We start from the raw sequence: 112,995 nt of genomic DNA on the forward strand, positions 1-112,995 counted from the left end.
GCGCGCGGGCGGCGACCACGGCCGAGTTGCTGGTGTCGTAACGGGCCTGCTGCTGGTCGAGCAACTGCTGGCTGGCATATTTGCGCTGGAAGATTTCGCGTACGCGCTTGAGCTCCTGGCTGGCCAGCAATTGCTCGCTCTGGCGCAATTGCACCGTGGCCTGGGCCGCGGAGTAGTTCTCCCGGGCGCGCAGCACTTCGGCTTCGGCCTGGCTGCGCTGGGCTTCGAGGGTGCGGGTGTCGATGCGGGCGAGCAACTGGCCCTGTTTGACCGTATCGCCTTCATCGACCAGTACTTCGGCCAGGCGCCCGGGGATCTTGCTGGCGATCTGCACTTCAGTGGCTTCGAGCCGGCCGTTGCCCATGCTCAGGCCTTCGGGCAAGCGGTCATGCAGGGACTTCCAGTAGCCCAGGCCACCTGCGGCCAGGAGCAGGGCGATCAAGGCGCCGGCGAAGAGTTTGGGGGTGTGTTGGCTCATCGACATGGTTGGGCAATCCTTGCTGCATTAACGTCAAATTGTGACGCTGCACCGGTCCTGGTGCGTTGATGTTCGTCAAATGAGCGGCAATCCTACCCTGTTTAACGCAGTGCGAGTACCGCTGCCCATTGTTCGGCGGTGACCGGCATCACCGAAAGACGGCTGCCTTTGTGCACCAGCGGCAGTTCGACCAGGGCGGTTTGCTGCTTGAGGTAGCCCAGTTGCAGGACCTTGCCGAAGGTTTCGACATGGGCGACATCCACGGCGCTCCACGGGTTCTTCTCGTCGTTGGCCTTGGCGTCGAAGTAATGGCTTTGCGGGTCCAGCGCAGTGGGGTCGGGGTAGGCTGCGGCGCTGATGCGGGCGATGCCGGCAATGCCCGGCTCCGGGCAGCTGGAGTGGTAGAAAAAGAACAGGTCACCGACCGCCATGGCGCGCAGGAAATTACGCGCCTGGTAGTTGCGCACGCCATCCCAGCGCGCTTCGCCAAGGCGCGCCAGGTCCTTGATCGAGAGTTCGTCGGGCTCGGATTTCATCAGCCAGTAGGCCATGGGTGGTGCTCCAGACAATGTTTGAAATAACCTGTTTCAGGAAACCGACGGTCGGTTGGCGTCAACGTTTGCGTGTCGCCTCAGGTTGTCGGAGAATGCGCGCATTTTAAGCTTGACGCTGCTGCAACAACAAAAACGTTGCTGACAACGTGATCAGTTTGCCTGAGGGGGGCAATCGATGAATCGCAAACCGGATTTGCTCTGGATTCTGGTGTTTCTGTTCGGTTTGGGTGTTGTCACTACCGGTTATGCGCAAAGCCTTTGGGAACGCAAACTCGACGCCCCCTACGAAATGCCGGTCAATCCGCAACAGCGTTGATTGCCCTTGCTGGCGCCTATCAATCGGGTGCCAGGTACCAGCCACGGTCCGAGACCGTCCCCTGCAGCGGCACATCCCAACTGGCTTGCGCCAGTCGCTCGACCTTCTGGCATTCATGCGCCAGGCCCAGCAGCAATGGCTTTTTCCAGGCCTTGCGGCGGGCCTGATAGGCCAGGCTGCGGTCATAGAAACCGCCGCCCATGCCCAGCCGACCACCCACTTCATCAAAACCCACCAGCGGTAGCAGGATCAGGTCCAGCGCCCAGATCGGCCGTTGCCGGGCCAGGCTGATGTGCGGCTCGGGGATGCGAAAGCGGTTGGGCCGCAGCTTCTCGCCGGCTTCGATGCGCTGGAACACCATCTTGGTCTTCGGCCAGGCGTGCAGCACCGGCAGGTAGGTGCGCTTGCCGCGACGCTGGGCTTCACGCATCAGCAGACGCGGGTCGATCTCGCAATCATTGGGCAGGTACAGGGCGATGTGTCTGGCCCGGCGAAACAGCGGGTGCTGCGCCAGCTGACGGTACAGGCCTCGGGCTGCCTGGCGCTGTTCGGCCGGCGTCAGGGCGCGGCGGGCATCGCGAAGCAGGCGGCGAAGTTGGGGGCGGGTAAGCGGCGCGGTGTCGGTCATGGCACGGGCGGTCCCAGAGAGGGCTGCCACCTGCGGGTGACAGCTCGATTGCCCGCGCAGAAGGGCGGGCAAAGGTAATTCAGGCTCCCCGACGAACCGCTGTCGGTGTAGCCCTTGAACCCGAAAGTTCAAGGTGGAGATTGCAGGAGGCGTTAAGGCTTTCCGTCAAGCGGACATGCACACCGGCCCCACGTGCAACCCCCGTGGTTGTGCGTATCGGCTCAGGGACATGACCGACTGGCAAGCACTCCAGGGAGTGGCGCCAGTATACCGATACTCAACCCTTATTTGAATCTTGATCGTCGGCCAATGCCTGATCGACGCGTTCAAGCAGGTCGCGCACCTGTTCACGGTTAACGCCAGTGCCCGTCGCTTCCGGGCGTTCCTGGTTGTGCAGCAGGTCGTGGGTGATGTTCAGTGCGGCCATCACGGCAATCCGGTCGGCACCGATGACTTTGCCGCTGCTGCGGATTTCGCGCATCTTGCCGTCCAGGTAGCGCGCGGCGCTGACCAGGTTGCTGCGTTCTTCCGGCGGACAGATGATCGAATACTCTTTGTCGAGAATCTGAACAGTGACGCTATTGCTTGAGCTCATGAGTCTTGCTCCAGGGCCTTGAGTCGCAAAATCATCGATTCGACCTTACGCCGGGCGATTTCATTTTTTTCGATGAGGTGGGCGCGCTCTTCGCGCCAGGATTTTTCCTGAGCTAATAAGAGTGCATTTTGCCGTTTTAGTTGCTCGACCCGCTCAATCAGCAGTTCGAATCGGCCCATCAGCGCTTGCAGATCGTTCTCTTGCATTGGTTGCCACTCGATTCGGTCTTGCGGGTGGTTGCCCGGTTTATGCCCTGGCCGGCCCGGAGTTGGCCGCGTCGATGGTCTTGGCGCGCCTGCCGGTGCTAGGATACAAGGTCTTCATTCTAGTCATTGCGCCGTCTGGCGCCTAGTTGCCCATGCCCAATACCAATTCGCCGTACACCGCCTTCGCCACCTTGCTCAGCAGCAACGGGCATCCTGTTTCCCCTGCCGAACTGCACGGGCTGTTGCTCGGGCGCAGCTGCGCCGGTGCTGGCTTCGATGCCGACGCGTGGCTGGCAGACGCCGCCGGCCTGCTGGAAAGCGAGCCGGTAGACAACGTTCGTAACGCTTTGATCGGCCTGCAAGAAATGGTCAAGGGCGAACTCACCAGTGACGATATCACCGTCGTGCTGTTGCTGCCGGGTGATGATGAGCCGCTGACCGAGCGTGCTGCCGCCCTGGGTCAATGGTGCCAAGGCTTCATTGCCGGTTTCGGCCTGAACGCCGGTGGCAAGGAACTGAGCACCGAGGCCAAGGAAGTGCTGCAGGACCTGGTCGCGATCTCTCAGGTTCAGGACGCCCTGGAAGAATCCGAAGACGGCGAAAACGATTACATGGAAGTCATGGAATACCTGCGTGTCGCCCCGCTGCTGCTCTACACGGAGCTGGCAAAGCAGCCGGTCGAGCCTGCGGCCAAACCTTCGCTGCACTGATCAACCAGGGACTGCCACTGCCCATGAGCCACATCCCCAAGTCGGAATACGCCCGTCGACGCAAGGCGCTGATGGCGCAGATGGAACCCAACAGCATCGCCATCCTGCCCGCCGCCGCGGTTGCCATCCGCAACCGCGACGTCGAGCATGTGTACCGCCAGGACAGCGACTTCCAGTACCTCAGCGGCTTCCCCGAGCCCGAGGCGGTGATCGCTCTGATCCCCGGCCGCGAGCACGGCGAATACGTACTGTTCTGCCGCGAGCGTAATCCCGAGCGCGAGCTCTGGGACGGCCTGCGTGCTGGCCAGGAAGGAGCGATCCGCGATTTTGGCGCTGATGACGCCTTCCCCATCACCGATATCGACGACATCCTCCCCGGCCTGATCGAAGGCCGTGACCGGGTGTATTCGGCCATGGGCAGCAACCCCGAGTTCGACCGCCACTTGATGGAGTGGATCAACGTGATCCGCTCCAAAGCGCGCCTGGGTGCGCAGCCGCCGAACGAATTCGTTGCCCTGGATCATCTGCTGCACGACATGCGCCTGTATAAATCGGCGGCGGAAGTGAAAGTGATGCGCGAGGCCGCGGCGATTTCCGCCCGTGCCCACGTGCGGGCCATGCAGGCCTGTCGCGCCGGTCTGCGCGAGTACAGCCTGGAAGCCGAACTGGACTACGAGTTTCGCAAGGGCGGGGCGAAGATGCCGGCCTACGGCTCGATCGTCGCCGCCGGGCGCAACAGCTGCATCCTGCATTACCAGGAGAACGACGCGCCGCTCAAGGACGGTGACCTGGTGTTGATCGACGCCGGTTGCGAGATCGACTGCTACGCCAGCGACATCACCCGTACCTTCCCGGTCAGCGGGCGTTTTTCGCCGGAGCAGAAGGCTATCTACGAGCTGGTACTGAAGGCTCAGGAAGCCGCCTTTGCGGTGATCGCCCCGGGCAAGCACTGGAACCACGCCCACGAAGCCACGGTGCAAGTGATCACCGAAGGCCTGGTGGAGCTGGGCCTGCTCAAGGGCCAGGTGCAGGAACTGATTGATAGCGAAGCCTACCGGGCCTTCTACATGCACCGCGCCGGGCACTGGCTGGGCATGGATGTGCACGATGTCGGCGAGTACAAGGTCGGTGGTCAGTGGCGCGTGCTTGAGCCGGGCATGGCCCTGACCGTGGAACCCGGCATCTATATCGGTGCCGATAACCAGAGTGTCGCGAAGAAGTGGCGCGGCATCGGTGTGCGAATCGAGGATGACGTAGTGGTAACCAAGCAGGGCTGTGAAATCCTGACCTCCGGCGTACCCAAGACGGTTGCCGAAATCGAAGCCTTGATGGCTGCTGCGCGCAGTGACGCGGCATGAGCCGGGTCAATCTGGCGATCATTGGCGGCGGCCTGGTCGGCGCCAGCCTGGCCCTGGCCCTGCAAGCCGGGGCCAAGGCCCGTGGCTGGAAGATCCTGCTGATCGAGCCGTTCGCCCCTGGTGACAGTTTTCAGCCGAGCTACGATGCCCGTTCTTCGGCGTTGTCCTTCGGTACCCGGCAAATCTACGAACGCCTCGGCCTGTGGCAGCAGATCAGCCGCCGCGCCGAGCCGATCCGCCAGATCCAGGTCTCCGACCGCGGGCGCTTTGGCGCCACCCGCCTGGATGCCCTGGAAGAAGGCGTGCCGGCGCTTGGCTATGTGGTCGAGAACGCCTGGCTCGGCCAGTGCCTGTGGAAGGGCCTGGACGCCGAGGTGGTGAGCTGGCGCTGCCCGGCGGAAGTCACCGCCATGCAGGCGTTGGAAGACGGCTATCGGCTGTCGCTCAACGACGACACCACGCTTGAATGCGACCTCGCGGTACTGGCCGATGGCGGCCGCTCCGGCCTGCGCGAGCAACTGGGCATTCATGTCAGCCAGCGGCCGTACAACCAGAGCGCCCTGATCGCCAACATCACCCCGAGCGAAGCCCATTGCGGCCAGGCCTTCGAGCGCTTCACCGATGACGGGCCGATGGCCTTGCTGCCATTGCCGGAAAACCGCTGCGCGCTGGTCTGGACCCGCGCCGGGATGGACGCCAAGCGTTTGGCCGAACTGGACGAGCGCAGCTTCCTCAGCGAGCTGCAGGACGTGTTTGGCTACCGACTGGGCGCGCTGCGCCAGGTTGGCGCCCGGCATTTGTATCCATTGTCGCTGGTCGAGGCCCAGGAGCAGGTGCGCCCGCACCTGGTGGTGCTCGGTAATGCCGCGCACAGCCTGCACCCGATTGCCGGGCAGGGTTTCAACCTGTCGCTGCGCGATGTGCAGTCGCTGGCCGAAGGCCTGCTGGCCAGCCCAGGTTTGCCGGGAGATTTCGCCACACTGCAAGCTTATCGCGAGCGTCAGCGCCTGGATCAGGACCTGACCGTGGGCTTCTCCGACCGTGTGACTCGTTTGTTCGGCAGCGCCCAACCGTTGGTGGCCACCGGCCGTAACCTGGGCCTGCTCGGCCTTGACCTGCTGCCCCCGGCCAAGCGCTGGTTCGCCCGCCAGGCCATGGGCCTGGGCACTCGCCCGGACCCACGGAACTGAACATGAGCGACCCGCGCAAACTGGCCCGGCGCGCGCGCAGGCTGCGCTGGCTGCTGAACATCTATCCGCCGTACCTGGGCGCGGGCATCCGTGTGCTCAGCGTCAGCCCCGACCTGCGCCATATCCGTGTGCGCATGGGCCTGCGCTGGTTCAACCGCAATTATGTCGGCACCCAGTTCGGCGGCAGCCTGTATGCGATGGTCGACCCGTTCTACATGTTGATGCTGATGGAGCTGCTCGGGCGTGAGTACATCGTCTGGGACAAGGCCGCCAGCATCGACTTCGTGTCCCCGGGCAAAGGCCCGGTGTTCGCCGACCTGCGCATCGACGATGCGCTGCTTGATGACATCCGCCAGCACACCGCCGGCGGCAAAAAATATCTGCCACGACTTCAGGTCGATATCCGCGACGCCGCCGGTGAGCTGGTGGCGCGGGTCGACAAAACCCTTTACGTGCGGCTCAAGCCGCAAGCGAGACAGGCTTAAGGCATGGAAATGCGCGCAGATCTGTTGATTGTCGGTGCTGGTATGGTCGGCAGCGCTCTGGCCCTGGCGTTGCAGCACAGCGGCCTGGAAATTCTCTTGCTCGATGGCAGCCCGTTGTCGATCAAGCCCTTTGACCAGCAGTCGGCATTCGAGCCGCGGGTCAGCGCCTTGTCGGCGGCCAGCCAGCGCATCCTCGAGCGCCTGGGCGCCTGGCAGGGGATCAGCGAACGGCGCTTGAGCCCCTACTCGGACATGCGTGTGTGGGACGGCAGTGGCACTGGCCAGATCCACTTCTCGGCCGCCAGCGTGCATGCCGAGGTGCTCGGCCATATCGTCGAGAACCGGGTGGTGCAGGATGGCCTGCTGGAGCGCCTGCACGACAGCGAGATCGGCCTGCTGGCCAATGCCCGCCTGGAGCAGATGCGCCGCTCCGGCGACGACTGGCTGCTGACCCTGGCCGACGGTCGTACCCTGCGTGCGCCGCTGGTGATTGCCGCTGACGGTGCCAACTCGGCGGTGCGCCGCCTGACCGGTTGTGAGACGCGCGAGTGGGATTACCTGCATCACGCCATCGTCACCAGTGTGCGTTGCGCCCAGCCGCATCAGGCGACCGCCTGGCAGCGCTTTACCGATGAGGGGCCGCTGGCGTTCCTGCCCCTGCTGCGCGATGGCCAGCAGGATTGGTGCTCGATCGTCTGGTCGACCACGCCGGAGCAGGCCGAACACCTGATGGCGTTGAGCGACGAAGGGTTCTGCGCCGAGCTCGAGCGTGCCTTCGAAGGGCGCCTGGGCAGCGTGCTGCAGGCCGATCCGCGGGTCTGCGTGCCACTGCGTCAACGTCACGCCAAACGTTACGTGGCCGAAGGCCTGGCGCTGATTGGCGATGCCGCGCACACCATTCACCCGTTGGCCGGGCAGGGCGTCAACCTAGGTTTTCTCGATGCCGCGGTGCTGGCCGAAGAGCTGCAACATGCCTACGAGCGTGGCGAACGCCTGGCCGATATTCGCGTGCTGAGCCGTTTCGAGCGCCGGCGCATGCCGCACAACCTGGCCTTGATGGCGGCGATGGAAGGTTTCGAGCGCCTGTTCCAGGCTGATCCATTGCCCTTGCGCTGGTTGCGCAATAGCGGCCTGAAATGGGTCGAGCAACTGCCGGAAGCCAAGGCTTTGTTCGTGCGCCAGGCCCTGGGCTTGAGCGGTGACCTGCCGGAACTGGCGCGGGCCTGAGGGCCCCGCAACATCTGGTAACTCCTCACTTGTGAGTTCGGTTGAGAAGCCAAATGGGATTAACTACCATTTGCGCCTCTCTTGAACTCCGAGGACCGCACCATGTTGCCACGCAAGCACGTACTGGCCGCCCTGGCTCTGACCCTGTTCGGCACTGCCGCCCAGGCGGCGGACGAGGTGGTGGTGTATTCCTCGCGCATCGACGAGTTGATCAAACCGGTATTCGACGCCTACACCAAAGAGACCGGGGTGAAGATCAAGTTCATCACCGACAAGGAAGCACCGCTGATGCAGCGGATCAAGGCCGAGGGCGAGAACGCCACTGCCGATCTGCTGCTCACCGTCGACGCCGGCAACCTCTGGCAGGCGGAGCAGATGGGCATCCTGCAGCCGATCAAGTCGGACATCATCGACAAGAACATCCCCGCCCAATACCGTGCCTCGTCCCACGACTGGACCGGCCTGAGCCTGCGCGCGCGGACCATTGCCTACTCCACCGACCGGGTCAAACCCGAAGAGTTGAGCACCTACGAGGCCCTGGCCGACAAGAACTGGGAAGGGCGTCTGTGCCTGCGTACGGCGAAGAAGGTCTACAACCAGTCGCTGACCGCCACCCTGATCGAAACCCACGGCGAGCAGAAAACCGAAGAAATCATCAAGGGCTGGGTCAACAACCTGTCCACCGACGTGTTCTCCGACGACACCGCGCTGCTCCAGGCGATCAACGCCGGCCAGTGCGATGTCGGTATCGTCAACACCTACTACTACGGCCGCCTGCACAAGGAAAACCCCAAGCTGGCAGTCAAGCTGTTCTGGCCTAACCAGGCTGACCGTGGCGTGCACGTCAACCTCTCGGGCATTGGCCTGACCAAATATGCGCCGCATCCTGAAGCGGCGAAGAAGCTGGTCGAATGGATGACCGGTGAAGAGGCGCAGAAGATCTTTGCGGGCGTGAACCAGGAGTTCCCGGCCAACCCGGCAGTGGCGCCTTCGGAAGAAGTGGCCGCCTGGGGCAAGTTCAAGGCCGACAGCATTCCGGTGGAAGTAGCCGGCAAACGCCAGGCCGAAGCCATTCGCCTGATGGATCGGGCTGGCTGGAACTAAGCGCCAGGCTTTATCCTTCCGGGGCCCTATCGGGCCCCAATCGCTGGCAAGCCAGCTCCCACAGGGATAGCGGTGCTCTCTTTTCACTGTGGGAGCTGGCTTGCCAGCGATCGACCGCAACGCGGTCGCAATCATTCCCATAGAGATTTCACTTTTGGCCCACCCCGCCCAACGCCGCTGGTACCCCCTGGTCTTCACCATCGCCGCCCTGGTGCTGCTGCCGCTGAGCGTGCTGTTGTTGTCCTGGCAGTCGGTCGACATGCAGATCTGGTCGCACCTGCTCGATACCCAGATGAGCCGCCTGCTGGGCAACACCCTGACGCTGATCCTCGGTGTCGGCGTCGGCGTGACGGTGCTGGGGGTGAGCCTGGCCTGGCTGACCAGCCTGTGCGAGTTTCCCGGGCGGCGCTGGCTCGACTGGGCCCTGATGCTGCCCTTCGCAATTCCGGCCTATGTGCTGGCGTTCGTGTTCGTCGGCCTGCTGGATTTCGCCGGGCCGGTGCAAACCCTGTTGCGCGAGTGGTTCGGGCCCATGCACCTGCCGCGGGTGCGCTCCACCGGCGGGGTGATCACCGTGCTGGTGCTGGTGTTCTACCCGTACGTTTACCTGCTGGCCCGTAACGCCTTCCTGGCCCAGGGCAAAGGCCTGATGGAAGCGGCACGGGTACTGGGACTTTCGCCGCTGCAGGCATTCTGGCGGGTCGCCATGCCCATGGCGCGGCCGGCGATCGGTGCCGGGGTGGCGCTGGCGTTGATGGAGACCCTGGCGGATTTCGGCGCAGTGTCAGTGTTCAATTTCGACACCTTCACCACCGCCATCTACAAGACCTGGTACGGCTTCTTCAGCCTCTCCAGCGCCGCCCAGCTGGCCAGCCTGCTGTTGCTGGCGGTGATGCTGGTGCTGTACGGCGAGCGGCGTGCCCGTGGCGCGGTGCGCAGCAGCAACGAACGGCCGCGGGGCAAGGCGTTGTATCACTTGCGTGGATTCAAGGCGCTGGCTGCCAGCAGCTGGTGCCTGCTGGTGTTTGCCTGTGCCTTCGTGGTGCCGATGCTGCAACTGATGGTGTGGTTCTGGCAGCGCGGCCGCTTTGACCTCGACGAGCGCTATGCCGGCCTGATCCTGCATACCCTCTACCTGGGCGCCATGGCGGCGCTGATTACCGTGTGTGTCGCCCTGGTGCTGGCGTTTGCCCGGCGCCAGGCACCGACGCCGGGCATCCGCGCGGGTGTCGGTCTTGCCAACCTGGGCTATGCCTTGCCCGGTTCGGTGCTGGCGGTGTCGATCATGCTGGCCTTCAGTTACCTCGATAATCAGTTGGTGGTGCCGCTCTCCAACTGGCTGGGTGGCGCCGGCAAGCCGTTGCTGCTCGGTAGCCTGTCGGCTTTGTTACTGGCTTACCTGGTGCGTTTTATTGCAGTGGCCTACGGGCCATTGGAAAACAGCCTGGGGCGGATTCGTCCTTCTTTGCCGGAAGCGTCCCGCAGCCTGGGCGTCAGCGGTCCGAGATTGTTTTTCAAGGTGTATCTACCCTTGCTGGTGCCCGGTGCAATGAGTGCAGCGCTGCTGGTGTTCGTCGACGTGCTCAAGGAGATGCCGGCGACCCTGCTGATGCGCCCGTTTGGCTGGGACACTCTGGCAGTACGGGTGTTCGAAATGACCAGCGAAGGCGCATGGTCGCGAGCGTCGCTGCCGGCCTTGACCCTCGTGTTAGTCGGCCTGTTGCCGGTCATCGGGCTGATTCGACGTTCGGCCCAGCACCCGGGTCAAACGCGCTGAGGGTGTAAGCCTGCCTCCTTGCAGCTACAATGCGCGGCATTCGCTGCGGCCGGTCCTACAGGCCGGGTAGCTGCAACGCTGCCAGCCGTAGCCTCGCCACGCCCGGAAGGAGAAACCCATGGGACAGCGTACGCCTCTTTATGACCTGCACTTGGCACTTGGCGCCAAGATGGTCGATTTTGGCGGTTGGGATATGCCTCTGCATTATGGTTCGCAGGTCGAGGAGCACCATCAGGTGCGCCAGGCCTGCGGCGTATTCGATGTATCCCACATGACCGTGATCGATATCCGTGGCGTCCAGGCCCGCTCTTGGCTGCAGCATGTGCTGGCCAACGATGTCGACCGCCTTGGCGCTCCCGGCAAGGCCCTGTACAGCACCATGCTCAACGAGCAGGGCGGAGTCATCGACGATATGATCGTCTACCGTTGTGAAGACGGTTACCGCCTGGTGGTCAACGCTTCGACCCGCGACAAGGACATGGCCTGGCTGCAGGCGCGCAAGATCGGTTTCGAAGTCGAACTCAACGAACGCCCGGAACTGGCCATCCTGGCCATCCAGGGCCCGGACGCACGGGAAAAGGTCGCTGAACTGGTGACTGCCGCACGCGCCGCGTTGATCCGTGAACTGAAACCTTTCGAAGGCCTGGCCGACGGCGACTGGTTTATCGCCCGCACCGGTTACACCGGTGAGGATGGCCTGGAAATCATCTTCCCCGCTGTCCAGGCCCCGGCATTTTTCAACGACCTGGTCGGCGCCGGCATTGCCCCGAGCGGCCTTGGTGCGCGCGACACCCTGCGCCTGGAAGCCGGCATGAACCTTTATGGCCAGGACATCGACGAAGCCCATACGCCGCTGACTTCGAACCTGGGCTGGAGCGTCGCCTGGGAGCCGGCAGCGCGCGATTTCATCGGCCGTAAAGGCTTGTTGGAAGAAATCGAGCATGGCGTCGAGCAGAAACTGGTCGGCCTGGTGCTCGAAGAACGCGGGGTTTTACGCGCCCACCAGGTGGTCCGTGTCGCCGGGATTGGCGAAGGGGAGATCACCAGTGGTAGTTTCTCTCCTACGCTGAGCAAATCCATTGCCCTGGCGCGGGTGCCGATGGCCACCGCCGATCGTGCCGAGGTGGAGATCCGCGGCAAGTGGTACCCGGTGCGAGTGGTCAAGCCGACCTTCGTGCGCCATGGCAAGATCCTGATCTGAACCTTTCTGGCGGGCCAACCGCTGACCCAATCGAGGACAACAATTATGAGCAATATCCCCGCCGACCTGCGTTTTGCCGAAAGCCACGAATGGGCCCGGCTGGAAGCTGATGGCACTGTGACTGTCGGGATCAGCGACCACGCCCAGGAAGCCCTGGGTGACGTGGTGTTCGTCGAGCTGGCGGAAGTGGGCAAGGTCTTTGCCGCCGGCGATGCGGCGGGTGTGGTCGAGTCGGTCAAGGCAGCTTCCGACATCTACGCACCGGTCAGCGGTGAAGTGATTGCGGTCAACGAGGAGCTGGCCGACAGCCCTGAGTCGCTGAACAGCGATCCGTACGCCAGCTGGATCTTCAAGCTCAAGCCAAGCGACAAGGCCGAGCTGGACAAGCTGCTCGACGCCGCCGGTTACAAAGCCGCCATCGGCGAATAGTTTCACGCAGGCGGCAATCTCTTCCTAGACTCAATATGCCTCGAGCGCTCGAGGCTTGGTCGAGGAAGAGAGAGCCGCTATGTCCCAGTCGCCGTCCCTGAGCCAACTGCAAGACCGCAATTCTTTCCTGCGTCGCCACCTGGGGCCCGATGCCTCGGAGCAGCAGGCCATGCTCGCCACCCTCGGCGTTGGCAGCCGGCGCGAGCTGATCGAGCAGACCGTGCCGCCGGGCATTCGCCTGATCCGGCCGCTGGACCTGCCTGACGCCCTCGATGAACAGGCCGCCCTGGCCAAGCTCAAGGGCTACGCCGAGCAGAACCAGGTGTGGACCAGCCTGATCGGCATGGGTTATCACGGCACCGTCACCCCCACCGTCATTTTGCGTAACGTCCTGGAAAACCCGGGCTGGTACACCGCCTATACCCCGTATCAACCGGAAATCGCCCAGGGCCGCCTGGAAGCCTTGCTCAATTTCCAGCAGATGATCATCGACCTCACCGGCCTGGACCTGGCCAACGCCTCGTTACTCGACGAAGCCACCGCCGCGGCGGAAGCCATGGCCCTGGCCAAGCGCGTGGCCAAGTCGAAAAGCAATGCCTTCTTCGCCGATGAACACTGCCATCCGCAAACCCTCTCGGTGCTGCAGACCCGTGCCGAAGGCTTCGGCTTCGAACTGATCGTCGACGCTGTGGATAACCTCGCCAAGTACCAGGTATTCGGGGCTTTGCTGCAATACCCCGATACCCATGGCGAAGTGCGCGACCTGCGCCCGCTGGTTACCCAGTTGCATGCCCAGCAGGCATTGGCCTGTGTAGCTGCCGACCTGCTCAGCCTGGTGATGCTGATGCCGCCCGGCGAGCAGGGCGCCGATGTGGTGCTGGGCTCGTCCCAGCGCTTTGGCGTGCCCATGGGCTTTGGTGGCCCGCATGCGGCGTATTTTGCCTGTCGTGACGAGTTCAAACGGGCCATGCCCGGGCGCATCATTGGCGTGTCCAAGGATGCCCGGGGCAACACTGCGTTGCGCATGGCCCTGCAGACCCGCGAGCAGCATATCCGCCGCGAGAAGGCCAACTCCAACATCTGCACTGCCCAGGTACTGCTGGCCAACATCGCCGCGTTCTATGCGGTGTACCACGGCCCGGAAGGCTTGCAGCGCATCGCCCAACGCGTGCATGCGCTGACCTTCGTGCTTGCTGCGGGCCTGGAGAGCAAGGGCATCAAGCGCCTCAATGAACACTTCTTCGACACCCTGACCCTGGAGGTCGGTGGCAGCCAGACGGCAATCATCGAAAGCGCCGAGGCCGTGCAGGTCAACTTGCGGATTCTTGGCCGCGGGCAACTGGGCGTGAGCCTCGACGAGACCTGTGACGAAAGCACGGTCATGCGCCTGTTCGATATCTTCCTCGGCGCCGACCACGGGCTGGATATCGCCGCGCTGGATGCTCTGGCGCAGCCCGAAGGCATTCCGCCAGCACTGGTGCGGCGCTCGGACTTTCTCCGTCACCCGGTGTTCAACCTGCACCACAGCGAAACCGAGATGCTGCGCTACCTCAAGCAGCTGGAGAACAAGGACCTGGCACTGAACCAGTCGATGATCCCGCTGGGCTCGTGCACCATGAAACTCAACGCCAGCAGCGAGATGATCCCGATCACCTGGCCCGGCTTTGCCCTGCTGCACCCCTTTGCGCCGGCGGCACAGGTGCAGGGTTACAAGGCGATGATCGACGAGCTGGAAAGCTGGTTGTGTGCGATCACCGGCTTCGATGCCATCTGCATGCAGCCCAACTCTGGCGCCCAGGGCGAGTACGCCGGGCTGATGGCAATCGCCAAGTATCACCGCAGCCGTCACCAGCCCCAGCGCGATATCTGCCTGATCCCGGCCTCGGCCCACGGCACCAACCCGGCCTCTGCGCAGATGGCCGGCATGCAGGTGGTGATCGTCGAGTGCGACCAGGCCGGCAACGTCGACCTGGCCGACCTCAAGGCCAAGGCGCAGGCGGCCGGCGAGAAGCTGTCATGCCTGATGGCCACCTATCCATCGACCCACGGCGTCTACGAGGAGGGCATCAGCGAGATCTGCGAGGTTATCCACAAGCACGGCGGCCAGGTGTACATGGACGGCGCCAACCTCAATGCCCAGGTCGGCCTGGCGCGACCGGCGGATATCGGTGCCGATGTCTCGCACATGAACCTGCACAAGACCTTTTGCATCCCCCACGGCGGTGGCGGCCCGGGCATGGGCCCGATCGGCGTGCGGGCGCATCTGGCGCCCTTTGTCGCCAGCCACCCGGTAATCCCGCTACCCGGCCCCGACCCGCAGAACACAGCGGTCAGCGCCGCGCCCTGGGGCAGCGCCAGCATCTTGCCGATCAGCTGGATGTACATTGCCATGATGGGCCCGCAGCTGGCCGATGCCAGCGAGGTGGCGATCCTCTCGGCCAACTACCTGGCCGAGCAGTTGGGCGGCGCCTTCCCGGTGCTTTATCGCGGACGCAACGAACGGGTGGCGCATGAGTGCATTCTCGACCTGCGGCCGCTGAAAGCCCTGACCGGGATCACCGAGGAGGATGTGGCCAAGCGTCTGATGGATTACGGCTTCCACGCACCGACCATGTCATTCCCGGTGCCGGGGACCTTGATGGTCGAGCCGACCGAGAGCGAGTCCAAGGCCGAGCTGGACCGCTTTGTCGAGGCGATGTTGAGCATTCGTGCCGAGATCCGCGAAGTGCAGGAGGGTAACTGGCCGGCAGAAGATAATCCGCTCAAGCATGCGCCGCATACGCTTGAGGATGTGCTGGGCGTATGGGAGCGGCCCTACAGCATTGCCCAGGGCGTGGCGCCCAGTGCCCATGCGCGGATGCACAAGTACTGGCCGGCGGTGAACCGGGTCGACAACGTGTATGGCGACCGGAATCTGTTCTGTGCCTGTGTGCCGGTGGAAGATTACCGCTGAGGCAATTGTTTCGGGTAGGAGCGGGCTTGCCCCGCGATGAGGCCGGTGCAGACTGGCTTTTTCGCATTCGCGGGGCAAGTCGAGGCGTCGCACCGCCGCTCCCACAAGGGTTGCCGCTTACTCGCTGGCTACCGCGTTCTTGGCCAGGATCGCATTGGCCAGTTCCATGTCACTGACTTTCAGGCCCGGGTTGTCGGCGCGGACTTTCTGCATCGCCGCTTCCAGGTATGGGCCGCGAATCGCACCTTCGCTGGCGACAAAGCTGCCGGCATCATCCTGGGCAGCCACGACCAGCTTGTGGTCTTTGGAGGTCAGGTAAGAGGACGCGGTGGTGGCGCCAGAAGAGATGACGTTGCGCCAGAAGGTATCAGCCATGGCAGATCCAACCGGCAGGGAGAGCAGGGCAAGGGTTGCGACTGCAAACTTGAAACGCATTAAGGTGACTCCAACTGAGGTGAACTGGGGCCTTTGATTGGGTTTATGTGGATCTAGTTCCCTGGCCAGATAAAAGGTTTGGCGCCTGCTTCAGGCGATGACGCGAAGCACTTCGGCCTCGGTTGTCTGCCCTGCGGCAACCTTCTCGGCGCCACTGTGCTTGAGGCTGAGCATGCCGTCATCAAGCGCCAGTCGGCGCAAGGCGAGCAGATCGAGGTCGGGCTCGATTCGGGCTTTGAGTGCATCACTGATGCCCAGCAGTTCGTAGATCGCGCTACGTCCGTGATAGCCGGTCTGCCGGCATTCACTACAGCCCACCGCTTGATGGCTCTGCCCCGGCGACGCTGGCGCGGCCTTGCAGTGCTTGCACAGGGTGCGCACCAGGCGCTGGGCCATGACCCCGATCAGGCTGGCCTTGAGCAGGTAAGGCGCGATACCCAGCTCCAGCAAGCGGGTGATGGCGCTGCAGGCGTCGTTGGTGTGCAGGGTCGAGAGCACCAGGTGCCCGGTGAGGGCGGCCTGGATCGCCACCTGGGCAGTTTCCAGGTCTCGTATCTCGCCGATCATGATGACATCCGGGTCCTGGCGCAGCAGGGCGCGGGTCCCGGTGGCAAAATCCAGGTCGATGCTTGGTTGCACCTGCAACTGGTTGAAGGCCGGCTCGACCATCTCGATCGGGTCTTCGACGGTGCACAGGTTGATCTGCGGGGTGGCCAGGTGCTTGAGGCTGGCGTAAAGGGTGCTGGTCTTGCCCGAGCCGGTGGGCCCGGTGACCAGGATGATGCCATGGCGATGGTCAAGCATCGACAGCCAGCGCCTGAGGTCGGCTCCGCCGAGGCCCAGTTGCGCAAAGTCCTGTTGCAGCAGTTGCGGGTCGAAGACTCTCAGTACCAACTTTTCGCCGAAGGTAGTGGGCAGGGTCGACAACCGCAGCTCGACCTCTTCGCCGCCAGGCAGGCGGGTCTTGATCCGGCCATCCTGGGGGCGGCGCTTTTCTGCGACATTCATGCGCCCCAGGCTTTTCAGGCGGCTGACCACAGCCAGGGTGACCGGCCCCGGGAACTGGTAGACCGGATGCAGCACGCCGTCGATACGAAAGCGCAGCTGACCCTGGTCGCGCCGGGGTTCGAGGTGAATATCGCTGGCGCGCTGTTCGAAGGCGTACTGCAATAGCCAGTCGACGATGCTGACGATATGCGCATCGTTGGCTTGCGCCTCGCGGCCCCGGTTGCCCAGTTCGAGCAACTGCTCAAGATTGCCCGCGGCCGTCGGCATTGACTGTTGCTGGCTGGCGCCACTGACCGATTGCGCGACCTGGAAAAACGTCTGGCTGAGCTGGCGGATCTGCACCGGGCTTGCCAGCACGCGCTTGATCGGCCGTTGCAGCACCTGGGCCAGGTCCGCTTCCCAGGCGCGTACATAAGGTTGTGCGCTGGCCACGGTGACGCCGCTGGCATCGGCGGCCAGCGCGAGGATGCCATGGCGCCGGGCGAACCCTGCGGACATCAGGCCGGTGAGCCGGGCAAGGTCGATCTTCAGGGGATCGATATGCAGGTAAGGCTGGCCAGCCTGCCTGGCCAGCCATTGGCACAGGGTACCCAGGTCCAGGCGTTGGCCGGGATTGCCCAGGTCGGCAAACTGTTGGCTGGCGATCCATTCGAGTGGGTGCTGCTCGTGCTGCACGGGAGGGCAGATGTTGCGATCATCCAGGCTGATGCGTTGATCGGCCACCAGCTCGTCAAGCAAGGTGCCGAGGTCAAGCCAGCGATCTTCGCTGAGGTTGTGCATGCGTGCGGGCTTCCTTGCCGCGCCACCGACAGTGGTGGCCTGAGCAAGGTTAGCCGCTGAGGCGGGCTTTCCACGGGTACAAGGGTTACCAGGCTTTTCGGGTCTCGTTCAATTGCACCTCGGTCACGCAGATCAGGTTGCGCATTTTTTGTGCAATCAGTTCGGCGCGGTGCCAGCTCAGGCCGCTGATGCCGATCTCGACGTTGAGCAGATCATCCTCTTGCTCAACCTTCAGCCGATGCGGCACCAGAAATTGCAGGGCAAACAGGTTGAGCAGCCGGCACAGGCTGTCGGGCTCGGCTTCTACCTGCAGTTGGTAGCAGACATCGCTGTGCACGTTGCTGGCGGCCCAGACATCGTTGCGCAAGGGCGTAAGGGGGCTGTCCAGCCGTTCGAGAGCGCTCATGGGATTCTCCGCAGAAAGTGGAGAAATTTTTACATGCAGGTCGGGGTATTTCTTCTCTATGATCGTGCGATATCGCCAGCTATTGAATAGCTCAATTCGTCACTATCCGTTTTTGAGGAATAATCATGCACAGCGAGTTGGACGTCTATGACCGGCGCATCCTGGCCTTGCTGCAGGAAGATGCCTCGCTCTCCAGCGCGCAGATCGCCGAGCGCGTGGGCTTGTCGCAATCGCCATGCTGGCGGCGCATACAACGCCTGAAAGAGGAGGGGGTGATTCGCGCCCAGGTAACCCTGCTCGACCGCAAGAAGATCGGCCTGAACACGCAGATTTTCGCCGAGGTCAAACTCAACGCCCACGGGCGCTCCAACTTTACCGAGTTCACCGAGGCGATCCGCGGCTTTCCGGAAGTGCTGGAGTGTTATGTCTTGATGGGCGCAGTGGATTTTCTGCTGCGCATTGTCACCCCGGACATCGAAGCCTACGAACGGTTCTTCTTCGAAAAGCTGTCGATGGTGCCGGGGATCCAGGAGGTCAACTCGACCGTGGCCTTGTCCGAAATCAAGTCCACGACGAGTCTGCCGGTATTGCCTTGAGCCTTACTTGCGCAGCAGATGCTTCCAGCCGCGACTCTGGAACACCGCCATGGCCTGGTGGACGCGGGCTTCGAGCACTTCGTCGCTGATCGGCAGGTTGGCCAGCTCGTGCAGCTTGTTCAGTTCACCGAACAGGCGGTCCAGGTCCGGGCTCTCCAGCACCTGACGGGCGTGGTGCAGCCAGGCCAGCAGGCGTTCGATCCGCGGCAACTGCTCGGCCAGGTCTTCCGGCTGGCGATGGTACAGCGGCAGGTTGAGGGCCTTGGCTTCTTCGGCCAGCAGCACGTTCAGCCAGTTGGCCAACTGTGCGGCGCCCTGGCGGTCGCCGCGCTTGTTGCGCTCGACGGTCCAGCCACGGGCCAGCAGCCAGCGCGAGGTTTCCAGGGAGAACTGGCCCCAGCGGGTTTCCAGCAGCTCTTCAGCGAACTGCTCGGGCGCAGCGCGACGCACGTCTTCATCGTCGGCACCGGCCAGCACCAGCGGGCGCCAGTCTTCGAGCAGGGCGTCAAGGCTGTTGCGCAGCTCGCGGGTGCTGGCGCGTGGGCCGGCCTGACCGAGGCTGCTGGCCAGGGCGCGCAGCTCCCAGAGGCTTTCGACCCAGTCCTGCAGCAGGCGCCAGTGGCCATTGAAACGGTACTGTTCGGCCAGGCGCTGGCTGCTGCCGAGCAACTGCCAGGCCAGCGCAGCGAAGGCGTCGTCGAGGGGCATCTCGGCGTTCAGTTCGGCGCCAGGCAAGCTCAGGGCGTAGCTGCCGGCGTCGAGCAGGCGGTAGCCGCGCTCGGCCTTGCTGATGTCGCAGGGCATCAGCGGCAGTTTTGCCGACAGCTCGGCGGCCAGTTCCAGCAGGGCTTCGGGGGCGCCTTCGCGCAGCTCCAGCTCCAGCTCGCAGATTTCTTCCTTCTGCTTGCCGGCGACCACGGTGCCGAGGTCCAGTGCGGCTTCGATCACCACCTTGGCCTTGCCGCGGCCCCAGGCGATTTCGGCGTATTCACGAGTGAAATCGGTGGTGAACAGCGGCTTGATGGTCTTTTTGTCGACATCAGCCAGTTGCTCTGGCCAGCACTCGGCGTCGAGTTTTTTCAGGTCGAGCTTGGCCTTGGGCAACTCCCACTCGAACTCGTTGCGCTGGGACAGGCCGGCGACGCTCTGGCCACGGGTCTTGAGGGTCTGGATCACCACATCGCCGTCGCGGCGCAGGCGCAGGGCGACCTTGGCGGCGGCCAGGTCGCGCTCCGGGGTGTCGAAGTACTGGTTGAGCAGTTCGCGGCTTTGCCACCCGGACTTGTTGCGCTTGTTCAGCAATGGGTGTTCACGCAGGGCGGCGAGGGTCTCGCGGCTGACCCGCAGTTTGATTTCGGTTTCTTTATGCATTGCTGGGTAATCCAGGCTCGAATGACAGGGAGCGTCTTGGGGGTGCAGTGTACAGGAGTCGGCTCGCGGCGGTTTATTCCCGGTGCCGGATGGCCCTATGATGGGCTTCGCCCAAGGAGAAAGCGCATGCCGTTGCCATCGCTCAAAGAGCAGTTCGCCGCCCTGATCGCCGCGCCATCGGTCAGTTGCACCCAGCCGTCACTGGATCAGTCCAACCGTGCGGTGATCGACCTGCTGGCCGGCTGGCTGGGGGACCTGGGTTTTGCCTGCGATATCCAGCAGGTCAGCCCGGGCAAGTTCAACCTGCTGGCAAGCTACGGCAGCGGCCCGGGCGGGCTGGTGCTGGCCGGGCACAGCGACACCGTGCCCTACGACCCCGAGCTTTGGCAGACCGATCCGCTCAAGCTGACCGAGGTCGACGGGCGCTGGGTGGGCCTGGGCAGTTGCGACATGAAGGGCTTTTTCGCCCTGATCATCGAAGCCGTGCAGCCCTTGCTGGCTCATGACTTCAAGCAACCGCTGCTGATTCTCGCCACTTGTGACGAAGAAAGCTCGATGGCCGGCGCCCGCGCCCTGGCCGAGGCCGGGCGGCCCTTGGGCCGTGCGGCGGTGATCGGCGAGCCGACCGGGCTCAAGCCGGTCCGCCTGCACAAGGGGGTGATGATGGAGCGCATCGACATCCTTGGGCGCAGCGGCCACTCGTCCGATCCGAGCCTGGGCCATAGCGCCCTGGAGGCCATGCACCAGGTGATGGGCGAACTGATGAACCTGCGCCGGCAATGGCAGAAGGAATTCAGCAACGCGCAGTTCAGCGTGCCGCAGCCGACAATGAACTTCGGCTGTATCCATGGTGGCGACAATCCCAACCGCATCTGCGGCCAGTGTGCCCTGGAATTCGACCTGCGCCCGCTGCCGGGCATGGACCCTGAAGTGCTGCGTGCCGCCATTCGCCACAAACTGGCGCCGCTGGCCGAACAGCATCAGGTGCGCATCGACTATGCACCGCTGTTCCCCGAGGTGCCGCCGTTCGAGCAGGCCGCCGATGCGGAACTGGTGCGGGTAGCCGAACGTCTTACCGGTCATCGCGCCGAAGCGGTAGCCTTTGGCACCGAAGCGCCTTATCTTCAGCGCCTGGGCTGCGAGACCCTGGTACTCGGCCCTGGCGACATCGCCTGCGCCCACCAGCCGGGTGAATACCTGGAAATGTCACGCTTGCAGCCTACTGTGCGTCTATTGCGTGAGTTGATCGAACATTATTGCCTCAGCCCGGTAATTGCCCGCTGAGCTGAACCGTTTTGCAGAGGAGATTGCGCGTGACGCCAAGCCTGTTCCGACGATAACCCTTCGAGCGCTGTGTGCTTTCCCGTTCTTGTCCCTATTTTCTACAGGCTCTCCGGTTATGCCCGAATACGTCAATTGGCTGCGTCACGCTTCGCCTTACATCAACGCCCACCGCGACTGCACCTTCGTGGTCATGCTCCCCGGTGACGGGGTCGAGCACCCCAACTTCGGCAATATCGTCCACGACCTGGTGTTGCTGCACAGCCTTGGCGTGCGCCTGGTGCTGGTCCACGGTTCGCGCCCGCAGATTGAAAGCCGCCTGGCTGCCCGCGGCCTGGCCCCGCACTACCACCGCGGCATGCGGATCACCGATGCTGCCACCCTGGAATGCGTGATCGACGCCGTCGGCCACCTGCGCATCGCCATCGAAGCGCGCCTGTCGATGGACATGGCCGCCTCGCCGATGCAGGGCTCGCGTCTGCGCGTGGCCGCTGGCAACCTGGTTACCGCACGGCCGATCGGCGTGGTCGAAGGCGTCGATTACCACCACACCGGCGAAGTGCGCCGGGTCGACCGCAAGGGCATCAACCGCCTGCTCGACGAGCGCTCTATCGTCCTGCTTTCGCCTTTGGGCTACTCGCCCACCGGCGAGATCTTCAACCTGGCCTGTGAAGACGTCGCCACCCGCGCCGCTATCGAGCTGGGCGCCGACAAGCTGTTGCTGTTCGGCGCCGAGCGTGGCCTGCTCGACGAGCAGGGCCGGCTGGTACGCGAGTTGCGCCCACAGCAGGTGCCCGCGCACCTGCAGCGCCTGGGCAGCGATTACCAGGGCGAGCTGCTCGATGCTGCCGCCGAAGCCTGCCGTGGCGGCGTGGCGCGCAGCCATATCGTCAGCTATGCCGAAGACGGCGCCTTGCTCACCGAGCTGTTCACCCGCGACGGTGGCGGCACCCTGGTGGCCCAGGAGCAGTTCGAGAAGGTCCGTGAGGCGGCAATCGAGGATGTCGGTGGCTTGCTCGACCTGATCAGCCCGCTGGAGGAGCAGGGCATCCTCGTGCGTCGTTCGCGCGAGGTGCTGGAGCGCGAGATCGAGCAGTTCAGCGTGGTCGAGCGCGAAGGCATGATCATCGCCTGTGCGGCGTTGTACCCGATTGCCGATTCTGAAGCGGGCGAGCTGGCGTGCCTGGCGGTGAACCCGGAGTATCGCCATGGTGGCCGTGGTGACGAGCTGCTGGAGCGTATCGAGACGCGGGCGCGGGAGATGGGGCTCAACACGCTGTTTGTGCTAACGACGCGGACAGCGCACTGGTTCCGCGAACGCGGCTTCGTGCCGAGCGGCGTCGAGCGGCTGCCGGCGGCGCGGGCATCGCTGTACAACTATCAGCGTAATTCGAAGATCTTCGAAAAAGCGCTGTAGCCTTTGGGGCTGCCTTGCAGCCCATCGCTGGCAAGCCAGCTCCCAGAGGTCCGGTGTACACAGCACTTGTGGGAGCTGGCTTGCCAGCGATGAGGCCATAAAAAACGCCGTCGACTCAGGGGTCGACGGCGTTTTTCATTCCAGCATCCAACCGCTGTTACACGGTATGCAGATACCAGTTGTACTCAAGGTCGGAGATGGAGTGTTCGAACTCCTCCAGCTCGCTCTCTTTACAGGCCACGAAGATATCGATGTATTTCGGATCGATGTACTTGGCCAGGATCTCGCTGTCGTCCAGCTCGCGCAGGGCATCACGCAGGTTGTTCGGCAGGCTCTGCTCGTTCTGCTCGTAGGAATTGCCTTCAACCGGCTCGCCCGGGTCGACCTTGTTGGTCAGGCCATGGTGAACACCGGCCAGTACGGCGGCCATCAGCAGGTACGGGTTGGCGTCGGCACCGGCTACGCGGTGTTCGATGCGCACGGCATCCGGCGTGCCGGTGGGCACGCGCAGGGCCACGGTACGGTTGTCCAGGCCCCAGCTCGGCGAATTCGGCACGTAGAACTGGGCACCAAAACGGCGGTACGAGTTGACGTTCGGGCAGAGGAACGCCATCGACGCCGGTAGGGTCTCGAGCACACCGCCGATCGCGTGACGCAGTGCGGCGTTCTGCTCGGGATCCTCGCTGGTGAAGATGTTCTTGCCATCTTTGTCCAGCACCGAGATATGGACATGCAGACCATTACCCGCCTGGCCCGGATAGGGCTTGGCCATGAAGGTGGTATCCATCTCATGGTCGTAGGCGATGTTCTTGATCAGGCGCTTGAGCAGGACCGCGTAGTCGCAGGCCTTCATCGGGTCGGCAACGTGGTGCAGGTTCACTTCGAACTGGGCCGGGGCGCTTTCCTTGACGATGGCGTCGGCAGGAATGCCTTGTTCCTTGGCGCCTTCGAGGATGTCCTGCAGGCAGTCGACGTACTCGTCGAGGTCGTCGATCAGGTACACCTGGGTCGAGATCGGGCGTTTGCCGGAAATAGGCGAACGCGGCGGTTGCGGACGGCCATTCACGTTCTCCTGGTCGATCAGGTAGAACTCCAGCTCGAATGCGGCACAGATGGTCAGGCCGAGCTCGTCGAACTTGCTCACGACCTGACGCAGGACTTCGCGCGGGTCGGCGAAGAACGGCTCGCCTTCGAGCTCGTGCATGGTCATCAGCAGTTGTGCGGTGGGACGCTTCTGCCAAGGCTCGTTGGACAGGGTGTCAGGGATTGGATAGCAGATGCGGTCGGCATCGCCGATGTCCAGGCCAAGGCCGGTGCTTTCGACGGTCGAACCGTTGATATCCAGGGCGAAGAGGGAGGCCGGCAGGTTGATGCCTTTCTCGTAAACCTTGTGGAGGCTGGTGCGCTCGATGCGCTTGCCGCGCACCACACCATTCATATCTGCAATCAGAAGGTCAACGTAGAGAACCTCAGGATGTTCCTTAAGGAACGCGTTCGCTTCGTTAAGCTGAACGGCACGCGGGGGTACCGACATGATGCAACACCTTTGTTGTTAAAAATATCAATCAATGGGGGCTTGCAGGTTCAGTCAATCGGAAAGCCTTGCTGAAGTCAAGCCAGCCCCATGATGCCCTAAAATGGCCCTCAAGCGGCATTTTTGCTGCAATTGGGGGCGCCGACAAGGGCTGCTTTCGTACGGTAACGGCGATCTTGAGCGGGGCGTGTTCTATTTTTTACGGGGGTGTTGTGTAAAAAAATGAACAAGGCTAAGCTCGGTGGCAACCCATAACACCAATAATACCGGGGGTTACATGTCACGCCTGCCGACAACCGGCATCATCGCCCGCCGTTCACAGAACGGTTTGCACGCGTTCCTCGCGGGTGGCTTGCGCCATGCGCCAGCACGTTGCGCCCCGGCTGAAATAATTGACGGCCCGGGTGTCCTGCCTGCTGCCGACGCTGCTTCGAATTACCTCTGCCATCACTATAGCGGGCTCGTCAGCCTTGCGGGAACTGCCCGTTGCGGCCTCCCTGCGCCTGACTTTTGCTTTAGCCTCGTGGGGCATCCAGAATGTCTGGGACGGCCCACTCCGGGTGTCGTCCTGACGTCTGTCCAGACATTTACCTCCTGAGGTATTTATGAGTAGCAACCTCGACCAGCTCACCGATTGGTTGAAAGAACACAAGATCACCGAAGTCGAGTGTCTGATCAGCGACCTCACCGGTATCACCCGTGGCAAGATCTCGCCGACCAACAAGTTCATTGCCGAAAAAGGCATGCGCCTGCCCGAGAGCGTGCTGCTGCAGACCGTGACCGGCGACTATGTCGACGACGACATCTATTACGAGCTGCTCGACCCGGCCGACATCGACATGATCTGCCGCCCCGACGAGAACGCGGTGTTTCTCGTGCCTTGGGCCATCGAGCCGACCGCCCAGGTGATCCACGACACCTACGACAAGCAAGGCAACCCGGTTGAGCTGTCGCCGCGCAACGTGCTCAAGAAGGTCTTGAAACTCTATGCCGACAAGGGCTGGCAGCCGATCGTGGCGCCAGAAATGGAGTTCTACCTGACCAAGCGCTGCGAAGACCCGGACTTCCCGCTGCAGCCACCGATCGGCCGCTCCGGGCGCCCGGAAACCGGCCGTCAGTCGTTCTCGATCGAGGCGGCCAACGAATTCGACCCGCTGTTCGAGGACGTCTACGACTGGTGCGAGCTGCAGAACCTGGATCTCGACACGCTGATCCACGAAGACGGCACGGCGCAGATGGAGATCAACTTCCGTCACGGCAACGCCCTGTCGCTGGCCGACCAGATCCTGGTGTTCAAGCGCACCATGCGCGAGGCCGCGCTCAAGCACAACGTCGCCGCCACCTTCATGGCCAAGCCAATGACCGGCGAGCCGGGCAGCGCCATGCACCTGCACCAGAGCATCATTGACGTGCACACCGGCAAGAACATCTTCTCGGACGAAGACGGGCGCATGAGCGAGTTGTTCCTCAACCACGTCGGCGGCCTGCAGAAGTTCATCCCGGTGGTGTTGCCGCTGTTCGCGCCGAACGTCAACTCGTTCCGCCGCTTCCTGCCGGATACCTCGGCACCGGTAAACGTCGAGTGGGGCGAAGAGAACCGTACCGTTGGCCTGCGCGTACCGGATGCTGGCCCGCAGAACCGCCGGGTCGAGAACCGTCTGCCAGGCGCCGACGCCAACCCGTACCTGGCGATCGCCGCCAGCTTGCTGTGCGGCTTCATCGGCATGGTCGAAGGCATCAAGCCGAGTGCGCCGGTACAGGGGCGTGGTTACGAGCGCCGCAACCTGCGCCTGCCGCTGACCATCGAGGACGCCCTGGAGCGCATGGAAAACTGCAAAGCCCTGGAGCCATACCTGGGCAAGAAATTCATCGCCGGCTACGTCGCCACCAAACGCGCCGAGCATGAAAACTTCAAACGCGTAATCAGCTCCTGGGAACGTGAGTTCCTGCTGTTTGCGGTCTGATCAACCCGGAGCCGCAGGACCGCGGCCGTCAACAAACGGAGAAGCACATGAGCGTCAACAACCCGCAAACCCGTGAGTGGCAAACCCTTAGCAGTGAGCATCACCTGGCACCTTTCAGTGACTATAAACAGCTGAAGGAGAAGGGGCCGCGGATCATCACCAAGGCCGAGGGCGTGCACCTGTGGGACAGCGAGGGCAACAAGATCCTCGATGGCATGGCGGGCCTGTGGTGCGTGGCGGTCGGTTACGGCCGTGAAGAGCTGGTTGAAGTGGCCGCCAAACAGATGCGCGAGCTGCCGTATTACAACCTGTTCTTCCAGACTGCCCACCCACCGGCACTGGAGCTGGCCAAAGCGGTCTCCGCCGTGGCGCCGAAAGGCATGACCCATGTGTTCTTCACCGGTTCCGGTTCCGAAGGCAACGACACCAACTTGCGCATGGTCCGCCACTACTGGGCGCTCAAGGGCAAGCCGCAGAAGCAGGTGATCATCGGTCGTATCAACGGTTATCACGGTTCCACCGTGGCCGGTGCCGCCCTGGGTGGCATGAGCGGCATGCATGCACAGGGCGGGACGCTGCCGGGCATCGAGCATATCCCGCAGCCGTACTGGTTCGGCGAAGGTGGCGACATGACTCCGGACGCGTTCGGCGTGTGGGCAGCCGAGCAGCTGGAAAAGAAAATCCTCGAAGTCGGCGAAGACAACGTCGCCGCCTTTATCGCCGAGCCGATCCAGGGCGCGGGCGGGGTGATCATTCCGCCAGACACCTATTGGCCGAAGATCAAGGAAATCCTCGCCAAGTACGAGATCCTGTTCATTGCTGACGAAGTGATCTGTGGCTTCGGTCGCACCGGTGAGTGGTTCGGTTCCGATTACTACGACCTCAAGCCCGACCTGATGACCATCGCCAAGGGCCTTACCTCCGGTTACATCCCCATGGGCGGTGTGATCGTGCGTGACGAAGTGGCCAAGGTGCTCAGCGAAGGTGGCGACTTCAACCACGGCTTCACTTACTCCGGTCACCCGGTGGCGGCGGCGGTGGGCCTGGAAAACCTGCGGATCCTGCGCGACGAGAAGATCATCGAGCGTGTCCACGAAGAAACGGCACCGTATTTGCAGAAACGTCTGCGTGAGCTCAACGATCACCCATTGGTGGGCGAAGTGCGTGGCCTGGGCATGCTCGGTGCCATAGAACTGGTCAAGGACAAGGCTACCCGCGCCCGTTACGAAGGTCAGGGTGCAGGCATGATCTGCCGCCAGTTCTGCTTCGACAACGGCCTGATCATGCGCGCCGTGGGCGACACCATGATCATCGCCCCGCCGCTGGTGATCAGCCATGCAGAGATCGACGAGCTGGTGGAAAAGGCGCGCAAATGCCTGGACCTGACGCTCGAAGCGCTGAAGTAGCCAAGTGCTAGGCTAGCGTAATGGCATCAATGAGTTTCAAGGTGCCTCTTTTGTTGAAAGAGCGCCTTGTAACTTGCCAGACTAGCGACTGTTTCAGTCGCTCGGAGCTTGCGCCGAATAAGCCGGCCGCTGAACAGATGGCTAAATAAAAATTCTGGAGCATTACGCATGAAGAAATTGGGCAAGACGTTGCTGGCTATGTCCCTGATGGGCGCCATGGCCAGTGCTGTTCACGCGGATGACAAAGTACTGCACGTCTATAACTGGTCCGACTACATCGCACCAGACACCGTCGCCAAGTTCGAGAAACAGTCCGGCATCAAGGTCGTCTACGATGTCTTCGACAGCAACGAAACCCTTGAGGCCAAGTTGCTGGCGGGCAAGTCCGGCTACGACGTGGTAGTACCTTCTAACAACTTCCTGGCCAAGCAGATCAAGGCCGGCGTCTACCAGGAGCTGGACCGCTCCAAGCTGACGAACTGGAAGAACCTCGACGAAGACCTGCTCAAGGCCGTTGGTGACGCCAGCGACCCGGGCAACAAATATGCGTTCCCCTACATGTGGGGCTCCATCGGCATCGGCTACAACCCGGAGAAGGTCAAGGCTGCGCTGGGCATCGACAAGATCGATTCCTGGGACGTGGTGTTCAAGCCCGAGAACATCGCCAAGCTCAAGAGCTGCGGTGTGAGCTTCCTCGATGCTCCGACCGAGATGATCCCGGCGGCGCTGCACTACCTGGGCAAGCCGACCAACAGCACGAAAAAAGAAGACCTGAAAGCCGCCGAGGACCTGTTCCTCAGCGTGCGTCCTTCGATCGGTTACTTCCACTCCTCCAAGTACATCTCGGACCTGGCCAACGGCAACATCTGCGTGGCCGTGGGTTACTCGGGTGACCTGGAGCAGTCCAAGACCCGGGCCCATGAAGCCGGTGACAAGGTCAAGCTGGACTACATCATTCCGAAAGAAGGCGCCGGTACTTTCTACGACATGGTTGCCATCCCCAAAGATGCCGCCAACGTCGACGCCGCCTACAAGTTCATGGATTTCCTGATGCAACCGGAAATCATGGCCGAGATCACCAACGCCGTACGTTTCCCGAACGGCAACAAGGCGGCCACCCCGCTGGTGGACAAGGACATCTCGGGCGATCCGAGCATCTACCCACCGGCTGATGTGAAGAAACAGCTGTACGCAATTGCTGACCCGGGTGCCAAGGCCCAGCGCGAAATTACTCGCAGCTGGACCAAGATCAAATCGGGCAAGTAACCCTGGTTGCCTCCCTGGGTGCGGTGTAAATCCCGCCCAGGGAGCATGAAAGCACAAATTTTTTTTGCGGCACGAGTGCATCGAAGGTAAGTTGCGCGCCGGTTTGCTTATCCGGCAGGTATTTCTGTCGTTCGCCACTGGCACATTTGTGAGGACCTCCCACTTGTCTATTTCTGTATTTCGCAAGGCCGTCATGGCTGGAGCGGGTCTGACGCTGGCGATCAGCGTCCAAGCGGCGCCCACGGTGCACATTTATAACTGGTCGGACTACATCGGTCAGACCACCCTCGCCGACTTCGAAAAAGCCACTGGCATCAAGCCGGTGCAGGATGTCTTCGATTCCAACGAAACCCTGGAAGGCAAGCTGCTGGCCGGTCGCACCGGCTATGACGTGGTCGTGCCGTCCAACCATTTCCTCGGCAAGCAGATCAAGGCGGGCGCGTTCCAGAAGCTCGACAAGGCGCTGCTGCCCAATTACGCGAACCTCGACCCGGCGCTGATGAAGCGCCTGGAAAAGAACGATCCTGGCAACCAGTACGCCGTCCCCTACCTGTGGGGCACCAATGGCATCGGCTACAACGTCGAGAAGGTCAAGGCGGCGCTGGGTACCGACAAGATCGATTCCTGGGCCATGCTGTTCGAGCCGGAAAACATCAAGAAGCTTTCCAAGTGCGGGGTCGCCTTCCTCGACTCGGCCGACGAGATGCTCCCGGCCGTCCTCAACTACATGGGGCGAGACCCCAACAGCACCAACCCCAAGGACTACGCCGACGCCGAGAAGAAACTCCTGGCCGTGCGTCCTTACGTGACCTACTTCCACTCGTCCAAATACATCTCGGACCTGGCCAACGGCGACATCTGCGTGGCCGCCGGTTTCTCCGGCGATGTATTCCAGGCCAAGTCCCGCGCCGAAGAAGCCGGCAAGGGCGTCAAGGTGGCCTATGCGATTCCCAAGGAAGGCGGCAACCTCTGGTTCGACATGCTGGCGATCCCCAAGGATTCCAAGAATGTCAAAGAGGCCCACGCCTTCATCAACTATTTGCTGCAGCCTGAGGTCATTGCCCAGGTCAGTGATTACGTCGGTTATGCCAACCCGAACCCCAAGGCTGGCGATCTGATGGACCAGAGCGTGCGAACCGACGCAGCGGTTTACCCACCGCAAGAAGTGCTGGACAAGTTGTACGTCAATTCCGAGCTACCTCCCAAGGTGCAACGGTTGATGACCCGTAGCTGGACCAAGGTCAAGTCGGGCAAGTAAAAATCCAGGGTCCGTCACGGCAGGGGCGGGCGCAAAAAATCTTGTTGGGAGTTTCACAAATGGCAGTTGCCTCCGGTGCCTATAAGAAAGCCCTCGAGGGCGACCAGCAACCTAAACAGGTGCTGGTCAAAATCGACCGGGTCACGAAGAAGTTCGACGAAACGATCGCCGTGGACGATGTGTCCCTGGAAATCAAGAAGGGCGAGATCTTTGCCCTGCTCGGTGGCTCGGGTTCGGGCAAATCCACCTTGCTGCGCATGCTCGCCGGTTTCGAACGGCCAACCGAGGGGCGTATTTTCCTCGATGGTGTAGACATCACCGATATGCCGCCCTACGAGCGGCCGATCAACATGATGTTCCAGTCGTACGCGCTGTTTCCGCACATGACCGTGGCGCAAAACATTGCCTTCGGCCTGCAGCAGGACCGCATGCCCAAGTCCGAGATCGATGCCCGCGTGGCCGAGATGCTCAAGCTGGTGCACATGACCCAGTATGCCAAGCGCAAGCCGCACCAGCTCTCCGGTGGCCAGCGTCAGCGCGTGGCCCTGGCCCGCTCGCTGGCCAAGCGGCCGAAGCTGCTGCTGCTCGATGAGCCGATGGGCGCGCTGGACAAGAAACTGCGCTCGCAGATGCAACTGGAGCTGGTGGAGATCATCGAGCGGGTCGGCGTGACCTGCGTAATGGTGACCCACGACCAGGAAGAGGCCATGACCATGGCCCAGCGCATCGCCATCATGCACCTGGGCTGGATCGCCCAGATCGGCAGCCCGATCGATATCTATGAAACCCCGACCAGCCGCCTGGTCTGCGAGTTCATCGGTAACGTCAACCTGTTCGAAGGCGAAGTGGTCGATGACGCCGAAGGCCACGCGGTGATTTCCAGCCCCGAGCTCGAGCGCCGCATCTACGTCGGCCACGGTGTCACCACCTCGGTGGAAGACAAGCGCATCACCTACGCCCTGCGTCCGGAAAAACTGCTGGTGACCACCGAGCAGCCGACCTGCGAGCACAACTGGTCGCGCGGCAAGGTCCACGACATCGCCTACCTGGGCGGCCATTCGGTGTTCTACGTCGAGCTGCCTGGCGGCAAGATCGTCCAGTCGTTCGTCGCCAACGCCGAGCGCCAGGGCACCCGGCCGACCTGGGACGACCAGGTCTACGTCTGGTGGGAGGATGACAGCGGCGTGGTACTGCGCTCATGAACGCCCGCAAGCTCAAGCGAGCCTTCAACCGAATAAAGCCCGAGGGGCGCCATGTGGTGATCGGCGTGCCGTTCATCTGGCTGTTCCTGTTCTTCATGCTGCCGTTCTTCATTGTTCTGAAGATCAGCTTCGCCGAAGCCGACGTGGCGATCCCGCCGTACACCGAGATCTACAGCTACGTCGAAGACAAGGTGCAACTGGTGCTCAACCTGGCCAACTATGGCCTGTTGACCGAAGATGAACTGTACATCTCGGCGTACCTGGGTTCGTTGAAGATGGCCTTCGTCAGCACCCTGCTGTGCCTGCTGATCGGCTATCCGATGGCCTATGCCATTGCCAATGCGCGCAAGGAAACCCAGACCGTGCTGTTGCTGCTGATCATGATGCCGACCTGGACGGCAATCCTGATCCGCGTGTATGCCTGGATGGGCATCCTCAGCAACAACGGTCTGCTCAACGCCTTCCTGCTGTGGCTGGGCTTGATCGATCAGCCGTTGCAGATCCTCAACACCAACCTCGCGGTATACATTGGTGTGGTCTATTCGTACCTGCCGTTCATGATCCTGCCGCTCTATGCCAACCTGGTGAAGCACGACCAGAGCCTGCTTGAGGCCGCGTCGGACCTGGGTTCGAGTACCTTCAACAGCTTCTGGAAGATCACCGTGCCGCTGTCGAAGAACGGCATCATCGCCGGCTGCATGCTGGTGTTCATTCCGGTGGTGGGTGAGTTCGTCATTCCTGAGCTGCTCGGCGGCCCGGAAACCCTGATGATCGGTAAAGTGCTCTGGCAAGAGTTCTTCAACAACCGCGATTGGCCGGTGGCCTCTGCCCTGGCGGTAGTGATGCTGGCGATCCTGATCGTACCGATCCTGCTCTTCAACCGTAGTCAGGCCAAAGAGATGGAGGGCAGGGCATGAAGCGTTTCAGTTTCTCCAAATTGATGTTGATCCTGGGCCTGCTGTTCATTTACCTGCCCATGCTGATCCTGGTGATCTACTCGTTCAACGCCTCCAAGCTGGTTACGGTGTGGGGCGGCTGGTCGGTGAAGTGGTACGTCGGCCTGCTCGACAATACCCAGCTGATGGGCTCGGTGATGCGCTCGCTGGAGATCGCCTGCTACACAGCGATCGCCGCAGTGGCGCTGGGTACCCTGGCCGCCTTCGTGCTGACCCGGGTCACCCGCTTCAAGGGCCGTACCCTGTTCGGTGGCCTGGTTACCGCACCGCTGGTAATGCCCGAGGTGATCACCGGTCTGTCGCTGTTGCTGCTGTTCGTGGCCATGGCGCAGATGATCGGCTGGCCCCAGGAGCGTGGCATCGTCACCATCTGGATCGCCCACACCACCTTCTGCGCAGCCTATGTGGCGGTAGTGGTGTCGGCACGCCTGCGTGAGCTGGACCTGTCGATCGAAGAAGCGGCCATGGACCTCGGTGCGCGGCCGTGGAAGGTGTTCTTCCTGATCACCATCCCGATGATCGCACCGTCGCTGGCAGCAGGCGGGATGATGTCCTTCGCCCTGTCGCTGGATGACCTGGTGCTGGCCAGCTTCGTGTCCGGCCCTGGCTCGACCACCCTGCCGATGGAGGTCTTCTCTGCCGTGCGTCTGGGCGTGAAGCCAGAAATCAACGCCGTGGCCAGCCTGATCCTGCTCAGCGTGTCGCTGGTGACCTTCATGGTCTGGTACTTCAGCCGTCAGGCCGAAGAGCGTCGCCGCCGGGCGATCCAGCAGGCGATCGAAGAAAGCGCTGCCGACTCGTGGAAACAACCGGACGTGCGTCGCGCGCCGGCGCCGGTTTCGGCGTGATCTGACGGGCCTCATCGCCGGCAAGCCGGCTCCCACAGGTTCTGTGTACGCAGTCCCTGTGGGAGCTGGCTTGCCAGCGATGGGGCCTTCGGGTTTTCACTCCGGCCAGTGCCAGGCCGGCTCATCCAGCATCCCCTGACCGGCAACACGGGTCTGCCCCAGCACCTTCTCCAGCACGATCGAATTGCAGGTCGCATCCTGTTCCAGCGCGGCCACCAATCTTCGTGCATGCGACACCACCCATACCTGACACTGCTCCGAGGCGCGAACGATCAAGCGTGCCAGTGCCGGCAGCAAGTCCGGGTGCAAGCTGGTTTCCGGCTCGTTCAACACCATCATGGTCGGCGGCCTTGGCGTCAGCAGCGCGGCGACCAGCAGCAGGTAGCGCAAGGTGCCGTCCGACAGCTCGGCTGCGGTCAGCGGTCGCAACAAGCCTTCTTGATGGAACAACACGCCAAACGCCCCACCCGGCACTGCATCGATTTCCAGGCGCGCGCCTGGGAAGGCATCGGCGATGGTCGCCTGTAAGGCGTGCGGGTCGCCGATCTCGATAATGGTCTGCAGCGCGGCGGCCAGGTCGCGGCCATCGTGGTGCAGCACCGGCGTGCGCGTGCCCAGTTGCTGGCGGCGGGCCGGGGCATCACGGTCAGTGCGAAAGTGATCGTAGAAGCGCCAGCCACGGATGCGCTCGCGCAGCAACAACACTTCGGGCGAGGAACGCAGGTTGCCGACCTGGTCGAACAGGCTGTCGAAGCTCGGTGTGTGCTGCGCCTGCACATCCCATTGCCGTCCTTCGCGGGCCTTGACCATCGGCCCCTGGCGATCCACCAGCAGGCTGGCCGGACGGTACAGCGTTCCTGCCCAGATGCTTTCGCGCTTGATCTGCGGGTCAAGTGCGAAACATGATTTGCTCGGTTCCGGCAGGCCCAGGCCGATGGCGTAACCGAACGCCTCGTCAGCAAACCCCAGGCGCAAGCGCCGAGCGTGCTGGCGCGGACCGCCCTGGATGGCGACTTCGCCGTTGCTCATGCGCCGGCTGATCTGCTCGGGGCCGGCCCAGAACGTTGATTCCAGCCCGCCTTCCACGGCCAGGGCGTTGACCACGCCACCCTGGGCCGTTTCGGCGAGCAGGCGCAAGGCCTTGTACAGATTGGACTTGCCGCTGCCGTTGGGCCCGGTGATGACATTCAAGCGTGCCAGCGGCAGCACCAGATGATTGATCGAGCGGTAGTTGGCGACAGCCAGGGTGGTCAGCATGGCGGCGTCCGTTCAGGCAAAGAGGCCAGTATCGCCGATTCTGCGTGGTGAACGAATTGTGTATGCCGACAAGCGGCAAGTGGATCCCTGATCTACGCTAACACTCGCATTCCTCAATAGATCTGGCACGTGCAAGGAGCCTGCATGACGGTGTCGCGTTCTTTATCGATCGTCTGCCTGGGGGTGTTGTTGGTGCTGGCGGGGTGCGGCGAAAAAAAGGCTGCTGAAGCCGAGCTGCCCAGGGTCGGCGTACAACGAGTTGAGCCCAGTGATTTCGCGGCTTCGGTGACGCTGACCGGTGATGTTCAAGCGCGGGTGCAGACCGATCTTTCGTTTCGCGTGGGCGGCAAGATCATTGCCCGCAGCGTCGACGTCGGCGATCACATCAAGGCCAACCAGGTCCTGGCCCGGCTCGACCCCAAGGACTTGCAGACCAATGTCGATTCGGCCAAGGCCGAAGTCTTTGCCGAACAGGCGCGCGTGACCCAGACCGCCGCCGCCTTTGTCCGTCAGCAAAAGCTATTGCCCAAGGGTTACACCAGCCAGAGTGAGTACGACTCTGCCGAAGCGGCTTTGCGCAGCAGCCAGAGCGCCCTCAAGGCCGCTCAGGCACAACTGGCCAACGCCCGTGAACAGCTGAGCTACACCGCCCTGGTGGCCGAGGCGGACGGGGTGATCACCGAGCGCCAGGCCGAAGTCGGCCAGGTGGTCCAGGCCACGGTGCCGATTTTCAGCCTGGCCCGCGATGGCGAGCGTGATGCGGTGTTCAACGTCTATGAGTCCTTGCTGGTGGCGCCACCGAGCGAGCATGCCATCACCGTGCGCCTGGTCGATGACCCGAAGATCCAGACCCAGGGCCATGTGCGGGAAGTCACCCCGACGGTGTCGGCGCAAAGCGGCACGGTGCAGGTCAAGGTGGCCCTGGACCAGGTCCCGGCGGGAATGGAACTCGGCTCGGCCGTCACCGCTACCGGTAGCAGCCAGGGCAAGCCAAGCGTCGAGTTGCCCTGGTCGGCCCTGACCAAGGCCCTGCATGACCCAGCTGTGTGGGTGGTGGGCGAAGGCAACAAGGTCAGCCTGCAGCAGGTCAAGGTGATTCGTTACCTCACGGGCAAGGTGGTGGTCGGCGAGGGCCTCAAGGGCGGGGAGACCGTGGTGGTGGCGGGCGGACAACTGCTGAACCCGGGCATGCAGGTGGAAATCGCCGCGAACAAGGACAGCGGGGTGGCGCAATGAGAACCGTGACCCTGGGCCTGTGCAGCCTGCTGTTGCTCAGCGGCTGTGAACAGCAGGCGACTGCGCCTGAACCGGTCCGGCCGGTGTTGTCGATGATCGCCGAGCCTCAGGTCCAGGCCAACCTGGGCCGTTTCGCTGGCAGCATCCAGGCGCGCTACGAGAGTACCTTGGGTTTTCGTGTGGGCGGTCGCATCGCCCGACGCTGGGTCGATGTCGGCAGTCAGGTGAAACCGGGTGACTTGCTTGCCAGCCTTGATCCGACTGATCAGCGTAACCAGTTGCGCGCCGCCGAAGGCGACCTGGCCAAAGTCCAGGCGCAATGGATCAACGCCCAGGCCAATGCTCGCCGCCAGCAACAGTTGTACGACCGCGGCGTGGGCGCCCAGGCGCAGCTGGACATTGCCCAGACCGACCTGAAAACCACCACCGCCGCGCTGGAGCAGGCGCGCGCGGCCGTGGCCCAGGCGCGTGACCAGCTTGGCTACAGCGAACTGCGTACCGACCACGCGGCAGTGGTCACCAACTGGCAAGCCGAGGCAGGGCAGACGGTCAGTGCCGGTCAGGCCGTGGTCACCCTGGCCAGGCCGGATATCAAGGAGGCGGTGATCGATCTGCCGACGTACCTGGCCGAGCAGCTGACGACCGAACTGAAATTCCAGGTCGCTTCGCAGCTGGACCCCAGCATCAATACCGCCGCGACCCTGCGTGAACTCGAACCCCAGGCCGATGCTGCCACCCGCACCCGGCGCGCGCGACTGACCCTGGTCGACACTCCGGCGGCTTTTCACCTGGGCACAGCCATCAGCGTCACTTTGACTTCGCTGGTGTCGCCGCGAACTGAGCTGCCGCTATCGGCATTGCTGGAACGGGATGGGCAGACCCAGGTCTGGGTGGTCGATCCGCAGCAGAACACCGTCGCTGTGCGCGAGGTGAAACTGATGGAACGTACATCCGACAGCGTCGTGCTGAGCTCAGGGGTGCAGGCAGGCGAACGGGTGGTGACGGCAGGCGTGAACAGCTTGAAGCCGGGCCAGAAAGTCAAAGTCGATGAGGAAGATCCACGATGAAAGGAAGCTTCAACCTATCGGAGTGGGCGCTGAAGCACCAATCCTTTGTCTGGTACCTGATGTTCGTCGGCTTGCTGATGGGCGTACTTTCCTACATGAACCTGGGGCGCGAGGAAGACCCGTCATTCACCATCAAGACCATGGTGATCCAGACACGCTGGCCTGGAGCGACGCAGGATGAAACCCTCAACCAGATTACCGACCGGATTGAAAAGAAGCTCGAAGAGCTGGATTCGCTCGACTATGTGAAAAGCTACACCCGCCCGGGTGAGTCGACGGTCTACGTCAACCTGCTCGATACCACTCCGGCCGAGAGCATCCCCGAGATCTGGTATCAGGTGCGCAAGAAGATCCAGGACATACGCGGCCAGTTTCCCCAGGGTATCCAGGGCCCGGGGTTCAACGACGAATTCGGTGATGTGTACGGTTCGATCTACGCCTTTACCGCCGACGGCCTGACCATGCGCCAGTTGCGCGACTACGTCGAACAGGTGCGCGCCGAGATCCGCGAAGTGCCCAACCTGGGCAAGGTGGAAATGATCGGCACCCAGGACCAGGTGCTGTACCTGAATTTCTCCACACGCAAACTGGCGTCGTTCGGTATCGACCAGCGCCAGGTGCTGCAAGCCCTGCAGAGCCAGAATGCGGTAACCCCAGCCGGGGTCATCGAAGCCGGGCCTGAGCGGGTTTCGGTGCGCACCAGTGGCCAGTTCGCCTCGGAAAAAGACCTGCAAGCGGTCAACCTGCGCATCAATGACCGCTTTTTCCGTCTGGCCGACATTGCCGAGATTCAGCGTGGCTATGTCGACCCACCCGCGCCGATGTTTCGCTATAACGGTCAGACCGCCATCGGCCTGGCCATCGGCATGAAGGCCGGTGGCAACATCCAGGCCTTCGGGGCCGACCTGCACAAAATGATGGACCGGGTGATTACCGAACTACCGGTCGGTGTTGGCGTGCATACCGTGTCCGACCAGGCCGTGGTGGTCGAAGAGGCAGTGGGGGGGTTCACCAGCGCGCTGTTCGAGGCGGTGATCATCGTGCTGGTGGTGAGTTTCGTCAGCCTCGGCGTGCGCGCCGGGCTGGTGGTGGCCTGCTCGATCCCGCTGGTGCTGGCCATGGTGTTCATCTTCATGGAATACAGCGGTATCACCATGCAGCGGATTTCCCTGGGTGCTTTGATCATTGCCCTGGGCTTGCTGGTGGACGATGCGATGATCACCGTGGAGGTGATGGTCACGCGCCTTGAAAAGGGCGAGAGCAAGGAGCAGGCGGCAACATTCGCCTACACCTCGACGGCATTCCCGATGCTCACCGGTACTCTGGTAACCGTGGCGGGCTTCGTACCCATCGGCCTCAATGCCAGTTCGGCGGGGGAATACACCTATACCTTGTTCGCAGTGATTGCCGCGGCTTTGCTGGTGTCCTGGGTGGTGGCCGTGATGTTCGCGCCAGTGCTGGGGGTGCATATCCTCAGCACCAAAGTCAAAGCCCATGATGCGCAGCCCGGCCGCGTCGGCAAGGCTTTCGAGCACAGCCTGCTGTGGTGCGTGCGCCATCGCTGGGTGACCATCATCGGTACGGTGTTGTTGTTCGTGCTGGCGTTGTTCTGCATGCGCTTTGTCCAGAACCAGTTCTTCCCCTCTTCGGATCGCCCGGAAATCCTGGTCGATCTGAACCTGCCGCAGAATGCTTCAATCGAGGAAACCCGCAAGGCCGTGGACCGCTTGGAGGCGACGCTCAAGGGTGATCCGGATATCGTGCGCTGGAGCACCTATATTGGCCAGGGTGCGATCCGCTTCTACCTGCCGCTGGACCAGCAGCTACAGAACCCTTACTACGCCCAGCTGGTGATCGTCAGCAAAAGCTTCGAGGCGCGCGAGGTACTGATCAAGCGCTTGCAGCAGCGCTTGCGCGAGGACTTCGTCGGCATCGGCAGCAACGTTCAGTCACTGGAAATGGGCCCACCGGTGGGCTTGCCAATCCAGTATCGGGTCAGCGGCAAGGACATCGATCAGGTGCGCCAGCATGCCATCGCGCTGGCAACCTTGCTGGACAGCAACGATAACATCGGCCAGATGATTTATGACTGGAACGAGCCAGGCAAGGTGTTGCGGATCGAGATCGCCCAGGACAAGGCGCGCCAGTTGGGCTTGTCGTCCGAGGACGTGGCCAATGTGATGAACAGCATCGTCAGCGGCATGCCGGTGACCGAGGTGAATGACAATATCTACCTGATCAATGTCGTGGCCCGTGCCGAGGACAGCGAACGTGGCTCGCCGCAGACCTTGCAGAACCTGCAGATCGTCACCCCCAATGGCACCTCGATCCCGCTGCTGGCTTTTGCCACCGTACGCTACGAGATGGAGCAACCCCTGGTCTGGCGCCGCGACCGCAAGCCAACCATTACCATCAAGGCGGCGGTGCGCGGCGATATCCAGCCAACCGACCTGGTGCGTGAACTCAAACCGCAGATCGACGACTTCGCCAGCAAGTTGCCGGTGGGCTACCAGGTGGAAACCGGTGGTACGGTGGAGGCCAGCGGCAAGGCCCAAGGACCTATCGCTAAAGTGCTGCCATTAATGTTCTTTTTGATGGGCACGTTCCTGATGCTCCAGCTGCACAGCGTGCAGAAGCTGTTCCTGGTCGCCAGCGTGGCGCCGCTGGGCTTGATCGGCGTAGTCCTGGCGCTGGTGCCGACGGGCACGCCGATGGGCTTTGTGGCGATCCTGGGGATCCTCGCGCTGATTGGCATCATCATCCGCAACTCGGTGATCCTGGTGACCCAGATCGACGAGTACGAAGCCCAGGGCTATTCGCCCTGGGACGCGGTACTGGAAGCGACCAACCACAGGCGCCGGCCGATCCTGCTGACGGCGGCAGCGGCGAGCCTGGGCATGATCCCGATTGCCCGGGAAGTGTTCTGGGGGCCGATGGCCTACGCCATGATTGGCGGGATTATCGTGGCGACTTTGCTGACCCTGCTGTTTTTGCCGGCGCTGTATGTGGCCTGGTACAAGATCCGCGAGCCGCAGCACCATTGACTACGCCATCGCTGGCAAGCCAGCTCCCACAGGGTCCGGTGCGTGCAGACCCTGTGGGAGCTGGCTTGCCAGCGATGCGGTGCATCAGAAACATCCGGTCTGATTGACACCCCACTTTGCCTTTCTTGTGCAGCTACCTTGAAGGTTCATCTTCAAGGAGCGCGACATGGAACGTCCATCCTCTCATCGACTACGCCGGGGGCGCGTGTCTGAACCCGGCAGGTTGTATCTGTTGACCAGTGTGATCGAGAACCGCACGCCCATCTTCGAAGATATCTGGCTGGCCAGATTGATCATTGCCCAGTTTCGTCAGGCCGAGGAAGAGCAGTCGGCCAGATCATTGGCGTGGGTGGTGATGCCTGATCACTTTCACTGGCTGATCGAGTTGCATCAGGTGACGCTGAAAACCCTGATGCGCCGACTCAAATCTCGATCTACGTGTGCGGTGAACAAGGCCTGCAATCGCCATGGGCGGCTATGGCAGCAAGGGTTTTATGACCGGGCGTTACGTCGTGAGGAGGATGTTCGCGCGGTTGCCCGTTATATCGTTGCCAATCCATTACGAGCGGGCTTGGTACACCACATTGGTGACTATCCTCATTGGGATGCCGAATGGCTTTGACCCGTGTAACGGCCATCGCTGGCTTGCCAGCGATGAATTCAGCGCTTGTTCAAACCCTTCGCCAACCGATCCCCGCCCAGCTGGATCAACGCCACCAACACCACCAGCATGACGATCACCGTCAGCATGATCTGGCTGTCGAAGCGCTGGTAGCCATAGCGGTAGGCAATGTCGCCCAGGCCCCCGGCACCAATGGCGCCAGCCATGGCCGAGGAGTTGATCATGGTCACCAAAGTGATGGTAAAGCCGCCGACAATACCCGGCAGGGCTTCTGGCAGCAGCACATGCCAGACGATGTGCCAGCGCCGGCAACCCATGGCCTGGGCCGCTTCGATCAGGCCATGGTCGACCTCGCGCAGGCTGACTTCGGCGATGCGCGCAAAGAACGGCGTGGCGGCAATGGTCAGCGGCACTACCGCTGCCCAGACACCATAGGTGGTGCCGACGATCAAACGGGTGAAGGGGATCAGCGCCACCATCAGGATCAGGAACGGAATCGAACGGAACAGGTTGACGAAGGCGCCGAGCACCCGGTTCAGGGTGGGCGCTTCGAAGATCCCGCCCTTGCCGCTGGTGACCAGGATCACCGCCAGCGGTACACCGGCGAGCAGGGCAATCAGCGACGAGACGCCAACCATCAGCAGCGTGTCGAGTACACCCTGAAGCAAGCGATCAAACCACATAACCCAGTACCTCCACCTGTGCAGCCCATTGCCGGGCGCGCTCAATCACCTGCTCGTGGCTGTGCGGCGAGTGGGCCACCGACACCACGAGTTGCCCCAGGGCGCGGCCCTGGATCGGTTCAATGCCGCCTTGCAGCAGGCTGATCTGGCCGCCGAGCAAGGTGAACAAAGAAGACAGCTCCGGCGCCTGCTTGTCCTTGCCGCTGACCCGCAGGTTGAGCACCAGCGCCGCTTCCGGGCTGGGCGCCTGTGCTTGCAAGCGTGCCTGCAACGCAGCCGGCAGGGCGGCTTGCAACGGTGCAAGCAGGGTCTTGCTGACCTCATGCTGCGGGTCGCCAAACACTTGCCAGACGGCACCCTGCTCGACGATTCGCCCACGCTCGAGCACCACCACTCGATGGCAGATATCGCGAATCACCGCCATCTCATGGGTGATCAGCACGATGGTCAGGCCCAGGCGCTGGTTGATGTCGCGCAGCAGGCCGAGGATCGACTCGGTAGTCTCCGGGTCTAGTGCCGAAGTGGCTTCGTCACACAGCAGAATTTCCGGGTCATGTACCAGCGCCCGGGCAATGCCGACGCGCTGTTTCTGCCCGCCGGACAACTGAGCCGGGTACACGTGGTGCTTTTCCTGCAGCCCGACCAGTTCCAGCAACTCGGCGACCTTGCGCTGGCGCTGGGCCTTGGGCACGCCGGCAACCTTGAGCGGCAACTCGACGTTCTGCCACACGGTCTTGGCCGACATCAGGTTGAAGTGCTGGAAGATCATGCCGATGCGCCGGCGCAGGCGCACCAGGCGGTCTTCGTCGTACTCGCCAATGTCCACCTGGTCGATCAGCACCCGGCCATGGCTCGGTTGCTCCAGGCGGTTGATGGTACGGATCAGCGACGACTTGCCGGCACCGCTGCGGCCGATGATGCCGAAGATCTCACCGTGCTGGATGTTCAGGTCGATGCCGTCCAGCGCCGGGGCTTGCTGGCCCGGGTAGGTCTTGCCCAGGCCGATGAAACGTACATGGGCGTTGCCCAGCTCCGGGTGCAAGGCCCGTTGCCGGGCCTGTTGCAGGGGCGCGAAAGGCCGCTGCTGCTCCTGCGCCACGCGGGCGCTGACGGCGCTCATCTCAGCTCTCCCAGCCAGCTTGGTAGAGCTTGCCGTGGGCCTGGTCGAGGGCGGCCCGCACCACCGGCGAGTGCTGGTAGATGTCGATGAATCTGGCCAGGCGCGGGTCGTCCTTGCTCTGCGGGCGGATGACGAACTGGATCACGTATTCCTTGTGGTCCAGGCCGTCGAACAGCAGCGCCGAGGTGGCGTCGAAGGTCTTGGCCAGGCGAATGTAGGCCGGGTAGCCCTGGACCAGGTCGGCGTCATCGTAGGCGCGCACCAGTTGCACCGCTTCGACCTGGAGGATCTTCAGTTTTTTCGGGTTGGCGACGATGTCTTCTTCGGTGGCCTTGTAGCCGACACCGGGCTTGAGGGTGATCAAACCGGCCTTGGCCAGCAGCTGCAAACCGCGGCCGCTGTTGATCGGGTCGTTGGCGATGGCGACGCTGGCGCCCTCGGGCAGCTCAGCGAAGCTTTTGAATTTTTTCGAGTACAGGCCGACGTTGTTGATGATCCCCGGGGCGAAGGGCACCAGGTCGAAACCGCCGGCGGCCTTGGCGTTTTCCAGAAACGGGATGTGCTGGAAGTAGTTCACGTCGATGTCACCGGCCGCCAGGCTGACGTTGGGCGCGATCCAGTCGCTGAACTCGATCAGCTCGACGTCCAGGCCCTGTTTCTTCGCTTCGCTGACGGCCGCTTCGAGGGGGATGGAAAAGGCTGCGGTGGTGCCGACTTTCAAGGCGTCGGCGGCCTGGGCGGTGCCGAACAGGCTAAAGGTCAGGGCCAGGGCTGCGACCGGGCGGGCAATAAAGGTCTTAAGCATGCTGTAGCGCTCCCGTCGGGGTCGTAGGGGTGTGGCGATAGCTGGCGCCAGGATGGTCTGCCGGCAGGTGAGGCTGGTCGCTGGCGAAGAGTTTCTCGCGCAGGCTGCCCTGTTCGTAGGCGGTCTTGTACGAGCCGCGGCGTTGCAGCTCGGGGATCACCAGGTCGATGAAATCGACATAGCTTTCCGGGGTAACCGTGCGGGCCAGGTTGAAGCCGTCCAGGCCGGTTTCGGCGATCCAGCTTTCCAGCTCGTCGGCGACCTGGGTCGGCGAGCCGATCAGGGTGATGTAGCGTCCGCCAAGGGCGTGTTGCTCGAGCAGCTTGCGCCGGGTCCAGTCGTTGTTCTGCAGGTTCTTGGTGGCGGACTGGATGGCGTTGCTTTTCACGTACTGGATCGGCTCGTCCAGTTCGTACTCGGAGAAATCGATGCCGGTGGAGCTGGCAAAGTGCGCAACACCGGCCTCGGCGCTGGCATAGCGCAGGTACTCGGCGTGCTTGGCCTTGGCCTGCTCTTCAGTGCGGGCGACGATCACCGTCAGGCCCATGAACACCTTGATCGCCTGCGGGTCACGCCCCGCTGCCACGGCGGCAGCGCGCACCTTGTCGACCTGGGCGCGGGTGGCGGCCTTGTTCTGCCCGCTGATGAACACGCACTCGGCGTGGCTGCCGGCAAAGCTCAGGCCGCGCTCGGAGCTGCCGGCCTGGAACAATACCGGGGTGCGCTGTGGCGATGGCTCGCACAGGTGATAACCCTCGACCCGGTAGAACTCGCCCTGATGGTTGACCTTGTGCACTTTGTCCGGCCGGGCGTAGACCCGCTGCTGGCGGTCGTTGACCACCGCGCCGTCTTCCCAGCTGCCTTCCCAGAGCTTGTACAGCACCTGCAGGTACTCGTCGGCCTGGTCATAGCGGCGGTCGTGCTCGGGCTGCTGATCCAGGCCCATGGCCTTGGCTGCGCTGTCGAGGTAGCCGGTGACGATGTTCCAGCCCACCCGGCCACGGCTCAGGTGGTCGAGGGTGGAAAGGCGCCGGGCGAACAGGTAAGGCGGCTCGTAGGTCAGGTTGGCGGTCAGGCCGAAGCCGAGGTTGCGGGTGACGGCGGCCATGGCTGAAACCAGCAGCAGCGGGTCATTGACCGGAAGCTGGATCGACTCCTTCAGCGGTACATCGACGGACTGTTGGTAGACATCGTAGACGCCGACGATATCGGCAATGAACAACCCGTCGAACAGCCCGCGCTCCAGTAGCTGGGCCAGCTCGGTCCAGTATTCGAGGGTCTTGTACTGGCTCGAGTTGTCCCGCGGATGGGTCCACAGGCCGTGGTTGATATGGCCGACGCAGTTCATGTTGAAGGCGTTGAGCAGGATCTTCTTCTTGGCCATCAGATGGTGCCCCGCAACGGTGGATTTTCATCGTTCAGGTAGTAGTTGCCGATGGCGTGGTACTTCCAGCGCACCGGGTCGTGCAGGGTATGCACCCGGGCGTTGCGCCAGTGTCGATCAAGGCCATGCTCGGCCAGGGTTGCCTGGCTGCCGGCCAGCTCAAACAGCGTGGTGCCGGCGGCGAGGGAAATCTCGGTACTGATCGCCCGCGCTTCGGCCACGGCGATGGAGGCGGCGGCGACGGTTTCGGCATTCGGCTCGGCCTGGGCACGGTCGAGGTGCTCGCCGGCGCGTTCGAGCAGGGCTTCGGTAGCGTGCAAGCGGATCGCCAGGTGGCCGAAGGACTTCAGGGTCAGCGGGTCTTCGCTGGCCTGGTCGACACCGGAGTCGACCCATGGCCGGCTGCGGGTGCGCACGAAGTGCAGGGCATCTTCATAGGCGGCGCGGGCGATGCCGGTGTCAATGGCAGCATGGAGGATCTGCGCCAGCGGGCCGACCGTGGTCGGGCGCTCGAAGGCACTCTGGAACGGCAGCACGTCCTCGGCGGCGACCTGCACGTTGTCGAACACCACTGAACCGCTGCCGGTGGTGCGTTGGCCGAAGCCGCTCCAGTCGTCAATTACCTTCAATCCAGCGCTGTCAGCCGGCACGAAAGCCAGGCGCTGAATGCCCTCTTCATCGACGACCGACGTGGGGATGCGCTGAGCGTAGATCGCACCCGTGGCGTAGAACTTGCGGCCATTGATGCGATAAGCGTCGCCATCGCGGGTCAGGGCAGTGGTACGGTCGTGGGCAGTCTTGGTGCCGAGCTCGGCCAGGGCATTGCCGAAGCGCTTGCCGGCCAGTACTTCGGCGTACAGGCGCTGCTGTTGCTCCGGAGTGCCGTTCACCCGCAGCACTTCCAATGCATAGAAGTGGTTCTGTGGAATTTGCCCCAGCGAGGCGTCGGCCTGGGCGATGCGGGCGATGACCCTGGCCAGGGTGACGTTCGATACGCCAGCGCCGCCATAGGCCTTGGGCACGCTGATGCCCCACAGGCCGGAGCGGGAGAACAGCTCGAGTTCAGGGTGCGGCAGGCGTCGTTCGCGGTCGCGCAAGGCGCTGTCGCGATGCAGTTGGACGGCGATTTCCTCGGCGATTTGCAATGCCTGGGCGTCAGTGTGGATGACCGCGACGTTAGCGTACGGTGGTGGCAATAGGCTCATAAACAGGGCTCCAGTGGTCTGGTCAAATCCAGGAGTGCCGGGCAGGCAAGGTACCGTTGAGGTGATAGGCGCCGACGGCGTGGTATTTCCAGCGCACCGGGTCGTGCAGGGTGTGCACGCGGGCATTGCGCCAGTGCCGGTCGAGATTGAACTCGGCCAGGGTGGCGCGGCTGCCGGAGAGCTCGAAGAGCTTCTCGCTGGCTTGCAGGGAGATCTCGGTGGTCAGCACCTTGGCTTCGGCCACGGCGATCGAGGCGCGGGCGGCAGCGGCGGCGTCGACCGGTGCGGCGTTGACTTCGTCGAGTACCCGCGCAGCCTTGCCCAGCAGTGCCTGGGCAGCATGCAGTTCAAGCTGCAGGCGGCCGACGTCGGCGATCACGTAGAGATCGTCACTGGCGCGATCGACCTTGGCGTCGATCCACGGCCGGGCTTTTTCGCGGACAAAAGCGATGGTGTCGGCAATCGCCGCTTCGGCGATGCCTGCATCAATGGCAGCCTGGATCAGCTGCGAAGCGGCGCCCTGGATGTTCGCTACTTCGCCCTGCTTCCAGGTATCGATCACCAGTTCGGCGTCGACCTGCACCTTGTCCAGCAACACGGTGCCGCTGGCGGTGGTACGTTGGCCGAAACCGGACCAGTCGTCGACGATGCGCAAGCCCGGGGTGCCACGGCGGACGAAGGCCATGACCTGGCGGCCGTCGTCGTTCAGCGCCTTGACCGCCACCCAGTGGGCAAACAGGGCGCCGGTGGAATAGAACTTCTGGCCACTGAGCACATAATGATCGCCCTCGCGGGTGATCCGCGCCTTGAGGTCCAGGGTGTGCTTGGTGCCGCGTTCCGGCCCGGCATTGCCGATGCGCCAGCCGTCGAGCACTGATTTGAACAGCAGCTCTTGCTGCCGCTCAGTGGCGGTGCCTTTGAGCAGTTGCAGGATACCGAACTGGTTTTGCGGGATCTGCCCCAGCGCCGGGTCGGCGGCGCTGATGATGCGAAACACCTCGGCAATGGTGACAAACGACACCTGCGCGCCGCCAAACGCCCGCGGGATACTGATGCTACCCAGGCCGCTGCGGGTGAATTGTTCGATTTCTGCCCAGGGCAGCTTGCGTTGCTGGTCGCGCCTGGCCGCCTGGCCGCGAGCTGCCTCGGCCAGCTCATGGGCCGCCTGCAGGGCTTGCTCGTCATTGCTCAGCACCTTGGCCGGCAACAACAGCGGGGCGCTGTCCAGGTCGCTGTGGATTGTGGTTTCTGCCAGATTGGACATCAGTACCGCTCCTTGGCTGCACTCAATGCCCTGGCGTTACGCACTGGGGTGATTGTGTTCCTGACCATACCTACCTCACGAATTGAAAACGTCGACGCGGGGGTGCGGCGACAAAATTGCGCTGGTCCGGTGGTCCGGTTCATATACCCTAATAGCGTATAAAAATTAAATAAACTAACTTTTAGGAATAAATATAGAAGTACTTGGCGGTCGCTGGAGGAACGCCTGCCGGGGCAGGGCAGGCGCTATCAGAAAGGCGGGACAGGGGAGGGAAAAACTCAGTAACCGGTGTTCTGCGTGCCGAGGAATTTGCCGAGGAACTGGCGGGTGCGTTCTTCTTTCGGCTGGGCAAACAGCGCCTTGGCTTCGCCCTGTTCGACGATCACGCCCTTGTCGAAGAAGATCACCCGGTTAGCTACATCGCGGGCAAAACTCATCTCGTGGGTGACGATGATCATGGTGCGCTTTTCTTCGGCCAGGCTGCGGATGGTCGCCAGCACTTCGCCGACCAGTTCGGGGTCGAGCGCCGAAGTCGGCTCGTCAAAGAGGATCACCTCCGGCTCCATGGCCAGTGCCCGGGCAATCGCTACCCGCTGCTGCTGACCACCGGACAGCTTGCGCGGGTAGGAGGCCTCCTTGCCGGCCAGGCCGACCTTGGCCAACAGCTTCATGCCCAGGGCCACGGCCTGCTCGCGAGGCGTCTTCTTGACCACCAGAGGGCCTTCGATGACGTTCTCCAGCGCAGTGCGATGGGGGAACAGGTTGAAGTTCTGGAAGACGAACCCGACCTCCTGGCGCAGCCGACGGATCAGCCCGCTTTGCTGGCTGAGCGGACGGTTGGCGTCAATCTCCACATTGCCGACCTTGATGCGCCCGCTGCTGGGGGTTTCCAGCAGGTTCAGGCAACGCAGGAAGGTGGTTTTGCCGGAACCGCTGGGGCCGATGATGGCGATCACCTCGCCGGCCTCGACCTTGAGGCTGATGTCATCGAGCACGGTCTGGCCGTTGAACTGCTTGCTCAGTCGTTGTACCTCGATCATGCCTCAGGACTCCTGGTCGTGCCGGTTGACTCGCGCTTCCAGGCGGTTCTGCAGGTGTGCGAGAACGCTGGCCAGCACCCAGTAGATCAGTGCAGCGGCAAGGTACATGGTGAAGATTTCGAAAGTGCGCGCAGTAATCAGCTGCGCCTGGCGGAACAGCTCCGGCACCTGGATGGTGGCGGCCAGGGCGGTGTCCTTGACCAGCGAGATAAAGCTGTTGCCCAGTGGCGGCAAGGCGGTGCGCGCCGCTTGCGGCAGGATCGCCCGGCGCATGGCCTGGCCACGGGTCATGCCGATGCTGGCGGCCGCCTCCCACTGGCCGCGGTCGATGGAGCTGATTGCGGCGCGAAGGATTTCACAGGCATAGGCGGCCATGTTCAGCGAGAAGCCGATCAGCGCCGCCGGCAGCGGATCGAGCTCGATGCCTAGCTGCGGCAGGCCGTAGTAGATCATGAACAGCTGCACCAGCAGCGGCGTGCCGCGAAAGAACGAGACGTAGACCCGCGCGGTCCAGCTCAGCAGCTTGAGCGACGACAGGCGCATCAACGCCAGGCTGAAGCCCAGCAGCAGGCCAAAGAACATCCCGCCGAGGCTGAGGACTACCGTGAAGTACGCGCCCCTGAGCAGGAAGGGCGCGGACTCTATTGCGAGTTGGAAAGCTTCTTCCATTATTGAGTGACGTCAGCGTTGAAGTACTTTTCCGAAAGCTTTTTCAGCGTGCCGTCGGCGCGCAGCTTGTCGATGGCCTTGTTCACGGCGGCCAGCAGTTCCGGCTCGCCTTTGCGCAGGGCAATACCGGCTTCCTGGCGGGAGAACGCGTCACCGGCGGCGGTGGTGTCCTTGGCTTTCTTGGCGTATTCCAGTGCGGCCAGACGGTCGATCAGGATGGCGTCGATACGGCCGACACGCAGGTCCTGGAACTTGGTCGGATCGTCTTCGTATGTGCGCACGTCAGCGGTCGGCACATTGGCTTTGACCCACTGTTCGTAGTTGGTGCCCAGGCCCACGCCGACTTTCTTGCCGCCCAGGTCGGCAGCGGACTTGATGTTCAGGTCGGCGGCCTTTTTCGTCAGCACAAGCGCCTGAATCCCGGAAACAGTGTAGGGCTCGGAGAAGTCGTACTTCTTCTTGCGTTCTTCGGAGATGGTCACCTGGTTGACCACCGCATCCAGGCGCTTGGACTCCAGGGCCGCGAGGATGCCGTCCCACTTGGTCGGTTGCAGCTTGACCTTGACCCCCAGCTCCTTGGCCAGGGCCTCGGAGAGTTCCACCTCAAAGCCGGCCAGCTTGCCGTCGGCATCGACGAAGCTGAACGGTGGATAGGTGCCTTCAAGGCCGATGTTGATCACGCCCTTGTCCTTGATCTGCTGCAGTTGCTCGCCAGCCACAGCCTGGCCGAGCAGGCTGGCCCCGAGCAGCAGGCCAAGGCCGGCGGCTACTGCCTGTTTACCGAAAGCGGAAATCTTCATGGTTAGCCCCAATGTTGTTGTGAGTGTGGCGCTGACTATAGGGTGACGCTTTTAGTCTGAAAAATAATATAAATTCATGCTCTTATATCATTTTCAAATAAGTTGATTAGCCGTTCCAGACCTCAGGGTAGGCGAATAATGCTGGTGCCCCACCGGTATGCAGAAAAATCAGCGGGCCGTCGTCGAAGCGCTGGCGGGCAATGCCGTCGAGCAGCCCGGCCATGGCCTTGCCGGTATACACCGGGTCGAGCAGCAATCCTTCCTGGCTGGCCAATAAGCGAATGGCGGCAAGGGTGCCAGCGTTCGGTTCGCCATAGCGTGGGGCGAAGTACTCGTCCCACAGTTCGATCTTGAAGGTTTCTGGCAAACGCACGCCCAACAGCTCGGCGGTGCGTTCGGCCAGGCCCTGGACTTTCGGCCGCTGGTCTTCATCGCTGCGCGATACGGTCACGCCGATCACCGGCAGTTTCGGCAGTTTGTGCGCCAGGGCGATGGCCAGGCCGCTGTGGGTGCCGGCGCTACCAGAAGCCAGTACTACCCCGGCGAACTGCTCGCCGCAATGTTCGATCTGCTGTGCCAGCTCAAGGCCTGCGCGTACATAACCCAAGGCACCCAGCGCGTTGGAGCCGCCAATCGGCACGATGTAGGGTTTGCGCCCGCTGGCGTGCAGGCGCACCGCCAGGGCTTGCAGTTGTTCATCGGCATTATCTAGGTTGTCGACCAGTTCGACCTTGGCGTCGAACAACTCCAGCAACAGTCGGTTGCCGTTCTGCCGGTAGTTGAGCGAATCGGTACCGATCGGGTTTTCCAGCAGAGCTACACACGTCAGGCCCAATTGAGCGGCCAGGGCTGCGGTCTGGCGCACATGGTTGGACTGGATCGCCCCGGCGGTGACCAGGGTGTCGGCACCTTTGCTCAGGGCGTCGGCGGCCAGGTATTCGAGCTTGCGCAGCTTGTTGCCGCCCATCGCCAGCGGCGTGCAATCGTCGCGTTTAACGTAGATGTCGCGGCCAGCCCAGGCCGAGAGGCGATGGAGTTTTTCCAGCGCGGTGGGGGCGCCAAGCAAGTCCAGACGATTGAAGCGGGCAAGCTGTCGGTCGATCATGGGGTCACGTCGGCTAGGTAAAATTTGACTATAAGCAGCCTGCGGCGTGCGGGCAACTACCTGGCTTATGCCGCCTTTATCGCGTTCTGGAATAAAGGGTTATTTTTTCCCCTGTAGGAATTTGCCGTAAAGTGATCGTCAATTGTGGCGGAACTTCAACCCACCGACCGCCGCTGCAGCAGGAGAGGTAACCGTGAGCGAGAACGCGCAATCAGGGCATTGGCAGCTGCAAACCATCGTTGGCCAGCTGCGTGCCGCCCGCGATCAGTGGCGCAGCAGCAATGGTCGCAGCAGCGGCGAGCAAGGCGGCCGTGAGCTGCCTTCGCGCGAAGCGGTGCGGCATATTCTCGAGCAGTTGTGTGGTGCCTTGTTCCCTATGCGCCTGGGTCCGGTCGACCTGCGTGAAGAGAGCGAAGACTTTTATGTCGGCCATACCCTCGACGCGGCCCTGACCGCATTGCTTGCCCAGGCCCGCCTTGAACTGCGTTATGTCGCTCGCCAAGGTAAAAACACATCGTCCGAGATCGATGCCAAGGCCTTGCGCCTGATCCAGGACTTTGCCGCGGCCTTGCCGGGTCTGCGCAGCATCCTCGATACCGATGTGCTGGCCGCTTTCCACGGTGACCCGGCGGCGCGCAGCGTCGATGAGGTGCTGCTGTGCTACCCGGGTATTCTCGCCGTCATCCACCACCGCCTGGCCCACCATCTGTACCGGGCCGGCCTGCCATTGCTGGCACGGATCAGTTCGGAGCTGGCCCACTCGGTCACCGGCATCGATATCCATCCCGGCGCGCAAATCGGCCCGAGCTTCTTCATCGACCACGGCACCGGCGTGGTGATCGGCGAAACGGCGATCATCGGCGAGCGGGTACGCATCTACCAGGCCGTTACCCTGGGCGCCAAACGCTTCCCGGCGGACGAAGACGGGCAGTTGCAGAAGGGCCATCCGCGTCACCCGATTGTCGAGGACGACGTGGTGATTTATGCCGGCGCGACTATTCTGGGACGAATCACCATCGGCAAGGGTTCGACCATCGGCGGCAACGTCTGGCTGACCCGCAGCGTGGCCCCGGGCAGCAACCTGACCCAGGCCAATCTGCAGCATGATGACGGTACCCAGAAGTAGATTCTAATGGCCATCGCGGGGCAAGCCCGCTCCCACTGTGGGAGCGGGCTTGCCCCGCGATGGGTCGCGCAATGGTCCCATCCATGTTTAACTTGAACGCTTGTTCAAGTTAAAACGGTGGTCCGCTGCCGGTGTTCAACAGGAGGAAACCCTTTGCTGAACCCGTTCAATCCAAGCTTCTCCCCCCTCGGCGAGGTGCACGACCAATGAGTGCACCCAGCCCCGACTCCAGCGGCAAGATCCGCATGAATCCGCCGGTTTTCTACTTCGCGGCGAGCTTTATCCTGATATTCGGCCTGGTGGTCATCAGCAATCCGCAAGCCGCTGGCGAGTGGCTGCTGGCGGCGCAGAACTGGGCGGCCAACACCGTTGGCTGGTACTACATGCTGGCGATGACGCTGTATCTGGTCTTCGTGGTGGTCACCGCCTTGTCTGGCTACGGCAAGATCAAGCTCGGTGCCGACCACGACGAGCCCGAGTTCAGCTACCTGTCCTGGGCCGGCATGCTGTTCGCAGCAGGCATCAGCATTACTCTGTTCTTCTTCTGTGTCTCCGAACCCCTGACCCACATGCTCCAGCCGCCGCAAGGCGAGGCCGGCACGGTCGAGGCTGGGCGCCAGGCGATGCAGCTGCTGTTCCTGCACTGGGGCCTGCATGGCTGGGGCGTGTTCGCCTTTGTCGGCATGGCCCTGGCGTATTTCGCCTACCGGCACAACCTGCCGCTGGCCTTGCGTTCGGCGCTGTATCCGCTGATCGGCAAGCGTATCAACGGCCCGATCGGTTACGCCGTGGACGGCTTCGGCATCATCGCCACGGTGTTCGGCCTGGGCGCCGACATGGGTTTTGGCGTGTTGCACCTCAACTCTGGCCTGGACTACCTGTTCGGCGTGCCGCATACCCAGTGGGTGCAGGTGATCCTCATCACCCTGATGATGGGCGCGGCGGTCGCCGTGGCGGTTGCCGGGGTCGAGAAGGGCGTGCGGGTGATGTCCGACATCAACATGTTCCTGGCCTGCGCGCTGCTGCTGTTCGTGCTGTTCGCCGGGCCCACCCAGCACCTGTTCAATACCCTGATCCAGAACCTCGGTGACTATCTCGGCGCCTTGCCGCGCAAGAGTTTCGATGTCTACGCCTACAACCAGGCCAATGAGTGGCTGGGCGGCTGGACCGTGTTCTACTGGGCCTGGTGGATTGCCTGGGCGCCGTTTGTCGGCCTGTTCATTGCGCGGATTTCCCGCGGCCGGACAATCCGCGAGTTCGTCTTTGGCGTGCTGCTGATTCCCCTGGGCTTCACCCTGGCGTGGATGTCGATCTTTGGTAACAGCGCGCTGTTCCAGGTGCTCGAACACGGCATGACCGCGCTGGGCCAATCGGCCCTCGACAACCCGTCGATGACCCTCTATTTGTTGCTGGAAACCTACCCGTGGAGCAAGGCAGTGATTGCCGTCACGGTGTTCATCAGCTTCGTGTTCTTCGTGACCTCCGCCGACTCCGGCACCGTGGTGCTCTCGACCCTCTCTGCACGTGGCGGCAACGCCGACGAAGACGGTCCGAACTGGCTGCGGGTGTTCTGGGGCGCGATGACCGCGCTGGTGACCAGCGGGTTGTTGTTCGCCGGCAGCATCGATTCGCTGAAGTCGGCGGTGGTGCTCACCTCGCTGCCGTTCTCGGTGATCCTGCTGTTGATGATGTGGGGCCTGCACAAGGCGTTCTACCTGGAATCGCAACGGCAGATCGCCCAGCTGCATTCGCTGGCACCGTTCGCCAACTCACGGCGTGGCCGTGGTGGCTGGCGTCAGCGTTTGAGCCAGGCCGTGCACTTCCCGTCACGCGATGAGGTGTATCGCTTCATGGATGACGTGGTGCGCCCGGCGATTGCCGAGGTGACCCAAGTGTTTGGCGAGAAGGGTCTGCATGTCATCACCCAGGAAGACCCGAGCCACGACAACGTCAGTTTGAAGATCGGCCATGGCGAAGAGCAGCCGTTCATTTACCAGGTGCAGATGCGCGGTTACTTCACCCCGTCATTTGCCTTGGGGGGCCTGGGTACCCAGGAACTGAAGAACCGCCGCTACTACCGTGCCGAAGTGCACCTGAGCGAAGGCAGCCAGGATTACGACTTGGTTGGCTACAGCAAGGAGCAGATCATCAACGACATTCTCGATCAGTACGAGCGGCATATGCAGTTCTTGCACCTGGTGCGTTGATTTTTCTGGCCCCATCGCTGGCAAGCCAGCTCCCACAGGGTTTTGTGGGAGCTGGCTTGCCAGCGATGGTAGCGCCGCGATGGATCTTTAAAACGGCGCGTCCCCCAGAATCGTCGCCCGGTGCATCACCCGCCGCACCGGCCGGTAATCATCCACCGCGTAATGCTGGGTCACGCGGTTATCCCAGAACGCCACGTCGTTTTCCTGCCAGCGCCAGCGAATGGTGAACTCCGGACGGGTCGCGTGAGCGAACAGCAGCTTGAGAATTGCCTCGCTTTCAGCCTCGCTCAGTTCGTTGATGCGGGTGGTGAAACCGTCGTTGACGAACAGCGCCTTGCGCCCGCTCACCGGGTGAGTACGGATCACCGGGTGCGACAACGGCGGGTTGTTGCGCCGTGCCGCTTCCCAGCGCGCCAGGTCTTCAGGGGTGGTACCGAAGCGCTCCAGCGGAAACGACTTGGTGAAGTCATGGGTCGCGGTAAGGCCAGCAAGCAGCTGCTGCAGCGGTGCCGACAGCGCCTCGTAGGCAGCGATGCCACTGGCCCACAAGGTATCGCCGCCGTAGGCCGGCAGCTGCTTGGCACTGAGCACGGCACCCAGCGCCGGGGTCGGCAGGAAGGTCACGTCGGTGTGCCAGATGGCGTTGTCGCGCACGTCGGTGACGGCGGTATCGAGCACCAGCACCTGTGGGGTTTCCGGCACATTCGGGTAGATCGGATGGATATGCAGGTCGCCAAAGCGCGCGGCAAATTCGGCCTGCTGCTGCGGGTTGATCGGCTGGTCGCGAAAGAACAGCACCTGATGCTTGAGCAGTGCCTGTTCGATGGCGTCGCGTTGTTCTTGGCTGATTTCGCGGCTGAGGTCGATGCCGCTGATCTGGGCGCCGAGGGCAGGGCTCAGCGGGGTAATGGTCAGGCTCATGGTTGTTCTCTATCCGTTGTCAATGGCTCTGGCCGTGCCAGGGCACCAGCTTGCGCTGCAGGGCGCGCAGGCCCATCTCCAGGGCGAAGGCAATCAGCGCGATCACCAGGATGCCCAGCACCACCACATCGGTTACCAGGAACTGCGCCGCCGACTGGACCATGAAACCCAGGCCGCTGGTGGCGGCGATCAGCTCGGCCGCCACCAGGGTCGACCAGCCGACACCCAGGCCGATGCGTACGCCGGTGAGAATGTCGGGCAGGGCGCTGGGCAGGATCACATGGCGAATCAGTTGCCAGCGCGTGGCCCCCAACGACTGCGCCGCGCGCAGCTTGGTGGGGTCGACGGTACGCACGCCAGTGGCGGTGGCAATGGCGATCGGGGCGAAGATCGCAAGATAAATCAGCAGCACTTTCGACAGCTCGCCGATGCCGCACCAGATCACGATCAGCGGCAGGTAGGCCAGGGGCGGAATCGGCCGGTAGAACTCGATCAGCGGGTCGAGAATGCCGCGGGCGATACGGTTATGGCCGATGGCAATACCGATCGGAATCGCCGTGACGATCGCCGCAGCGAGGGCCAGGCCAATACGTTGCAGGCTGGCGCCCAGATGCTGCCACAGGGTGGATTCCATGTAGCCCTGGGTCAGTAGCAACCAGGCCTTGCTCAGCACCGCTTCGGGTGAGGGCAAAAACAACGGCTCGATCCATTCGGCGGCGGTAACCGCCCACCACACCAGCAACAGCGTGGCCAGGGTCAGGGCGCTGATCCAGCGGGTGCTCAGACTGCGCCGGGGTTTGCTCGGCGTGGTTTGGCTGGCGGCGCGTTTGGCCGCTACCGGGACATCCAGGCTGCTCATGCAGACTCCTGCCGCGTCGCGGCACTGCGTTGGGAGAACACCCGGGCCAGCACGTGCTCGCGGGTTTCGATAAAGCGCGGGTCGGACTTGATCGAGCGGGCCGGCTCGCCGGCGCTGTAGCGCTGGCCGAAATCCAGTTGCAGGCGTTCGACGATCTGCCCGGGATTCGGCGCCAGCAACACCAGTTCGGTGGCGAGGAACACCGCCTCTTCAATGTCGTGGGTAATCAGGAACACCGGTTTGGCGGTGCGCTGCCAGACTTGCAGCAGCAACTCCTGCATCTGTTCACGGGTAAAGGCATCCAGTGCGCCAAACGGCTCGTCCATCAGCAGCACACGCGGGTCGGCAGCCAGCGCCCGGGCCAGGCCCACGCGCTGCTTCTGGCCACCGGACAGCTGCCAGATTCGCCGGCTGGCAAAGTCCGCCAGGTCGACCAGGGCGAGCATCTCGCGGGCCTTGCTTTCCCGCTTGGCGCGCGGTACCCCGGCCAGTTCCAGGCCGAAGGCAACGTTGGCCAGCACATCCTGCCAGGGCAGCAGCGCATCATCCTGGAACACCACGCCGCGCTCGGCGCCGGGGCCTTGCACCGGGACGCCGTCGAGGGTGATACGGCCGCTGCTGGGCGCCACGAAACCGGCAATCAGATTGAGCAGCGAGGTCTTGCCGCTGCCCGAAGGGCCGAGGGCCACCAGCAATTGCTGCGGGCCCAGGCTCAGGTTGATGTCGGCCAGCACCGGCTCGGCCGCGCCGGGGTACTGTGCGCTGATGCGCTCCAGTTGTAACAGGGCCATGGTCTGCTCCGAGTCTCAGTTGGCAATGAATTTGGCGCTGACGTAAGGCGCATAGTCCGGCAGCACCGCTTCGACCTTGCCTTGCTCCTTGAGGAAGGTAGCGGTGTCGGTGATTGCCTGGGTGGTCGGTGCGCCCAGCGCTGCAACCTGGTCGGCGGCCAGCGGGAACACGTTGCCTTGCAGCAGGCCAGGGATATCAGCCGCCTTGGCGCCGGAGAGCTTCACCAGCTTGTCGACGTTGCTCTTGTTCGCCAGCCACGCTTGCGGGTCTTTGCGGTAGTCGGCGTAGGCATCCAGGGTGACTTTGGCGAAGGCCTTGACGATCTCCGGGTGCTTGGCCGCGAAGTCCTTGCGCACGATCCAGGCGTCGAAGGTCGGTGCGCCTTTGTCGGCCAGCTCACCGGAGGTGATCAGTACCTTGCCGTTTTCCTTGGCCACGCCCAGGGCCGGGTCCCAGACGTAGGTGGCGTCGATGTCACCGCGCTTCCAGGCGGCGATGATTGCCGGTGGTGCGAGGTTGAGGATCTGTACCTTGGCCGGGTCGATGTTCCATTGCTTGAGCGCAGCCAGCAGGCTGTAGTGACCGGTGGAGACGAACGGTACGGCGATCTTTTTGCCAATCAGGTCCTGCGGCGAGTTGATGCCGGCGCCATCGCGGGCGACCAGGGCTTCGGCAGCGCCAATCTGGGTGGCGATCAGGAAGGTTTCCACCGGCAGCTTGCGGGTCGCGGCCGCGGCCAGCGGGCTGGAACCGAGGTAGCCGATCTGCACATCGCCGGAGGCCACGGCGGTGATCACGTCGGCACCGCTGTCGAACTTGCGCCAGTCGATGTCGGCTTTGCTGGTTTTCTCGTAGGTACCGTCGACCTGGGCGACTTTCGCCGGGTCCACGGTGGTCTGGTAGGCCACCGTCAGGTCGGCCGCCTGGGCAAACCAGCTGGTGCCGGCCAGGGTCAGGGCGGCGAACAGGCGCAGGGGAGCATGCAGGGTCATGGTGAACTCCTTGTCAGGCGGGCGGTTGTGTTGGTGTGGAATAAGACTAGATGATCTAAGAAAGTTAAAATAAATAACTTTTTTGCATTAGCTTAGGAGCCAATTGATTTATGGCTCTGCAAATGAGGTGGTTTCATCGTGGGGCAAGCCCACTCCTGCAGGTCCTTGTGGGAGCGGGCTTGCCCCGCGATACGATCTCACTGAATAAACTTGGCGCTCACGTACGGCGCGTAGTCCGCCAGTACCGCTTCGACCTTGCCCTGTTCCTTGAGGAACCGCGCGGTCTCGCCAATCGCCTTGGGCGTCTGGCTCTGCAGCAACTGCGGCTGCGCCTGGGCATCGGGGAACGCCGCCCCGGCCAGCAACTGCGGAACATCTGCCGGATTGGCGCCGGTCAATTTGGCGATCTTCTGCACCGGTACCGAGTCGCTCGTCCACTGCGCCTTGTTGGCAGCGTAGTCGGCAAATGCATCAAGGGTGACCTTGGCGAACTTGCTCACCACCTCAGGATGCTTCTCGGCAAAATCCTTGCGCGCTACCCACACTTCGAACGTCGGTGCACCCCAGCCGCCAACCTCGGCGGCGTCGGTGAGCGTTTTGCCGGTCTTGCGGATTTCGCCCAATGCCGGCGACCAGACAAAGGCACCGTCGATGTCGCCACGTTTCCACGCTGCGGCGATTTCCGCTGGTTGCAGATTGACCACCTTGACCTGACGGGTGTCGAGGTTCCAGTGCTTGAGCGCACCAAGCAGGCTGTAGTGCGAGGTGGACACGAACGGCGTGGCGATGGTCTTGCCGACCAGGTCCTGCGGGCTGTTGATGCCGCTGCCGTTGCGCACCACCAGTGCTTCGGCGGCGTTGATCTGCGCCGAGACGATAAACGCCACGATCGGCAGCTTGCGCGAAGCGGCAGCGGCTAACGGGCTGGAGCCCAGATTGCCAATCTGTACATCGCCAGAGGCAAGCGCGGTGACCACTTCCGGGCCGCTGTTGAAACGGCGCCAGGCGATCTTTTCACCGATGGCCTGTTCATAGGCGCCGTCGGCCTGGGGCACTTTGCTCGGGTCGATGCCGGTTTGGTAGCCCACCGTCAGTTCATCGGCCTGGGCGACAAAAGTGATGCTGGTCAAGGCCAGGGCATAAAGGAAACGCAATGATGGTCTGGCCATGAGGGGCTGCCTTGTCGAAAGGGGAAGGTTCGTCAAAGCTAAGCGATCTAAAAAACCGCTTCAAAATACCCTTTAGGAATTAGCTTATGTGCCGATAACGGCAGCGGAGAAAAATTCGGATCATATTCCGTAATAATCTGAAAAATTACGAAATAAGTCTTTTTGGATTTATAGGATTGTCATTATCCTTCACCCCCACCGCTGGCGCATTAGACCAAAGTAGTGAAATGAATAGTTACGATTGACTAGACGGTCACCCTTTGGTGCTAATCGCCAATCGACGTCGAGCGGGACACAAAGATCCTGCCGTAAGCGACACACAAGAATTAGAACGTAGAGGAGCAAAACATGTACAAGTCCACCTTGGCACTTGCCGTGGCCGTTGGGGTTCTGGCCCAGCAGGCGGGTGCTGCCGGTTTCGTTGAAGACAGCAAGGCAAGCATCACTGCCCGCAACTTCTACATCAACACCGACAACCGTAGCGGCACCGCTGACCCATCCAAGACTGAAGAGTGGGGCCAAGGCTTCATTTTCAACTTCACCTCCGGTTACACCGAAGGTACCGTCGGCTTTGGTGTCGATGCCATCGGCCTGCTGGGCATCAAGCTCGACTCCGGTCGTGGCACTGCCTACAACAAAACCAACGGCAGCACTGGCGGTACTGTATTCCCGAGTGAAAGCAACGGCCGTGCTGTCGACGATTTCGGCAGCCTGGGCCTGACCGGCAAGGTCAAGTTCTCCAAGACTGAAGCACGCCTCGGTACGCTGATGCCGAAGCTGCCGGTCGTGACCTACAACGACGGTCGACTGCTGCCGCAAACCTTTGAAGGTGGTCAGGTCACTTCGAACGAAATCGAGAACCTGACCTTGATCGGCGGTAAGCTGGAGCACGCCAAAGGTCGTAACTCCACCAATAACGACTCGCTGTCGATTGCAGGTGCCAACAGCCGTACTGGTCAGCGCAGCAACGCCTTCTACTACGCCGGTGGCGACTACAAGGTCACCAAGGACCTGCTTGCCCAGTACTACTACGGCAACCTGGACGACTTCTACAAACAGCACTTCCTCGGCCTGACCCATAACTGGGCGCTGCCGGTCGGTAGCCTGAAGTCCGACCTGCGTTACTTCTACAGCGATTCCGATGGCAAGAACGCCAGCACCGAAGGCCGCCTGGCTGGGTACAAGGCGTCTGGTTATCAGAACAACAACGGCGAAGTGGACAACCGCACCTGGAGTGCGATGTTCACCTACAGCCTGCAAGGTCATGCGCTGAGCGCTGGTTACCAGCGTGTCAACGGCACCAGTGACTTCCCGTTCCTGAACCAGGGTGATGGTGCTTCGGCCTATCTGATCACCGACCGTCAGATCGGCAAGTTCCAGCGTGCCGGCGAGCGCACCTGGCTTGCGCAGTATGCCTATGACTTCGCTGCGGTTGGCCTGCCGGGCCTGACCACCTCCGTGGTCTACCTCAAAGGTACCAATATCAATGCTCCGGGCAGCGACCGTTCCGAATGGGAGCGCGACTTCTCCCTCGGCTATGTTGTACCTGAAGGTACCTTCAAAGGCCTGGGCCTGGCCTGGAAGAACGCTTCGCTGCGTTCCGACGCAGTCAACCAGCGTGACCAGGACGAAAACCGTCTGATCCTCAGCTACACCCTGTCGATCCTGTAAGTCGGCAATCAGAGCCCGTCCCGCATTTGTGCCGGGCGGGCTTTCTTTTGCCTGTTTTTTGATATCCCTTTTTGATCTAAATAAATCGATATTTATTCTTTTTAATTTTACGAGTAAGCAGGCACAGTGAAGCCATAACGAACCCAGCCAAGGAGCCGCACCATGAGCCTCAGACTCGGCGATATCGCCCCCGACTTCGAACAGGATTCCAGCGCCGGCAAGATCCGCTTCCACGAATGGCTGGGCGACAGCTGGGGCGTGCTGTTCTCTCACCCGGCCGACTTCACCCCGGTGTGCACCACCGAGCTGGGTTTCACCGCCAAGCTCAAAGAGCAGTTCGCCGAGCGCGGGGTCAAGGCCATCGCCCTGTCGGTGGACCCGGTGGATTCGCACCACCGCTGGATCGAAGACATCAACGAAACCCAGAACACTGTCGTCAACTTCCCGATCCTGGCCGATGCCGATCGCAAAGTCTCCGACCTCTACGACCTGATTCATCCCAATGCCAGCGATACCCTGACGGTGCGTTCCTTGTTCGTTATCGATCCGAACAAGAAGATCCGCCTGACCATCACTTATCCGGCCAGCACCGGGCGCAACTTCCACGAGATCTTGCGGGTGATCGATTCGCTGCAGCTGACCGACAACCACAAGGTCGCCACCCCGGCCAACTGGCAGGATGGTGACGAAGTTGTGATCGTGCCATCGCTCAAGGACGAAGACGAAATCAAGCGCCGCTTTCCCAAGGGTTACCGGGCGGTCAAGCCGTACCTGCGCCTGACCCCGCAACCCAATCGTTGATCTTTAGCCATAGCAGGGAACTCGGGCCGTTTTACGGCCCTTTTTTTATTCCCCCCAATACCTGTAGGAGCGGTCTTGCCCCGCGATGCTCTCATAGCTCTTAAAGGAATAAACAAATGAAAAAATATGATTTATCGATATATGTATCAAGCTGTTAAGGTCACTTCACTCCAGCGAGAACTCCAACTCGCGGCCCTCTAGAACACGATCAAGGATGCGTTCCAATGCTGGTTGTTTCTCTCGGTGGTAGTCCCAGTCTGCGTTCCCGCTCCGGTGTCCTGCTTGAGCGCAGCCGCCAGTGGCTGCAAGGCCAGGGCGTGGAAGTGGTGACTTTCCAGGTGCGGGATTTTCCGGCCGAAGACCTGCTCCATGCACGTTTCGACAGCCCCAAGGTGCAGCACTTCCTGCAATTGGTAGAACAGGCCGATGGCCTGGTGGTTGCTACCCCGGTGTACAAGGCCTCGTTCGCCGGTGCGCTGAAAACCCTGCTCGACCTGCTGCCCGAACGCGCCCTGAGCCACAAGGTGGTGCTGCCGATCGCTACCGGCGGCAGCATCGCCCATATGCTCGCCGTGGACTACGCGCTCAAGCCGGTGCTGTCGGCACTCAAGGCCCAGGAAACCCTGCAAGGGATCTTCGCCGACGACAGCCAGATCGCCTACGGCGAAGGCAGTGCCGCCGCGCAACTGGCGCCGGCCCTGGAGCAGCGTCTGCTCGAATCCCTGGAACTGTTTCACAGCGCCCTGGCGCGTCGACCCAAACCGGTTGCGCCGGGCGTGTTGAATGAACGTCTGCTCAGTGCTCGCTGGAGCATCTGAGGCGTATCACCCGCTACCTGTAGTTCCCACCTTACTCGCCCGCCAACGGGCAAGCAGGTGCAGCCTGAACCCCAACAGCAAAGGAGAGCGCTATGCGCACTGTCATTTTGCGTCGTGGTCTGGTCGCTCTGTTTGCTGCGGCTGTGTCCTTCGGCGCCATTACTCAAGCCCAGGCCGAAAGCCTGCGTATCGGTTACCAGAAGTACGGCACCCTGGTGCTGCTCAAGGCCAAGGGCACGCTGGAGAAGCGCCTTGCCGCTCAGGGCGTGCAGGTGCAATGGACTGAATTCCCCGGTGGCCCGCAACTGCTCGAAGGCCTGAACGTCGGCTCGATCGACTTCGGGGTGACCGGCGAGACGCCGCCGGTGTTCGCCCAGGCCGCTGGCGCCGACCTGCTGTATGTCGCCTACGAACCGCCAGCGCCGCACAGCGAAGCCATCCTGGTGCCCAAGGGCTCGCCAATCCAGTCGGTCAAGGAGCTCAAGGGCAAGAAGGTCGCGCTGAACAAAGGCTCCAACGTTCACTACCTGCTGGTCCGCGCCCTGGAAGACGCCGGCCTCAAGTACAGCGACATCCAGCCGGTATTCCTGCCGCCCGCCGATGCCCGCGCCGCCTTCGAGCGTGGCAGCGTCGATGCCTGGGTGATCTGGGACCCGTACCAGGCCGCTGCCGAGCAGCAGTTGCAGGCACGCACCCTGCGTGACGGCGAGGGCATCGTCGACAACCATCAGTTCTACCTGGCGACCAAGCCCTACGCGCAGAAGCACCCTGAAGTGATCAGCGCCTTGGTCGATGAAGTGCGCGCAGTGGGCGAGTGGTCCAAGGCCAACCCGCAGGAAGTCACCGACCAGGTCGCGCCGCTGCTCGGCTTGCCCGCCGACATCACCCAGACCTCGGTCAAGCGCCAGGGCTACGGCGCCGCCTTCCTCACCCCGGAAGTGATCGCTGCCCAGCAGAAGATCGCCGACACCTTCAAGACGCTCAAGCTGATTCCCAAGCCGTTGAGCATCAAGGACGTGATCTGGACACCGCCGGCCAAGGTCGCCAGCGCCCCTTGACGATTTGCCCGCGCCGGGGCGCCGCCCCGGTCTGCGCCACCCCTAGGAGACAACTCCAATGAGCCTCAACGTATTCTGGTTTCTTCCAACCCATGGCGACGGCCATTACCTTGGCACCGCCGAAGGCGCGCGCGCCGTCGATCACGGCTACCTGCAGCAGATTGCCCAGGCGGCTGACCGCCTCGGCTTTGGCGGTGTGCTGATCCCCACCGGGCGTTCCTGCGAGGACTCCTGGCTGGTCGCCGCTTCGCTGATTCCGGTGACCCAGCGCCTGAAGTTCCTGGTAGCCCTGCGTCCGGGGATCATCTCGCCGACCGTGGCAGCGCGTCAGGCGGCGACCCTGGATCGTCTTTCCGGTGGTCGTGCCTTGTTCAACCTGGTCACCGGTGGCGATCCGGAGGAGCTGTCCGGTGACGGCCTGTTCCTCAGCCACGAAGAGCGCTACCAGGCCTCGGTGGAGTTCACCCGCATCTGGCGCCGGGTGCTGGAAGGCGAAACCGTCGACTACGACGGCCAGCACATCCAGGTCAAAGGCGCCAAGCTGCTCTATCCGCCGATCCAGCAGCCGCGTCCGCCGCTGTACTTTGGTGGCTCTTCGGAAGCGGCCCAGGACCTGGCGGCCGAACAGGTCGAGCTGTACCTGACCTGGGGCGAGCCACCCGCCGCGGTTGCCGAGAAGATCGAGCAGGTGCGTGCCAAGGCCGCCAAGCAAGGCCGTAGCGTACGTTTCGGCATCCGCCTGCACGTGATCGTGCGTGAGACCAACGCCGAAGCCTGGCAGGCCGCCGAGCGCCTGATCTCGCACCTGGACGACGACACCATTGCCCGCGCCCAGGCCTCGCTGGCGCGCTTCGATTCGGTCGGCCAGCAACGCATGGCCGCGCTGCACGGCGGCAACCGCGACAACCTGGAAGTCAGCCCCAACCTCTGGGCCGGTGTCGGCCTGGTGCGCGGCGGTGCCGGTACGGCCCTGGTCGGCGATGGCCCGACCGTGGCCGAACGGGTCAAGGAATACGCGGCGCTGGGTATCGACACCTTTATCTTCTCCGGTTATCCACACCTGGAAGAGTCGTACCGGGTGGCCGAGCTGCTATTCCCGCACCTGGACGTGGAGCGCCCGCAACTGCCGCAAAGCGGTGGCTACGTGAGCCCGTTCGGCGAGATGGTCGCCAACGACATCCTGCCCAAATCCTCGGCGCAGCGCTGAGGGCCGGGCCATGAGTCGTTCATCCACTCCCTGGCAGCAACGCCTGGCGCCCTGGGCGCTGCCGTTACTGTTGTTGGCGGTCTGGCAACTGGCAGTCAGCGTCGGCTGGCTGTCGACGCGGATTTTGCCGGCACCAAGTGCAGTATTGAGCGCCGGCGTCGAGCTGGTGCGCAGCGGCGAGATCTGGACCCACCTGGCAATCAGTGGCTGGCGGGCAGCCGTCGGCTTTCTGATTGGTGGCGCCATCGGCCTGGCGCTGGGCTTTATCACCGGCCTGTCGAAATGGGGCGAACGCCTGCTCGACAGTTCGGTGCAGATGATCCGTAACGTGCCGCACCTGGCGCTGATTCCGCTGGTGATCCTGTGGTTCGGCATCGATGAGTCGGCGAAGATTTTCCTGGTGGCCCTGGGCACCCTGTTCCCGATTTACCTGAATACCTACCACGGCATTCGCAACGTCGATCCGGCCCTGGTGGAAATGGCCCGCAGCTATGGCTTGTCCGGCTTCGAGCTGTTCCGCCAGGTGATCCTGCCGGGCGCCTTGCCGTCGATCCTGGTTGGCGTGCGCTTTGCCCTGGGCTTCATGTGGCTGACCTTGATCGTTGCCGAAACCATCTCGGCCAATGCCGGTATCGGCTATCTGGCCATGAATGCCCGCGAGTTCCTGCAGACCGATGTGGTGGTACTGGCCATCGTCCTCTATGCCGTGCTCGGCAAGCTTGCCGATCTGGCCGCACGCGGTCTTGAGCGGGTCTGGCTGCGCTGGCATCCGGCCTATCAACCGAGCAGGGGAGAGGGCGCATGACCATCCTCAAGGAAACGCCACCACGACTGCTGCGCGGGATTCCGCTGGCGGCGCAGAACCTGCAGAAGACCTTCGGCCAGCGCCAGGTGCTGCGTGACATCGACCTGCATATTCCGGCCGGGCAGTTCGTCGCCATTGTCGGGCGCAGCGGCTGCGGCAAGAGCACCTTGCTGCGCTTGCTCGCCGGGCTCGACCAGCCCAGTGGCGGCGAGCTGTTGGCCGGTTCCGCGCCGCTGCGCGAAGCCCAGGAAGACACCCGCCTGATGTTCCAGGAAGCGCGCTTGCTGCCGTGGAAGAAGGTCATCGACAACGTTGGCCTGGGCCTGTCGGGCAACTGGCGGCCGCGAGCCCTTGAAGCGCTGGAGGCGGTCGGCCTGGCCGAGCGCGCCCATGAATGGCCGGCGGCGTTGTCGGGCGGCCAGAAGCAGCGTGTGGCCCTGGCCCGCGCCCTGATCCACCAGCCACGCCTGTTGCTGCTCGACGAGCCATTGGGCGCGCTGGATGCGCTGACTCGTATCGAAATGCAGCAGTTGATCGAACGGCTGTGGCGCCAGCACGGCTTCACCGTGTTGCTGGTTACCCACGACGTCAGTGAAGCGGTGGCGGTTGCCGACCGGGTGATCCTCATCGAAGACGGCGAAGTGGGCCTGGACCTGACGGTCGACCTGCCTCGCCCGCGGGTGCGCGGGTCACACCGCCTGGCCGCACTGGAAACCGAAGTACTCAACCGGGTTCTGTCTATTCCGGGCACACCGCCCGAGCCGGAACCTGTCGCACCTTTGCCGACGCAATTGCGTTGGGCTCTCTGACCTGTAAGGAACCAAGCAGATGACTATCAAAGCGATCAACGTACGCAACCAGTTCAAAGGCACCGTCAAGGAAATCCTCGAAGGCCCGGTGTTGTCGGAAATCGATGTGCAAACGGCCTCGGGTATCGTCACTTCGGTGATCACCACCCGCTCGGTGCGCGAGCTGGAGCTGACCATTGGCAGTGAGGTGATTGCCTTTGTGAAGTCGACTGAAGTGTCGATTGCCAAGCTCTGACTACCAGGGCAAGGCTTTGCCTTGCATCGCTGGCAAGCCAGCTCCCACAAGGTTCGGTGTATACAGTCCCTGTGGGAGCTGGCTTGCCAGCGATGAGGCCATCAGCGTTTAGGCAGAAACGGCGGCAAATACAGCCCCAGATACGCATCAAACACCCGCATCCCTTCCTCGGCCATGCGCGGCGTGATCTGCCCGTGCAACTGCACCGAGCGGGCATACACCCGATCGCCCAGCTCCATGGCCAGCGCAAACACATCCACGTCCTGCGGCAACACCGGCAACTGGAAATGCTCGGCGAACAAGGTATGCATCAGGTCGCCCAGCTCGATGTCGTGCTGGCGGTCAGCCTGGGTCACTTCGCTCAGACCATGCTGGGCCAGGATCAGCTGGCGCGCCGCGGCATCTTCGTTGTAGATCACCAGCATGCGTTGCTCGACCAGGCGCGACAGGTCGTGCCAGGTGTTCAACGCCGCTGCATCAATGGGCGCTTCAAGGCAGGCGCGAAAGGCGCTGTGCACGTCGGCGGTGAGCGCTTCAAGCAGGGCCGGGACACTGGCGAAGAAGTGATACACCGACGACGGCGGAATCTGCGCGCGCTCGGCCACGCTGTAGATCGACAGGCTGGCCACCCCTTCGCTGGCCAGCAGCGTGCGCGCCGCCTCGAGGATCGAATCGATCCTCGCCTGGCTGCGGGCCCGGGGTTTGCGCGGGGTAGCAGTGCGGGTCATGTCAGTTGCTGATCGCCAGGATGCTCGCCTGGTAAGCGCTGACGAACAGGTCGAAGTCGGCCTTGTCCTCTTCGCGCTCGAGCTTTGCCTGGGCTTCCAGGGACTCGTGCGCTGCCGTTTCGAAGCGTTGCTGCTGCTCGATCGGCAGGGCCTGGGCGCGGAAGAACTCTGCATGGGCCTGGCTTTGCCGCAAGGCGAAGCGGCTGAAGCTTTCCTTGTGTTCGGTCATGCTCGCCAGCACCTGCGCCGATGGCGTCAGGGAAGGGTCGCTGACCTTGGCTTTCTGCGCGTGCAGGGCCTTGGCGTGTTCGTCGCTGCCGTGGCTGCGGTCGAGCAGTTCGGCCAGGGGCGCAATGCGTTCGAGCAGTTCAGCGGCCCACTGCTTGAGCTCGACCGGCTGACCGTCACGCTGCAACTCCAGGCCCGGACGGCGACCTTCCTTGACCACGCTAAGGAAGTTGCTGGTGCAGTTGCCGCATTCCAGGTTGCCCAGCAGCGGGCTTTCTTCCAGGGCGCAGAACAGCAGGAAGGCGTCGAGGAAACGCGCTTCGGGCAAGTCGATACCGGTTGGCAGGAACGGGTTGATGTCCAGGCAGCGCACTTCGACGTACTGGATACCACGAGCCATCAGCGCCTGGATCGGCCGCTCGCCGCTGTAGGTGACGCGCTTGGGGCGGATATTGGAGTAGTACTCGTTTTCGATCTGCAGGATGTTGGTGTTCAACTGAACCCACTCGCCATCCTTGTGCGTACCGATCTCGACATAGGGCGCGTAAGGCGTGGCTACCGCTTTGCGCAGGCTGTCGGTGTAGCTGGCGAGATTGTTGTAGCAGGGCGTCAGGCCGGACTGGGCGTTGCTCTGGTAACCCAGGTCGCTCATGCGCAGGCTGGTGGCGTAGGGCAGGTACAGGGTGTCGGCGTCGAACTGTTCGAGCTGGTGCGGGCGGCCACGCAAAAAGCCCGCATCCAGGGCCGGCGAGGCGCCGAACAGGTACATCAGCAGCCAGCTGTAGCGGCGGAAGTTGCGGATCAGGGCGATGTAGGCCGACGACTGATAGTCGCGATTATCTTCCGTGCCGTGTTCGGCAGCGCGCAGCAGCGGCCAGAGTTTTTCTGGCAGCGAGAAATTGTAGTGAATCCCGGCGATGCACTGCATGGTGCGGCCGTAACGCAGGGCCAGGCCCTTGCGGTAGACGTACTTGAGCTGACCGATGTTGGAGGTGCCATACCAGGCGATCGGAATGTCTTCCTCGGCCGGCAGCGGGCAAGGCATCGACGGGCTCCAGAGGAACTCGTTGCCAAGCTTGGTGTAGGCGAAGCGGTGGATGTTTTCCAGGCTTTCGAGGGTCTGCGCCGGGTCGGCCAGGGCTGGGGTGATGAACTCCAGCAGCGACTCCGAATAGTCCGTGGTGATCTGCTCGTGGGTCAGCGCCGCGCCGAGGGCTTCGGGGTGCGGAGTCTGGGCCAGACGACCTTCCTCGGTCACACGCAGGCATTCACGCTCGATGCCGTGCAGGCACTGCTTGAGCAGGGAGAGGTTGTCGCCTTGGCCGAGCAGGCTCAGGCGGCGGTTGAGAAGTTCGCTCAAGATGGATTCCTTCACGCGTCAGTCGCCCCAATATGGGGGTGGAGATGACGGTCTACAAGGGTGGACAGAGGAACTGGCGTTGTCGCCTGGTTGTGGCCGGCTTTCGGCAGCGCCTGCGCTCTGCCGAAAGTACCGCAGTTTGGCCATTTGCGGCTAGAGGACGACGAATGTCCCCTGCGCTTTTGCCACCAGTTTGTCGCCCTGAAGTACATCGGCGTCGACCACCAGCGTGCGCCGCCCGGCATGCAGCACCCGGGCAACGCACAGCACTTCACCTTCACTGACCGCGCGCAGGTAGTTGATCTTGCATTCCAGGGTCACGCTCTGCTGGTCGAAACCATGGGAACTGGAACAGGCCAGGCCCATGGTGGTGTCGACCAGGCTGAAGATCGCCCCGCCATGCAGCTTGCCACCCCGGTTGCGCAGGTGCGGCTCCAGGGCCATGACCACCTCTGCAACACCGTTTTCCAGGCGTTGCAGACGGCAGCCGAGCAACTGGCTGAAGGCGCTGAAGACGACGTCGTCGGGAGCCGTCATCACTTCTTCTTCAGCTGCTTGGCGTTGGCGAACAGCGAGGCCATGGCGTTGTTGGCCGGTGCCGGGGTTTCCTTGGCACGGGCTGGAGCGCTTTGCTGGCGCGGGGCCGAGCCCGGGCGGCTGCCACGGGCGCCGTCGATCTTCTCGCCCGGGGTGTCGCTCATGCGCATCGACAGGCCGACGCGTTTGCGCGGGATGTCGATTTCCATGACCTTGACCTTGACCACGTCGCCGGCCTTGACCGCTTCACGCGGGTCCTTGATGAACTTCTCCGACAGGGCCGAGATGTGCACCAGGCCATCCTGGTGCACGCCGATGTCGACGAAGGCACCGAAGTTGGTGACGTTGGTCACCACACCTTCGAGGATCATCCCCAACTGCAGGTCCTTGAGGTCTTCGACGCCTTCCTGGAACTCGGCGGTCTTGAACTCGGGGCGTGGGTCGCGGCCGGGTTTGTCCAGCTCCTGGAGGATGTCGGTGACGGTCGGCAGGCCGAAGGTTTCATCGGTGAATTTCTTCGGCTCCAGACGCTTGAGGAAACCGCTGTCGCCAATCAGCGAACGGATGTCGCGGTCGGTTTCAGCGGCAATGCGCTGTACCAGCGGGTAGGCTTCCGGGTGCACTGCGGAGGCGTCCAGCGGGTTGTCGCCGTTCATTACGCGCAGGAAGCCTGCGGCCTGTTCGAACGTTTTCTCGCCAAGGCGGCTGACTTTCTTCAGTGCTGCGCGGGTCTTGAAGGCGCCGTTGGCATCGCGGTGAGCGACGATGTTCTGCGCCAGGGTGCTGTTGAGGCCGGAGATACGGGCGAGCAGGGCGACCGAGGCGGTGTTGACGTCAACGCCGACGGCGTTCACGCAGTCCTCGACCACCGCATCCAGGCCACGGGCCAGTTTCAGCTGCGAAACGTCATGCTGGTATTGGCCGACACCAATGGATTTCGGGTCGATTTTCACCAGTTCGGCCAGCGGGTCCTGCAGGCGCCGGGCAATGGACACGGCGCCGCGGATCGATACGTCGAGGTCCGGGAACTCCCTGGCCGCCAGTTCCGAGGCCGAATACACCGAAGCGCCGGCTTCGGAGACCATGATCTTGGTGATCTTCAACGCCGGGTATTTTTTGATCAGTTCGGCGGCGAGCTTGTCGGTTTCGCGGCTGGCGGTACCGTTACCGATGGCGATCAGTTCCACCGAGTGCTTGGCGCACAGCGCGGCGAGCACGGCGATGGTCTGGTCCCACTGGTTTTTCGGCACGTGCGGGTAGACGGTGGCGGTGTCCAGCAGCTTGCCGGTGGCATCGACCACGGCGACCTTGCAACCGGTACGCAGGCCCGGGTCCAGGCCCAGGGTGGCACGCGGGCCGGCCGGGGCGGCCAGCAGCAGGTCGTGCAGGTTGTGGGCGAAGACGTTGATCGCCTCGCCTTCGGCGTTGTCGCGCAGCTCGCCGAACAGGTCGGTTTCAAGGTGGCTGTAGAGCTTGACCTTCCAGGTCCAGCGCACCACTTCGGCCAGCCACTTGTCGGCAGGACGGTTCTGGTTTTGCAGGCCGAAACGCTCGGCGATCATCATTTCGCAGGGGTGCAGGGTGCCCGGCAGCTCTTCGCCGACTTTCAGCGAAGCAGCCAGCACGCCTTCGTTACGGCCCCGGAAAATTGCCAGGGCGCGGTGCGACGGCACGCTCTTGAGCACTTCGTCGTGCTCGAAGTAATCGCGAAACTTCGCCCCTTCCTCTTCCTTGCCGGCCACCAGGCGAGCACTGAGCACCGCTTCCTGCTTGAGGAAGCTGCGCAGCTTGTCGAGCAGGCTGGCGTCTTCGGCGAAGCGCTCCATGAGGATGTACTTGGCGCCTTCGAGGGCGGCTTTGACATCGGCCACGCCTTTTTCGGCGTCGACAAAACGCGCGGCTTCGGTTTCAGGGCTCAGTTGCGGGTCGTTCAGCAGGCCATCGGCCAGCTCGCCCAGGCCGGCTTCCAGGGCGATCTGACCCTTGGTGCGGCGCTTTTGCTTGTACGGCAGGTACAGGTCTTCGAGGCGGGTCTTGGTATCGGCCAGTTTGATTTCGCGGGCCAGCTCCGGGGTCAGCTTGCCTTGCTCTTCGATGCTGGCAAGGATGCTGACACGCCGGTCGTCCAGCTCGCGCAGGTAGCGCAGGCGCTCTTCCAGGTGGCGCAACTGGGTGTCATCCAGGCTACCGGTGACTTCTTTCCGGTAACGGGCGATAAAAGGCACGGTCGAACCTTCATCAAGTAGAGCCACGGCCGCTTCGACCTGTTGTGGGCGGACACCGAGTTCCTCGGCGATGCGGCTGTTGATGCTGTCCATAAAACCACCTGACAAATTGTGAATACAAAGGCCGCGGGTGGGCGCTGTAGAGCGCTTGTGGTCAATGCGGCGCTGGCTGAAAGCGGCGCATTATACCCAGCGCGTCCGGCTTGCGGTGATAGCAGCAGGCCAGTTGTCGGCCCGGCAATACTGGCACCCGGGGAAAAATCTGCTAACAATGCACACGGCACGGCCATTGATGGCTAAGCCATAATGCGTGCCGAGATTAGAGGAGCTACCCATGAGCAGCACTGCACAAACCGCCGAAGGCGACAAAATTCTCATCGTCGACGATGACCCGGGCCTGAGCAGCCTGCTGGAACGTTTCTTCACCAGCAAGGGTTATCGTGCCCGTGCAGTACCCAATACCGAACAGATGGACCGCCTGCTGGCCCGCGAAGTTTTCAACCTGGTGGTGCTCGACCTGATGCTGCCTGGCGAAGACGGCCTGACTGCCTGCCGCCGCCTGCGCGCCGCGAACAACCAGATCCCGATCATCATGCTCACCGCCAAGGGCGACGAGCTGAGCCGCATCAAGGGCCTGGAGCTGGGTGCCGACGACTACCTGGCCAAGCCTTTCAACCCCGACGAGCTGATGGCCCGGGTCAAGGCCGTGCTGCGCCGTCAGGCACCGGCGGTACCGGGCGCACCGGGCAGCGAGGACGAAACCGTTACCTTCGGCGACTACGAGCTGTCGCTGGCCACCCGCGAACTCAAGCGCGGTGAAGAAGTGCACATGCTCACCACCGGTGAGTTCGCCGTACTCAAGGCGCTGGTGATGCACGCCCGCGAGCCGCTGACCCGCGACAAGCTGATGAACCTGGCCCGTGGTCGCGAGTGGGACGCCCTTGAGCGCTCCATCGACGTGCAGATCTCGCGCCTGCGGCGGATGATCGAACCCGACCCGTCCAAGCCGCGTTATATCCAGACCGTCTGGGGCGTTGGTTATGTGTTTGTGCCGGATGGTAATGCCACCAAGTGATGTTTCGTTTGCAGGAGTAGCTCACCGCCAGCAGGGCAGACCTTCGGGGTTGCCCTGTTTTTGCCTGTGCAGCGCTTTGCAAAGCCTGCGAGCCCCGCTCGTTCCCGCATAGTGTGTAGCCGTTGTCGATGAAAACGCCCCTGTGGTTCCCGCAAAGCTTCTTCGCCCGCACCCTCTGGCTGGTGCTGATCGTCGTGCTGTTCTCCAAGGCCCTGACCCTGGTGTACCTGCTGATGAACGAGGACGTGCTGGTTGATCGGCAGTACAGCCACGGCGTGGCCTTGACCCTGCGCGCCTACTGGGCTGCCGACGAGTCTGACCGCGACAAGATCGCCGAGGCGGCGGGGCTGATTCGCGTGGTTGGCTCCGGCGTTCCCGAGGGTGAACAGCACTGGCCGTACAGCGAGATCTACCAGCGCCAGATGCAGGCCGAGCTGGGCGCCGATACCGAAGTTCGCCTGCGCGTGCATGCACCACCGGCCTTGTGGGTACGGGCTCCGAGCCTGGGCGATGGCTGGCTGAAGGTGCCGCTGTATCCGCACCCGCTGCGTGGGCAGAAGATCTGGAGCGTGTTGGGCTGGTTCCTGGCCATCGGCTTGTTGTCCACCGCGTCGGCGTGGATCTTCGTGCGCCAGCTCAACCAGCCGCTCAAGCGCCTGGTGTTCGCTGCCCGGCAGCTGGGCCAGGGGCGCAGCGTACGGCTGCCGATCAGCGACACGCCGAGCGAAATGACCGAGGTATACCGCGCGTTCAACCAGATGGCCGAGGATGTCGAACAGGCCGGCCGCGAGCGCGAGTTGATGCTGGCCGGGGTTTCCCATGACCTGCGCACACCGCTGACGCGCTTGCGTCTGTCGTTGTCGTTGCTGGCCAACGAAAGCGACCTGACCGACGACATGGTCCGCGATATCGAAGACATGGACGCAATTCTCGACCAGTTCCTGGCGTTCATTCGCGATGGCCGCGACGAGCCGGTCGAAGAGGTCGATTTCAGTGAGCTGGTGCGTGAAGTGGTGGCGCCGTTCAACCAGCCGGAAGAACAGGTACGCCTGTGCCTGGAGCCGATCCCTCCGTTCCCGCTGCGCCGGGTGTCGCTAAAGCGCCTGCTCAACAACCTGATTGGCAACGCCCTGTATCACGCCGGCAAGGGTGTGGAAGTGGCGGCCTATGTATCGGGTGAGAGTGGTGCGCCTTACGTGGTGCTGAGCGTGCTGGACCGTGGTGCCGGGATCGACCCGGGCGAGCTGGAGGGTATCTTCAACCCGTTCATTCGCGGTGACCGTGCCCGCAGCGGCAAGGGCACCGGGCTGGGCCTGGCGATCGTCAAGCGGATCGCCGCCCAGCACGGCGGCAACGTGCAGTTGCGCAACCGTTCAGGCGGCGGCCTGGAGGCGCGGGTGCGGTTGCCGTTAGGGCTGATGCTGCCCCGCGACGCGGTCTAGCCTTTGCCTTTGGTGCGGGTCAGGTTCGGCCCGCCATTCTTCTCCAGGTGTTCGATGATCATCCCGGCAACGTTCTTGCCGGTGGTGACTTCAATGCCTTCCAGGCCTGGTGAGGAGTTCACCTCCATCACCAGCGGACCGTGATTGGAACGCAGGATATCCACCCCGGCCACGCTCAGGCCCATGACCTTGGCCGCGCGGATGGCGGTCATGCGCTCTTCCGGGGTGATCTTGATCAGGCTGGCGCTGCCGCCGCGGTGCAGGTTGGAGCGAAACTCACCAGGCTTGGCCTGGCGCTTCATCGAGGCGATGACCTTGTCACCGACCACGAAGCAGCGGATGTCGGCGCCTCCGGCTTCCTTGATGTATTCCTGGACCATGATGTTCTGCTTCAGCCCCATGAAGGCTTCGATCACCGACTCGGCGGCCTTGGTGGTTTCGCACAGCACGACGCCGATGCCCTGGGTGCCTTCGAGTACCTTGATCACCAGCGGGGCGCCGTTGACCATCTGGATCAGGTCGGGGATATCGTCCGGCGAGTGGGCAAAGCCAGTGACCGGCAGGCCGATCCCCCGACGCGACAATAGCTGCAGCGAACGCAGCTTGTCCCGCGAGCGGGCAATGGCCACCGATTCGTTGAGCGGGAACACCCCCATCATTTCGAACTGGCGCAGCACTGCGCAGCCGTAGAAGGTCACCGAAGCGCCGATCCGTGGGATCACCGCGTCGAAGTTTTCCAGCGGCTTGCCGCGGTAGTGAATCTGCGGCTTGTGGCTGGCGATGTTCATATAGGCGCGCAGGGTGTCGATCACAACCACCTCATGGCCTCGTTCGGTACCGGCTTCGACCAGGCGACGAGTGGAATACAGACGCGGGTTTCGCGACAGCACGGCGATCTTCATGCAACACCTGTGGAGGGAGTGATAGTGGCCGGGAATGCCGGCTTGTCCTGAACGTACTTGAGCCCCGGATTGACCACCAACTGGCCATGGATCAGGGCTTTGGAACCGAGCAACAGGCGATAGCGCATGGCCTTGCGGCAAGCCAGGGTGAATTCCACTTCCCACACCCGGTCACCCAGCGCCAACGGCGTGCGGATCACGTAGCGGGTCTGGGCCTGGCCGTTGGAGCTCTTGATGGTCTTCATCGTCACCAGCGGCGCTTCGCAGCGCCGGTGGCGCAGTTGTACCACCGAGCCCAGGTGGGCGTTGAAACGCACCCACTGCTCGCCATCGCGCTCGAAGGGTTCGACTTCGGTGGCGTGCAGGCTCGAGGTGCTGGCGCCGGTGTCGATCTTGGCCCGCAGGCCGGCCAGGCCGAGGTCCGGCAGGGCCACCCACTCGCGCAGGCCGATCACGGTCAAATGGTCAAATGTCTTCAAAATGCTCAACCAGCGTAATAAGTCGTCAGGCACCAAAACGGATGTGAGCGACAGGTCGGTGAACTGTAAGCACGCCGCGTGTTTTTTGCATCCGCCAGATACGGTAGTACAGTTCTCTTTACGAAAATAAGTGGGGAAATGTCATGGCACAAAAGCAGGAAGAGGATGACAAGGTCCGCCTGGACAAATGGCTATGGGCAGCGCGTTTCTACAAGACCCGGGCGCTGGCCAAGGCGGCCATTGAAAGCGGCAAGGTGCATTGCCGGGGCGAACGGTGCAAGCCGGGCAAAGAGCCGCGGATGGGCGATGAGTTCGTGCTGCGCACCGGCTTTGACGAGCGTACGGTAGTGGTCAAGGCGTTGTCGGTGGTGCGTCGTGGCGCGCCGGAAGCTCAGGCGCTGTATGAAGAGACCGAGCAGAGCATTGCTCGCCGCGAACAAGCCGCTGCCCTGCGCAAGGCCGGCGCTCTGGGTGTCAGCACTGATGGCCGGCCCACCAAGAAACAGCGGCGCCAGCTGCATCAGTTGCATGACAGCGCAGGTTAAGCGCGCGGGTTGATCACGTGCAGGCGCCCGAGCAGCGGCAGCCGCACCAGCCACTCGAACAATGGCGCGCTCAGGCGCATCAGGGTGGCGCTGGCTTTGGCGGCAAATGGGGTATAGCAGCTCCAGCCCAGGGCCAGCACTGCCATCAGCACGCCGCCGATGTAGTCGTCCTGGCCCCAGTGCGCGCCGGCTACCAGGCGTGGCAACATGAACAGCAGCGCCAGGGCCCAGACCAGTATTTGCTGCAGCAGCTTGCGGCTGAACAGGCTCATGAACATCGCCCAGATCAGCAGCACCGAGGCATGGTCACCGGGGAAGCTCTGGCTGGAGCGGTCCTTGAGCTCCCATCTGGCTTCCAGATGCGGGTAGAAGTCGCTCAGGTGGATGGCGTCGCTGAACACCATCGACGGGCTGTTGTGCTGCCAGCCCATGGCGTTCATCCATTTCGAGAACAACGCGCGGATCAACAGCAGCAAGACCAGGGTGGCGAAGAAACCAAAGAAGGCCTGGCGCACCTGGCCCGCCTTGAACACCCAGTCGCCGCGGACCAGCAGGCTGAGCAGGATCAGGCCGACGACGATATCGAACGGACGCAGGCTGCCAACGGTCCAGATGTAACGCCAGGTGCTATTGTCGGCAAGTGGCCGATTGAGCAGGTGAAACAGCCATTCGTCGAAAGTCAGGCAGAGGATCTGGCCAAAGGGCCATAACCAGAAACACAGTAGGGCAACGGGCAAAACCGTGCAGAGAATCAAAGGACCCCAAGCCCACCTTGCTTGGAACAGTGAAGAATTGTCCATAAACTACCTCTTTGCTGCGAACCACGAGTGCACCATTCTGGTGCTCTAGGTCGGGCTTTATAGGCCCTTGAAATTATTTTGTCATCATTCAGAAAGCCAGAACCCATGTCCGATTTGCCAGATACCGACTACACACAACGCTTCATCTTCGACGACCGCGATGTGCGCGGTGAAATGGTCGGGCTGGAGCGCAGCTACGCCGAAGTGCTGGCCAAGCATCCTTACCCGCAGCCTGTCGCCCAACTGCTCGGCGAGCTGATGGCGGCTGCCGCGCTGCTGGTGGGTACGCTGAAGTTCGATGGTCTGCTGATCCTTCAGGCACAGTCGAGCGGGCCGGTGCCCCTGCTGGCCATCGAGTGCACCAGCGAGCACGAAATTCGCGGCCTGGCACGCTATGCGGCCGAGCAGATCGAGGATGATGCAACCCTTGCCGACCTGATGCCTGGCGGGCATCTGGTCCTGACCATCATTCCGGTCAACGGTCAGCGCTACCAGGGCACGGTGGAGCTGGACGGCAAAGACCTGTCGGAGTGTTTCACCAACTATTTCGTCATGTCCCAGCAGATCAACACCTGCATCTCGCTGGCCGCCGACGGCATTCGAGCCCGTGGCCTGCTGGTGCAGCAGCTGCCTGCCGACCGCCAGAAGGACATCGAGGAGCGTGAGGAAAGCTGGAACCATGTGAAAGCGCTGGCCAATACGGTGAAAGCCGAGGAACTGCTGGGTCTGGACAACGAAACCGTGCTGCATCGCCTGTATCACGAGGATGCCGTGCGCCTGTTCGATGTCCAGCCGCTGCATTTCCGCTGCAGCTGCTCGCGTGAGCGCTCCGGTAATGCATTGGTCAGCCTTGGCAAACATGACGCGCTGGAGCTGATTAACGAACATGGCGGCAAGATCGAAGTCGATTGCCAGTTCTGCAATCAGCGCTATCAATTCGATGCCGCCGATATCGAGCAATTGTTCGCCGGTGGCGGTGTAGACACGCCGTCAGATACTCGTCACTAAAACGTTTCATCACAGGTAAATCTCCTGTCTAACGCCGGAAACACGCCGTTCTGACAGGAGGGCCCTACTTTTTTTGGGCGTTTCTGGCATAATCCGGCCACTTTTTTCGCTGTAGTAGTTTGGAAAGATCTACTACAAAACGTTTGGAGCACTCGGCCGCAGGCCGGATGGGGAATCTCATGACGCAAGCCAACAACACCGTCTACACCGACCTGAGCGTCGATGAGCTGGTCAAAGAAGCGCTGAACCGCGGTGAAGGCGAGCTGGCCGACACTGGCGCGCTGGTCGTGAAAACCGGTCACCGCACCGGTCGTTCGCCAGTGGATCGTTTCATCGTCGAAGAGCCGTCCACTCAGGACGCCATCGCCTGGGGCCCGATCAACCGCAAGTTCCCGGCCGACAAGTTCGATGCCCTGTGGGACCGCGTCGAGGCGTTCAACAACGCCCAGGAACACTTCGTTTCCTACGTTCACGTAGGTGCAGCCGCCGATCACTACCTGCCGGTCAAGATGACCACCCAGACCGCCTGGCAGAACCTGTTCGGCCGTTGCCTGTTCATCAACCCGCAGCAGTACAACCCTGCTGGCCGTGATGAGTGGCAAGTACTCAACGTTGCCAACTTCGAGTGCGTGCCTGAGCGTGACGGCACCAACTCCGATGGTTGCGTGATCCTCAACTTCGCCCAGAAGAAAGTGCTGATCGCCGGTATGCGTTACGCCGGTGAAATGAAGAAAGCCATGTTCTCGGTGCAGAACTTCCTGCTGCCGGCTGCCGACGTGCTGCCAATGCACTGCGCCGCCAACATCGGCGAAGAGGGCGACGTGACCCTGTTCTTCGGTCTGTCGGGTACCGGCAAGACCACCCTGTCGGCTGACGAAAGCCGTTACCTGATCGGCGACGACGAGCACGGTTGGGGCGAAGGCGTTGTCTTCAACATCGAAGGCGGCTGCTACGCCAAGTGCATCGACCTGTCCGAGAAGAACGAGCCGGTCATCTGGAAAGCCATCAAGCACGGCGCGGTACTGGAGAACGTCGTCATCGACGACGCCAAGCACGCCGACTACGCCGATGTCAGCCTGACTCAGAACAGCCGCGCCGCCTACCCGCTGGAGCACGTTGCCAAGCGTTCCGAGAAAAACCTCGGTGGCGAGCCTAACGCGGTCATCTTCCTGACCTGCGACCTGACCGGCGTGCTGCCGCCAGTGTCGATCCTCAACGAAGAACAAGCGGCCTATCACTTCCTGTCCGGCTACACCGCACTGGTGGGCTCGACCGAAATGGGTTCGGGCAGCGGCATCAAGTCGACCTTCTCCACCTGCTTCGGCGCACCGTTCTTCCCGCGTCCGGCTGGCGAGTACGCTGAACTGCTGATCAAGCGTATCCGCGGCTTCGGCTCCAAGGTCTACCTGGTCAACACCGGCTGGACCGGCGGTGGCTACGGCGTTGGCAAGCGCTTCAACATTCCGACCACCCGCGCGGTGATCGCAGCGATCCAGAGCGGCGCCCTGATCGGCACCGAAACCGAACACCTGGACATCATCAACGTCGACGTGCCACTGGCCGTGCCGGGCGTTGAAACCAACCTGCTCAACCCACGCAACACCTGGGCTGACAAGGCTGCTTACGATGAAGCTGCAAAAGCCCTGGCTGGCCTGTTCATCGAAAACTTCAAGAAGTTCGAAGTTTCCGACGCCATCAAGGCTGCTGGCCCACAGCTGTAAGCTGAAGCCCGCGTAAACAAAAAACCGCCCTCATGGGCGGTTTTTTGCTTTCCGGTCCAACGAATCTCTTGTGGGAGGGGGCTTGCCCGAATGATGATCAATTGGTGCTTGATCGCGGGGCAAGCCCGCTCCTACAGTTATGAGCCATCCAATACTCAGGCCCACCATGTCCGAACTCCCTCAGCGCCAAGCCTATCCCCACCTGCACCCGATCCTCAGCCGCTGGCAGGACAGCGACCTCAATGGCCATATAGCCGGTGCCACGGTTTACGCCTACTTCGACACGGCGATCCAGGCGTACCTGCTGCAACAGGCCGGGCTGGACCTGCAGGAAGGCGAGGTCGCCGGCTTCGTGGTCAGCTCGGCGGCGGACTTCTTCGCCTTGCCGGCCTTCCCCGACACCCTTGAGGTCGGCCTGCGGGTGGCGCGCCTGGCAGGCAGTTCGGTGGAGTACCAGTTGGCGTTGTTTCGGGTCGAGGACGGGCAACCCTGCGCGGCCGGCAAAGTGGTACAGGTGTTCGTCGAGCGCAGCTCAGGCCGGCCGGCGCAGTTACCGGCCACGCTGCTGGCGGCGCTGGAGCGCTTGCAAGGCTGAGGCCACTCAATCGTTGAGGCGGATGATCCCTTCGCGTACGGCGAACAGCACCAGGCCCGGTACGTCGTGAATCTGCAGGCGGTGCATGATTTGCGAGCGATGCGCCTCGATGGTCTTCACGCTCAGGCCGAGGCCGTCGGCAATCGAGCGGGTCGATTCACCGCGGGCGATCAGCCGCAGGATTTCCAGCTGGCGTGCGGTGAGCTGCATCGTGGTGCTGCCGCTGGGGCGCTTGCGGCTGTGTTTCACCGCCTGGCCAATGACCATCGGCAGCACCGCTGAGGACAGGTACTGGCCGCCGTTCTTCAGGGCCTGCAAGGCCTGCTCCAGCTCCAGTACGGTGGCGCTCTTGAGCAGGAAACCATGGGCACCCAATTGCAGGCAGCGCATGACGAAGTCCAGCTCCGAGCGCGACGAAAGCATCAGCACGTGGCTGGACGGCACGCGCAGGAACAGCTCGCGCAGAATCTGCTCGCTGTCGAGGGTGTCGGCGGTCATGTCCAGCAGGATGATGTCGGGCTTGAGTTTCTCGGCCAGGGCGACAGCGGTCATGCCATCGCCTGCGTCACCGACTACGGCGTATTGTTTTTTTTGTTCGAGCAGCGCTCGCAGGCCCGCTCGAAAGAGCGGCGAGTCATCGGCAAGTAGTATTCGGCAAAGCATGGGTTCGAGCCTGTTTCGCAAAAGAAGAGGGGCGGCAGGTTTGCTCGGTCCGGATGAGCGCTGCCGCGTGGTGGCGCGATCAGTATCGGGGGCCTGCCGCAGGTCCCGGCAGCGCAGGCCATCATAGGCGTTCGAACACCGAGGGCAGGATCGGCCGCAAGGGCAGGTCAAGCCCGTGGATGCTCTCGCTATGCCCGATCAGCAGCAGGCCGCCCGGGCGCAGGCAGGCCAGCAGGCGATGAACCACGCGCTGCTTCTCATCCTGACTGAAATAGGCCAGCAGATTGCGCAGAAAAATCACATCGAACAGCCCCAGGTCGCCAGCCAGAGGCTGGATCAGGTTGATCTGGCGAAACGTCAAGCGCTCCCGCAAGGACGCAGCCATGCGCATGCGCCCGGCCATCTCGCCGACGCCACACAGGCAGTAACGTTGCAACCAGCCTTCAGGAAAATAACGGGCCTGGGTAACCTCGTAGATGCCTTCGGCTGCCTGCTGTAGCAGGTTGGGGCTGACGTCGCTGGCCAGAACGCTCCAGTCATCGTTTGCGGCGTGTTCGCTGGCCACCATGGCCAAGCTGTAGGCTTCTTCGCCAGAGGCGCAGGCCGCGCTCCAGAGCCTTAGCGGCCGCGGTATGTCGCGCAGCCACTGGGCGAGGAATTCGAAATGGCGATGTTCGCGGAAGAAGTAGCTGTCGCGGGCGATCAACAGGTCTAGCACCCGCTGCTGTTCCTGCTGCTGATCAGGCTGTTCGATCAACTGCAGGTACTGCTCGAAGGCGCTCAGTTGCAGATGCCGCAGGCGCTTTCCCAGGCGCGCAGCCACGGCGGCCCGGCGGTCGGCGGCGAGGAACACGCCAGTGCGCTGGCTGACCAGGGTGCGAAAGCGCAGGAACTGGGCTTCGCTCAGCAACGGAGGGCGGCTGCTGGCAGGCATCTCACTCCCCTCGTGCAATGGGCAATCGGGCCGTCTTTGCGTGATAGATGCGCATTCCCTGCGTCCATTGGCTGATTGGGAACGGCCGATGATAGCTACTGGCTATATTCGCCAGAATCGGGGTTGCCCCTAGGTCGCGGGTGAGTAGCAAGGAGGAGGGAATGTAGAACCTGCCTGGAGTGGCCGGAGGATTGGCCTGCAGGGCTTGATCGGTAACGCGCGGGGTATTGTAGCGATCCCTGCCCGTGAGGGCAGGGTCTAGGAGTTTGGCTTAAGCCCGAAAGGGCTTAGCGGTGACGCCAGTGCTTTTTGTGCTTGCGGTGGCCGTAGTGGTGGCCACGGTCGTAATAACGACGGTCATCGTAGCCGCGGCGGTAGCGGCGGTCATCGCGGTCGTCTTCATCGGCCTTGTTGCCCATGTAGTTACCCAGTGCGCCACCGGCGCCACCACCTGCGGCCGCACCGATGTAGCTGCCAGTGGTACCGCCCATGCTGCGGCCGACCACGTTACCGCCGGCTGCGCCCAGGGCACCACCGATTGCGGCTTCACCACGCTGGCGCTTGTCGGCACCAACCGCACTGCCGGCCGCGCCGCCCAGGCCGGCACCGATTGCACCGCCAGTGCTGCCGCCGATGGATTGACCGACCACTGAGCCGAGTACCCCACCCAATGCGCCGCCAATACCGGCTTCGGTGGTGCCACCTGCCGAGGCAACGCCGCTGAGCAGGCCGAGAGACAACAACAGAATCGAGGAGTACTTCATCAAGAAAGCCTCATAGGGATGACGAGGCGATCCTGAGGCTGGAGAGGGGGGCTGGCAAACGAAATCCGACGAGTAACACGAGTTGTACACAATTTTCTAAGTTACTGTTTTCACTGTGAAACTTTATCGTTTTTCGCTTGTCTGAGTTTACTTGGAACGAGGCCCCGACAGTGATGTCAGGGCCTTTTTTGTGCCTGTCTGCCGCCGATTCTGTCAGAGGATCCGGGCGTTGTCGCTGGCAGGTTGCAGCTGGATCGCAACGAACTTCGAAGTTGGCGTGTGGCTGCCGTCGCCAACGCTTTCCAGTGGCACCAGCGGGTTCACTTCCGGGTAGTAGGCGGCCGCCTGGCCGGCCGGGATATCAAAGGCCAGCAGGGTGAAGCCCTTGACCCGCCGTTCGCGGCCATCACTCCACAACGAGACGATATCGGCCTTGTCACCGGGGTGGAAACCCAGGCGGAGGATGTCGGCTTCATTGGCGAATAGCACGTTGCGCTGGCCCTTGACCCCACGGTAGCGATCATCCAGGCCGTAGATGGTGGTGTTGTACTGATCGTGGGAGCGCATCGACTGCATGATCAGGTCCGGCACCTGGCCGCTGGCGCGCACGCGCTCGTGCAGCAGGTCGTCCGGCAGGGCATTGGCCTTGAAGTTGGCCCGGCCGCTGGCGGTTTTCCATTGACGTTGGCCGGCGCTATTGCCCAGGTAGAAGCCGCCTGGATGCTCCAGACGCTGGTTGAATTTGTCAAAGCCGGGGATGGTCTGGTCGATCAGGTCGCGGATCCGCGCGTAGTCGGCGATCAGCCAGTTCCAGTCCACCGGCTTGGCGCCGAGGGTGGCATTGGCAATCCCGGCGATTACCGCAGGCTCCGAGCGCATTTGCCGTGACAGCGGTTGCAGCTGGCCATTGGAGGCGTGGACCATGCTGAACGAATCTTCCACCGTCACTGCCTGCGGGCCTTCACCCTGCAGGTCGATATCGGTGCGCCCCAGGCACGGCAGAATCAGCGCCTGCTTGCCATGCAGCAGGTGGCTGCGGTTGAGCTTGGTACTGATCTGCACGGTCAGCTCGCAGTTGCGCAGGGCCTGGGCGGTGCGTTCGGTGTCCGGCGTGGCCTGGGCGAAATTACCACCCAGGGCGATGAACACCTTGGCCTGGCCGTCGGCCATGGCACGGATCGCCTCGACCGTGTTGTGGCCATTGTGCCGTGGCACCTTGAAGCCGAAGCGGCGCTCCAGGGCGTCGAGCAGGGCCACCGGTGGCCGCTCGTTGATGCCCATGGTGCGGTCGCCCTGCACGTTGCTGTGGCCACGCACCGGGCACAGGCCGGCGCCGGGGACGCCGAGGTTGCCGCGCAGCAGCATCAGGTTGGCGATTTCCTGGATGGTCGCGACCGAATGGCGATGCTGGGTGATACCCATGGCCCAGCACATGATGACCTTTTTCGCCTTGCAGTACATGCGTGCGGCGTGCTCGATCTCGGCCAGGGTCAGGCCTGATTGCGCGGTGATCTGCTCCCATGAGGTGGCATCGACGGCTGCCAGGTAAGCCAGTACGTCCTGGGTATGCTGGTTGAGGAAGTCATGATCGAAGATCGCCGGGGCATTGCTGGCCTGGGCTTCACGCTCCCACTGCAAGAGGAACTTGGCCATTCCGCGCAGTACCGCCATGTCGCCACCCAGGGCCGGGCGGAAGTAGGCGGTGTTGGTCGGGCGGTCGCCGTTGGTGAGCATCTCCAGCGGGTGCTGCGGATGCTGGAAACGTTCCAGGCCGCGCTCCTTGAGCGGGTTGACGCATACCACCTGGGCGCCGCGCTTGACCGCTTCACGCAGCGGCTCGAGCATGCGCGGATGGTTGGTGCCGGGGTTCTGGCCCCAGACGAAGATCGCGTCGGCATGCTCGAAGTCGTCGAAAGTTACCGTGCCCTTGCCAACCCCGACACTCTGCCCAAGGGCCACGCCACTGGCCTCGTGGCACATGTTCGAGCAGTCCGGAAAGTTGTTGGTGCCATAGGCACGCACGAACAGCTGGTACAGGTACGCCGCTTCATTGCTGGCCCGGCCGGAGGTGTAGAACTCGGCCTGGTCCGGGCTTTCGAGCTGGTGCAGGTGCTCGGCGATGAGGGCGAAGGCACCGTCCCAGTCGATCGGTTTGTAGCGGTCGGTATTGGCGTCGTAGACCATCGGCTCGGTCAGCCGGCCCTGGTATTCGAGCCAGTAGTCGCTCTGGGCCAGCAACGATGTGACGCTGTGGCGGGTGAAGAACGCGGCATCCACCCGGCGCTTGGTCGCCTCCCAGTTCACCGCCTTGGCGCCGTTCTCGCAGAACTTGACCATGCCGCTTTCCGGCGAGTCGCCCCAGGCGCAGCCCGGACAGTCGAAACCGCCGTTCTGGTTGGTCTTGAGCAGTGCGCGGATGTTCTTCAGGGCGTTGTCGCTGCCGATCCAGGCCTGGGCCACGCTGCGCAGCGCGCCCCAGCCGCCAGCGGCACCGCTGTAGGGTTTGTAGCGAGGCACGGGCTTCTGATCGGCTTGGTGATGCAGGCTCACGTTCTGTTCTCCCGCACGGGGCTGAACACCCGTGGCGCGCTGTGTTTGGGCAGGTGAATAAGATTGAGGTTGTGCCGCCGCGCCCACTGCAGGGCCAGGCCGGTGGGTGAGGACAGGCTGACCAGGGTCTGGATGCCGGCGCGCAAAACCTTCTGGATCAGTTCCAGGCTGCAGCGGCTGGTAACGATAGCCAAGCCACCGTCGAGGCTGATGTGCTGGCGCACCAGGGCACCGATCAACTTGTCGAGGGCGTTGTGCCGGCCGATATCTTCACGGCCCAGCAGGATCTCGCCCTGATTGTTCATGAACAGCGCCGCATGCACCGCGCCGCAATGCTGGCCCAGGGGCTGGAAAGCATCCATGCGCTGGCGCAGGCCTTCAAGCCAGCGCGCTGGCGGCAGCGGCGCGCCGGGCAGCACGGCTAGGTCGGGCAGTGCCTGCTCCACCGCTTCTACACCGCACAGGCCACAGCCGCTGGTACCGGCCAGTTGCCGGCGCTGGGTCTTGAGGTTCCAGAAGGCGCGGTTGGCGATCTCGACGTCGGCATGCACGGCCGAACCCTTGCTGGTGAACTTGACGTCGTAGATCTCGTTGGCCGAGGCAATGATGCCGCTGCCGATGCTGAAACCGACGATAAAGTCTTCCAGGTCAGTGGGGCTGACCAGCATCACCGCCTGGCTGATGCCGTTATAGGCGATCGCCAGGGCGACTTCTTCGGCCAGTGCGGTGTGCGCCTGGCTGTCGTCGGTAAGGTGGCAGTAGTCGTAGGTGTTGCTGGCCGCGGGCGCAGTCACAAGCGGGGTGGACGCCGCACAGGCCGGGGGTTTAGTGCTCATCAGCAGAGGTACCGGCGGCTGTTCAGCTTTAAGCCTAGGCTTGCGCTCGGGTATCGTCTAATCGCTAATGCTGATGCGTTGATAGACGGCGTCGATCAAGCCTCGCCTTGCAGCGCTTGATATTCCGCCAGGCACACCTCGGCCAGGACCGAGCGTGGCGCCGTGCGGCGCATGATCAGGCCCAGTGGCGCCAGGGTGCAGGCCTGTTCGATCGGTTGCAGGCGCAGCCGTTCGGTGAGCACTTCCAGGCCTGCCGCCAACGGCATGATGGCGCAGCATAGCCCGCCGCTGACGGCCTGGGCCAACTGATGGACGGCATCGGTCTGCAGCAACAACTGTGGTGTCAGGCCGCGGCTGTGGAAATTGTGGTCGATCGACTGGCGAAAATGCATGCCGGCGGTGAGCAGCCCCAGCGGCAGTTCGGTCAGCTGTTGCCAGCTTAGGGGCTGGGCCTCGAAGCGAAAATGATCTGGATCATATAAAAGCCCCATGCGCGTCTCGCCCAACGGCAGCGACTGGAAGCGTTCATGGTCGAGACGATCGAGGTACGACACGCCCAGGTCCAGCTGGTTGCTGGTCAGCTGTTCGAGGATCTGCTCGGAGCTCAGGGCGCTGAGTTCGAAGCGCAGTTCCGGGTGCTGCTGGTGCATGCGCCGCAGCAGCGGCAGCGGATCGAAGCTCGACAGTGGCACCACGCCCAGGCGCAAGGTGCCGACCAGATGACCACGGCAGGCGGCCGCTTCGGCATTCAGGCCGTCGTAGGCGGCGATCACTGAGCGGGCCCAGGCCAGTACCCGTTCGCCCTGGGCGGTAAAACCCTCGAAGCGCTGGCCACGGTTGACCAAGGCCAGGTCCAGCTCCTGCTCCAGGTTGCGCAGGCGCATCGACAGGGTCGGCTGGGTGACGTGGCAGCGGGCGGCGGCCTGGCCGAAGTGGCGGGTTTCATCCAGGGCGATGAGGAATTTGAGTTGTTTGATGTCCATCGTCGCTCCACGGCGCAAAGCAGGCGAAGCATTCTAACCTGTCCTAGACTCCAGGCTCCGAGATTCATCACCAAGGAGAGCGGTATGAGCATTTTCAGTTTTGTCAAAGAAGCAGGCGAGAAACTTATCGACCTGTTGACCCCGGGTAATGCCAATGCCAGCGAGCAGTTGAAGGAGCATGTGGCGAAGGTCGGCCTGGGTAATCCGAACGTTCAGGCCACAGTCGAAGGCGACAAGGTGATCCTGACTGGCGAAGTCAGCAGCCAGGAAGAGAAAGAGAAGATCCTCCTGGCGGTCGGCAACATTGCCGGTGTTGCGTCGGTGGATGATCAGATCACTGTCACCGGCCCGGTTGTTGCTGCGGCCCGTTTTGTCGTGGTGAAGAAGGGCGACACCCTCAGCGCCATTTCGCTGGCCGTGTACGGCAATGCCAACCAGTACAACAAGATTTTCGAAGCCAACAAGCCGCTGCTCAGCCACCCGGACAAGATCTACCCGGGCCAGACCCTGCGCATCCCCGAGTAATCACAACCCTTCGAGCAACGCCCGGTAGTCCTCTACCGCGGCGAATTCTTCGGTATCCCGTGGCCCTTTGCGGCTGTCCGGCTGGCGCACCGCAAGCAGGTGCGTCACGCCGAAGTCGCGGGCGCTGCGCAGGATCGACAGGGTGTCGTCGATAAACAGGCTGCGTTGCGGGCTGAAGCCGATATCGGCCTGCAGGGCGCTCCAGAACTGCGGGTTCTCCTTGGGGTAGCCGTAGTCGTGGGAGCTGATCAGGCGCTCGAAATACGGCGCCAGCTCCACCCGTTCCAGCTTCAACGACAGCGAGTCGCGATGGGCGTTGGTGATCAGGATCACCCGCTTGCCGGCCTGTTTGATCGCTTGCAGGAAAGTGTCGGCATCCGGGCGCAAGGCAATCAGGTGGGCGGTTTCCAGCTTCAGCTCGCGCACCGAAAGGTTCAGCTCGCGGCTCCAGAAGTCCAGGCAGTACCAGTTCAGCGAACCTGCGTGCTGCTCGAACAGCGGCTGCAACTCGAGCTCGGCCATGGCCCGGCTGATGCCGTGCAGATCGGCGTAGCGCTGTGGCAGTTGCTCGAGCCAGAAATGGTTGTCGAAGTGCAGGTCGAGCAGGGTGCCGTCCATGTCCAGCAGGACGGTATCGATGGTGGACCAGGCTAAAACGGGCATATGAAATTCTCGAGCAGTCAGGAGGCAGCGGCCGGGCAAGCCACGGTATAGTAACCCGTTCACGCCAAGGAGCCGCCCCATGCGCCAGAAACCCACCGTCCTCTCTCGCGAGATCGTCGCCAGCAGCCGCCTGTTCCGTGTCGAAGCCGTGCAATTGCGCTTTGCCAACGGCGCCGAGCGCACCTACGAACGCCTGGTCGGGCGCGGCAACGGTTATGGCGCGGTGATGATCGTGGCGATGCTCGATGCCGAGCATGCGGTGCTGGTTGAAGAATACTGCGGCGGCACCGACGAGTATGAACTGTCGCTGCCCAAGGGCCTGATCGAGCCGGGTGAAGACGTGCTGGCGGCGGCTGACCGGGAACTCAAGGAAGAAGCAGGTTTCGGCGCCCGTCAGCTGGAGCACCTGACCGAGCTGTCGCTGTCGCCAGGCTACATGAGCCAGAAGATCCAGGTGGTACTGGCCAGCGACCTCTACGAGGAGCGCCTGGAAGGCGACGAACCGGAGCCGATGCGCGTGGACAAGATCAACCTGCGCGAGCTTTCGGCCCTGGCCCAGCATCCACAGTTCTCCGAAGGCCGGGCCTTGGCGGCGTTGTATCTGGTGCGAGACCTGCTGAGCCAGCGTGGGGTGTTCCCGCTATGAACAACATTGCCCTGATGCAGCAGGTGGTGGAACTGGCTCGCCAGGCGGGCAAGGCCATCCTGCCGTTCTGGCGCGCCGATGTGGCGGTGGCGGCCAAGGCCGATGAATCGCCGGTCACTGCCGCCGACCTGGCGGCCCATGAGGTGATTGCCGAAGGCTTGCGCGCGCTGGCCCCGGAGATCCCGGTGCTATCGGAAGAAGACTGCGATATCCCCCTGAGCGAACGGCAAGGCTGGCAGCGCTGGTGGTTGGTCGATCCGCTGGATGGCACCAAGGAATTTATCGCCGGCACTGAAGAATTTACCGTCAACATCGCCCTGGTCGAGCAGGGTCAGGTGGTGTTTGGCGTGGTGGCGATTCCCACCAATGGCCGCTGCTATTTCGGCGGCAAAGGCCTTGGTGCATGGCTCGCCGAAGCGGGTGGGGTGGGCAAGGCCATCAGCGTGCGCACTGCGCCACCTGCAGGTGAGCGCTTTACCGTGGTCGCCAGCCGCCGACATTCCAGCCCGCAACAGGAAGCCTTGCTGGCCGGGCTGAGCCAGGCAGTGGGTGAGCTGGAACTGGCCAACATCGGCAGCTCGCTGAAGTTCTGCCTGCTGGCCGAGGGCGCGGCGGATTGTTACCCGCGCCTGGCACCCACTTCGCAGTGGGATACCGCTGCAGCCCAGGGCGTGCTGGAAGGCGCCGGCGGTGAAGTGCTCGGCCTTGATGGCCAGGCCTTTGTCTACCCGCCGCGCGAATCCTTGCTCAACCCGTTCTTCCTGGCCTTGCCGGCTGCCGCGCCATGGCGCGACAAGCTGTTGCAGCAAGCCTTAGCGGTGTAGCACGTACTGGCCGCTGAACTGCACGGCAGCCTCGCTGCTGCCGGCATTACTGACCTGGGTGTGCAGGTTCAGACGCGCTCGGCCACGGCGTTGATAGGTGGCAATGAAACGCTCCCAGACTTTCTCTTCCGGTGCCGCGCAGGTGGCGATGGCCGCGCCGGTGACCGGTAACGGATAGCTGATCTGGCCTTCCTGGATGACGATATGCCCGTCATCAATCCCCGCTTCACGCAACCTCAGGTGCAACCAGCCCCAACCGACCAGCACCGCAGCGCAGTACAGGCTGCCGCCGAACATGGTGCTCTTGTGGTTGACGTTGGCCTCCAGCGGTAATTGCAGGCGCAGGCAATGCTGCTGCCAGTCGAGTACCTGCAGGCCCATCTGCCGGGTCAGCGGGATGTCGCTGTGCAGTAACGATTCGAGGTAGTGGCTATCCGTGCTCATGAACGGTTGTCCTCCAGGTCATCGCTGTTGTGGTTGCTGTCGGCGAAGCTCAGGCCGTGTTTGCGCAGCTTGTCGTGCAGGGTTTTGCGCGGGATGCCGAGGGCTTCGGCCAGGCTGCGCAACGAGCTGTGCGAGCGCGCCAGTTCGGCGGCGATCAGCGAGCGTTCGAACTGCTCGACCTGTTCGCTGAGGTTACCGCTACCGATGCTTGCCACGGCCTCGTCGGCCGCGGGCGGTACATCACCGTCCAGGGCCAGTTCCAGGCCGAGGGCGAAGCGCTCGGCGGCGTTCTGCAGCTCGCGTACGTTGCCCGGCCATTCATGGCGTAGCAGCAGTGCCCGTTGCGCCGGTTGCAGCGGATGCATCGGCAGGCCATGGCGTTCGCTGGCGGCATCGGCGAAGTGCTGGAACAGTACGAGGATGTCTTCGCCGCGCTCGCGCAGCGGCGGGATGCGCAACGGCGCGACGTTCAGGCGGTAATACAGGTCGGCGCGAAAGCGCCCCTGGTCAGCGGCCTGGCGCAGGTCTTCCTTGGTCGCGGCGATGATGCGGATATCCAGCGGGATCAGCTGGTTGCCGCCCAGGCGCTCGACCACCCGCTCCTGCAGCAGGCGCAGCAGCTTGACCTGTACATCCAGGCTCATGCTTTCGATTTCATCGAGGAACAGTGTGCCGCCATTGGCGAATTCGAACTTGCCGATGCGGCGCTTCTGCGCACCGGTGAATGCGCCGGGTTCGTGGCCAAACAGCTCGCTTTCGACCACCGACTCGGCCAGGGCGCCGGCGTTGATCGCCACGAACGGGCCGTCACGACGGCTCGACAGGTCGTGCAGGGCGCGAGCCACCACCTCTTTGCCGGCACCGGTTTCGCCGAGGATCAGCACGTCAGCGCGGGTGCCGGCCAATGCGCCGATCTGCTCGCGCAGTCGCAGCATCGGTGCCGAGTGGCCGACCAGGCGCGTGCTCAGCTCCTGGCGATCGCTCAGGGCCAGGCGCAGGCTGCGGTTGTCCAGCACCAGGCGGCGCAGGGCCAGGGCACGGCGCACACTGTCGAGCAGGGCATCGCTGGCGAAGGGCTTTTCCAGAAAATCATAGGCCCCGGCGCGCATCGCCTGCACCGCCAGGGGCACGTCACCATGGCCGGTGATCAGCAGCACCGGCAGTTCCGGGTCCTGGGCGTGCAACTGCTGCAGCAGCTCAAGACCGTCGATCCCGGGCATGCGGATATCGCTGACCACCACCCCGGGCCAGTCTCGCTCGATGCGCCCGGCCAGGCCCTGGGCATCGCTCAGGGGCAGGATTTTCAGGCCGGCGAGGTCGAGGGTCTGGCTCAGCGCCTGGCGCAGGTGCGGGTCGTCGTCGACCAGGATTACCTGCGTGCGGCTGTCGATGAGCGGCTCGGTCGTCATGCCGATGGGTCCTCTGAAGTGGGTAATGTGGCGCCGGGCTTGGCGATGCGCAGCTGCAGGGTGAGCAGGGCGCCGCCTTCAGGGTGGTTGCCCAGCAGCAGCTCGCCGCCCAGTGCACGCATCAAGGTATCGCAGATCGCCAGGCCCAGGCCAAGGCCCTGGGTGCGCGTCTTGGTGGTGAAGAACGGCTCGCGGGCGCGGGCCAGGGCCTGGCTGGTAAAGCCCGGCCCGTTGTCGCGTATGTACAGGTAGACGTTGCCATCACGCTGTTCGGCACTGAGCCAGAGTTTGCGTGGGTTGGCTTTTTCGGTCAGGGCGTCGAGGGCGTTGGCCAGCAGGTTGCCGAGCACCTGGCGCAGGCGGGTTTCACCGGCCTGGACCCACAAAGTGGCTTCCGGCAGGTCGCGCACCAGCTCCACGGCCATCGCCCGCCGGCGCTTGGCCAGTAGCGCCAGGGCATCGTCCAGTGCCGGCTGCAGGGCAACGCTCTCCGGGGCATGGCGGTCGCGGCGGGCGAAGGCGCGCAGGTGGGCGATGATCGACGCCATGCGCCCGGTCAGCTCGCTGATCAGCTTGAGGTTGCTGCGGGCATCGTCGGTGCGTTGGTGATCGAGCAGGATCTCGGCGTTCTCGGCATAGCTGCGGATCGCCGCCAGCGGCTGGTTGAGCTCGTGGCTGATGCTTGCCGACATGGTGCCTAACACCGACAGCTTGCCAGCCTGCACCAGTTCGTCCTGGGCGCGCACCAGTTCCTGCTGGGCCTGTTCGCGTTCCAGTACTTCGTTCTTCAGGCGGCTGTTGAGGCCTTCAAGGTCGGCGGTGCGCTCTATCACGCGTTTTTCCAGCTCCTGGCGGCCGTGGGCTTCAAAGTCGATGCGGTCCATGTAGTGGCGGCGCCGCTGCATGATCAAGCCGAGCAGTAGCATCACTACCAGCAAGGTAGCGCCACCGATCGCCACCACAGTACGCACCGAGCGGTCGATCAGGGTACGCGGGGCCAGAATGCTGACCTGCCAGCCGGTCTCCTCGATGGTCTGGGTCTGGGTCAGCCAGGCTTTGGGCTCAAGGTTCAACGGCTTGGGCGACTGGGTCGGGTAGGGCTGGATGGCGACGATGGCTTCGCGTTCGGCGTCGCTCAGGGGCCGGGTGGCGCGGAAACGCCAGTCGGGGCGCGAAGTGAGGATCACCACGCCGTTGTGGTCAGTCAGCAACAGTTGCTCGGGGGTCTTGCCCCAGAGGGTTTCGGTATGGTCGAGGTCGACCTTGACCACCAGCGCGCCAATAACCCGGTCGCGGTCACGCACGGCAGCGGCAAAGAAGTAGCCACGCTTGGCCGAGGTGGTGCCCTGGCCGAAGAAGCGCCCCAGGCGCCCGGCGATGGCTTCACTGAAGTAGGGACGGAAGGCGAAGTTGCGGCCAACGAAACTGTCGTGTTTATCCCAGTTGGAGGCGGCCAGGGTGTTGCCGTTGGCGTCCATCAGGTACATGACTTCGGCGCCGGTCTGGGTGGCGATGTCCTTGAGCAAGCGGTTGGCGTTGGTCAGGGTTTCCAGGCGCAGCGGGTCGGCCAGCACGGCGCGCAAGGCTGGCAGGTCGCCGAGGATCTGCGGCAGGGTTTCGTAGCGGTGCAGGGTGCCGAGCAGGTTGGCCACATAGAGATCGAGGGTCTGGCGGTTCTGCCCGGCCAGCTCGTCCTGGTAGTAGCGCTCGGCGAGGTGTTGCAGTGGCCACAGCAATGGCGCCAGGCACACTGCAAGTATGGCCAGGCTGCGCCAGCGAGGGCGGCGGGGTACGGGTGGAGTTATGTTCATCGCAACTGCGCCAGAATGATCTGGCGCATTATGCGCTACTTCAGGCAGTCGATCAGCGCCTGCTGCCAATGCGGCTGGCTGACCTGCCACTGGCGTTGCAGGCGACTGCAATCGAGGCGCGAGTTCAGCGGGCGGCGGGCCGGGGTCGGGTAGTCGCTGGAGGAGATTGGCAACAGCTCGGCACAGGGCAGGCCCCGGGCCTTGAGTTGCTCGGCAATGGCCTGGGCAAAGCCGAACCAGGAGGTTTCACCCTGGGCGGTCAGGTGATAGGTGCCCCAGGCACCGGCCTGGCCAGCCTGCCAGCGTTCGATCAGGGCACGGGTGCTCTGGGCGATGGTACCGGCCCAGGTCGGCGCGCCGATCTGGTCGGCAACGATGCGCAACTCTGGCTTTTCCTGCAGCAGGCGCTGCATGGTCAGCAGAAAGTTGCGCCCGTGGCGCGAATACACCCAGCTGGTACGCAGGATCAGATGCTGGCCACCCACTGCAGTAATCGCCTGCTCGCCGGCCAGCTTGCTGCGCCCGTAGACGCCGAGCGGATTGGGCTCGTCGTCTTCGGTGTAGGGGCTGGACTTGCTGCCGTCGAACACGTAGTCGGTGGAGTAGTGGATCAGCGGGATCCCCAGCTTCGCGGCTTCCTCGGCAAAGACGCCGGGGGCCCGGGCATTGATCGCGAAGGCCAGCTCCGGCTCGCTTTCGGCCTGATCGACGGCGGTATGGGCCGCGGCGTTGATGATCAGGTCGGGCTTGAGCGACTGCACCCGCTCACGAATGCCTTCCGGCTTGGCGAGGTCGAGCTGGTCACGACCCAGCACATGCAGCTGGGCTAGATCGCCCAGGCGCTGTTGCAGCTCCAGGGAAACCTGGCCGTGCTGGCCGCTGATGAGGATGCGCGGGCGGTGCTGGATCACGGGAACAGATCCGCCTCATGCAGGAATTTGCCAACCTGGTCCTTGGCAGAAAGCGCGGGGGCGTTATCCAGCTGCCAGTCGATCGCCAGGTCCGGGTCGTTCCAGCGGATGCAGCGTTCGGCAGATGGAACGTAATAGTCGGTGGTCTTGTAGAGAAACTCGGCAAAATCGCTCAATACCACAAACCCATGGGCAAAGCCCTTGGGGATCCACAGTTGGCGATTGTTCTGAGCCGAAAGCCTGATACTTACCCAGCGACCGAAAGTCGGTGAGTGGCGGCGGATGTCCACTGCCACATCCAGCACTTCGCCGGCAGTTACCCGCACCAGCTTGTCCTGGGTGTGTTCAATCTGATAATGCAAACCGCGCAGTACACCTTTCTGCGAGCCGGAATGATTGTCCTGAACGAAATGGGCATTGATGCCCGTGGCTTCCTGAAACGAACGCTCGTTGAAACTCTCGAAGAAGAAGCCTCGTTCGTCACCGAACACTTTCGGTTCGATAACAAGAACATCAGGCAGCGTACTGGCGGTTACTTTCATTAATGTTTTCCTACGAGACCGAACAGGTACTGACCATAACCGGTCTTGCCGAACATCTTCCCTCGTTCAAGCAGGTGCGCTTGATCAATCCAGCCCTGCTGGTATGCGATTTCTTCAAGGCAAGCGACTTTCAGGCCCTGACGGTGCTCGATGGTCTGCACGTACTGCGATGCTTCCAGGAGGCTGTCGTGGGTGCCGGTGTCGAGCCAGGCGAAACCACGTCCGAGCAGTTGAACGTTGAGGTCGCCGCGGTTGAGATAGGCATTGTTGATGTCGGTGATTTCCAGCTCACCGCGTGGCGACGGCTTGACCGCCTTGGCGATCTTGACCACATCGTTGTCGTAGAAATACAGGCCCGTCACGGCGTAACTGGATTTGGGTTGCGTCGGCTTTTCCTCGATGGACAGGGCGCGGCCCTCGTCGTCGAACTCGACAACGCCGAAGCGCTCCGGATCCTTGACCCAGTAGCCGAACACGGTAGCGCCGCTACCCTGTTGGGTGGCCTTGCGCAGCTGGGGAGTGAAACCCTGGCCATGGAAAATGTTGTCGCCAAGGATAAGGCAAACAGAGTCGTTGCCAATAAATTCTTCACCAATCAGGAAGGCCTGTGCCAGGCCATCCGGAGAAGGCTGTTCGGCATAGCTGAGTTCGATACCGAACTGGCTGCCATCACCCAGCAGCTGCTGGTATTGCGGCAGATCCTGTGGTGTGGAGATCAGCAGGATTTCGCGAATACCGGCCAGCATCAGTACCGAGATCGGGTAGTAGATCATCGGTTTGTCGTAGATCGGCAACAGCTGTTTGGAAACACCCAGGGTGATAGGGTGCAGGCGGGTGCCGGAGCCACCTGCCAGGACGATACCTTTGGTCATGCAATCAGATCCTTGAATTCGCTGGCGCCCAGGCGCTGGCCTTGATAACTGCCGTCTTGTACCCGCTGGCACCATTGCAGGTTGTCCAGGTACCACTGAACGGTCTTGCGCAGGCCGGTCTCGAAGGTCTCTTCAGGAACCCAGCCCAGTTCACGCTCGATCTTGCTGGCATCGATCGCATAACGCTGGTCGTGCCCAGGGCGATCCTGCACGTAGGTGATCAGGTCGGCATAGTTGGCAATGCCGGCAGGACGTTGTGGCGCCAGCTCTTCGAGCAGTGCACAGATGCCGCGTACGACGTCGATGTTCTTCTGCTCGTTATGGCCGCCGATGTTGTAAGTCTCGCCGACCTTGCCTTCGGTTACGACTTTGAACAGGGCGCGGGCATGGTCTTCGACAAACAGCCAGTCACGCACTTGCAGCCCGTTGCCGTACACCGGCAGCGGCTTGCCTGCCAGGGCATTGAGGATCACCAGCGGAATGAGTTTTTCCGGGAAGTGGAACGGGCCGTAGTTGTTCGAGCAGTTGGTGATCAGTACCGGCAGGCCATAAGTACGCTGCCAGGCGCGGACCAGATGGTCGGACGCGGCCTTGCTCGCCGAGTACGGTGAGCTTGGGGCATACGGTGTAGTTTCGGTGAACAGGTCATCGACGCCATGCAGGTCGCCATACACTTCGTCGGTAGAAATGTGATGGAAACGAAACGCTGCACGCTCGTCGGCAGGCAGCGTCAGCCAGTAGGCGCGAGTAGCCTCCAGCAGGCTGTAGGTACCGACAATATTGGTGTGGATAAAATCGGAAGGGCCGTCGATCGAACGGTCGACATGCGACTCGGCTGCCAGGTGCATGATGGCATGCGGCTTGAAGCGCTCGAGTACAGCGCTGACAGTTGCCTGATCGGCAATGTCGGCCTGGACGAACTCGTAGCGGGTATTGGTCGCGATGCTGGTCAGCGATTCCAGGTTACCGGCATAGGTCAGCTTGTCCAGGTTGAGCACTTCGTGCTCGGTATTGTTGATCAGGTGACGCACCAGCGCCGAACCGATGAATCCGGCTCCGCCGGTGATGAGAATTCGCATGTCTGACTGCCTTTCTTCCATAACTGACATTGGGCATAAAGTGTATAGCTTGTGGCCGGGTGCAGGCAGGTGCAAGCGAAAAGCGCCGAAGCGCCCATTTATGCCTGGCTGGTTGGCCCTTCAAGCGGCTTATCGGCAATTTTACCCGTTGTTCTTGCTTATCGGCAGGCACAGTGGCGATATAAGCAACAAAAAAAATGAGGTTCCCTGCCCATGCCGCTTACCACCCTGATCCACCGTTCCAGTCAGCCATGCCCTGACGTTAGCCCGCAGCAAGCAGCGACCCTGTTGCAGGATCACTATGGGCTAAGCGGCTCACTGCAAGCGCTGGGTAGCCAGCAAGACCTGAATTTTCGCCTGGACGCCCCCAGCGGGCGCTATGTGCTGAAGGTCTGCCATGGCGACTATGCCATTGCGGAGCTCCAGGCCCAGCATGCTGCCCTGGGCTATTTGCATGACCAGGGAGTGCCGGTACCTGCGGTGTTGGCAGCACGTACCGGCGAGCAGTTGCTGGCGGTGAACGTGAACGGTCAGGGCTTGCGCGTGCGCTTGCTCGACTATATAGAAGGTCAGTCGCTGACCCGTATCAAGCACATGGAGCCGCGCCTGGTGGCTGAGCTGGGCCGTCTTTGTGCACGAGTCGACCTGGCCCTGGCCGACTTCACCCACCCGGGGCTCGAACGAACCTTGCAATGGGACCCACGGCACGCCCAGGCATTGATCGCTCACCTGTTGCCGGTGTTGGCCAAAAGCCCGCAGCAAGCGCGGGTAAGTGCCGCCGCAGAGCAGGCCAGGGAATGTCTGCAACCGTTGCTCGACAAGTTGCCGATGCAGGCGGTACATCTGGACATCACCGATGATAACGCCGTCTGGGCGCGCGATGAGCAGCGCCAGTGGCAGTTGCAAGGCGTCATCGATTTCGGCGACCTGATGTACACCTGGCGCGTCGCCGACCTGTCGGTGACCTGCGCGGCATTGCTGCATCACGCCGAAGGCGACCCGTTGCGGATACTGCCGGCAATCGAGGCCTACCATGCGCTCAACCCGCTGACCGAAGCCGAACTCAAAGCCTTGTGGCCATTGGTGGTGGCCCGCGCCGCGGTGCTGGTACTGAGCAGTGAACAGCAGTTGAGCGTCGACCCGGGTAACAGCTATAGCCGCGACAATCTGGCCCATGAGTGGGAGATCTTCGACGTCGCCACCAGCGTGCCTTTCGAACTGATGGAGGCGGCGGTCCTGCAGGTGGCCGGGCATGAGATGCCCGCGTTGGTGCTGGAAGGTTGCGTGCCGTTGTTGCCGCCAACGCTCGCACATCAGGTTGTAACGGTGGACCTGGGCGTGCTCAGCGAGCACTACCAGGCAGGGAACTGGGAGCAGCCCGGCATTGACCAGCAGTTGCTGGCCGAGCAGGCGACAGCGTCGGGCGCGGCCTGCTCCTTGTACGGGCAATACCGCCTGTCGCAGACGCACATCGACAACCCTGCAGAGCCTGCGACCTTTGCCTTGCAGGTTGAATTGCTGCTACCGCTCGGCACGACGTTGCAGGCGCCCTGGGCCGGTACCTGGCATCAGCATGGCGAAGACAGCGGCTGCCTTGAGGGCAAGGAATGCAGCCTGTGGCTGCACGGGTTGGGCGCCGCGCCAGAGGATGGTCAGAAGGTCACTCCAGGGCAGGCACTGGGTGCCAGTGCCGGACTTTTCAGTGCTCAACTATGCCGGATTGCCGGGCTCTACCCGCCAGCCTTTGTCGAGCCGTCACGGGCACAGGCCTGGCAGGCACTCTGCCCCTCGCCGCAGGCCATCCTCGGCATTGCCTGCGACGCCGAACCGCTGGTCGATGCCCAGGCCTTGCTGGCTCGGCGCGATGCCAGTTTCGCCCGCTCGCAGAAGCACTACTACCAGCAACCGCCGCATATCGAGCGCGGCTGGCGTAACTACCTGTTCGACATGCAGGGGCGGGCTTACCTGGACATGCTCAACAACGTTGCGGTACTCGGTCACGGGCATCCGCGCATGGTTGCCGAGTCGGCGCGGCAATGGTCATTGCTCAATACCAACTCGCGCTTCCACTATGCAGCCATCGCCGAATTCTCCGAGCGCTTGCTGGCCCTGGCTCCGAGCGGCATGGACCGGGTGTTTCTGGTCAACAGCGGCACCGAGGCCAACGACCTGGCGATCCGTCTGGCCTGGGCCTACAGCGGTGGGCGCGACCTGCTGAGTGTGCTCGAGGCCTATCACGGCTGGTCGGTAGCTACCGATGCGATTTCCACCTCCATCGCCGACAACCCCCAGGCCTTGAGCACAAGGCCGGACTGGGTACACCCGGTGATTGCACCGAACACCTATCGCGGCGCCTATCGTGGCGCCGAGAGCACCGCCGATTACCTGCGTGACGTCGATGCCAGGCTCGACGCACTGGCCGCCGAGCAACGGCAACTGGCCGGCTTCATCTGTGAGCCAGTTTACGGCAATGCCGGCGGCATCTCGCTGCCGCCGGGTTACCTGCAGCAAGCCTATGCCAAGGTCCGTGCAGCGGGCGGCGTGTGCATCGCCGATGAAGTGCAGGTTGGTTACGGCCGTCTTGGCACCTGGTTCTGGGGGTTCGAAGAGCAGGGCGTAGTGCCGGACATCATTACCATGGCCAAGGGCATGGGTAACGGCCAGCCATTGGGCGCGGTCATCACCCGCCGGGAGATTGCCGAGGCGCTGGAAGCCGAGGGCTATTTCTTTTCCTCTGCCGGTGGCAGCCCGGTCAGCTGCCGCATCGGCATGGCCGTGCTCGATGTCATGGAAGAAGAAGGGTTGTGGGACAACGCCCGTGAAGTCGGCGGCTACTTCAAGTCGCGGCTGCAGCAGTTAGTCGATAAACATCCGCTGGCAGGTGCCGTACACGGTTCCGGCTTCTACCTGGGGCTGGACCTGGTGCGGGATCGCCAGACCCTGGAACCGGCCAGTGCCGAGACCACGGTCCTGTGCAACCGCCTGCGCGACCTGGGTATCTTCATGCAGCCCACGGGCGATTACCTCAACATCCTCAAGATCAAGCCGCCGATGTGCACCACCCGGGCAAGCGTGGACTTCTTCGTCGACAGCATCGACCGGGTACTGTCAGAAGACCTGTAACGCTTGAGCCAAAGCCGGTTAATTCGATTGTTATCGGATTAACCGGCTTTTTACTGGCTAATATTTTTGCAATGTCACTTTTAAAGCCGATATTTATCGGATATAAATGCCTCCATCATCACCGTGATGGCCTGGCCTTGTCGGCCCAGCCACCTGCCGAGGAGGAATAAATGAGCCGCACTGTCACTGTTGCCGCCACCCAGATGGCCTGCACCTGGGACCGCCAGGGCAACCTGGAAACTGCCGAGCGGCTGGTCCGCGAAGCGGCCGCCAAGGGCGCGCAGATCATCCTGATCCAGGAGCTGTTCGAAACTCCGTACTTCTGCCAGAAGCCCAATCCGGATTACCTGCAGCTGGCCACCCCGGTTGAATCCAACGCCGCCATCGCCCATTTCCAGCAGCTCGCCAAAGAGCTGCAGGTGGTGCTGCCGATCAGCTTCTACGAACTGGCCGGGCGCGCGCGTTTCAACAGTATCGCCATCATCGATGCCGACGGCAGCAACCTGGGCGTGTACCGTAAAACCCACATCCCGGACGGTCCCGGCTATCACGAAAAGTACTACTTCAACCCGGGCGACACCGGCTTCAAGGTCTGGCAAACCCGTTACGCAAAAATCGGCGTAGGCATCTGCTGGGACCAGTGGTTCCCCGAGTGCGCGCGCAGCATGGCCCTGCTCGGTGCCGAGGTGCTGTTCTACCCGACGGCCATCGGCAGCGAGCCGCACGATAAAACCATTTCCTCGCGCGACCACTGGCAGCGTGTGCAGCAAGGTCATGCCGGCGCCAACCTGATGCCGCTGATCGCCAGCAACCGCATCGGTCGCGAAGAGCAGGACGGCTACGACATCACCTTCTACGGCTCCTCTTTCATTGCCAACCAGTTCGGCGAGAAGGTCCAGGCGCTGAACGAGACCGAGGAGGGTGTGCTGGTGCATACTTTCGACCTCGACAAACTTGAGCACACCCGCAGTGCCTGGGGCACTTTCCGAGACCGTCGTCCGAATCTGTACGGCCCGGTGAAGACCCTCGACGGCGCGCTGCAATCCTGATAGTTCAGCAAGGATCATCTATGAAAACGCTTACCAGTACCCCGCGCGCCGACGGCTTCCACATGCCTGCCGAATGGGCGCCACAAACCCAGGTCTGGATGGTCTGGCCCGAGCGCCCGGACAACTGGCGCCTGGGTGGCAAACCGGTGCAGGCTGCCCACGTGACCCTGGCCAAGGCTATCGCCCGTTTCGAGCCGGTGACCGTTGCCGTCTCCGCCGCTCAATACGATAACGCCCGCGCCCGTCTGGACTTGCCGAACATTCGTGTGGTGGAAATCAGCAACGACGACGCCTGGGTTCGTGATACCGGCCCGACCTTCGTCATCAACGACAGCGGTGAAGTGCGTGGTGTCGACTGGGGCTTCAATGCCTGGGGCGGCTTCGAGGGTGGTCTGTACTCGCCATGGAACCGCGACGAGCAAGTGGCCAGCAAGGTGCTGGAGATGGAACGCTGCCAGCGCTACCACACCGAAGGCTTCGTGCTGGAAGGCGGCTCGATCCATGTCGATGGTGAAGGCACCCTGATCACCACCGAGGAATGCCTGCTCAACCACAACCGCAACCCGCACCTGAACCGTGAGCAGATCGAAGCCATTCTGGGCGATCACCTGGCAGTTGACAGCATCATCTGGCTGCCGGATGGCCTGTACAACGACGAGACCGACGGCCACGTCGACAACTTCTGCTGTTACGTTCGCCCGGGTGAAGTGTTACTGGCCTGGACCGATGATCCGCAAGACCCCAATTACGCACGCTGCCATGCCGCACTTGAGGTGCTGGAGAACAGCCGTGACGCCAAAGGCCGCGCCTTTACCGTGCACAAGATGCCGATTCCGGGGCCGTTGTTCGCCACTGAAGAAGAGTGCGCCGGGGTCGATCCGGTGGCCGGCAGCCAGGAGCGCAACCCGTCGGTGCGCCTGGCCGGCTCCTACGTCAACTTCCTGATCGTCAATGGCGGCATCATCGCGCCAAGCTTCGACGACCCGGCAGATGCTGAAGCTAGAGCGATTCTGGCGCGAGTGTTCCCTGAACACGAAGTGGTCATGATCCCCGGGCGTGAGATGCTTCTGGGGGGCGGCAACATTCATTGTCTGACCCAGCAGCAACCGGCACCAGCCAAAGGCTGAAGCGCTGGAGGAAAAGAGCCCGTCGATTGACGGGCTTTTTTTTGCGTGGACGACGATCGGCATAGCCTTCTGGCACACCTCTTGTATTTGTTTTGCATTGTATTTCAAACAGATAGGGCTGCTTAGTTCTGTCACAAAGTTTGAGTAGGTTAGCCGCTCACGGCCCCGGGAGTACGTGTCGAAATGAATGCAGCAAGTGAGCCGGCTTCGCCCCCATCAGCGGTGAATCACGAGTCCCTCCAACGCGTGGCGCAGTGGTTGAAACACAATGGAGCAAACCGGGTCAGGAAGGCCGACCAGCGACGCACGTTGCTGGCGCGTTATCCGGCAGGCCTGCTTAGCGAAGCAGAGCTGGAAGCGCTGCTGGGTGATGGCAGCCGCTAGGAGGTTCGGCAGCAGGAATGAAAAGGGCGACATTGTCTGAACAATGCCGCCCTTTTTAGTCGCTTGGCGTTTAGAAACTATAGGTGCCGGTAACGATCAGGCTGCGGGGATCACCGAACTGGATCTGCGCGGCGCTGGTGGCCGAGCTGTAGTAGGTCTTGTCGGTGATGTTGTTGAGCGCCGCACGCAAGTCCCAGTCCTTGGTGCGGAAGCCGGCCAAGGCATCCCAGCGGCCATAACCTGGTAATACCGCCGTGTTCTGGTTGTCGGCATAACGCTCGCCGACCAGGGTCAGGCCGGTTTCGCCGTACCAGCCCATTTCCGGCTTCCAGGTCACGAACAGGCTGCCATTGCGCTTGGCGACGTTGCTCACGCGGTTGCCTTCCTGGCCGTTGTTGTCCTTGACGATGGTTGCATCCTGGATACCAATGCCGCCGCGTACGTACCAGTTGCCCACGATGTTGCCAGTGGTGGTCAGCTCGACGCCGCGAGAACGCTGCAGGCCCGAGAGCAGGGTGATGCCCGGGTTGTTCGGGTCGCTGGTGCGGCGGTTGTAGAGTTCAAGTTCGTAGACCGCCAGGGTGGTACTCAGGCGCTCATCTAGCCAGTCGCTCTTGACCCCGATTTCCTTCTGCCGGGTCTGTTCCGGACTGGTTTCGTTAGTGTTGCCGGCAGCACCCGGGGTGATGCCGATCAAGCCACCGCCGACTGGCGAGAACGTCTTGCTCCAGGACGCATAGAAGGAGTGCTCCTTCCAGGGCGAATAGACCACGCCCAGGCGCGGGCTGGTGCTGTTGCTGTCCTGCTTTTCGGAGATGCCGCGGATCTTGTTGGTGGTTTCCACTTCGAACTGGTCGAAACGGACCCCGGCCAGCACTTGCCACTGATCATTCAGGCGCAGTTGGTCCTGGAGGTACAGGCCGCGGCTGTCGACCACGGTGTGGTTATTGCTGGAGACCACCATGGTGCCGTTGTGTTGCAGGTTACGGTTGGGATTGTTCAGGTCCAGGCTCGGTACCGGGCGAGAGCCTGTGCCCGAGGTCGCTGCGGTGTAGAGGAGCGGGTCGCGGCGCTGGTTGCCGAACTCAAGGCCGGTGAGCAGGGTGTGCTGCAGGCCGAAAGTGTCGAAGTTGCCTTCCAGTTCAAGGTTGTTGAACAGGTTGCGGGTGTTCAGGTCCTGCTGCCAGCGCTGGCGGGTGACCTGTTGGGTGGTGGTGTTGTAGCTGGTCTGGTAGGTGTTGTCGAAATCGCTGTTGAGCTTGAACAGGCCCAGGGTATGGCGTACCTGCCAGTTGTCACTGAGCTGGTAGTTCAGGCGCGAGCGCAGGGACTGGGCCTTGTCGTCGATGAAGTCGCGCTGGGTATCACCGTAGGTGGTGTCGCGGCCGACATCGGCCGGGCGGCCATTGACGCTGGGGATACCGCGATCCGGGGTGCGGTTGTAACGGCTGTATTCGTACTGCACCAGCCAGTTCAACTCCGGGGTCAGCTGCCAGCTCATGGACGGCGCGAACAGCTGGCGGCTGCCATCGATGCCGTCGCGGAAGCTGTTGTTGTCCTGATTGCCCATGTTCAGGCGCAGGCTGATGTTGTCGGTTGGATCGGCGCTGAGATCGGCATACAGGCTGCGCAGGTCTTCGCTGCCACCCTGGGCCTCGATGCTGGAACGCCGGCCGGCTTCCGGCATCTTGCTCACCCGGTTGACGATCCCGCCCTGGCTGCCGCGGCCATAGAGCACCGCGGCTGGCCCCTTGAGCACTTCAACCCGCTCGATGCTGTGCAGGTCGCGCACGTACTGGCTGTCGTCACGGATCCCGTCGAGGTAGAAGTCGTTGCTGGCATCAAAGCCGCGGATACGCACGCTGTCAAAGCGCGTGTCGGCGCCGCTGCTGACGTTGGGGATGCCACTGAGTGCCTTGCCCAGGTCATTGCTGCCGTAGTCCAGGACGTTGCTGGTCTTCACCGAGTCGATGGCCTGGGGCACATAGCGGGCAGGCGTAGTGGTGCGGGTTGCAGTGTTGACCTCAGGTACCCGCGGATCATCGCGTTCGCGATCTGTTTCGGCGGTGACCGAGACCTCGGGCAGTGTGGTGGTGGCAGCAGCGACCAGGCCAGAGCTGAACAACAGCGACAGGCCCAGGGTCAGCGGAGAAAGGCGGCAGGGGGCAAGCATGGCGGATATCCGGACATTCATTGGCAGAGGAAAATTTTGCGCGAATGATAATGCTTGCCATTTACTAACGTTAATTGTTTCTTTGTTTGTCGACGTGCTGTTTGTTTCAAGATATTTCTGTCTATAAGCCTTTAGTCTGGCAGGGTTATTTGTGCTGTTTTTTGCAATAAACCTGTCGTCACGACGACGTTTTTCGCAATCTTCGCGGGCATTAACCTGACGGCATCATTTTTTGCTGTCGCGGAGACCGCTATGCCGGTGCAAACCACCCTTCACTATGTTTTCGACCCCCTGTGCGGCTGGTGCTATGGCGCCGAGCCGCTGATCAGCGCCGCCAGCGGTTTGTTGCCGGTGGTGATACACGGGGGCGGGATGATGGCCGGTGCCAATCGCCAGAAGGTGTCGGCGCAGCTGCGCGACTTTGTCATGCCCCATGACCGGCGCATCGCTGAATACACGGGGCAGCCTTTTGGCCGGAACTATTTCGAAGGGTTGTTGCGTGACCACGATGCAGTGTTCGATTCGCAGCCGCCAATCGCGGCGATCCTTGCCGCAGAGCAACTGGCGGGCCGTGGCCTTGAATTGCTGGCGCGCTTGCAGCGTGCGCACTACGTAGAAGGTCGACGTATTGCCGATGATGCGGTGCTCAAGGCAATCGCCACAGAGATGGGGCTACCTGCCCAAGCTTTTGCCAGCGCATTGCTGGAAATGGACACACAAAGCCATATGCGCACCAGCCGCGCATTCATGGCCAGCGTCGGTGGGCAGGGATATCCAACCCTGGTGCTGGAGCGCGAAGGGCGGCTGCAGGTTATCGACATCGGCCCCTTCCTCGGTAAGCCTGACGCCTTTGTGCAATGGCTGGACCGGGAGTTCTACCTGAGCGCTGAGGCAAAGGTCTCTAACCTGCCGTTTTGCACCCCTGATGGCTGCGGTTCGTAACCGGAAACAGTTACTTTTCACGAATTTTTGACATGCTGATCCGCACACGGATAGGATTCGGTCAACGCCTGTAGGCCCATCGGCCAAGAGTCCAGAAAAAAAGGCCCGCTGCGAACACTCGCAGGCGGGCTTTCTATTTTCAGACCCGTGAGCGTCAACCCACGCAGGGGGCGTGGTTTTTGGCGTTTGGTCGCAGAGCGTCTTTGACTAAGTAATAAGGAAAATAAAATGTTGAAAACCAGGATCAGTCTGATCGCGCTGGGGCTTATGGCAGCGACTCAGGCTATGGCCAATGACCAGGCCGAAGCCAAGGGCTTCGTAGAAGACAGCAAAGCCAGCGTTCTGCTGCGCAACGCCTTCATCAACCGTGACAAGAAGCACCACACCAAAGACCAAAGCGAGTGGGGCCAGGCCTTCATCGGCAAGTTCTCCTCCGGCTACACCCAGGGCACCGTTGGTGTCGGTGTCGACGCTTTCGGTCTGTACGCTGTGCGTCTGGACGGTGGTAAAGGCCGCAACGGCGGTGGCGGTATCGACTTCTTCAAGCCGGCGGACGGCGACTCGCCAACCAACCAGCAGAACTCCCCGCACAATCTGGCCCGTGGTGGCGCAGCAGTTAAATTCCGCATCTCCAACACTGTACTGAAGTACGGTGACCAGATGCCGGAACTGCCAGTGCTGCAGTACGACGACGGTCGCCTGCTGCCAGAAAGCTACACCGGTACCCTGATCACCTCCAAGGAGATCAAGGGCCTGGAACTGAACGCCGGTCGTTTCACCCAGGAAGCCCGCAAGAGTGCTGAAGGCCGTGACAGCGGTGGCCTGAAGTCGATCAACGTATTCGGCGGCAGCTACAAGTTCACCGAAAACCTGTCGGCTTCCCTGTACACCTCCGATGTTGAAGATGTACTGAAGAAGCACTACCTGGGCGTGAACTACGTTCACCCTATCGCCGACGACCAGTCGCTGACCCTGGACTTCAACGGCTACAAGTCGGACATCGACAAGAAGTACGTCGCTGCCGCCGACCTGACCGGTGACTCCAACACCATCTGGAGCCTGGCGGCCACCTACGCCTTCGGCCCGCACTCGATCACCATTGCGCACCAGCGCAGCACTGGCGACACCGGTTATCAGTACGGCTTCTACCAGAACGCCGGTGGCGTGGGTGACGGTGGTTCGACCATCTACCTGGCCAACTCCTACTGGTCCGACTTCAACGCTGAAGACGAGCGTTCCTGGCAGCTGGGCTACGGCCTGGACTTCGGCGCCTTCGGCGTACCGGGCCTGACCTACAAAGTGGCCTACGTGCGTGGTGACAACATCAACACCCACGGCTTCGGCGAAGGTAAAGAGCGCGAAATCTTCAACCAGTTCAAGTACGTGGTTCAGGAAGGCCCTGCCAAGGACCTGTCCGTCAAACTGCGTAGCTCGTTCCTGCGTACTTCTGACAGCGTTCGTCAGAACGGCTACAACGACGACGGTAACGAAGTCCGCGTATTCGTCGAGTACCCGATCAGCATTCTCTAATAGCTGTTTGGCGACTCCAGCAACCCCGGCCTAGGCCGGGGTTGTTTCTTTTCGGCGTACAGCAGGCTTGATCGCCAGCACCTCGCTGTTCTGCGGCTCGAAGCTGTCGCTACGGGCCATGCGCCACATCCGTGCATAGAACTCACTGTCGATCGAGCCGCTGAGCAATTCACCGGGCTTGAGGAACACGTGCAGCTGCGAAAACAGGCGGATCTCGCTGGCGCTGATGCGTCGCACCAGGTGCTTTGGTTTGAGCTCATTGGGGTGCTCAAGGCCAGCAGCGGCAAGCATTTCGGCCAGAGCATGCAGGGTGTTGCGATGGAAGCTGAAAACTCTGTCAGCTTTATCCGGCACAACCAGGGCCCGTTGGCGCAGCGGATCCTGAGTGGCTACACCGGTCGGGCATTTGTTGGTGTGGCAGCTCTGCGACTGGATGCAGCCGATGGCGAACATGAAGCCACGGGCCGAGTTGACCCAGTCGGCGCCGATGGCCAACACGCTGGCGATGTCGAAAGCACTGACAATCTTGCCGCCCGCGCCGATACGAATCTTGTCGCGCAAGTTCAGGCCCACCAGGGTGTTGTGCACGAACATCAGGCCTTCGCGCATCGGCACGCCGATGTTGTCGCTGAACTCCCGTGGCGCGGCGCCGGTACCGCCTTCCTTGCCATCAACCACGATGAAGTCCGGGATGATACCGGTGGCCAACATGGCCTTGGCGATGCCCATGAACTCCCATGGGTGGCCAAGGCAGAACTTGAAACCCACGGGCTTGCCACCGGACAGCTCGCGCAACTGGCCAATGAACTGCAACAGTTGCACCGGGCTGCGAAAGGCACTGTGCGCCGCCGGTGAAATACAGTCTTCGCCCATCAGCACACCACGGGTTGCGGCGATTTCGGCGCTGACCTTGTGTCCTGGCAATATTCCGCCATGACCGGGTTTGGCGCCTTGGCTGAGCTTGATCTCGATCATCTTCACCTGCGGGTCGCGGGCCTGTTTGGCGAAACGTTCAGGATCGAAGCGGCCCTCTGGCGTGCGGCAGCCAAAATAGCCGCTGCCGATTTCCCAGATCAGGTCGCCACCATGCTCACGGTGGTAAGGGCTGATGCTGCCTTCACCGGTGTCATGGGCGAAGTGGCCAAGTTTCGCGCCCTTGTTCAGCGCAGCAATGGCATTTGCACTGAGCGCACCGAAGCTCATCGCCGAGATATTGAAGATCGATGCCGAGTAAGGTTGGCGGCACTGCGGGCCGCCGATGTTGATGCGAAACGAGGCAGGGTCGGGTGTTTCTACCGGCAGCATGGAGTGGCTGATGAACTCGAAGCCTGGCCGGTAGACATCGTTGAGGGTGCCAAAGGCCTTCTCGGCGCTTTCATTCTTGGCCCGCGCGTACACCAGCGAGCGTTGGGCCCGGGAAAACGGCAGCTTGTCGTCATCGCCCTCGAGCAGGTACTGACGAATCTCCGGGCGGATGGTTTCGATCAGGTAACGGATGTTGCCGAGGATCGGGTAGTTGCGCCGTACTGCGTGGTGGCTTTGGCGCAGGTCATTGAGGCCGACCAGGCTGAGCAGCGCGCTGATCAGGGTCAAAGGCCATAACCAGGAATGGGCAGAAAGAAACGGCAGGCTGGCAAGGGTGAAAACAAGGCAGCCGAACAGGCAGGCGTAGCGGCTGGGTAGCGAAGCTTTCATGGATCTTCCGCTGATATGAGAGATCCTTCCTAGGATAGGCAAAGCGCCCCGGTAGAAAACCAGTGGTTTCGGTAAAACACTTTTATCCCCGCCGTGCTTGTCAGGCGGCCACGCTCATGCGCCGGATTCGGTTGCCTGGGCGAGTATTTGCAGAAAAGCGTCGGCTGCCCGTGAGCGTCGATGGCGATGGCTGACAGCGAGTAAACCGATGGTGGCCGCAGCTTCGCTCAGGGGGCGGTAGCACACGCCGCGCTGGTTCAAGGCACGGGCGCAGGCGGGGACCAGAGCGATGCCTTGACCGGCGGCCACCAGGGCAATGATCGACGTGATCTGGCGTCCCCTCGGCCCGCGCAGCAAGGGCAGCTCGCAATGGTGGAACAAGCGCTCGATGGCATCGTTGAGGCCGGTGCCCTGCTCGTCGCTGTACAGCACCACAGGATGCGCTTGCAGCTCGACCAGGCTGATGGTTTCGAGGGTCGCTAGCGGGTCGTCCTCGGCCAGCGCCACAAACAGTGGCTCCTGATCCAGCGGCTGGACCTGCAGCTCACTGAACTCCTGCGGTGGCAACAGACGACTAAGACCGATTTCCAGGGTGCCTTCGACGATGTTCCGCCATTGCGCACTGGAGGCTTCTTCGACCAGGGTCAGGCGAACCTGCGGATAGGCGCGGGAAAACTGCTGGATAGCCTGGGTGAAACGGTCGCTCAAGGCTACCGAGCTGGCATAACCGATGCTCAGGTGCCCGGCAGTCCCGGCAGCCAGCTTGGCGGCAAAGCTCTCGCTAAGAGTCAGTTGCTCCAGCACTCCGCGGGCGTAGGGCAGAAACTGCTGGCCTTCGCCGGTGAGGCTGACACTACGGCTGCTGCGCTCGAACAGACGAAACCCCAGCTGGCTTTCCAGCGCCGAGATCTGCCGGGTCAGTGCCGGCTGGGCCAGGTGCAGACGCTGCGCGGCGCGGCCGAAATGCAGGTCGTCGGCGACGGCAATGAAATAGCGCAGCTTTCGCACATCGAGCATGTTGCACCTTGAGGTATCAATCGGTCCGAAATCGGTATTGGCCAGCGCCAATGACCGCACCTTATAAACACTGCTCGTCACTGTAACGAGTTTTCCCATGCAATCGCGCCTGTCCGCCGCCCGCTTCGCCATGTTCCTCTGCGGATGTGCCGCGTTTCTGCCGCTTTACGCTACCCAGGGCATTCTCGCCGAGCTGGCGCAGAGTTTCGCTGTGGGCGCCCAGCACGTCAGCTGGAGCATCACCTCGACCACCCTGGCCGTGGCCCTGGTCGCACCCTTTGTCGGCGTGCTGACCCGGCGCTGGAGCCAGAAGACCGTATTGGTCGCCGCAACGCTGTTGCTCAGCCTGCCGGGCTTGATGCTGGCATCGGCCAGTGACTTGAACAGCCTGCTGTTCTGGCGCTTTGTCCAAGGCATGCTGATCCCGGTGATCTTCGCCACCAGCGTGGCTTACATCGGCGAGCGCTGGCAGGGTGCCAAAGTCACCGAAGTCACCAGCCTGTACGTCGCCGGAACCATTCTCGGCGGTTTTGCCGGGCGCTTTCTGACCGGGGTCATGACTGAATACCTGGGCTGGCGCGAAGCTTTCATCCTGCTGGCGACGTTGAACTTGCTGATCGGCCTGAGCATCCACCGGCTGCTGCCCAGCGGCGCGCGCCTGATCGAGATCACCATCGCCAACAAACGTATCAGCATGCTGCGCAATAGGCGGTTGCTGGCTGCCTATTTGGTTGGTTTTTGTGTGTTGTTTTCGCAAGTTGCCACCTTCACCTATGTCGGGCTGCATCTGCTGGCCGCGCCATTCAATCTCAGCTCAGCAGCGCTGGGCTCGGTTTATGCGGTGTTTCTCCTGGCCCTGGTGGTCACGCCGATTGCCGGCAAGCTGGCCGGCGCCCGACCGCCTGCACACCTGGTGCTGGTAGCCGGCGTGCTAGGGCTGTGCGGGTCCTTGCTGACGTTGCTCAGCAGCCTCTGGTGGATCGTGCTGGGACTGGCGTTGAGTTCCACAGGGGTATTCCTCGCCCAGGCGGCCGCCAATGCTTTTGTCACCACCACCGCGAAGCACAACAAGGCCGGCGCCGTAGGCTGCTACCTGACGTTCTACTACCTGGGCGGCAGCGTCGGCGCCTTGTTACCGGCGTTGCTCTGGGAGCGCTGGGGCTGGTCAGGCTGTGTGCCTCTGATCATGGCTGCACAACTGCTGGTGATGCTGATTGCCTGGTTTGGCTGGCAGCGCACCGATGCCGCTGACACAAATACGTTCAAAAAACCGCTGACCCATCCATAACAAGGACGTGAATACTCAAATGAACACCGTGATAGCCCTGCACAGCAAACTGCTTTCAATCGTCGAGCCGGTGCTCAATGACATGCCGGCCAGCACCCTCAAGCACGCGTTGTTCGAAGCGTTCTGGGCGGTTGAGGACGAGCTGATGGAAATCGAGAAGGCTTTTTCACTGCTCACCGAGCGTAGGCATTCACCTGCGGTGCTGCGCAAGTTCTTCGCCAGTTGGTCGAAAACCAACAACTCCGCGGCCAGTGTCTCCGGGCTGGCCAACCGCCTGACCCTGCTGGCCCGTTCCGATGCAGGCTCTATGGCTGCCGACCAACTCTATCGCGCCTGCGGCAGCCTGCAACGGATTACCGACGAAGACCTTGGCGCCCTGGGCAACACTTTGCATGCCGATCTGTTCTACAACATGGCGACGCCGATCTGTGGTGATGACCAATGGATGCTCAAGGCCAACTGCCTGCCTTCTGCCCAGTCCTTCAAGGACTGGACCGACCGCCAGCGCCTGCGTGAGCGTGACTTGTTGCAAGGTCTGCTGACCACTTTGGTGCATGAGGTCTATACCCATGGCGAGGTCGAGTTCATCCACCCGATGTTCAAGGAGTGGTTCGTCCGCGATATGGGCATACCGGCAGAACGGGCTCGAGCGACGGTGGCCTGGGTCACCGTGCACACCGGTGGTACCGAGAGCAATCACTTCGCCCATGCGGTAGCGGCGGTCGAGCAGTTTGTCGAAGCCATGCAGATCAATGTCGATCAGGCGGCGGCGCGGGAGATATTCGAGCGCTACCTGCGAATGAAAGCCGGGGTGATGAAGGAGTGTGCAGAGCTGCTGCATTAACCTCCGGGCGGTTCATTTCCGTGGACATGGCACCATCGTTGGCCGTGTTCGGCAGTGGTCGCCTGATCGGGCGCAGGCGCGCCCGTATACTGGCTGCGGCGAGCTGACGGCTTACTGATCCGGGGCGATGGCAAACATCAGCTGGTCGGCTTCCAGGTAGACGATCGCCTCGCGGCCAATGACATCCACCGGGCGGGCGGCCACCGCTTCATGCTCGGGGACGATCTTCTCCAGGCGCTTGCTCACCAGGTCGACCCGCCAGATACAGGCGAACCCACCGTTGTTGTCGAAGTACAGCACTGGCCGGGTCGGGCTCCAGGTCGGGTTGACCAGGCTCCAGCCGCCGGCATCCTTGTCCATCACCCGGTCGTAGGGGTTGCTGTCGCCGGTAAGGTGCGGGTAATAGATCAGCAGGCCGGAGTTGTCGTGGTTCAGGTCGCCACTGATCTGCGCCTTGGCAAAACGCTTGCTGTTGGACTCGGCCGCGTACAGTTGCGTTGAAGGTTGCGGCGTAGCCTTGGAGCCCAGTTTGTAGGCCATGCTTTGCTGCGCTTCGCCGCTCAGCTTCTGCCGGTAGTAGAACACCCCGTCAATGATCCCGGCATAGCGCCGGCCCTGATCGTTGGCGGTGATATTGTTCCAGCCATCAAAGCGCACATTGCGCGCGAACGGGTGCAGGCCAGGGCGAGCATCGGAGTATTCGTAGAGGGTGCCGATCGGGCGGCTGTCATAGATATTGCCGGGGTTGCTGCCTTCGTCATCCTGCTTTTCGGAAACGAACAGCACCACGTTCAGCACGCCATCGAGGGTGGCGACGTCCACCAGGTAGGCAAAACTGTCTTCGCTCATGTCGGCGACGGTGGCCAGGGGAAAGCGCTGCCACGGCTCATCCTCGACCTGGGTATAACGCTGGTCGCGGGGCAGGGGCTGCAGGCTCTTGGGATCAACCTGGGATAGTGCCGGTACTGGCGTCAGCAGCTTGATCTGCTGGTCGTAGGCGACTTCCAGGCAGGCGGCAGTCTCGCAGCGATTGCGCACCTCGCGCAGCCAGAAGTTCTCCAGCTCACGGAAAATCTTGCGGTCCTTGAGCGGCTTGTAGCGCTCGTTGAGCGTGTCGTCCTTGGCCGACAGCGACGGCGTGGTGCAGATGGCGGTTTCCAGCAGGGTACTGGCCTTGCTGCAGTCAAAGCCCGCGGCAACGGTTGCGGGGCTGTGCAGGCAGGCAGCGAACAGGGCGGCAGGAAGCAGGCGCGCGGCGGCTTTCATCGGACATCCATGTGAATTTGAGCAAGGTGCGGATGATACGTCAGCAAGGGCCATTGCGGAATCTGCCGCAGCAATGGCCAGCCTCGGGCTTCACGTGAACTGAATGAAGAAAAATCCTCCCTCGTCACCTTCCTTGCCGCGCCGCGCCTGGCGGTTCACATACAGGTAGCCGATGCCGTCCGCCAGCAGGCCTTCATGGGCAGGGCTGGCCTTGGCAATGTCGCTGTCCAGCAGTTGCATGAGGAACTGATAGCGCTGTGGTTCGTAGATCGGGTCCTGCAGCCACGAAGGGCGTCCCAGCGGCTTGCTGACTTCCAGGCCACTGTCCTCGTCGGCCAGCTCTTCGTCTTCTTCCTGCGCGCTGAGCGGTTCGAACTGAATGAAGCTGCGCTCCAGCAGCAAGGGCGGAACGGCTGGCAGCAGCTCCTGCTCGGCGAGGGTATGCAGAATGACGCGGGCATAACCATTGCCGGTCTTGTCCAGGTCATCCTGCTGGTTGACCGTGTAGTGCCGCTGTACGGCGCGGTTGAAGGCGCCGCCGTGCTGGCGGGCGGTGATGAACACGGTCAAGGCCATGCCGGCCGGTATGAAGTTGATCGGCAGGAACCGCTCGGTGATCGTGCACAGCGGAGTCATCGGTTCCTGGGTGTCGGGCGTCAATGGCCACAGGTCCAGGCGTGGCAGACGGGCGCCGCCACCGACCTGGCCGAGGCCTTGATCGTTGCTGCCAAGAAGGATTTTTTGCG

104 protein-coding genes and 1 other RNA gene (2 of these 105 cut by a window edge) are annotated in these 112,995 nt (G+C 62.5%); 52 read left to right on the forward strand and 53 right to left on the reverse strand.

From position 1 onward, the window contains the following. Together CCOS864_RS01645 and CCOS864_RS01650 are read right to left on the reverse strand one after the other, a co-directional pair. Window positions 1–484, reverse strand: partial view of an HlyD family secretion protein gene (locus tag CCOS864_RS01645; RefSeq protein ID WP_415842464.1) — the 5' portion only. Its footprint begins 482 nt before the window's first position; only the first 484 of its 966 coding nucleotides appear in the window; the start codon lies at window positions 482–484; the stop codon falls past the left edge of the window. A 95-nt stretch (window positions 485–579) separates the two neighbouring features. Beyond that, window positions 580–1,029 (reverse strand): EVE domain-containing protein, encoded by a 450-nt coding sequence (locus CCOS864_RS01650; RefSeq protein ID WP_115084781.1) that lies wholly within the window; start codon window positions 1,027–1,029, stop codon window positions 580–582. A gap of 178 nt (window positions 1,030–1,207) precedes the next feature. On the opposite strand from CCOS864_RS01650, the gene CCOS864_RS28135 reads away from it, so the two are divergent. Further along, complete coding sequence (locus CCOS864_RS28135; protein ID WP_165392175.1) at window positions 1,208–1,348, forward strand: hypothetical protein; 141 nt, start codon at window positions 1,208–1,210, stop codon at window positions 1,346–1,348. Window positions 1,349–1,367: 19 nt separating this feature from the next. Here CCOS864_RS28135 and CCOS864_RS01655 read toward each other — a convergent pair whose 3' ends face one another. From CCOS864_RS01655 to CCOS864_RS01670, 4 genes are all read right to left on the reverse strand, one after another. Beyond that, window positions 1,368–1,976, reverse strand: coding sequence for a 5-formyltetrahydrofolate cyclo-ligase (locus tag CCOS864_RS01655; protein WP_115084782.1), 609 nt, complete (start codon window positions 1,974–1,976; stop codon window positions 1,368–1,370). Between the two features lie 81 nt (window positions 1,977–2,057). After that, window positions 2,058–2,235, reverse strand: a non-coding RNA gene (gene ssrS, locus CCOS864_RS01660) — 6S RNA. An 18-nt stretch (window positions 2,236–2,253) separates the two neighbouring features. Beyond that, complete coding sequence (locus CCOS864_RS01665) at window positions 2,254–2,571, reverse strand: cell division protein ZapA (RefSeq protein ID WP_115084783.1); 318 nt, start codon at window positions 2,569–2,571, stop codon at window positions 2,254–2,256. Beyond that, a complete protein-coding gene (locus CCOS864_RS01670) occupies window positions 2,568–2,777 on the reverse strand; it encodes a TIGR02449 family protein (RefSeq protein ID WP_010221172.1) in 210 nt (69 codons plus the stop codon). Before CCOS864_RS01670 ends, CCOS864_RS01665 begins: the two co-directional genes overlap by 4 nt. Before the next feature lie 152 nt (window positions 2,778–2,929). Here CCOS864_RS01670 and CCOS864_RS01675 point away from each other — a divergent pair, with 152 nt between their 5' ends. The 10 genes from CCOS864_RS01675 to gcvP all read left to right on the forward strand — a co-directional run bounded on the left by CCOS864_RS01675 (window position 2,930) and on the right by gcvP (window position 15,211). After that, on the forward strand, window positions 2,930–3,487 hold the full coding sequence (locus CCOS864_RS01675) for a YecA/YgfB family protein (RefSeq protein WP_115084784.1): 558 nt from the start codon (window positions 2,930–2,932) through the stop codon (window positions 3,485–3,487). Between the two features lie 23 nt (window positions 3,488–3,510). Next, window positions 3,511–4,845 (forward strand): Xaa-Pro aminopeptidase, encoded by a 1,335-nt coding sequence (gene pepP, locus CCOS864_RS01680; RefSeq protein WP_115084785.1) that lies wholly within the window; start codon window positions 3,511–3,513, stop codon window positions 4,843–4,845. After that, entirely contained in the window at window positions 4,842–6,035 is a 1,194-nt protein-coding gene (gene ubiH, locus CCOS864_RS01685; protein WP_115084786.1) for a 2-octaprenyl-6-methoxyphenyl hydroxylase, read from the forward strand. Before pepP ends, ubiH begins: the two co-directional genes overlap by 4 nt. A 2-nt stretch (window positions 6,036–6,037) precedes the next feature. Further along, window positions 6,038–6,520, forward strand: coding sequence for a DUF4442 domain-containing protein (locus CCOS864_RS01690; RefSeq protein WP_115084787.1), 483 nt, complete (start codon window positions 6,038–6,040; stop codon window positions 6,518–6,520). 9 nt (window positions 6,521–6,529) lie between these two features. Next, on the forward strand, window positions 6,530–7,747 hold the full coding sequence (locus CCOS864_RS01695) for a 2-octaprenyl-3-methyl-6-methoxy-1,4-benzoquinol hydroxylase (RefSeq protein WP_166675751.1): 1,218 nt from the start codon (window positions 6,530–6,532) through the stop codon (window positions 7,745–7,747). A gap of 102 nt (window positions 7,748–7,849) precedes the next feature. After that, complete coding sequence (locus CCOS864_RS01700) at window positions 7,850–8,851, forward strand: extracellular solute-binding protein (RefSeq protein ID WP_115084789.1); 1,002 nt, start codon at window positions 7,850–7,852, stop codon at window positions 8,849–8,851. Window positions 8,852–9,005: 154 nt separating this feature from the next. Beyond that, a complete protein-coding gene (locus tag CCOS864_RS01705) occupies window positions 9,006–10,628 on the forward strand; it encodes an ABC transporter permease (protein WP_115084790.1) in 1,623 nt (540 codons plus the stop codon). Between the two features lie 118 nt (window positions 10,629–10,746). Then, complete coding sequence (gene gcvT, locus CCOS864_RS01710) at window positions 10,747–11,829, forward strand: glycine cleavage system aminomethyltransferase GcvT (RefSeq protein ID WP_115084791.1); 1,083 nt, start codon at window positions 10,747–10,749, stop codon at window positions 11,827–11,829. A gap of 45 nt (window positions 11,830–11,874) precedes the next feature. Further along, complete coding sequence (gene gcvH, locus CCOS864_RS01715) at window positions 11,875–12,258, forward strand: glycine cleavage system protein GcvH (protein ID WP_115084792.1); 384 nt, start codon at window positions 11,875–11,877, stop codon at window positions 12,256–12,258. Between the two features lie 79 nt (window positions 12,259–12,337). Next, window positions 12,338–15,211, forward strand: coding sequence for an aminomethyl-transferring glycine dehydrogenase (gcvP, locus tag CCOS864_RS01720; RefSeq protein WP_115084793.1), 2,874 nt, complete (start codon window positions 12,338–12,340; stop codon window positions 15,209–15,211). A 117-nt stretch (window positions 15,212–15,328) separates the two neighbouring features. Here gcvP and CCOS864_RS01725 read toward each other — a convergent pair whose 3' ends face one another. The 3 genes from CCOS864_RS01725 to CCOS864_RS01735 form a co-directional block, all read right to left on the reverse strand. Next, window positions 15,329–15,646, reverse strand: coding sequence for a DUF2388 domain-containing protein (locus CCOS864_RS01725; RefSeq protein WP_036994901.1), 318 nt, complete (start codon window positions 15,644–15,646; stop codon window positions 15,329–15,331). A 90-nt stretch (window positions 15,647–15,736) separates the two neighbouring features. Then, entirely contained in the window at window positions 15,737–17,434 is a 1,698-nt protein-coding gene (locus CCOS864_RS01730) for a GspE/PulE family protein (RefSeq protein WP_115084794.1), read from the reverse strand. Window positions 17,435–17,519: 85 nt separating this feature from the next. After that, window positions 17,520–17,840 carry a hypothetical protein gene (locus CCOS864_RS01735; RefSeq protein WP_115084795.1) on the reverse strand — a complete coding sequence of 107 codons (321 nt, stop codon included), beginning with the start codon at window positions 17,838–17,840 and terminating at the stop codon, window positions 17,520–17,522. A gap of 125 nt (window positions 17,841–17,965) precedes the next feature. Here CCOS864_RS01735 and CCOS864_RS01740 point away from each other — a divergent pair, with 125 nt between their 5' ends. Next, entirely contained in the window at window positions 17,966–18,436 is a 471-nt protein-coding gene (locus tag CCOS864_RS01740; protein WP_115084796.1) for an Lrp/AsnC family transcriptional regulator, read from the forward strand. A 3-nt stretch (window positions 18,437–18,439) separates the two neighbouring features. Here CCOS864_RS01740 and CCOS864_RS01745 read toward each other — a convergent pair whose 3' ends face one another. Further along, entirely contained in the window at window positions 18,440–19,807 is a 1,368-nt protein-coding gene (locus CCOS864_RS01745) for a CYTH domain-containing protein (protein ID WP_115084797.1), read from the reverse strand. Between the two features lie 126 nt (window positions 19,808–19,933). Here CCOS864_RS01745 and argE point away from each other — a divergent pair, with 126 nt between their 5' ends. Together argE and argA are read left to right on the forward strand one after the other, a co-directional pair. Further along, a complete protein-coding gene (gene argE / locus CCOS864_RS01750; protein ID WP_115084798.1) occupies window positions 19,934–21,091 on the forward strand; it encodes an acetylornithine deacetylase in 1,158 nt (385 codons plus the stop codon). 115 nt (window positions 21,092–21,206) lie between these two features. Continuing rightward, window positions 21,207–22,505, forward strand: a complete 1,299-nt coding sequence (gene argA, locus CCOS864_RS01755) for an amino-acid N-acetyltransferase (RefSeq protein WP_115084799.1) — start codon at window positions 21,207–21,209, stop codon at window positions 22,503–22,505. Between the two features lie 157 nt (window positions 22,506–22,662). Here the strand turns inward: argA and CCOS864_RS01760 are convergent, their stop codons facing one another. Beyond that, window positions 22,663–24,039, reverse strand: coding sequence for a glutamine synthetase family protein (locus tag CCOS864_RS01760; protein ID WP_115084800.1), 1,377 nt, complete (start codon window positions 24,037–24,039; stop codon window positions 22,663–22,665). Window positions 24,040–24,644: 605 nt separating this feature from the next. Here CCOS864_RS01760 and CCOS864_RS01770 point away from each other — a divergent pair. The 7 genes from CCOS864_RS01770 to CCOS864_RS01800 all read left to right on the forward strand — a co-directional run bounded on the left by CCOS864_RS01770 (window position 24,645) and on the right by CCOS864_RS01800 (window position 32,939). Beyond that, window positions 24,645–26,003, forward strand: coding sequence for a glutamine synthetase family protein (locus CCOS864_RS01770; RefSeq protein WP_115084802.1), 1,359 nt, complete (start codon window positions 24,645–24,647; stop codon window positions 26,001–26,003). Window positions 26,004–26,050: 47 nt separating this feature from the next. Beyond that, entirely contained in the window at window positions 26,051–27,409 is a 1,359-nt protein-coding gene (locus CCOS864_RS01775; protein ID WP_115084803.1) for an aspartate aminotransferase family protein, read from the forward strand. Between the two features lie 168 nt (window positions 27,410–27,577). Next, window positions 27,578–28,675 (forward strand): polyamine ABC transporter substrate-binding protein, encoded by a 1,098-nt coding sequence (locus CCOS864_RS01780; RefSeq protein WP_115084804.1) that lies wholly within the window; start codon window positions 27,578–27,580, stop codon window positions 28,673–28,675. A gap of 163 nt (window positions 28,676–28,838) precedes the next feature. Then, window positions 28,839–29,933 carry a polyamine ABC transporter substrate-binding protein gene (locus CCOS864_RS01785; RefSeq protein ID WP_115084805.1) on the forward strand — a complete coding sequence of 365 codons (1,095 nt, stop codon included), beginning with the start codon at window positions 28,839–28,841 and terminating at the stop codon, window positions 29,931–29,933. Between the two features lie 59 nt (window positions 29,934–29,992). Further along, window positions 29,993–31,135: a polyamine ABC transporter ATP-binding protein gene (potA, locus tag CCOS864_RS01790; RefSeq protein WP_115084806.1), complete on the forward strand. Its 1,143-nt coding sequence runs from the start codon at window positions 29,993–29,995 to the stop codon at window positions 31,133–31,135. Then, window positions 31,132–32,052, forward strand: coding sequence for an ABC transporter permease subunit (locus tag CCOS864_RS01795; protein WP_115084807.1), 921 nt, complete (start codon window positions 31,132–31,134; stop codon window positions 32,050–32,052). Before potA ends, CCOS864_RS01795 begins: the two co-directional genes overlap by 4 nt. Then, window positions 32,049–32,939 (forward strand): ABC transporter permease subunit, encoded by an 891-nt coding sequence (locus tag CCOS864_RS01800; protein WP_115084808.1) that lies wholly within the window; start codon window positions 32,049–32,051, stop codon window positions 32,937–32,939. Before CCOS864_RS01795 ends, CCOS864_RS01800 begins: the two co-directional genes overlap by 4 nt. A gap of 96 nt (window positions 32,940–33,035) precedes the next feature. Here the strand turns inward: CCOS864_RS01800 and CCOS864_RS01810 are convergent, their stop codons facing one another. Next, window positions 33,036–34,196, reverse strand: a complete 1,161-nt coding sequence (locus tag CCOS864_RS01810; protein ID WP_115084809.1) for an AAA family ATPase — start codon at window positions 34,194–34,196, stop codon at window positions 33,036–33,038. Window positions 34,197–34,340: 144 nt separating this feature from the next. Between CCOS864_RS01810 and CCOS864_RS01815 the strand changes: the two genes are divergently transcribed. From CCOS864_RS01815 to CCOS864_RS01830, 4 genes are all read left to right on the forward strand, one after another. Then, window positions 34,341–35,432: an efflux RND transporter periplasmic adaptor subunit gene (locus tag CCOS864_RS01815; RefSeq protein WP_115084810.1), complete on the forward strand. Its 1,092-nt coding sequence runs from the start codon at window positions 34,341–34,343 to the stop codon at window positions 35,430–35,432. Further along, window positions 35,429–36,499, forward strand: coding sequence for an efflux RND transporter periplasmic adaptor subunit (locus CCOS864_RS01820; RefSeq protein ID WP_115084811.1), 1,071 nt, complete (start codon window positions 35,429–35,431; stop codon window positions 36,497–36,499). Before CCOS864_RS01815 ends, CCOS864_RS01820 begins: the two co-directional genes overlap by 4 nt. Then, on the forward strand, window positions 36,496–39,543 hold the full coding sequence (locus tag CCOS864_RS01825) for an efflux RND transporter permease subunit (RefSeq protein ID WP_115084812.1): 3,048 nt from the start codon (window positions 36,496–36,498) through the stop codon (window positions 39,541–39,543). Before CCOS864_RS01820 ends, CCOS864_RS01825 begins: the two co-directional genes overlap by 4 nt. A gap of 166 nt (window positions 39,544–39,709) precedes the next feature. Then, window positions 39,710–40,165, forward strand: coding sequence for an REP-associated tyrosine transposase (locus tag CCOS864_RS01830; protein WP_115084813.1), 456 nt, complete (start codon window positions 39,710–39,712; stop codon window positions 40,163–40,165). Between the two features lie 38 nt (window positions 40,166–40,203). Here the strand turns inward: CCOS864_RS01830 and CCOS864_RS01835 are convergent, their stop codons facing one another. From CCOS864_RS01835 to CCOS864_RS01885, 10 genes are all read right to left on the reverse strand, one after another. Beyond that, window positions 40,204–40,848 (reverse strand): methionine ABC transporter permease, encoded by a 645-nt coding sequence (locus CCOS864_RS01835; protein WP_036994912.1) that lies wholly within the window; start codon window positions 40,846–40,848, stop codon window positions 40,204–40,206. Further along, window positions 40,838–41,968 carry a methionine ABC transporter ATP-binding protein gene (locus CCOS864_RS01840; protein ID WP_115084814.1) on the reverse strand — a complete coding sequence of 377 codons (1,131 nt, stop codon included), beginning with the start codon at window positions 41,966–41,968 and terminating at the stop codon, window positions 40,838–40,840. The genes CCOS864_RS01835 and CCOS864_RS01840 overlap by 11 nt, the downstream gene beginning before the upstream one ends. A 1-nt stretch (window position 41,969) precedes the next feature. Beyond that, window positions 41,970–42,773, reverse strand: a complete 804-nt coding sequence (locus CCOS864_RS01845; RefSeq protein ID WP_115084815.1) for a MetQ/NlpA family ABC transporter substrate-binding protein — start codon at window positions 42,771–42,773, stop codon at window positions 41,970–41,972. After that, window positions 42,766–44,157: an LLM class flavin-dependent oxidoreductase gene (locus CCOS864_RS01850; protein WP_115084816.1), complete on the reverse strand. Its 1,392-nt coding sequence runs from the start codon at window positions 44,155–44,157 to the stop codon at window positions 42,766–42,768. The genes CCOS864_RS01845 and CCOS864_RS01850 overlap by 8 nt, the downstream gene beginning before the upstream one ends. Beyond that, window positions 44,157–45,362, reverse strand: coding sequence for an SfnB family sulfur acquisition oxidoreductase (locus CCOS864_RS01855; protein ID WP_115084817.1), 1,206 nt, complete (start codon window positions 45,360–45,362; stop codon window positions 44,157–44,159). Before CCOS864_RS01855 ends, CCOS864_RS01850 begins: the two co-directional genes overlap by 1 nt. Window positions 45,363–45,384: 22 nt before the next feature. Continuing rightward, window positions 45,385–46,626: an SfnB family sulfur acquisition oxidoreductase gene (locus CCOS864_RS01860; RefSeq protein WP_115084818.1), complete on the reverse strand. Its 1,242-nt coding sequence runs from the start codon at window positions 46,624–46,626 to the stop codon at window positions 45,385–45,387. A gap of 278 nt (window positions 46,627–46,904) precedes the next feature. After that, window positions 46,905–47,666: an L-cystine ABC transporter ATP-binding protein TcyN gene (gene tcyN, locus CCOS864_RS01870; RefSeq protein ID WP_115084820.1), complete on the reverse strand. Its 762-nt coding sequence runs from the start codon at window positions 47,664–47,666 to the stop codon at window positions 46,905–46,907. A gap of 3 nt (window positions 47,667–47,669) precedes the next feature. After that, entirely contained in the window at window positions 47,670–48,335 is a 666-nt protein-coding gene (gene tcyL, locus CCOS864_RS01875) for a cystine ABC transporter permease (RefSeq protein WP_115084821.1), read from the reverse strand. Then, window positions 48,335–49,135: a cystine ABC transporter substrate-binding protein gene (gene tcyJ / locus CCOS864_RS01880; protein WP_115084822.1), complete on the reverse strand. Its 801-nt coding sequence runs from the start codon at window positions 49,133–49,135 to the stop codon at window positions 48,335–48,337. The genes tcyL and tcyJ overlap by 1 nt, the downstream gene beginning before the upstream one ends. A gap of 106 nt (window positions 49,136–49,241) precedes the next feature. Beyond that, window positions 49,242–50,240, reverse strand: coding sequence for a D-cysteine desulfhydrase (locus CCOS864_RS01885; RefSeq protein WP_115084823.1), 999 nt, complete (start codon window positions 50,238–50,240; stop codon window positions 49,242–49,244). A 193-nt stretch (window positions 50,241–50,433) separates the two neighbouring features. On the opposite strand from CCOS864_RS01885, the gene epsC reads away from it, so the two are divergent. Both epsC and betT read left to right on the forward strand, forming a co-directional pair. Beyond that, a complete protein-coding gene (gene epsC, locus CCOS864_RS01890; RefSeq protein WP_115084824.1) occupies window positions 50,434–51,366 on the forward strand; it encodes a serine O-acetyltransferase EpsC in 933 nt (310 codons plus the stop codon). A 206-nt stretch (window positions 51,367–51,572) separates the two neighbouring features. Then, window positions 51,573–53,573 carry a choline transporter BetT gene (betT, locus tag CCOS864_RS01895; RefSeq protein WP_115084825.1) on the forward strand — a complete coding sequence of 667 codons (2,001 nt, stop codon included), beginning with the start codon at window positions 51,573–51,575 and terminating at the stop codon, window positions 53,571–53,573. An 87-nt stretch (window positions 53,574–53,660) separates the two neighbouring features. Here the strand turns inward: betT and tauD are convergent, their stop codons facing one another. The 5 genes from tauD to tauA (CCOS864_RS01920) all read right to left on the reverse strand — a co-directional run bounded on the left by tauD (window position 53,661) and on the right by tauA (CCOS864_RS01920) (window position 58,306). Beyond that, window positions 53,661–54,494, reverse strand: coding sequence for a taurine dioxygenase (tauD, locus tag CCOS864_RS01900; RefSeq protein ID WP_115084826.1), 834 nt, complete (start codon window positions 54,492–54,494; stop codon window positions 53,661–53,663). 19 nt (window positions 54,495–54,513) lie between these two features. Continuing rightward, window positions 54,514–55,353, reverse strand: a complete 840-nt coding sequence (gene tauC / locus CCOS864_RS01905) for a taurine ABC transporter permease TauC (protein WP_115084827.1) — start codon at window positions 55,351–55,353, stop codon at window positions 54,514–54,516. Then, on the reverse strand, window positions 55,350–56,144 hold the full coding sequence (gene tauB / locus CCOS864_RS01910; RefSeq protein ID WP_115084828.1) for a taurine ABC transporter ATP-binding subunit: 795 nt from the start codon (window positions 56,142–56,144) through the stop codon (window positions 55,350–55,352). Before tauB ends, tauC begins: the two co-directional genes overlap by 4 nt. 15 nt (window positions 56,145–56,159) lie before the next feature. Beyond that, window positions 56,160–57,137, reverse strand: a complete 978-nt coding sequence (gene tauA / locus CCOS864_RS01915; RefSeq protein WP_115084829.1) for a taurine ABC transporter substrate-binding protein — start codon at window positions 57,135–57,137, stop codon at window positions 56,160–56,162. A gap of 197 nt (window positions 57,138–57,334) precedes the next feature. Beyond that, complete coding sequence (gene tauA / locus CCOS864_RS01920) at window positions 57,335–58,306, reverse strand: taurine ABC transporter substrate-binding protein (protein WP_115084830.1); 972 nt, start codon at window positions 58,304–58,306, stop codon at window positions 57,335–57,337. Window positions 58,307–58,654: 348 nt separating this feature from the next. Here tauA (CCOS864_RS01920) and CCOS864_RS01925 point away from each other — a divergent pair, with 348 nt between their 5' ends. The 8 genes from CCOS864_RS01925 (at window position 58,655) to CCOS864_RS01960 (ending at window position 65,710) form a co-directional block, all read left to right on the forward strand. Next, window positions 58,655–59,977, forward strand: coding sequence for an OprD family porin (locus CCOS864_RS01925; protein ID WP_115084831.1), 1,323 nt, complete (start codon window positions 58,655–58,657; stop codon window positions 59,975–59,977). 162 nt (window positions 59,978–60,139) lie between these two features. After that, window positions 60,140–60,778, forward strand: coding sequence for a peroxiredoxin (locus CCOS864_RS01930; protein WP_045201153.1), 639 nt, complete (start codon window positions 60,140–60,142; stop codon window positions 60,776–60,778). Window positions 60,779–61,002: 224 nt separating this feature from the next. Then, window positions 61,003–61,596: an NADPH-dependent FMN reductase gene (ssuE, locus tag CCOS864_RS01935; protein WP_115084832.1), complete on the forward strand. Its 594-nt coding sequence runs from the start codon at window positions 61,003–61,005 to the stop codon at window positions 61,594–61,596. Window positions 61,597–61,688: 92 nt separating this feature from the next. Beyond that, on the forward strand, window positions 61,689–62,654 hold the full coding sequence (locus tag CCOS864_RS01940) for a sulfonate ABC transporter substrate-binding protein (protein ID WP_115084833.1): 966 nt from the start codon (window positions 61,689–61,691) through the stop codon (window positions 62,652–62,654). Between the two features lie 58 nt (window positions 62,655–62,712). Continuing rightward, window positions 62,713–63,861 (forward strand): FMNH2-dependent alkanesulfonate monooxygenase, encoded by a 1,149-nt coding sequence (gene ssuD / locus CCOS864_RS01945; RefSeq protein ID WP_115084834.1) that lies wholly within the window; start codon window positions 62,713–62,715, stop codon window positions 63,859–63,861. A 10-nt stretch (window positions 63,862–63,871) separates the two neighbouring features. Continuing rightward, window positions 63,872–64,666 carry an aliphatic sulfonate ABC transporter permease SsuC gene (gene ssuC / locus CCOS864_RS01950; protein WP_115084835.1) on the forward strand — a complete coding sequence of 265 codons (795 nt, stop codon included), beginning with the start codon at window positions 63,872–63,874 and terminating at the stop codon, window positions 64,664–64,666. After that, on the forward strand, window positions 64,663–65,475 hold the full coding sequence (gene ssuB / locus CCOS864_RS01955) for an aliphatic sulfonates ABC transporter ATP-binding protein (RefSeq protein ID WP_167458856.1): 813 nt from the start codon (window positions 64,663–64,665) through the stop codon (window positions 65,473–65,475). The genes ssuC and ssuB overlap by 4 nt, the downstream gene beginning before the upstream one ends. Before the next feature lie 19 nt (window positions 65,476–65,494). After that, window positions 65,495–65,710, forward strand: coding sequence for a TOBE domain-containing protein (locus tag CCOS864_RS01960; RefSeq protein WP_010221227.1), 216 nt, complete (start codon window positions 65,495–65,497; stop codon window positions 65,708–65,710). 101 nt (window positions 65,711–65,811) lie between these two features. On the opposite strand, the gene CCOS864_RS01965 is transcribed toward CCOS864_RS01960, so the two are convergent. The 4 genes from CCOS864_RS01965 to CCOS864_RS01980 form a co-directional block, all read right to left on the reverse strand. Then, a complete protein-coding gene (locus CCOS864_RS01965) occupies window positions 65,812–66,438 on the reverse strand; it encodes a TetR/AcrR family transcriptional regulator (RefSeq protein WP_115084836.1) in 627 nt (208 codons plus the stop codon). 1 nt (window position 66,439) lies between these two features. Next, window positions 66,440–68,041 carry a glutamate--cysteine ligase gene (gshA, locus tag CCOS864_RS01970; protein WP_115084837.1) on the reverse strand — a complete coding sequence of 534 codons (1,602 nt, stop codon included), beginning with the start codon at window positions 68,039–68,041 and terminating at the stop codon, window positions 66,440–66,442. A 138-nt stretch (window positions 68,042–68,179) separates the two neighbouring features. Then, a complete protein-coding gene (locus tag CCOS864_RS01975; protein ID WP_115084838.1) occupies window positions 68,180–68,563 on the reverse strand; it encodes a PaaI family thioesterase in 384 nt (127 codons plus the stop codon). Continuing rightward, window positions 68,563–70,881, reverse strand: coding sequence for a Tex family protein (locus tag CCOS864_RS01980; RefSeq protein ID WP_115084839.1), 2,319 nt, complete (start codon window positions 70,879–70,881; stop codon window positions 68,563–68,565). The genes CCOS864_RS01975 and CCOS864_RS01980 overlap by 1 nt, the downstream gene beginning before the upstream one ends. A 241-nt stretch (window positions 70,882–71,122) precedes the next feature. Here CCOS864_RS01980 and ompR point away from each other — a divergent pair, with 241 nt between their 5' ends. Beyond that, the gene (gene ompR / locus CCOS864_RS01985; RefSeq protein WP_115084840.1) at window positions 71,123–71,863 is read left to right on the forward strand and encodes an osmolarity response regulator transcription factor OmpR; all 741 of its coding nucleotides are present in this window, start codon (window positions 71,123–71,125) and stop codon (window positions 71,861–71,863) included. Window positions 71,864–71,991: 128 nt separating this feature from the next. Further along, the gene (locus CCOS864_RS01990) at window positions 71,992–73,305 is read left to right on the forward strand and encodes an ATP-binding protein (RefSeq protein ID WP_115084841.1); all 1,314 of its coding nucleotides are present in this window, start codon (window positions 71,992–71,994) and stop codon (window positions 73,303–73,305) included. On the opposite strand, the gene rimK is transcribed toward CCOS864_RS01990, so the two are convergent. Beyond that, on the reverse strand, window positions 73,302–74,207 hold the full coding sequence (rimK, locus tag CCOS864_RS01995; protein ID WP_010221234.1) for a 30S ribosomal protein S6--L-glutamate ligase: 906 nt from the start codon (window positions 74,205–74,207) through the stop codon (window positions 73,302–73,304). The genes CCOS864_RS01990 and rimK overlap by 4 nt on opposite strands. Next, window positions 74,204–74,686: a retropepsin-like aspartic endopeptidase RimB gene (gene rimB / locus CCOS864_RS02000; protein WP_038998194.1), complete on the reverse strand. Its 483-nt coding sequence runs from the start codon at window positions 74,684–74,686 to the stop codon at window positions 74,204–74,206. The genes rimK and rimB overlap by 4 nt, the downstream gene beginning before the upstream one ends. Before the next feature lie 143 nt (window positions 74,687–74,829). Between rimB and CCOS864_RS02005 the strand changes: the two genes are divergently transcribed. Next, window positions 74,830–75,231, forward strand: coding sequence for an RNA-binding S4 domain-containing protein (locus CCOS864_RS02005; protein ID WP_115084842.1), 402 nt, complete (start codon window positions 74,830–74,832; stop codon window positions 75,229–75,231). Here CCOS864_RS02005 and CCOS864_RS02010 read toward each other — a convergent pair. After that, window positions 75,228–76,031: a phosphatase PAP2 family protein gene (locus CCOS864_RS02010; RefSeq protein WP_115084843.1), complete on the reverse strand. Its 804-nt coding sequence runs from the start codon at window positions 76,029–76,031 to the stop codon at window positions 75,228–75,230. The genes CCOS864_RS02005 and CCOS864_RS02010 overlap by 4 nt on opposite strands. 105 nt (window positions 76,032–76,136) lie before the next feature. On the opposite strand from CCOS864_RS02010, the gene hslO reads away from it, so the two are divergent. The 3 genes from hslO to CCOS864_RS02030 all read left to right on the forward strand — a co-directional run bounded on the left by hslO (window position 76,137) and on the right by CCOS864_RS02030 (window position 79,355). Beyond that, on the forward strand, window positions 76,137–77,039 hold the full coding sequence (gene hslO / locus CCOS864_RS02015) for an Hsp33 family molecular chaperone HslO (RefSeq protein WP_115084844.1): 903 nt from the start codon (window positions 76,137–76,139) through the stop codon (window positions 77,037–77,039). Window positions 77,040–77,218: 179 nt separating this feature from the next. Beyond that, window positions 77,219–78,760, forward strand: a complete 1,542-nt coding sequence (locus tag CCOS864_RS02025; protein ID WP_115084845.1) for a phosphoenolpyruvate carboxykinase — start codon at window positions 77,219–77,221, stop codon at window positions 78,758–78,760. 166 nt (window positions 78,761–78,926) lie between these two features. After that, on the forward strand, window positions 78,927–79,355 hold the full coding sequence (locus CCOS864_RS02030; protein ID WP_115084846.1) for an acyl-CoA thioesterase: 429 nt from the start codon (window positions 78,927–78,929) through the stop codon (window positions 79,353–79,355). Window positions 79,356–79,361: 6 nt separating this feature from the next. Here the strand turns inward: CCOS864_RS02030 and CCOS864_RS02035 are convergent, their stop codons facing one another. The 6 genes from CCOS864_RS02035 to CCOS864_RS02060 all read right to left on the reverse strand — a co-directional run bounded on the left by CCOS864_RS02035 (window position 79,362) and on the right by CCOS864_RS02060 (window position 86,085). Next, complete coding sequence (locus CCOS864_RS02035; RefSeq protein WP_026001197.1) at window positions 79,362–80,018, reverse strand: response regulator; 657 nt, start codon at window positions 80,016–80,018, stop codon at window positions 79,362–79,364. Between the two features lie 121 nt (window positions 80,019–80,139). After that, window positions 80,140–80,952, reverse strand: coding sequence for a CheR family methyltransferase (locus CCOS864_RS02040; protein WP_115084847.1), 813 nt, complete (start codon window positions 80,950–80,952; stop codon window positions 80,140–80,142). Between the two features lie 287 nt (window positions 80,953–81,239). After that, window positions 81,240–81,719 carry a glycine zipper domain-containing protein gene (locus CCOS864_RS02045; RefSeq protein ID WP_176470452.1) on the reverse strand — a complete coding sequence of 160 codons (480 nt, stop codon included), beginning with the start codon at window positions 81,717–81,719 and terminating at the stop codon, window positions 81,240–81,242. A gap of 210 nt (window positions 81,720–81,929) precedes the next feature. Continuing rightward, complete coding sequence (locus tag CCOS864_RS02050; protein ID WP_115084848.1) at window positions 81,930–84,266, reverse strand: FdhF/YdeP family oxidoreductase; 2,337 nt, start codon at window positions 84,264–84,266, stop codon at window positions 81,930–81,932. Further along, entirely contained in the window at window positions 84,263–85,102 is an 840-nt protein-coding gene (gene fdhD, locus CCOS864_RS02055) for a formate dehydrogenase accessory sulfurtransferase FdhD (protein WP_115084849.1), read from the reverse strand. The genes CCOS864_RS02050 and fdhD overlap by 4 nt, the downstream gene beginning before the upstream one ends. 95 nt (window positions 85,103–85,197) lie before the next feature. Beyond that, a complete protein-coding gene (locus CCOS864_RS02060) occupies window positions 85,198–86,085 on the reverse strand; it encodes a LysR family transcriptional regulator (RefSeq protein ID WP_115084850.1) in 888 nt (295 codons plus the stop codon). Between the two features lie 84 nt (window positions 86,086–86,169). Between CCOS864_RS02060 and lysM the strand changes: the two genes are divergently transcribed. Further along, entirely contained in the window at window positions 86,170–86,610 is a 441-nt protein-coding gene (lysM, locus tag CCOS864_RS02065) for a peptidoglycan-binding protein LysM (RefSeq protein ID WP_115084851.1), read from the forward strand. On the opposite strand, the gene yrfG is transcribed toward lysM, so the two are convergent. Further along, window positions 86,611–87,273 carry a GMP/IMP nucleotidase gene (gene yrfG / locus CCOS864_RS02070; RefSeq protein ID WP_115084852.1) on the reverse strand — a complete coding sequence of 221 codons (663 nt, stop codon included), beginning with the start codon at window positions 87,271–87,273 and terminating at the stop codon, window positions 86,611–86,613. It lies immediately after the preceding gene. Window positions 87,274–87,352: 79 nt separating this feature from the next. Between yrfG and nudE the strand changes: the two genes are divergently transcribed. Beyond that, complete coding sequence (gene nudE / locus CCOS864_RS02075; protein WP_115084853.1) at window positions 87,353–87,919, forward strand: ADP compounds hydrolase NudE; 567 nt, start codon at window positions 87,353–87,355, stop codon at window positions 87,917–87,919. Continuing rightward, window positions 87,916–88,743 (forward strand): 3'(2'),5'-bisphosphate nucleotidase CysQ, encoded by an 828-nt coding sequence (cysQ, locus tag CCOS864_RS02080; protein WP_115084854.1) that lies wholly within the window; start codon window positions 87,916–87,918, stop codon window positions 88,741–88,743. Before nudE ends, cysQ begins: the two co-directional genes overlap by 4 nt. On the opposite strand, the gene CCOS864_RS02085 is transcribed toward cysQ, so the two are convergent. The 7 genes from CCOS864_RS02085 to rfbB are packed head-to-tail and all read right to left on the reverse strand — an operon-like array spanning window position 88,732 to window position 95,811. Next, complete coding sequence (locus CCOS864_RS02085) at window positions 88,732–89,187, reverse strand: YiiD C-terminal domain-containing protein (protein WP_115084855.1); 456 nt, start codon at window positions 89,185–89,187, stop codon at window positions 88,732–88,734. The two genes, cysQ and CCOS864_RS02085, sit on opposite strands and share 12 nt — an antisense overlap. Continuing rightward, entirely contained in the window at window positions 89,184–90,596 is a 1,413-nt protein-coding gene (locus CCOS864_RS02090) for a sigma-54-dependent transcriptional regulator (protein ID WP_115084856.1), read from the reverse strand. Before CCOS864_RS02090 ends, CCOS864_RS02085 begins: the two co-directional genes overlap by 4 nt. Continuing rightward, entirely contained in the window at window positions 90,593–92,407 is a 1,815-nt protein-coding gene (locus tag CCOS864_RS02095; protein WP_115084857.1) for a sensor histidine kinase, read from the reverse strand. The genes CCOS864_RS02090 and CCOS864_RS02095 overlap by 4 nt, the downstream gene beginning before the upstream one ends. A gap of 35 nt (window positions 92,408–92,442) precedes the next feature. Beyond that, window positions 92,443–93,318, reverse strand: a complete 876-nt coding sequence (rfbD, locus tag CCOS864_RS02100) for a dTDP-4-dehydrorhamnose reductase (RefSeq protein WP_415842465.1) — start codon at window positions 93,316–93,318, stop codon at window positions 92,443–92,445. Continuing rightward, window positions 93,315–93,860, reverse strand: a complete 546-nt coding sequence (gene rfbC / locus CCOS864_RS02105; RefSeq protein ID WP_115084858.1) for a dTDP-4-dehydrorhamnose 3,5-epimerase — start codon at window positions 93,858–93,860, stop codon at window positions 93,315–93,317. Before rfbC ends, rfbD begins: the two co-directional genes overlap by 4 nt. Beyond that, on the reverse strand, window positions 93,860–94,732 hold the full coding sequence (gene rfbA, locus CCOS864_RS02110; RefSeq protein WP_115084859.1) for a glucose-1-phosphate thymidylyltransferase RfbA: 873 nt from the start codon (window positions 94,730–94,732) through the stop codon (window positions 93,860–93,862). The genes rfbC and rfbA overlap by 1 nt, the downstream gene beginning before the upstream one ends. Then, window positions 94,729–95,811, reverse strand: coding sequence for a dTDP-glucose 4,6-dehydratase (gene rfbB, locus CCOS864_RS02115; RefSeq protein ID WP_115084860.1), 1,083 nt, complete (start codon window positions 95,809–95,811; stop codon window positions 94,729–94,731). The genes rfbA and rfbB overlap by 4 nt, the downstream gene beginning before the upstream one ends. Before the next feature lie 213 nt (window positions 95,812–96,024). Between rfbB and CCOS864_RS02120 the strand changes: the two genes are divergently transcribed. The 4 genes from CCOS864_RS02120 (at window position 96,025) to CCOS864_RS28355 (ending at window position 101,494) form a co-directional block, all read left to right on the forward strand. Then, window positions 96,025–98,934, forward strand: coding sequence for an aminotransferase (locus CCOS864_RS02120; protein WP_115084861.1), 2,910 nt, complete (start codon window positions 96,025–96,027; stop codon window positions 98,932–98,934). 170 nt (window positions 98,935–99,104) lie between these two features. Next, window positions 99,105–99,983, forward strand: coding sequence for an N-carbamoylputrescine amidase (gene aguB / locus CCOS864_RS02125; RefSeq protein ID WP_115084862.1), 879 nt, complete (start codon window positions 99,105–99,107; stop codon window positions 99,981–99,983). Between the two features lie 20 nt (window positions 99,984–100,003). After that, complete coding sequence (aguA, locus tag CCOS864_RS02130; RefSeq protein WP_115084863.1) at window positions 100,004–101,110, forward strand: agmatine deiminase; 1,107 nt, start codon at window positions 100,004–100,006, stop codon at window positions 101,108–101,110. Window positions 101,111–101,293: 183 nt separating this feature from the next. Then, a complete protein-coding gene (locus CCOS864_RS28355; protein ID WP_115084864.1) occupies window positions 101,294–101,494 on the forward strand; it encodes a hypothetical protein in 201 nt (66 codons plus the stop codon). Window positions 101,495–101,564: 70 nt separating this feature from the next. Here the strand turns inward: CCOS864_RS28355 and CCOS864_RS02140 are convergent, their stop codons facing one another. Beyond that, window positions 101,565–103,667, reverse strand: a complete 2,103-nt coding sequence (locus CCOS864_RS02140; protein WP_115084865.1) for a TonB-dependent receptor — start codon at window positions 103,665–103,667, stop codon at window positions 101,565–101,567. 252 nt (window positions 103,668–103,919) lie between these two features. On the opposite strand from CCOS864_RS02140, the gene CCOS864_RS02145 reads away from it, so the two are divergent. Both CCOS864_RS02145 and CCOS864_RS02150 read left to right on the forward strand, forming a co-directional pair. Further along, a complete protein-coding gene (locus CCOS864_RS02145; RefSeq protein ID WP_115084866.1) occupies window positions 103,920–104,609 on the forward strand; it encodes a DsbA family protein in 690 nt (229 codons plus the stop codon). A gap of 228 nt (window positions 104,610–104,837) precedes the next feature. Further along, complete coding sequence (locus CCOS864_RS02150; RefSeq protein ID WP_010221262.1) at window positions 104,838–106,139, forward strand: OprD family porin; 1,302 nt, start codon at window positions 104,838–104,840, stop codon at window positions 106,137–106,139. A gap of 30 nt (window positions 106,140–106,169) precedes the next feature. Here the strand turns inward: CCOS864_RS02150 and CCOS864_RS02155 are convergent, their stop codons facing one another. After that, window positions 106,170–107,834: an FMN-binding glutamate synthase family protein gene (locus tag CCOS864_RS02155; RefSeq protein ID WP_115084867.1), complete on the reverse strand. Its 1,665-nt coding sequence runs from the start codon at window positions 107,832–107,834 to the stop codon at window positions 106,170–106,172. A 114-nt stretch (window positions 107,835–107,948) separates the two neighbouring features. Further along, entirely contained in the window at window positions 107,949–108,851 is a 903-nt protein-coding gene (locus tag CCOS864_RS02160) for a LysR family transcriptional regulator (RefSeq protein WP_115084868.1), read from the reverse strand. Between the two features lie 97 nt (window positions 108,852–108,948). On the opposite strand from CCOS864_RS02160, the gene CCOS864_RS02165 reads away from it, so the two are divergent. Beyond that, window positions 108,949–110,139 carry an MFS transporter gene (locus CCOS864_RS02165; protein ID WP_115084869.1) on the forward strand — a complete coding sequence of 397 codons (1,191 nt, stop codon included), beginning with the start codon at window positions 108,949–108,951 and terminating at the stop codon, window positions 110,137–110,139. A 19-nt stretch (window positions 110,140–110,158) separates the two neighbouring features. Continuing rightward, the gene (locus tag CCOS864_RS02170) at window positions 110,159–110,983 is read left to right on the forward strand and encodes a hypothetical protein (protein ID WP_115084870.1); all 825 of its coding nucleotides are present in this window, start codon (window positions 110,159–110,161) and stop codon (window positions 110,981–110,983) included. A 111-nt stretch (window positions 110,984–111,094) separates the two neighbouring features. Here CCOS864_RS02170 and CCOS864_RS02175 read toward each other — a convergent pair whose 3' ends face one another. Both CCOS864_RS02175 and CCOS864_RS02180 read right to left on the reverse strand, forming a co-directional pair. After that, entirely contained in the window at window positions 111,095–112,249 is a 1,155-nt protein-coding gene (locus CCOS864_RS02175) for a lysozyme inhibitor LprI family protein (protein ID WP_115084871.1), read from the reverse strand. Window positions 112,250–112,339: 90 nt separating this feature from the next. After that, window positions 112,340–112,995, reverse strand: partial view of a hypothetical protein gene (locus CCOS864_RS02180; RefSeq protein ID WP_115084872.1) — the 3' portion only. Its footprint extends 7 nt past the window's final position; only the last 656 of its 663 coding nucleotides appear in the window; the start codon falls outside the window, past its right edge; its stop codon occupies window positions 112,340–112,342.

The organism is Pseudomonas wadenswilerensis (assembly GCF_900497695.1).
In the GTDB taxonomy this organism is placed as follows: Bacteria; Pseudomonadota; Gammaproteobacteria; order Pseudomonadales; family Pseudomonadaceae; genus Aquipseudomonas; species Aquipseudomonas wadenswilerensis.

Bases quoted from the DNA above. Each gene is read 5' to 3' on its own strand.
- CCOS864_RS01650 (WP_115084781.1), bottom strand. From the start codon at position 1,029: ATGGCCTACTGGCTGATGAAATCCGAGCCCGACGAACTCTCGATCAAG.
- CCOS864_RS28135 (WP_165392175.1), top strand. From the start codon at position 1,208: ATGAATCGCAAACCGGATTTGCTCTGGATTCTGGTGTTTCTGTTCGGT.
- CCOS864_RS01655 (WP_115084782.1), bottom strand. From the start codon at position 1,976: ATGACCGACACCGCGCCGCTTACCCGCCCCCAACTTCGCCGCCTGCTT.
- CCOS864_RS01665 (WP_115084783.1), bottom strand. From the start codon at position 2,571: ATGAGCTCAAGCAATAGCGTCACTGTTCAGATTCTCGACAAAGAGTAT.
- CCOS864_RS01670 (WP_010221172.1), bottom strand. From the start codon at position 2,777: ATGCAAGAGAACGATCTGCAAGCGCTGATGGGCCGATTCGAACTGCTG.
- CCOS864_RS01675 (WP_115084784.1), top strand. From the start codon at position 2,930: ATGCCCAATACCAATTCGCCGTACACCGCCTTCGCCACCTTGCTCAGC.
- pepP (WP_115084785.1), top strand. From the start codon at position 3,511: ATGAGCCACATCCCCAAGTCGGAATACGCCCGTCGACGCAAGGCGCTG.
- ubiH (WP_115084786.1), top strand. From the start codon at position 4,842: ATGAGCCGGGTCAATCTGGCGATCATTGGCGGCGGCCTGGTCGGCGCC.
- CCOS864_RS01690 (WP_115084787.1), top strand. From the start codon at position 6,038: ATGAGCGACCCGCGCAAACTGGCCCGGCGCGCGCGCAGGCTGCGCTGG.
- CCOS864_RS01695 (WP_166675751.1), top strand. From the start codon at position 6,530: ATGCGCGCAGATCTGTTGATTGTCGGTGCTGGTATGGTCGGCAGCGCT.
- CCOS864_RS01700 (WP_115084789.1), top strand. From the start codon at position 7,850: ATGTTGCCACGCAAGCACGTACTGGCCGCCCTGGCTCTGACCCTGTTC.
- gcvT (WP_115084791.1), top strand. From the start codon at position 10,747: ATGGGACAGCGTACGCCTCTTTATGACCTGCACTTGGCACTTGGCGCC.
- gcvH (WP_115084792.1), top strand. From the start codon at position 11,875: ATGAGCAATATCCCCGCCGACCTGCGTTTTGCCGAAAGCCACGAATGG.
- gcvP (WP_115084793.1), top strand. From the start codon at position 12,338: ATGTCCCAGTCGCCGTCCCTGAGCCAACTGCAAGACCGCAATTCTTTC.
- CCOS864_RS01725 (WP_036994901.1), bottom strand. From the start codon at position 15,646: ATGCGTTTCAAGTTTGCAGTCGCAACCCTTGCCCTGCTCTCCCTGCCG.
- CCOS864_RS01730 (WP_115084794.1), bottom strand. From the start codon at position 17,434: ATGCACAACCTCAGCGAAGATCGCTGGCTTGACCTCGGCACCTTGCTT.
- CCOS864_RS01735 (WP_115084795.1), bottom strand. From the start codon at position 17,840: ATGAGCGCTCTCGAACGGCTGGACAGCCCCCTTACGCCCTTGCGCAAC.
- CCOS864_RS01740 (WP_115084796.1), top strand. From the start codon at position 17,966: ATGCACAGCGAGTTGGACGTCTATGACCGGCGCATCCTGGCCTTGCTG.
- CCOS864_RS01745 (WP_115084797.1), bottom strand. From the start codon at position 19,807: ATGCATAAAGAAACCGAAATCAAACTGCGGGTCAGCCGCGAGACCCTC.
- argE (WP_115084798.1), top strand. From the start codon at position 19,934: ATGCCGTTGCCATCGCTCAAAGAGCAGTTCGCCGCCCTGATCGCCGCG.
- argA (WP_115084799.1), top strand. From the start codon at position 21,207: ATGCCCGAATACGTCAATTGGCTGCGTCACGCTTCGCCTTACATCAAC.
- CCOS864_RS01760 (WP_115084800.1), bottom strand. From the start codon at position 24,039: ATGTCGGTACCCCCGCGTGCCGTTCAGCTTAACGAAGCGAACGCGTTC.
- CCOS864_RS01770 (WP_115084802.1), top strand. From the start codon at position 24,645: ATGAGTAGCAACCTCGACCAGCTCACCGATTGGTTGAAAGAACACAAG.
- CCOS864_RS01775 (WP_115084803.1), top strand. From the start codon at position 26,051: ATGAGCGTCAACAACCCGCAAACCCGTGAGTGGCAAACCCTTAGCAGT.
- CCOS864_RS01780 (WP_115084804.1), top strand. From the start codon at position 27,578: ATGAAGAAATTGGGCAAGACGTTGCTGGCTATGTCCCTGATGGGCGCC.
- potA (WP_115084806.1), top strand. From the start codon at position 29,993: ATGGCAGTTGCCTCCGGTGCCTATAAGAAAGCCCTCGAGGGCGACCAG.
- CCOS864_RS01795 (WP_115084807.1), top strand. From the start codon at position 31,132: ATGAACGCCCGCAAGCTCAAGCGAGCCTTCAACCGAATAAAGCCCGAG.
- CCOS864_RS01800 (WP_115084808.1), top strand. From the start codon at position 32,049: ATGAAGCGTTTCAGTTTCTCCAAATTGATGTTGATCCTGGGCCTGCTG.
- CCOS864_RS01810 (WP_115084809.1), bottom strand. From the start codon at position 34,196: ATGCTGACCACCCTGGCTGTCGCCAACTACCGCTCGATCAATCATCTG.
- CCOS864_RS01815 (WP_115084810.1), top strand. From the start codon at position 34,341: ATGACGGTGTCGCGTTCTTTATCGATCGTCTGCCTGGGGGTGTTGTTG.
- CCOS864_RS01820 (WP_115084811.1), top strand. From the start codon at position 35,429: ATGAGAACCGTGACCCTGGGCCTGTGCAGCCTGCTGTTGCTCAGCGGC.
- CCOS864_RS01825 (WP_115084812.1), top strand. From the start codon at position 36,496: ATGAAAGGAAGCTTCAACCTATCGGAGTGGGCGCTGAAGCACCAATCC.
- CCOS864_RS01830 (WP_115084813.1), top strand. From the start codon at position 39,710: ATGGAACGTCCATCCTCTCATCGACTACGCCGGGGGCGCGTGTCTGAA.
- CCOS864_RS01835 (WP_036994912.1), bottom strand. From the start codon at position 40,848: ATGTGGTTTGATCGCTTGCTTCAGGGTGTACTCGACACGCTGCTGATG.
- CCOS864_RS01840 (WP_115084814.1), bottom strand. From the start codon at position 41,968: ATGAGCGCCGTCAGCGCCCGCGTGGCGCAGGAGCAGCAGCGGCCTTTC.
- CCOS864_RS01845 (WP_115084815.1), bottom strand. From the start codon at position 42,773: ATGCTTAAGACCTTTATTGCCCGCCCGGTCGCAGCCCTGGCCCTGACC.
- CCOS864_RS01850 (WP_115084816.1), bottom strand. From the start codon at position 44,157: ATGGCCAAGAAGAAGATCCTGCTCAACGCCTTCAACATGAACTGCGTC.
- CCOS864_RS01855 (WP_115084817.1), bottom strand. From the start codon at position 45,362: ATGAGCCTATTGCCACCACCGTACGCTAACGTCGCGGTCATCCACACT.
- CCOS864_RS01860 (WP_115084818.1), bottom strand. From the start codon at position 46,626: ATGTCCAATCTGGCAGAAACCACAATCCACAGCGACCTGGACAGCGCC.
- tcyN (WP_115084820.1), bottom strand. From the start codon at position 47,666: ATGATCGAGGTACAACGACTGAGCAAGCAGTTCAACGGCCAGACCGTG.
- tcyL (WP_115084821.1), bottom strand. From the start codon at position 48,335: ATGGAAGAAGCTTTCCAACTCGCAATAGAGTCCGCGCCCTTCCTGCTC.
- tcyJ (WP_115084822.1), bottom strand. From the start codon at position 49,135: ATGAAGATTTCCGCTTTCGGTAAACAGGCAGTAGCCGCCGGCCTTGGC.
- CCOS864_RS01885 (WP_115084823.1), bottom strand. From the start codon at position 50,240: ATGATCGACCGACAGCTTGCCCGCTTCAATCGTCTGGACTTGCTTGGC.
- betT (WP_115084825.1), top strand. From the start codon at position 51,573: ATGAGTGCACCCAGCCCCGACTCCAGCGGCAAGATCCGCATGAATCCG.
- tauD (WP_115084826.1), bottom strand. From the start codon at position 54,494: ATGAGCCTGACCATTACCCCGCTGAGCCCTGCCCTCGGCGCCCAGATC.
- tauC (WP_115084827.1), bottom strand. From the start codon at position 55,353: ATGAGCAGCCTGGATGTCCCGGTAGCGGCCAAACGCGCCGCCAGCCAA.
- tauB (WP_115084828.1), bottom strand. From the start codon at position 56,144: ATGGCCCTGTTACAACTGGAGCGCATCAGCGCACAGTACCCCGGCGCG.
- tauA (WP_115084829.1), bottom strand. From the start codon at position 57,137: ATGACCCTGCATGCTCCCCTGCGCCTGTTCGCCGCCCTGACCCTGGCC.
- tauA (WP_115084830.1), bottom strand. From the start codon at position 58,306: ATGGCCAGACCATCATTGCGTTTCCTTTATGCCCTGGCCTTGACCAGC.
- CCOS864_RS01925 (WP_115084831.1), top strand. From the start codon at position 58,655: ATGTACAAGTCCACCTTGGCACTTGCCGTGGCCGTTGGGGTTCTGGCC.
- CCOS864_RS01930 (WP_045201153.1), top strand. From the start codon at position 60,140: ATGAGCCTCAGACTCGGCGATATCGCCCCCGACTTCGAACAGGATTCC.
- ssuE (WP_115084832.1), top strand. From the start codon at position 61,003: ATGCTGGTTGTTTCTCTCGGTGGTAGTCCCAGTCTGCGTTCCCGCTCC.
- CCOS864_RS01940 (WP_115084833.1), top strand. From the start codon at position 61,689: ATGCGCACTGTCATTTTGCGTCGTGGTCTGGTCGCTCTGTTTGCTGCG.
- ssuD (WP_115084834.1), top strand. From the start codon at position 62,713: ATGAGCCTCAACGTATTCTGGTTTCTTCCAACCCATGGCGACGGCCAT.
- ssuC (WP_115084835.1), top strand. From the start codon at position 63,872: ATGAGTCGTTCATCCACTCCCTGGCAGCAACGCCTGGCGCCCTGGGCG.
- ssuB (WP_167458856.1), top strand. From the start codon at position 64,663: ATGACCATCCTCAAGGAAACGCCACCACGACTGCTGCGCGGGATTCCG.
- CCOS864_RS01960 (WP_010221227.1), top strand. From the start codon at position 65,495: ATGACTATCAAAGCGATCAACGTACGCAACCAGTTCAAAGGCACCGTC.
- CCOS864_RS01965 (WP_115084836.1), bottom strand. From the start codon at position 66,438: ATGACCCGCACTGCTACCCCGCGCAAACCCCGGGCCCGCAGCCAGGCG.
- CCOS864_RS01975 (WP_115084838.1), bottom strand. From the start codon at position 68,563: ATGACGGCTCCCGACGACGTCGTCTTCAGCGCCTTCAGCCAGTTGCTC.
- CCOS864_RS01980 (WP_115084839.1), bottom strand. From the start codon at position 70,881: ATGGACAGCATCAACAGCCGCATCGCCGAGGAACTCGGTGTCCGCCCA.
- ompR (WP_115084840.1), top strand. From the start codon at position 71,123: ATGAGCAGCACTGCACAAACCGCCGAAGGCGACAAAATTCTCATCGTC.
- CCOS864_RS01990 (WP_115084841.1), top strand. From the start codon at position 71,992: ATGAAAACGCCCCTGTGGTTCCCGCAAAGCTTCTTCGCCCGCACCCTC.
- rimK (WP_010221234.1), bottom strand. From the start codon at position 74,207: ATGAAGATCGCCGTGCTGTCGCGAAACCCGCGTCTGTATTCCACTCGT.
- CCOS864_RS02005 (WP_115084842.1), top strand. From the start codon at position 74,830: ATGGCACAAAAGCAGGAAGAGGATGACAAGGTCCGCCTGGACAAATGG.
- CCOS864_RS02010 (WP_115084843.1), bottom strand. From the start codon at position 76,031: ATGGACAATTCTTCACTGTTCCAAGCAAGGTGGGCTTGGGGTCCTTTG.
- hslO (WP_115084844.1), top strand. From the start codon at position 76,137: ATGTCCGATTTGCCAGATACCGACTACACACAACGCTTCATCTTCGAC.
- CCOS864_RS02025 (WP_115084845.1), top strand. From the start codon at position 77,219: ATGACGCAAGCCAACAACACCGTCTACACCGACCTGAGCGTCGATGAG.
- CCOS864_RS02030 (WP_115084846.1), top strand. From the start codon at position 78,927: ATGTCCGAACTCCCTCAGCGCCAAGCCTATCCCCACCTGCACCCGATC.
- CCOS864_RS02035 (WP_026001197.1), bottom strand. From the start codon at position 80,018: ATGCTTTGCCGAATACTACTTGCCGATGACTCGCCGCTCTTTCGAGCG.
- CCOS864_RS02040 (WP_115084847.1), bottom strand. From the start codon at position 80,952: ATGCCTGCCAGCAGCCGCCCTCCGTTGCTGAGCGAAGCCCAGTTCCTG.
- fdhD (WP_115084849.1), bottom strand. From the start codon at position 85,102: ATGAGCACTAAACCCCCGGCCTGTGCGGCGTCCACCCCGCTTGTGACT.
- CCOS864_RS02060 (WP_115084850.1), bottom strand. From the start codon at position 86,085: ATGGACATCAAACAACTCAAATTCCTCATCGCCCTGGATGAAACCCGC.
- lysM (WP_115084851.1), top strand. From the start codon at position 86,170: ATGAGCATTTTCAGTTTTGTCAAAGAAGCAGGCGAGAAACTTATCGAC.
- yrfG (WP_115084852.1), bottom strand. From the start codon at position 87,273: ATGCCCGTTTTAGCCTGGTCCACCATCGATACCGTCCTGCTGGACATG.
- nudE (WP_115084853.1), top strand. From the start codon at position 87,353: ATGCGCCAGAAACCCACCGTCCTCTCTCGCGAGATCGTCGCCAGCAGC.
- cysQ (WP_115084854.1), top strand. From the start codon at position 87,916: ATGAACAACATTGCCCTGATGCAGCAGGTGGTGGAACTGGCTCGCCAG.
- CCOS864_RS02085 (WP_115084855.1), bottom strand. From the start codon at position 89,187: ATGAGCACGGATAGCCACTACCTCGAATCGTTACTGCACAGCGACATC.
- CCOS864_RS02090 (WP_115084856.1), bottom strand. From the start codon at position 90,596: ATGACGACCGAGCCGCTCATCGACAGCCGCACGCAGGTAATCCTGGTC.
- CCOS864_RS02095 (WP_115084857.1), bottom strand. From the start codon at position 92,407: ATGAACATAACTCCACCCGTACCCCGCCGCCCTCGCTGGCGCAGCCTG.
- rfbC (WP_115084858.1), bottom strand. From the start codon at position 93,860: ATGAAAGTAACCGCCAGTACGCTGCCTGATGTTCTTGTTATCGAACCG.
- rfbA (WP_115084859.1), bottom strand. From the start codon at position 94,732: ATGACCAAAGGTATCGTCCTGGCAGGTGGCTCCGGCACCCGCCTGCAC.
- rfbB (WP_115084860.1), bottom strand. From the start codon at position 95,811: ATGCGAATTCTCATCACCGGCGGAGCCGGATTCATCGGTTCGGCGCTG.
- CCOS864_RS02120 (WP_115084861.1), top strand. From the start codon at position 96,025: ATGCCGCTTACCACCCTGATCCACCGTTCCAGTCAGCCATGCCCTGAC.
- aguB (WP_115084862.1), top strand. From the start codon at position 99,105: ATGAGCCGCACTGTCACTGTTGCCGCCACCCAGATGGCCTGCACCTGG.
- aguA (WP_115084863.1), top strand. From the start codon at position 100,004: ATGAAAACGCTTACCAGTACCCCGCGCGCCGACGGCTTCCACATGCCT.
- CCOS864_RS28355 (WP_115084864.1), top strand. From the start codon at position 101,294: ATGAATGCAGCAAGTGAGCCGGCTTCGCCCCCATCAGCGGTGAATCAC.
- CCOS864_RS02140 (WP_115084865.1), bottom strand. From the start codon at position 103,667: ATGCTTGCCCCCTGCCGCCTTTCTCCGCTGACCCTGGGCCTGTCGCTG.
- CCOS864_RS02145 (WP_115084866.1), top strand. From the start codon at position 103,920: ATGCCGGTGCAAACCACCCTTCACTATGTTTTCGACCCCCTGTGCGGC.
- CCOS864_RS02150 (WP_010221262.1), top strand. From the start codon at position 104,838: ATGTTGAAAACCAGGATCAGTCTGATCGCGCTGGGGCTTATGGCAGCG.
- CCOS864_RS02155 (WP_115084867.1), bottom strand. From the start codon at position 107,834: ATGAAAGCTTCGCTACCCAGCCGCTACGCCTGCCTGTTCGGCTGCCTT.
- CCOS864_RS02160 (WP_115084868.1), bottom strand. From the start codon at position 108,851: ATGCTCGATGTGCGAAAGCTGCGCTATTTCATTGCCGTCGCCGACGAC.
- CCOS864_RS02165 (WP_115084869.1), top strand. From the start codon at position 108,949: ATGCAATCGCGCCTGTCCGCCGCCCGCTTCGCCATGTTCCTCTGCGGA.
- CCOS864_RS02170 (WP_115084870.1), top strand. From the start codon at position 110,159: ATGAACACCGTGATAGCCCTGCACAGCAAACTGCTTTCAATCGTCGAG.
- CCOS864_RS02175 (WP_115084871.1), bottom strand. From the start codon at position 112,249: ATGAAAGCCGCCGCGCGCCTGCTTCCTGCCGCCCTGTTCGCTGCCTGC.